88 protein-coding genes and 1 tRNA gene (1 of these 89 only partly in view) are annotated in these 101,049 nt (G+C 73.4%); 53 read left to right on the top strand and 36 right to left on the bottom strand.

What is annotated here, in order from left to right; genetic code table 11:
- Positions 1–436 (top strand): 4a-hydroxytetrahydrobiopterin dehydratase family protein (locus CGE01nite_RS03380; protein ID WP_304364753.1); only part of this gene is annotated, 436 nt, incomplete at its 5' end.
- Between the two features lie 55 nt (positions 437–491).
- On the opposite strand, the gene CGE01nite_RS03375 is transcribed toward CGE01nite_RS03380, so the two are convergent.
- From CGE01nite_RS03375 to CGE01nite_RS03365, 3 genes are all read right to left on the bottom strand, one after another.
- Complete coding sequence (locus tag CGE01nite_RS03375) at positions 492–848, bottom strand: DUF4180 domain-containing protein (protein ID WP_048344358.1); 357 nt, start codon at positions 846–848, stop codon at positions 492–494.
- Between the two features lie 99 nt (positions 849–947).
- Complete coding sequence (locus CGE01nite_RS03370) at positions 948–3,251, bottom strand: exo-beta-d-1,3/1,6-glucosidase (protein WP_371857566.1); 2,304 nt, start codon at positions 3,249–3,251, stop codon at positions 948–950.
- Between the two features lie 262 nt (positions 3,252–3,513).
- On the bottom strand, positions 3,514–4,080 hold the full coding sequence (locus CGE01nite_RS03365; RefSeq protein WP_141368998.1) for a nitroreductase family deazaflavin-dependent oxidoreductase: 567 nt from the start codon (positions 4,078–4,080) through the stop codon (positions 3,514–3,516).
- Positions 4,081–4,587: 507 nt separating this feature from the next.
- Between CGE01nite_RS03365 and CGE01nite_RS03360 the strand changes: the two genes are divergently transcribed.
- The 3 genes from CGE01nite_RS03360 to CGE01nite_RS03350 all read left to right on the top strand — a co-directional run bounded on the left by CGE01nite_RS03360 (position 4,588) and on the right by CGE01nite_RS03350 (position 9,278).
- Positions 4,588–6,450, top strand: coding sequence for an ABC transporter family substrate-binding protein (locus CGE01nite_RS03360; protein WP_048344360.1), 1,863 nt, complete (start codon positions 4,588–4,590; stop codon positions 6,448–6,450).
- Positions 6,451–6,705: 255 nt separating this feature from the next.
- Complete coding sequence (locus CGE01nite_RS03355; protein ID WP_229747249.1) at positions 6,706–8,178, top strand: ABC transporter permease; 1,473 nt, start codon at positions 6,706–6,708, stop codon at positions 8,176–8,178.
- Positions 8,175–9,278, top strand: coding sequence for an ABC transporter permease (locus tag CGE01nite_RS03350; RefSeq protein ID WP_141368971.1), 1,104 nt, complete (start codon positions 8,175–8,177; stop codon positions 9,276–9,278). Before CGE01nite_RS03355 ends, CGE01nite_RS03350 begins: the two co-directional genes overlap by 4 nt.
- A 62-nt stretch (positions 9,279–9,340) precedes the next feature.
- Here the strand turns inward: CGE01nite_RS03350 and CGE01nite_RS03345 are convergent, their stop codons facing one another.
- Entirely contained in the window at positions 9,341–9,937 is a 597-nt protein-coding gene (locus CGE01nite_RS03345) for a PH domain-containing protein (RefSeq protein ID WP_170210880.1), read from the bottom strand.
- A 77-nt stretch (positions 9,938–10,014) separates the two neighbouring features.
- On the opposite strand from CGE01nite_RS03345, the gene CGE01nite_RS03340 reads away from it, so the two are divergent.
- The 7 genes from CGE01nite_RS03340 (at position 10,015) to CGE01nite_RS03310 (ending at position 21,017) form a co-directional block, all read left to right on the top strand.
- Entirely contained in the window at positions 10,015–11,847 is a 1,833-nt protein-coding gene (locus tag CGE01nite_RS03340; protein ID WP_141368967.1) for an ABC transporter ATP-binding protein, read from the top strand.
- Between the two features lie 37 nt (positions 11,848–11,884).
- Positions 11,885–13,711, top strand: coding sequence for an ABC transporter substrate-binding protein (locus tag CGE01nite_RS03335; RefSeq protein WP_141368965.1), 1,827 nt, complete (start codon positions 11,885–11,887; stop codon positions 13,709–13,711).
- Between the two features lie 101 nt (positions 13,712–13,812).
- On the top strand, positions 13,813–15,744 hold the full coding sequence (gene typA, locus CGE01nite_RS03330) for a translational GTPase TypA (protein ID WP_048344365.1): 1,932 nt from the start codon (positions 13,813–13,815) through the stop codon (positions 15,742–15,744).
- A gap of 1 nt (position 15,745) precedes the next feature.
- Positions 15,746–16,717, top strand: a complete 972-nt coding sequence (locus tag CGE01nite_RS03325) for a PIG-L family deacetylase (RefSeq protein WP_141368963.1) — start codon at positions 15,746–15,748, stop codon at positions 16,715–16,717.
- A gap of 4 nt (positions 16,718–16,721) precedes the next feature.
- Positions 16,722–17,144, top strand: a complete 423-nt coding sequence (locus CGE01nite_RS03320; RefSeq protein ID WP_141368961.1) for a hypothetical protein — start codon at positions 16,722–16,724, stop codon at positions 17,142–17,144.
- Positions 17,141–17,629: a flavin reductase family protein gene (locus tag CGE01nite_RS03315; protein WP_048344368.1), complete on the top strand. Its 489-nt coding sequence runs from the start codon at positions 17,141–17,143 to the stop codon at positions 17,627–17,629. The genes CGE01nite_RS03320 and CGE01nite_RS03315 overlap by 4 nt, the downstream gene beginning before the upstream one ends.
- A 166-nt stretch (positions 17,630–17,795) precedes the next feature.
- Positions 17,796–21,017, top strand: coding sequence for a VanW family protein (locus tag CGE01nite_RS03310; protein ID WP_141368959.1), 3,222 nt, complete (start codon positions 17,796–17,798; stop codon positions 21,015–21,017).
- A gap of 9 nt (positions 21,018–21,026) precedes the next feature.
- Here CGE01nite_RS03310 and CGE01nite_RS03305 read toward each other — a convergent pair whose 3' ends face one another.
- A complete protein-coding gene (locus tag CGE01nite_RS03305) occupies positions 21,027–21,275 on the bottom strand; it encodes a putative acetyltransferase (protein WP_141368957.1) in 249 nt (82 codons plus the stop codon).
- Positions 21,276–21,367: 92 nt separating this feature from the next.
- Here CGE01nite_RS03305 and fdxA point away from each other — a divergent pair, with 92 nt between their 5' ends.
- From fdxA to CGE01nite_RS03285, 4 genes are all read left to right on the top strand, one after another.
- On the top strand, positions 21,368–21,694 hold the full coding sequence (fdxA, locus tag CGE01nite_RS03300) for a ferredoxin (protein ID WP_013772042.1): 327 nt from the start codon (positions 21,368–21,370) through the stop codon (positions 21,692–21,694).
- Between the two features lie 6 nt (positions 21,695–21,700).
- Complete coding sequence (gene dapC, locus CGE01nite_RS03295; protein WP_141368955.1) at positions 21,701–22,849, top strand: succinyldiaminopimelate transaminase; 1,149 nt, start codon at positions 21,701–21,703, stop codon at positions 22,847–22,849.
- 173 nt (positions 22,850–23,022) lie between these two features.
- Positions 23,023–24,321: a citrate synthase gene (locus CGE01nite_RS03290; RefSeq protein ID WP_048344372.1), complete on the top strand. Its 1,299-nt coding sequence runs from the start codon at positions 23,023–23,025 to the stop codon at positions 24,319–24,321.
- An 18-nt stretch (positions 24,322–24,339) separates the two neighbouring features.
- Positions 24,340–24,777 (top strand): YrdB family protein, encoded by a 438-nt coding sequence (locus CGE01nite_RS03285; protein WP_053071794.1) that lies wholly within the window; start codon positions 24,340–24,342, stop codon positions 24,775–24,777.
- 114 nt (positions 24,778–24,891) lie between these two features.
- Here CGE01nite_RS03285 and CGE01nite_RS03280 read toward each other — a convergent pair whose 3' ends face one another.
- Together CGE01nite_RS03280 and dapD are read right to left on the bottom strand one after the other, a co-directional pair.
- Positions 24,892–25,731, bottom strand: coding sequence for a hypothetical protein (locus tag CGE01nite_RS03280; RefSeq protein WP_141368996.1), 840 nt, complete (start codon positions 25,729–25,731; stop codon positions 24,892–24,894).
- 53 nt (positions 25,732–25,784) lie between these two features.
- On the bottom strand, positions 25,785–26,726 hold the full coding sequence (gene dapD / locus CGE01nite_RS03275; protein WP_048344374.1) for a 2,3,4,5-tetrahydropyridine-2,6-dicarboxylate N-succinyltransferase: 942 nt from the start codon (positions 26,724–26,726) through the stop codon (positions 25,785–25,787).
- A 71-nt stretch (positions 26,727–26,797) separates the two neighbouring features.
- On the opposite strand from dapD, the gene dapE reads away from it, so the two are divergent.
- The 6 genes from dapE (at position 26,798) to CGE01nite_RS03245 (ending at position 32,906) form a co-directional block, all read left to right on the top strand.
- Entirely contained in the window at positions 26,798–27,877 is a 1,080-nt protein-coding gene (gene dapE, locus CGE01nite_RS03270) for a succinyl-diaminopimelate desuccinylase (protein ID WP_141368953.1), read from the top strand.
- Positions 27,878–27,886: 9 nt separating this feature from the next.
- A complete protein-coding gene (locus tag CGE01nite_RS03265) occupies positions 27,887–28,717 on the top strand; it encodes an LOG family protein (RefSeq protein ID WP_048344376.1) in 831 nt (276 codons plus the stop codon).
- Complete coding sequence (gene folP, locus CGE01nite_RS03260; protein ID WP_141368951.1) at positions 28,714–29,679, top strand: dihydropteroate synthase; 966 nt, start codon at positions 28,714–28,716, stop codon at positions 29,677–29,679. The genes CGE01nite_RS03265 and folP overlap by 4 nt, the downstream gene beginning before the upstream one ends.
- Positions 29,676–30,983: a hypothetical protein gene (locus CGE01nite_RS03255; RefSeq protein WP_174773410.1), complete on the top strand. Its 1,308-nt coding sequence runs from the start codon at positions 29,676–29,678 to the stop codon at positions 30,981–30,983. The genes folP and CGE01nite_RS03255 overlap by 4 nt, the downstream gene beginning before the upstream one ends.
- A gap of 146 nt (positions 30,984–31,129) precedes the next feature.
- Positions 31,130–31,297: a DUF3117 domain-containing protein gene (locus CGE01nite_RS03250; protein ID WP_013884554.1), complete on the top strand. Its 168-nt coding sequence runs from the start codon at positions 31,130–31,132 to the stop codon at positions 31,295–31,297.
- A 46-nt stretch (positions 31,298–31,343) separates the two neighbouring features.
- Positions 31,344–32,906 carry a leucyl aminopeptidase family protein gene (locus CGE01nite_RS03245; RefSeq protein ID WP_229747247.1) on the top strand — a complete coding sequence of 521 codons (1,563 nt, stop codon included), beginning with the start codon at positions 31,344–31,346 and terminating at the stop codon, positions 32,904–32,906.
- 79 nt (positions 32,907–32,985) lie between these two features.
- On the opposite strand, the gene CGE01nite_RS03240 is transcribed toward CGE01nite_RS03245, so the two are convergent.
- Positions 32,986–33,633, bottom strand: coding sequence for an O-methyltransferase (locus tag CGE01nite_RS03240; protein WP_141368994.1), 648 nt, complete (start codon positions 33,631–33,633; stop codon positions 32,986–32,988).
- A 382-nt stretch (positions 33,634–34,015) separates the two neighbouring features.
- On the opposite strand from CGE01nite_RS03240, the gene sigE reads away from it, so the two are divergent.
- From sigE to CGE01nite_RS03205, 7 genes are all read left to right on the top strand, one after another.
- On the top strand, positions 34,016–34,648 hold the full coding sequence (sigE, locus tag CGE01nite_RS03235) for an RNA polymerase sigma factor SigE (protein WP_141368947.1): 633 nt from the start codon (positions 34,016–34,018) through the stop codon (positions 34,646–34,648).
- Entirely contained in the window at positions 34,645–35,625 is a 981-nt protein-coding gene (locus tag CGE01nite_RS03230; RefSeq protein ID WP_141368945.1) for an anti-sigma factor, read from the top strand. Before sigE ends, CGE01nite_RS03230 begins: the two co-directional genes overlap by 4 nt.
- A complete protein-coding gene (locus CGE01nite_RS03225) occupies positions 35,622–37,040 on the top strand; it encodes a S1C family serine protease (RefSeq protein WP_141368943.1) in 1,419 nt (472 codons plus the stop codon). Before CGE01nite_RS03230 ends, CGE01nite_RS03225 begins: the two co-directional genes overlap by 4 nt.
- Positions 37,041–37,112: 72 nt before the next feature.
- Positions 37,113–37,463, top strand: a complete 351-nt coding sequence (locus CGE01nite_RS03220) for a twin-arginine translocase TatA/TatE family subunit (RefSeq protein ID WP_141368941.1) — start codon at positions 37,113–37,115, stop codon at positions 37,461–37,463.
- 66 nt (positions 37,464–37,529) lie between these two features.
- Positions 37,530–38,549: a tryptophan--tRNA ligase gene (gene trpS / locus CGE01nite_RS03215; protein ID WP_141368939.1), complete on the top strand. Its 1,020-nt coding sequence runs from the start codon at positions 37,530–37,532 to the stop codon at positions 38,547–38,549.
- On the top strand, positions 38,546–39,127 hold the full coding sequence (locus CGE01nite_RS03210; protein ID WP_048341245.1) for a 2'-5' RNA ligase family protein: 582 nt from the start codon (positions 38,546–38,548) through the stop codon (positions 39,125–39,127). Before trpS ends, CGE01nite_RS03210 begins: the two co-directional genes overlap by 4 nt.
- 53 nt (positions 39,128–39,180) lie before the next feature.
- Positions 39,181–40,188 carry a YihY/virulence factor BrkB family protein gene (locus CGE01nite_RS03205; protein WP_048341244.1) on the top strand — a complete coding sequence of 336 codons (1,008 nt, stop codon included), beginning with the start codon at positions 39,181–39,183 and terminating at the stop codon, positions 40,186–40,188.
- 4 nt (positions 40,189–40,192) lie between these two features.
- Here the strand turns inward: CGE01nite_RS03205 and CGE01nite_RS03200 are convergent, their stop codons facing one another.
- The 5 genes from CGE01nite_RS03200 to sdhC are packed head-to-tail and all read right to left on the bottom strand — an operon-like array spanning position 40,193 to position 44,487.
- Positions 40,193–40,972, bottom strand: coding sequence for a phosphotransferase (locus tag CGE01nite_RS03200; protein WP_141368937.1), 780 nt, complete (start codon positions 40,970–40,972; stop codon positions 40,193–40,195).
- 5 nt (positions 40,973–40,977) lie between these two features.
- Positions 40,978–41,736, bottom strand: a complete 759-nt coding sequence (locus CGE01nite_RS03195) for a succinate dehydrogenase iron-sulfur subunit (RefSeq protein ID WP_048341242.1) — start codon at positions 41,734–41,736, stop codon at positions 40,978–40,980.
- A complete protein-coding gene (sdhA, locus tag CGE01nite_RS03190; protein WP_141368936.1) occupies positions 41,736–43,583 on the bottom strand; it encodes a succinate dehydrogenase flavoprotein subunit in 1,848 nt (615 codons plus the stop codon). The genes CGE01nite_RS03195 and sdhA overlap by 1 nt, the downstream gene beginning before the upstream one ends.
- A gap of 22 nt (positions 43,584–43,605) precedes the next feature.
- Positions 43,606–44,064, bottom strand: coding sequence for a succinate dehydrogenase, hydrophobic membrane anchor protein (gene sdhD, locus CGE01nite_RS03185; RefSeq protein ID WP_048341240.1), 459 nt, complete (start codon positions 44,062–44,064; stop codon positions 43,606–43,608).
- A gap of 3 nt (positions 44,065–44,067) precedes the next feature.
- Positions 44,068–44,487: a succinate dehydrogenase, cytochrome b556 subunit gene (gene sdhC / locus CGE01nite_RS03180; protein WP_082156102.1), complete on the bottom strand. Its 420-nt coding sequence runs from the start codon at positions 44,485–44,487 to the stop codon at positions 44,068–44,070.
- 226 nt (positions 44,488–44,713) lie between these two features.
- Here sdhC and CGE01nite_RS03175 point away from each other — a divergent pair, with 226 nt between their 5' ends.
- The 11 genes from CGE01nite_RS03175 to deoC all read left to right on the top strand — a co-directional run bounded on the left by CGE01nite_RS03175 (position 44,714) and on the right by deoC (position 56,775).
- Entirely contained in the window at positions 44,714–45,853 is a 1,140-nt protein-coding gene (locus CGE01nite_RS03175; protein WP_141368934.1) for a mannose-1-phosphate guanylyltransferase, read from the top strand.
- A gap of 108 nt (positions 45,854–45,961) precedes the next feature.
- Complete coding sequence (locus CGE01nite_RS03170; protein WP_048341237.1) at positions 45,962–47,212, top strand: amidohydrolase; 1,251 nt, start codon at positions 45,962–45,964, stop codon at positions 47,210–47,212.
- A 238-nt stretch (positions 47,213–47,450) separates the two neighbouring features.
- Entirely contained in the window at positions 47,451–48,572 is a 1,122-nt protein-coding gene (locus CGE01nite_RS03165) for a BMP family lipoprotein (RefSeq protein ID WP_141368932.1), read from the top strand.
- Between the two features lie 99 nt (positions 48,573–48,671).
- On the top strand, positions 48,672–50,192 hold the full coding sequence (locus CGE01nite_RS03160; protein WP_048341235.1) for an ABC transporter ATP-binding protein: 1,521 nt from the start codon (positions 48,672–48,674) through the stop codon (positions 50,190–50,192).
- On the top strand, positions 50,189–51,532 hold the full coding sequence (locus CGE01nite_RS03155) for an ABC transporter permease (RefSeq protein ID WP_141368930.1): 1,344 nt from the start codon (positions 50,189–50,191) through the stop codon (positions 51,530–51,532). Before CGE01nite_RS03160 ends, CGE01nite_RS03155 begins: the two co-directional genes overlap by 4 nt.
- Entirely contained in the window at positions 51,529–52,824 is a 1,296-nt protein-coding gene (locus CGE01nite_RS03150) for an ABC transporter permease (protein WP_053071470.1), read from the top strand. Before CGE01nite_RS03155 ends, CGE01nite_RS03150 begins: the two co-directional genes overlap by 4 nt.
- 5 nt (positions 52,825–52,829) lie before the next feature.
- Positions 52,830–53,237 (top strand): cytidine deaminase, encoded by a 408-nt coding sequence (locus CGE01nite_RS03145; RefSeq protein ID WP_048341233.1) that lies wholly within the window; start codon positions 52,830–52,832, stop codon positions 53,235–53,237.
- Positions 53,234–54,523: a thymidine phosphorylase gene (locus tag CGE01nite_RS03140; protein WP_048341232.1), complete on the top strand. Its 1,290-nt coding sequence runs from the start codon at positions 53,234–53,236 to the stop codon at positions 54,521–54,523. Before CGE01nite_RS03145 ends, CGE01nite_RS03140 begins: the two co-directional genes overlap by 4 nt.
- A gap of 145 nt (positions 54,524–54,668) precedes the next feature.
- Positions 54,669–54,887, top strand: a complete 219-nt coding sequence (locus CGE01nite_RS03135; RefSeq protein ID WP_048341262.1) for a hypothetical protein — start codon at positions 54,669–54,671, stop codon at positions 54,885–54,887.
- A 134-nt stretch (positions 54,888–55,021) separates the two neighbouring features.
- Positions 55,022–56,092: an adenosine deaminase gene (locus tag CGE01nite_RS03130; RefSeq protein WP_141368992.1), complete on the top strand. Its 1,071-nt coding sequence runs from the start codon at positions 55,022–55,024 to the stop codon at positions 56,090–56,092.
- The gene (gene deoC, locus CGE01nite_RS03125) at positions 56,089–56,775 is read left to right on the top strand and encodes a deoxyribose-phosphate aldolase (protein WP_048341231.1); all 687 of its coding nucleotides are present in this window, start codon (positions 56,089–56,091) and stop codon (positions 56,773–56,775) included. Before CGE01nite_RS03130 ends, deoC begins: the two co-directional genes overlap by 4 nt.
- An 81-nt stretch (positions 56,776–56,856) precedes the next feature.
- On the opposite strand, the gene CGE01nite_RS03120 is transcribed toward deoC, so the two are convergent.
- Positions 56,857–58,713: a phospho-sugar mutase gene (locus tag CGE01nite_RS03120; protein ID WP_141368928.1), complete on the bottom strand. Its 1,857-nt coding sequence runs from the start codon at positions 58,711–58,713 to the stop codon at positions 56,857–56,859.
- Between the two features lie 91 nt (positions 58,714–58,804).
- Positions 58,805–59,635, bottom strand: coding sequence for a purine-nucleoside phosphorylase (locus tag CGE01nite_RS03115; protein WP_141368926.1), 831 nt, complete (start codon positions 59,633–59,635; stop codon positions 58,805–58,807).
- Positions 59,636–59,687: 52 nt separating this feature from the next.
- Here CGE01nite_RS03115 and CGE01nite_RS03110 point away from each other — a divergent pair, with 52 nt between their 5' ends.
- A complete protein-coding gene (locus CGE01nite_RS03110; RefSeq protein ID WP_141368924.1) occupies positions 59,688–61,124 on the top strand; it encodes an NAD(P)H-quinone dehydrogenase in 1,437 nt (478 codons plus the stop codon).
- A gap of 44 nt (positions 61,125–61,168) precedes the next feature.
- On the opposite strand, the gene CGE01nite_RS03105 is transcribed toward CGE01nite_RS03110, so the two are convergent.
- Positions 61,169–63,142, bottom strand: a complete 1,974-nt coding sequence (locus CGE01nite_RS03105; RefSeq protein WP_141368922.1) for an endonuclease/exonuclease/phosphatase family protein — start codon at positions 63,140–63,142, stop codon at positions 61,169–61,171.
- 69 nt (positions 63,143–63,211) lie between these two features.
- Here CGE01nite_RS03105 and CGE01nite_RS03100 point away from each other — a divergent pair, with 69 nt between their 5' ends.
- Positions 63,212–64,411, top strand: a complete 1,200-nt coding sequence (locus CGE01nite_RS03100) for a TIGR04053 family radical SAM/SPASM domain-containing protein (protein WP_048341226.1) — start codon at positions 63,212–63,214, stop codon at positions 64,409–64,411.
- A gap of 21 nt (positions 64,412–64,432) precedes the next feature.
- On the opposite strand, the gene efeB is transcribed toward CGE01nite_RS03100, so the two are convergent.
- The 6 genes from efeB to CGE01nite_RS03070 all read right to left on the bottom strand — a co-directional run bounded on the left by efeB (position 64,433) and on the right by CGE01nite_RS03070 (position 71,470).
- The gene (gene efeB / locus CGE01nite_RS03095; protein WP_141368920.1) at positions 64,433–65,785 is read right to left on the bottom strand and encodes an iron uptake transporter deferrochelatase/peroxidase subunit; all 1,353 of its coding nucleotides are present in this window, start codon (positions 65,783–65,785) and stop codon (positions 64,433–64,435) included.
- A 1-nt stretch (position 65,786) separates the two neighbouring features.
- Complete coding sequence (gene efeO / locus CGE01nite_RS03090) at positions 65,787–66,974, bottom strand: iron uptake system protein EfeO (RefSeq protein WP_141368918.1); 1,188 nt, start codon at positions 66,972–66,974, stop codon at positions 65,787–65,789.
- Between the two features lie 32 nt (positions 66,975–67,006).
- Entirely contained in the window at positions 67,007–67,870 is an 864-nt protein-coding gene (gene efeU / locus CGE01nite_RS03085; RefSeq protein ID WP_048341223.1) for an iron uptake transporter permease EfeU, read from the bottom strand.
- 81 nt (positions 67,871–67,951) lie between these two features.
- Positions 67,952–68,548 (bottom strand): NUDIX hydrolase, encoded by a 597-nt coding sequence (locus CGE01nite_RS03080; protein WP_141368916.1) that lies wholly within the window; start codon positions 68,546–68,548, stop codon positions 67,952–67,954.
- 50 nt (positions 68,549–68,598) lie between these two features.
- Complete coding sequence (locus CGE01nite_RS03075) at positions 68,599–70,407, bottom strand: acetyl/propionyl/methylcrotonyl-CoA carboxylase subunit alpha (RefSeq protein WP_229747244.1); 1,809 nt, start codon at positions 70,405–70,407, stop codon at positions 68,599–68,601.
- A gap of 364 nt (positions 70,408–70,771) precedes the next feature.
- Positions 70,772–71,470, bottom strand: coding sequence for a Maf family protein (locus CGE01nite_RS03070; RefSeq protein ID WP_141368914.1), 699 nt, complete (start codon positions 71,468–71,470; stop codon positions 70,772–70,774).
- 191 nt (positions 71,471–71,661) lie between these two features.
- Here CGE01nite_RS03070 and CGE01nite_RS03065 point away from each other — a divergent pair, with 191 nt between their 5' ends.
- Complete coding sequence (locus tag CGE01nite_RS03065; protein ID WP_082156100.1) at positions 71,662–72,342, top strand: vitamin K epoxide reductase family protein; 681 nt, start codon at positions 71,662–71,664, stop codon at positions 72,340–72,342.
- A gap of 57 nt (positions 72,343–72,399) precedes the next feature.
- Here CGE01nite_RS03065 and CGE01nite_RS03060 read toward each other — a convergent pair whose 3' ends face one another.
- From CGE01nite_RS03060 to CGE01nite_RS03045, 4 genes are all read right to left on the bottom strand, one after another.
- A complete protein-coding gene (locus tag CGE01nite_RS03060; RefSeq protein WP_141368910.1) occupies positions 72,400–74,076 on the bottom strand; it encodes a DUF885 domain-containing protein in 1,677 nt (558 codons plus the stop codon).
- 135 nt (positions 74,077–74,211) lie between these two features.
- Positions 74,212–74,424 (bottom strand): acyl-CoA carboxylase subunit epsilon, encoded by a 213-nt coding sequence (locus CGE01nite_RS03055; protein ID WP_048341220.1) that lies wholly within the window; start codon positions 74,422–74,424, stop codon positions 74,212–74,214.
- Positions 74,421–74,987: a hypothetical protein gene (locus CGE01nite_RS03050; RefSeq protein WP_141368908.1), complete on the bottom strand. Its 567-nt coding sequence runs from the start codon at positions 74,985–74,987 to the stop codon at positions 74,421–74,423. Before CGE01nite_RS03050 ends, CGE01nite_RS03055 begins: the two co-directional genes overlap by 4 nt.
- Before the next feature lie 13 nt (positions 74,988–75,000).
- Complete coding sequence (locus CGE01nite_RS03045) at positions 75,001–76,689, bottom strand: acyl-CoA carboxylase subunit beta (RefSeq protein WP_369796439.1); 1,689 nt, start codon at positions 76,687–76,689, stop codon at positions 75,001–75,003.
- A gap of 56 nt (positions 76,690–76,745) precedes the next feature.
- On the opposite strand from CGE01nite_RS03045, the gene CGE01nite_RS03040 reads away from it, so the two are divergent.
- Both CGE01nite_RS03040 and CGE01nite_RS03035 read left to right on the top strand, forming a co-directional pair.
- Entirely contained in the window at positions 76,746–77,609 is an 864-nt protein-coding gene (locus tag CGE01nite_RS03040) for a biotin--[acetyl-CoA-carboxylase] ligase (protein ID WP_141368906.1), read from the top strand.
- Positions 77,610–77,623: 14 nt separating this feature from the next.
- A complete protein-coding gene (locus CGE01nite_RS03035) occupies positions 77,624–78,781 on the top strand; it encodes an adenylate/guanylate cyclase domain-containing protein (RefSeq protein WP_371857564.1) in 1,158 nt (385 codons plus the stop codon).
- 42 nt (positions 78,782–78,823) lie between these two features.
- On the opposite strand, the gene CGE01nite_RS03030 is transcribed toward CGE01nite_RS03035, so the two are convergent.
- Positions 78,824–79,567, bottom strand: coding sequence for an SOS response-associated peptidase (locus tag CGE01nite_RS03030; protein WP_141368904.1), 744 nt, complete (start codon positions 79,565–79,567; stop codon positions 78,824–78,826).
- A gap of 239 nt (positions 79,568–79,806) precedes the next feature.
- On the opposite strand from CGE01nite_RS03030, the gene CGE01nite_RS03025 reads away from it, so the two are divergent.
- Positions 79,807–81,069, top strand: a complete 1,263-nt coding sequence (locus tag CGE01nite_RS03025) for a multidrug effflux MFS transporter (protein ID WP_369796437.1) — start codon at positions 79,807–79,809, stop codon at positions 81,067–81,069.
- 57 nt (positions 81,070–81,126) lie between these two features.
- Here CGE01nite_RS03025 and CGE01nite_RS03020 read toward each other — a convergent pair whose 3' ends face one another.
- From CGE01nite_RS03020 to CGE01nite_RS02980, 9 genes are all read right to left on the bottom strand, one after another.
- Entirely contained in the window at positions 81,127–82,356 is a 1,230-nt protein-coding gene (locus CGE01nite_RS03020) for a pyridoxal phosphate-dependent aminotransferase (protein WP_141368902.1), read from the bottom strand.
- An 88-nt stretch (positions 82,357–82,444) separates the two neighbouring features.
- The gene (locus tag CGE01nite_RS03015; RefSeq protein WP_048341255.1) at positions 82,445–82,561 is read right to left on the bottom strand and encodes a hypothetical protein; all 117 of its coding nucleotides are present in this window, start codon (positions 82,559–82,561) and stop codon (positions 82,445–82,447) included.
- Positions 82,562–82,657: 96 nt separating this feature from the next.
- The gene (locus CGE01nite_RS03010; protein ID WP_048341214.1) at positions 82,658–83,176 is read right to left on the bottom strand and encodes a hypothetical protein; all 519 of its coding nucleotides are present in this window, start codon (positions 83,174–83,176) and stop codon (positions 82,658–82,660) included.
- A gap of 97 nt (positions 83,177–83,273) precedes the next feature.
- A complete protein-coding gene (locus CGE01nite_RS03005; RefSeq protein ID WP_141368900.1) occupies positions 83,274–84,113 on the bottom strand; it encodes a hypothetical protein in 840 nt (279 codons plus the stop codon).
- On the bottom strand, positions 84,110–84,805 hold the full coding sequence (locus CGE01nite_RS03000; protein WP_188966313.1) for a DUF6318 family protein: 696 nt from the start codon (positions 84,803–84,805) through the stop codon (positions 84,110–84,112). Before CGE01nite_RS03000 ends, CGE01nite_RS03005 begins: the two co-directional genes overlap by 4 nt.
- Positions 84,806–85,057: 252 nt before the next feature.
- Complete coding sequence (adhE, locus tag CGE01nite_RS02995) at positions 85,058–87,784, bottom strand: bifunctional acetaldehyde-CoA/alcohol dehydrogenase (protein ID WP_174773408.1); 2,727 nt, start codon at positions 87,782–87,784, stop codon at positions 85,058–85,060.
- Positions 87,785–87,998: 214 nt separating this feature from the next.
- Positions 87,999–89,699 carry a cation:proton antiporter gene (locus tag CGE01nite_RS02990; protein ID WP_170210878.1) on the bottom strand — a complete coding sequence of 567 codons (1,701 nt, stop codon included), beginning with the start codon at positions 89,697–89,699 and terminating at the stop codon, positions 87,999–88,001.
- A 262-nt stretch (positions 89,700–89,961) separates the two neighbouring features.
- Positions 89,962–90,037, bottom strand: a tRNA-Arg gene (locus CGE01nite_RS02985).
- 260 nt (positions 90,038–90,297) lie between these two features.
- Positions 90,298–90,981: a FadR/GntR family transcriptional regulator gene (locus tag CGE01nite_RS02980; RefSeq protein ID WP_307722626.1), complete on the bottom strand. Its 684-nt coding sequence runs from the start codon at positions 90,979–90,981 to the stop codon at positions 90,298–90,300.
- Between the two features lie 81 nt (positions 90,982–91,062).
- Here CGE01nite_RS02980 and CGE01nite_RS02975 point away from each other — a divergent pair, with 81 nt between their 5' ends.
- The 8 genes from CGE01nite_RS02975 to CGE01nite_RS02940 all read left to right on the top strand — a co-directional run.
- Positions 91,063–92,355 (top strand): MFS transporter, encoded by a 1,293-nt coding sequence (locus CGE01nite_RS02975; RefSeq protein ID WP_048341213.1) that lies wholly within the window; start codon positions 91,063–91,065, stop codon positions 92,353–92,355.
- The gene (gene argS, locus CGE01nite_RS02970; protein ID WP_141368894.1) at positions 92,352–94,031 is read left to right on the top strand and encodes an arginine--tRNA ligase; all 1,680 of its coding nucleotides are present in this window, start codon (positions 92,352–92,354) and stop codon (positions 94,029–94,031) included. The genes CGE01nite_RS02975 and argS overlap by 4 nt, the downstream gene beginning before the upstream one ends.
- Positions 94,028–95,392 carry a diaminopimelate decarboxylase gene (gene lysA / locus CGE01nite_RS02965; protein WP_141368892.1) on the top strand — a complete coding sequence of 455 codons (1,365 nt, stop codon included), beginning with the start codon at positions 94,028–94,030 and terminating at the stop codon, positions 95,390–95,392. The genes argS and lysA overlap by 4 nt, the downstream gene beginning before the upstream one ends.
- A gap of 138 nt (positions 95,393–95,530) precedes the next feature.
- The gene (locus tag CGE01nite_RS02960) at positions 95,531–96,628 is read left to right on the top strand and encodes a heme/hemin ABC transporter substrate-binding protein (protein ID WP_141368890.1); all 1,098 of its coding nucleotides are present in this window, start codon (positions 95,531–95,533) and stop codon (positions 96,626–96,628) included.
- Positions 96,629–96,789: 161 nt separating this feature from the next.
- Entirely contained in the window at positions 96,790–97,851 is a 1,062-nt protein-coding gene (locus CGE01nite_RS02955) for a FecCD family ABC transporter permease (RefSeq protein ID WP_218022591.1), read from the top strand.
- Entirely contained in the window at positions 97,848–98,639 is a 792-nt protein-coding gene (locus CGE01nite_RS02950) for a heme ABC transporter ATP-binding protein (RefSeq protein ID WP_141368888.1), read from the top strand. The genes CGE01nite_RS02955 and CGE01nite_RS02950 overlap by 4 nt, the downstream gene beginning before the upstream one ends.
- Complete coding sequence (locus tag CGE01nite_RS16860) at positions 98,636–99,862, top strand: hypothetical protein (RefSeq protein ID WP_170210877.1); 1,227 nt, start codon at positions 98,636–98,638, stop codon at positions 99,860–99,862. Before CGE01nite_RS02950 ends, CGE01nite_RS16860 begins: the two co-directional genes overlap by 4 nt.
- Positions 99,859–101,049, top strand: partial view of a hypothetical protein gene (locus CGE01nite_RS02940; protein WP_141368886.1) — the 5' portion only. It continues 153 nt past the right edge of the window; 1,191 of the gene's 1,344 nt are visible here — the first part of the coding sequence; it begins with the start codon at positions 99,859–99,861; the stop codon falls past the right edge of the window. The genes CGE01nite_RS16860 and CGE01nite_RS02940 overlap by 4 nt, the downstream gene beginning before the upstream one ends.

Genomic DNA, 101,049 nt, shown 5'->3' with positions numbered 1-101,049 from the left:
GAGCCATGACGCCGGCGGCGTGACCGAGCGCGACGTGCGGCTCGCGCGCGACATCAGCGCGTTCGCCGCCGAGGCCGGGCACGCGCTGCAGGGCACGTCGCGCGCTGTCGTCGAGCTCGCGCTCGACAGCCCGGACCACCACGAGGTGATCGACTTCTACGCCGCGACGCTCGGCTACCGGGCCCAGGACGACGAGGTGCGCGACCCCGCCGAGGCGCTCCCGCCCGTCTGGTTCCAGCAGTCCGGGAGCGAGGAGCCCCGGCAACGCTGGCACCTCGACGTGTGGGTGGACCCGAGCGAGGTGCAGCCGCGCATCGACGCGGCCGTGGCCGCCGGCGGACGCCTGGTCGACGACGGCGCCGCACCGAGCTTCTGGGTCCTGGCGGACGCGCAGGGGAACCGCATCTGCCTGTGCACCTGGCAGGACCGCGCGTAGGCCCGCGGGCCGCATCGGCATCCGGGCGTCGGGGCCCGGAGGAGCGTGGGCCGGCTCAGCCCGCGAGCCGCCGGGTGAGCTCGTCGTCGTTCGCGACGAACCACACGTGCCGTCCCCGGTTGGACTCGGTGACGTACGCGCGCAGCGACTCGCTCGCGGCCACCTGCTCGCTGACGTCGCCTACGACGACGAGGTGCAGGTGGTAGTTGACGAGCTTCTGCGCGATCTCTCCCGCCACGCCCGAGCGGAGCTGGAAGAATGCGGGATCGAGACGCTCGATCGGGACCGCGACGACGCTCGCGTCGTAGCCCCAGGCATCCCCGATGAGGTCGGTCGCCTGCGCCACGCCGAGAGACGGACCGGATCCGGGCAGCACCAGGACGCGGTGGTCGCCGATGACCTCAACCTGCATGGCGGCAACCGTAGCCGCTGTCGGGTCCGTGGGACCCGCATCGACCCAGGTCGTTGTCAGGCCGTGACCCGGCAGGCGTCGAGACGTGACCTGCGCCGTTCAGCCCGCGACGACGAAGCGCGCGGTGAGCTGGGACTCCCGCACCGACGACGGCCCGACCCGGAGCTCGAACTCGCCGGGCTCCACGACGCGCCGCGCGTCCGCGTCGACGATCGAGCACGCCGCGACCGGCAGCTCCAGGTCCACGACGACCGTCTGGCCGGGCTCGACGACGACCTGCCGGTACGCCTTGAGCTCGGACTCGGCCCACATCGTGGTGGTCACGAGGTCGCTCACGTAGACCTGCACGGTCTCGAGGGCGGGGCGCGAGCCGGTGTTGCGCAGCGTCACGCGCGCCTGCACGTCGTCGGACACGCCGAGGCGAGGGGTGAGCACCTCGAGGTCGCCGTACTCGACGGTCGTGTAGCTCAGGCCCTCGCCGAACGCGAACGCCGGGCGCTGCGTGAGGTCGGCGTAGCGCGTGCCGTGCTGACCACGGAGCTGGTTGTAGAACGTCGGCTGCTGGCCCACGTGCCGCGCGAACGTGATCGGCAGGCGGCCGGACGGCTCGACGAGGCCGAGCAGGATCTCGGCGATCGCCTGCCCGCCGCGCATCCCGGGGTTCGCGGCCCACACGATCGCGTCCGCCTGCAGCGCGGACTCGGGCAGCACGTGCGGCTTGGACGCCACGACGACGACGACCATCGGCGTGCCGGTCGCGGCGAGCGCGTCGAGCAGGGCGACCTGGCCGCCGATGAGCTCGAGCGTCGCGGTCGAGCGGCCCTCACCGACGAGCTCGATGCGGTCGCCCACCACGGCGACGACGTAGTCGGACTCGCGCGCGGCGGCCACGGCCTCGGCGATGAGCGCCTCGTCGGGCTCGCACGGCACGACGACCTGCGGGCGGGGCTGACCGTCGGGGAAGAACTCGCCCTCGGGGTCGGGCGCGAGCGTGAGGATGTCCGCGCCGCGCGCGTGGGTGACGTCCCAGCCCTCCGGGGCGCGCGTGCGCAGCCCGTCGAGAACGGTCTCGATCATGTGGCGCGGGTGGCCGTCCGGCAGCCAGTCGACCTGGCCCGAGCGACCGGCCCAGTCGCCGAGCTGCGCGTCGGTGTCGTCGGCGTTGGGGCCGACGACGAGCACGCGCCGGCGCTCGGCGCCCGCGGGCGCGACCGCACGCTCGTCGGGACCGGCCGTGCACCCGCCGGCGAGCGGCAGGACGCCCTCGTTGCGCAGCAGGACGACCGATCGACGCGTGAGCTCGAGGTTGACCTCTTCGTGCGGCGCGACGCCCATGACCTCGGCGATGCGGACGGCGTCGGGCCGACGAGGCTCCTCGAACAGCCCCAGCTCGAACTTCAGGGTCAGGATGCGCGCGACCGCCGCGTCGATCGCGGCCTCGTCGAGCAGGCCGTCCGCGACCGCCTGCTGCGCGCCCGCGAAGAACTGCGGGGTCGTCATGACGACGTCGTTGCCGGCCTTGACGGCGGCGGCGGCCGCGTGCGCGTAGTCGGGCTGGATCTGCTGCTCCCAGACCATGCGACCGACGTTGTCCCAGTCGGTCACGAGCGTGCCGGTGTAGCCCCACTCGCCGCGCAGGACGTCGGTCAGGAGCCAGTCGTTGACGGTGATCGGCGTGCCGTCCATCGACTGGTAGCCGAGCATGAACGTCGCGCAGCCCTCGCGCGCGACGCGCTCGAACGGCGGAAGGAACCACGCGCGCAGCTTGCGCCGGGAGATGTCGGCCTCGGTGGCGTCGCGCCCGCCCTGCGTCTCGGAGTAGCCCGCGAAGTGCTTGGCGGTCGCGAGGATCGCGGTGGGGTCGGTCAGGCCGTCACCCTGGTAGCCGCGGACCATCGCGGACGCGAGCTCGCCGATGAGGAACGGGTCCTCGCCGAACGTCTCGGACACGCGACCCCAGCGCAGGTCGCGCGCGATGCAGAGCACGGGCGAGAACGTCCAGTGGATGCCGGTGGCGGCGACCTCGACCGCGGTGATCCGCGCGGCCCGCTCGACGAGCTCGGGGTCCCAGGACGCGGCCATGCCGAGCTGGGTGGGGAAGATGGTCGCGCCCTCGTAGAAGGAGTGGCCGTGGATGCAGTCCTCGGCGACGAGCAGCGGGATCCGCAGGCGTGTCCGGGCCGTGACCTCGTGCGCCTCGCGCACGAGCGCGGGAGAGGTGTGCAGGATCGAGCCGACGTGGACGTCCTCGATGAGCTGACGCACGCCGTCGCGCGAGTCGAGCTGCATCATCTGGCCGACCTTCTCCGCCAGCGTCATGCGGCCGACGAGGTCGGCGACGCGCGTGGCGACGGGCAGCGTCGGGTCGAGGTACGCGGGCCCGGCCGTCTGCTCGGCGGGCACTGCTGCGGTCTCGTGGGGTGCAGTCACGACGGAGTCCTTACGACGACGATCACGGCGACGGTGGCGTGGGCGGGCGTCCGGTCCGGAGCACGCGGAGGCGGCTTCGCAGCGCGTGCGGGAGCGGTTCCACACCCGGGGCGAGCCTAGCCCAGAATCACTTACCGCACGGTAGGTGTCTGGTCGTGCGGAGCGGCAGCCGCGTGGTCGGCGTCCGGACGCGGCGCAGGGTGGTGACGCCGTCGGCGCCGTGCCGGTGGCACCGTCAGCCGCCGGGCTGGTCGTCGGTCTCGTCGGTCTCGTCGCTCCCGTCGGCGCTGTCGGCCGTGCCGGGCCCCGCGGGCGCCGCGGTGCCGTCGGAGACGGGGTCGAGGACGAAGAGGTACAGCTCTCGGCCGGCGCGCTGCGCGTAGGCCTCGTACCCCGGCCAGATCGCGCGCATGCGCGGCAGCAGACGGTCGACCTCGTCCGGCCCGGCGACCCGCGCGACGACGGGCGTCGTCGCGCCCCGCACGGTGACCTGCGCGTGCGGGGCCGCGAGCAGGTTGAGCGCCCACGCGGGGTGGTGCGCCTGGCCCCAGTTGGACGCGAGCACCACCCACGAGCCCCCGTCGACGGCGTGCAGCAGGACGACCTCGCGGGGCTCGCCCGAGCGGCGACCGGTCGTGGTGAGGACGAGCTGCGGCAGGTGGGCGCGGCCCAGCACCGTCCATCGGCCGTCGGTCGCGCGCTGCAGGCGCCGGTCGAGCCGCGACGTCGCGCGGCCGAGGGCCGCGAACCAGCGAGTGCGCGCGGCGCGGCGCGCGAGGTCGGTCGGGTTCACGCGACGCATTGTGCCGGTGCGCCCCGACTCTGCGCTCACCGTGCGAGAGGTCGTCGTGCGCCGCACGGCGAGTCCCCGGCTCCCGCGCGCGCGAGCCCGCCTCCTGCGCGCGGGAGAACTGGCCGTTCACCGCGCGCGGGAGCCTGTCGGAGACGAGGATGACCGCGACAGGTGCGGGCGGCGTGGCCGGCATGTATCGGGCGTGTAGCGGGCGTGTTACGGGCCCTTAACACATCTCGCGGGCCGCGGCCGCCGATTTGACGCGGTCTGGACAGGGTTCCCGCTGGAGGAAGGGCATATTTCTGGACGAACTTCCGTCGCGGTCTCACATGGTGAGACTTACTGGTCAGTATCAATCGGGTAACGATCGGCCCCTGCGAGCCGACGGACCCACTTTGCCCGATTTGGCTTGACTAACGTTGCACGCAACCTTGGTGGGTCCGCCGCCCGGTCGCGCCCGGTGCTCGTCATCCGGAGTGCTCGGCGGGACCCGCCACCTTCATTCAGGAGGATCAATTGAGGATCACCCGTAAGGCCGCACTGGCTGCGGTCGCCGCCGTGAGCGCCCTGTCGCTCGCCGCGTGCTCGAGCGACGGCACCGCCGACGACGACGCGACCAAGGACGACAACGCCGGGATCAGCCAGGACAGCTCGGTCAACATCGCGTGGAACCAGCCGTTCTACTCGGCCAACGGCACGAGCATGACCGGCAACGCGACGGCGAACAACGTCATCCTGTACATGCTCAACGCAGGCTTCAACTACTACGACGAGGACCTGAACCTGGTCCAGGACACGTCGTTCGGCTCGTACGAGAAGCTCTCGGACGACCCGCTGCAGATCAAGTACACCTTCGCCGACACCGCGCAGTGGTCCGACGGCACGCCGGCCGGTCCGGCCGACCTCCTCCTCGAGTGGGCCGCCCAGAGCGGCAAGTACACCAACGTCGAGGCCGTGACCGACCCCGAGACGGGTGAGATCACCAACCAGGCCGAGCTGGACGCGGGCGTCTACTTCGACGCCGCGAGCCCGGCCATGGCGCTCGTCACGCAGGTCCCCGAGGTCGACGGCAAGTCGATCACGCTGACCTACGACAAGCCGTTCGCCGACTGGGAGACGGCCATCTCGATGAACCTGCCGGCCCACGTGGTCGGTCAGCGCGCCCTCGCGATCGAGGACGGCGTCGAGGCCCAGGACGCCGTCATCAAGGCGATCCAGGACAACGACAGCGCGTCGCTGTCGAAGATCGCGAAGGTCTGGAGCACCGACTTCAACTTCGCGCAGATGCCGGCCGACGCCGACAAGAACCTCCTCGTGACCTCCGGTGCGTACACCATCACGGAGTTCGTGAAGGACCAGTTCATCACCCTGACGGCGAACCCCGACTACAAGGGTGACCACAAGGCCGCGATCAACAAGGTCACGGTCCGCTACAACGGCGACCCGATGGGTCAGGTCCAGGCGCTGCAGAACGGTGAGGTCGACCTCATCAACCCGCAGGCCACGGCCGACCTCCTGACGGCGGTCCAGAAGCTCGACGGTGTCGAGGTCGCGACCGGCGCCGAGGGCACCTACGAGCACGTCGACCTGCAGTTCGCCAACGGCGGCCCGTTCGACCCGGCCACCTACGGCGGCGACGCCGACAAGGCGCACAAGGTCCGCGACGCGTTCCTCAAGACGATCCCGCGTCAGGACATCGTCGACAAGCTCATCACGCCGCTCGACCCCACGATGACCACGACGCGTGACTCGTACACGGTGGTCCCCGGCTCGCCGATGTACGACGGCATCGTCGCTGGCAACGGTCAGGCCGAGGCGTACGGCGAGGTCGACATCGACGGCGCCAAGGCGCTGCTCGCCGAGGCCGGCGCCGCCAACCCGACGGTCCGCGTGCTGTTCGACCCGAACAACACGCGCCGCACCAACCAGTTCGAGCTGATCAAGGCGTCCGCCGCCGAGGCCGGCTTCAACGCGGTTCCCTACGAGGTCCAGACCGACTGGGGCACGGACCTGTCGAACGCGACCGACTTCTACGACGCGGCCCTGTTCGGCTGGCAGTCGACCTCGACGGCCGTGACCGAGTCGGACGCGAACTACCGCACCGGCGCCACGAACAACTTCTACGGCTACTCGAACGCGACGGTCGACGCCGAGTTCGACAAGCTCCAGGTCGAGACCGACCCGGCCGAGCAGGAGAAGATCCTGACCGCGGTCGAGGCCGAGCTCGTCAAGGACGCGTTCGGTGTCACGATCTTCCAGTTCCCCGGCGTCACCGCCTGGAACCCCGCGAAGATCGGCAACGTCTCGAAGCTGACGATCGCTCCGACGATCTTCTACGGCTTCTGGAACTGGACGGCCGGAGAGGCTGCCTCGGAGTGACACACGTGACACCCGCCTTCCCGACGAGATGCCGGGAAGGCGGGTGTCGCCGGCCTGTGACTCCTGCTCAGGGCGCTGGGAGCACCATCCCAGCGCCCTGAGCGCGTGCACGACCGGATACAACCGGACCGCGCCAGCGGGGCTACTATCCCCAGGACCGCGGTGCACCGACCAAGAGGTAGCCCACCCGTGCTGAGATTCCTCATCCGCCGGCTTCTAGCCGGCCTAGCCACGCTGTTCGTGGCCCTATTTCTGATGTACCTGTTGGTCGCCGCGGCGATCGACCCCTTGAAGGACCTGCGTGAGAGCACCGCTGTCAACAAGGAACAGCAGATGGCTGCGCGCACCGAGCTGCTCAGTCTCGACACCAGTCCCGTCATCCGCTTCTTCCAGTGGGTCGGGGACGTGCTCCAGGGCGACCTGGGTGTCTCGTGGCGCACCGGCGAGTCGGTGAGCTCACTGATCGGCCACGCGATCATCTCCACGCTGCAGCTCGTGACCGCGGCGACGTTCCTGTCGCTGCTGCTCGGCATCACCGTCGGGATCGTCAGCGCGCTGCGGCAGTACGCGACGTTCGACTACCTGATCATCTTCCTGTCGTTCCTGCTGTACTCGCTGCCCTCGTTCTGGGTCGCGGTGATGCTCAAGCAGTGGGGCGCGATCGGGTTCAACGACTTCCTGCGCGACCCGAACCTGGCGTGGGCGACGATCGCCGTCGTCGGGATCGGCATGCGCGTGCTGTGGATGCTCGCGATCGGTGGCTCGGTGCGCCGTCGCAGCCAGGTGTTCCTGATCGGTGCCGCCGCGACGATCGGCATGCTCGCCTACCTGCAGCTGTCGAACTGGTGGCTCGAGCCCAAGATCGGCCCGATCCTGCTGCTCGTCATCGGCGGTGCCGTGGCGTTCGCGATCGTCGGCGTGTTCGCGGGCCTGCAGAACCGCCGGGCGCTGTGGACGGCGCTGACGGTCGTCGTGATCGGGTTCGTCCTGTACTTCCCGATGCAGACCGTGTTCAAGGGCGACGCGTTCGGCGTCGACGGCGAGGGCGCGTTCTGGATCCTCGTCGGGCTCGCGGTCGTCACCGGCGTCATCGGCTGGGTCGTCGGTCGCCTGTACGGCGGGCCGGACTGGGGCGTGTCGGCGAAGTCCGGCGTCGCGGTCGCGCTCGTGATGGGCGCCCTGATCTTCGTCGACAAGGTCATGCAGGTGTGGCCGCCGTACTCGAAGGCGCTCGGCGGACGGCCGATCCCCACGTTCGGCGACCAGACGCCCGGCCTCGGCGGCAACTACTGGGTGCAGGTGCTTGACGCCTTCACCCACTTGATCCTGCCGACCGCGACACTCGTGCTCATCGCGTTCGCCGCGTACACGCGGTACTCGCGGTCGAGCATGCTCGAGGTGATGAACCAGGACTACATCCGTACCGCGCGCGCCAAGGGCCTGCCGGAGCGGGTCGTCGTCGTGCGGCACGGGTTCCGCAACACGCTGATCCCGCTCGCGACCATCGTGCCGATCGACGTCATCACGCTCATCGGCGGTGCGGTCATCACCGAGGCCGTGTTCGCGCGACCCGGCATGGGTCAGTTGTTCGTGCACGCGCTCGGCGAGGCCGAGCAGGACACAGTGATGGCCTACCTGCTGATCACGGCCTCGCTCGCCATCATCGCCAACATCGTCGCTGACATCATCTACGCGGTGATCGACCCGAGAATCCGGTTGGACGCATGAGCACCTCTCCTGACCCCCAGCTGCCCGCCGACCGCAACGAGCGGACCGAGAACGAGATCGAGCTCAAGGACGTCGTCGGACTGTCCCAGGGCGAGATCGTCCGTCGCCGGTTCTTCCGGCACAAGGGCGCGATGGCCGGCCTCGGCCTGCTCATCGCGGTCGTCCTGCTCGCCTTCACGTCGGTGGGCTTCGGTCCGGTTCCCGGGTGGTGGAAGTACACCGGCTACGAGACCAACCTCGACGTCGTGAACCCCGGTGGCGCGCCCACCTTCACGCTGCCGAGCTGGCTCGGCGGCGAGGGTTTCGCGATCGGTGCGCACCCGTTCGGCCAGGACGAGCTCGGGCGCGACCTGTTCGCGCGCGTCATGCACGGCGTGCAGACCTCGCTCATGGTCATGGTGATCATCGGCCTGGTCGCGTGCGGCATCGGCGTGCTCGTCGGCTCGCTCGCGGGCTTCTTCCGCGGCCGCCTCGACACGCTCCTCATGCGCACGACGGACCTGTTCATCACGGTCCCGACGATCGTGATCGGCGCCGTGATCGGCAAGCTCGCCGGCCAGGTGTCCGGGGTGCTGTTCGCGGTCTCGCTCGGCCTGGTCCTGTGGACGAGCCTCGCGCGCCTCGTGCGTGGCGAGTTCCTCGCGCTGCGTGAGCGGGAGTTCGTCGACGCCGCGCGCGTGGCGGGCGCGAGCAGCCGGCGGATCATCTTCAAGCACATCCTGCCCAACGCGATCGGCACGATCATCGTGAGCACCACGCTGCTCATGAGCTCGGCGATCCTGCTCGAGACCGCGCTGTCCTACCTGGGCTTCGGCATCCAGCCGCCGACGATCTCGCTCGGCCAGCTCATCCAGCAGTACCAGGAGGCGTTCTCGACGCGGCCCTGGCTGTTCTGGTGGCCGGGTCTGTTCATCGTGGTCATCGCGCTGACCGTCAACTTCATCGGCGACGGCCTGCGTGACGCGTTCGACCCGCGCCAGAAGCGCATCCCGTCCGAGCGCAAGATGGCCAAGGCTCTCGCCGCGGCCGAGGCGCGGACCACGACCATGCCGCCGCACATCGACGGCCGCAACGTGGGCATGGGCCCGGGCGCGGCCTGACCGCCATGACGACCAGCACCGTGCGCGTGACCCCGGCCCCGGCCGGGGTCACCGCCGCGCGCTCAGGCCGCGAGCACGAGAACGCTCGCGGCCAGCAGGACGAGCGTCGCGCCGAGCAGGCGCGCGTGCCAGGCCCGTGCGACGTGCACGGCGCCGGTCGCCACGGCGGACTCGGCGCGATCGAGGTGTCCCGCGCGAGCGAGCGCGGCGTGCCGGTCCACGATCGCGCGCAGTGCGTCCTCGGCCGTGCCGTCGACACGCTCGTCGTCGGCCGGCAGTGCGGGCGCCGCCGGTCCGCGGCGGCTCAGCCAGCGCGCGGAACCGCTGCTGCGAGCCGGGGCCCACGCCTCGACCGCACCGTCGGTCGTCTCGATCCGCAGGCTGAACCGCACCTCGGCGTCACGGTACGTCGGCCAGGGGATCACAGCCGTGCGCCAGACGTTGCGCACGGTGATGCCCCCGTCGGACACCTCGACCTCGGGGCGCCAGTACGCCGCCCAGAGCAGCAGCACCAGCAGACCGGTGACCGGCAGCGCGCGCAGCGCGGCCGCCAGACCGTCGGTCGCGGCGATCGACGCCACAGCGACGACACCGGCCGCACCGGCCGCGACGGTCAGCCACCGTCCGTACCTCGACGAGAACCTCAGCGTGGGACCCACCCCGCCATGCTCCCAGACCAGCAGGTGAGCGCGGCCCTGACCGGGCGCCGCCACCTGACCCCGGAAGGATCCTGACCGTGGCCATCGACACCACCGACGCGCCGACTCCCGCCGACACGAGCGCTCCCGTGCTCGAGGTCCGCGACCTCGGCGTCGACTTCTACGTGGACGGCACGTGGTACCCCGCGGCCCAGGGCGTCTCCTACGACGTGCGGCCCGGCGAGGTGCTCGCGATCGTCGGCGAGTCCGGCTCGGGCAAGACGCAGTCGTCCATGGCGCTCATGGGCCTGCTGCCGCCGAACGGTCGCGCCCGCGGCTCGGCGAAGCTCGGCGACCGTGAGCTCATCGGCATGTCGGCCTCGAAGCTGCGACGCATCCGCGGCCGCGAGGTCGCGATGATCTTCCAGGAGCCGATGACGGCCCTGAACCCGGTCTTCACCATCGGGTTCCAGATCGTCGAGACGCTGCGCACGCACTTCGAGATGGGTCCGGCCGAGGCGCGTGCGCGCGCGCTCGAGCTGCTCACGCTCGTCGAGATCCCCGACCCCGAGGTCCGGATCGACTCCTACCCCCACCAGCTCTCGGGTGGTCAGCGTCAGCGCGCGATGATCGCGCAGGCGCTCGCGTGCGACCCGAAGCTCCTGCTGGCCGACGAGCCGACCACGGCGCTCGACGTGACCGTCCAGGCCGAGATCCTCAAGCTCATGCGCGACCTGCGCGAGCGCATCGACTCGGGCATCGTCCTCATCACGCACGACATGGGCGTGGTGGCGGACATGGCCGACAAGATCCTCGTGATGAAGGACGGCCAGGTCGTCGAGCAGGGTGAGGCGCGCGAGCTGTTCGCCCGCCCGCAGCACCCGTACACGATCAAGCTTCTGGACGCCGTCCCGCACCTGGGCCGCAGCGCCGAGGCGGCGGCGGCCGAGCGGGCGGGCACGGCGCCGGCGACCTCGACGGCGTCGGACGAAGACCGTCCGCTGGTCCTGGACGCGCAGGACGTCGTGATCGAGTACCCCGGGCGCCGGCGCACGCCCGCGTTCCGGGCGGTGGACGGCGTGAGCCTCCAGATCCGCAAGGGTGAGGTCGTCGGTCTCGTCGGCGAGTCGGGCTCGGGCAAGACCACCGTGGGCCGCGCGATCGTCGGCCTGCTGCCCGTCACGAGCGGCAAGCTCAGCATCGTCGGCCAGGACATGGTCGGCGCGTCGATGCGCGACCTCAAGCCGCTGCGCACCAAGGTCGGCATCGTCTTCCAGGACCCGGGCAGCTCGCTCAACCCGCGGCTGCCGATCGGCGAGTCGATCGCCGAGCCCCTGCTGCTGCACCGAGGCGTCAAGGGCCAGGAGATGCAGCGCGCCGTCGAGCGGCTGCTCGACCAGGTCCAGCTGCCGCGCGCCATGCGCAACCGCTACCCGCACGAGCTCTCGGGCGGGCAGCGCCAGCGTGTCGGCATCGCCCGCAGCCTCGCGCTCGAGCCGCAGCTCCTGGTCGCCGACGAGCCGACGTCCGCGCTCGACGTCTCGGTGCAGGCGACGGTCCTCGAGCTGTTCCAGGAGCTCCAGCGCGAGCACGGGTTCGCGTGCCTGTTCATCAGCCACGACCTCGCGGTCGTCGAGATGCTCTCGGACCGCATCGCGGTGATGCACAACGGCAAGCTCGTCGAGGTGGGCGAGACCGCGCAGGTCGTCAACCACCCCGTCGACCCGTACACGCAGCGTCTGCTCGCGGCGGTGCCGGTGCCGGACCCCGAGGCGCAGCAGGAGCGCCGCGAGGCGCGCGACGCGCTCCTCGAGGCCCAGCGTCTCGAGCTCGCGCGTGACGAGGCGCACCAGGCGCACGAGGCGACGCGTCGCGAGATCCACGAGATCTCCGAGGTCGACAACGAGCGCGAGGCGGGGCGCGGCTTCTGACGGTCCCGACGGTGCCCGGCGCGGGCGGGGGGTGAGCGTGGCACGACGACCGGTCACGCAGCGTGTTGCCCTCGCCGCGGCCGTCGCCGTGGGCTTCGCCGCGCTCGTCGGCTGCACCGGCGACCCCGCGCCGCTGCCCTCGCTGACGGGCGGCGTGGTCGTGGCGGTCGACGTGCCGTTCGCCTCGCTCAACGCCGCGACTCCCCGTGGCCGGGCCCCCGGCTCGGTCCTCGTGCGCTCGCTCGTGCAGGACGGCTTCGTCTCGCTCGACGCCGGGGGGCGGGCCGTGCCCGACGAGGGGTTCGGCTCGGTCGAGAAGCTCGCGGACGACCCGCTCACGGTCCGCTACACGCTCGCGCGCACCGCGACCTGGTCCGACGGCGTACCGGTGACCGCGGCCGATCTGCTGCTCGAGTGGGCGGCGCGCTCGGGTTCGCTCGACGACGTGGTGCCCGAGCTGGGCGACGACGGCGAGGTGGTCAACGGCGACGCACTCGACTCGGGCGTCGCATTCGCCGCGACCTCGCGCGCGCTCGTGCACGCCCAGACCGTCCCGACGGTCGACGACGAGGGTCGCGTGACGGTCGTCTACGCGCGGCCCGTGCCGGACTGGCAGGTCGCGCTCGACGTCAACCTCCCCGCGCACGTGCTCGGCAGGGAGGCGCTCGGTGTCGAGGACGACGTGCAGGCGGCACAGGCCGTCGTCGCCGCGCTCGCCGCGCCCGCCGACCACCACGACGACCTGAGCGCGCTGTCCCGCGCGTGGCGCACCGCCTACGACGACGACGCCCTCGCGGCGGCGGCCGGCGTCGCCGTCACCACCGGGCCGTACGCGGTGTCGAAGGTGCTGCCGGACCAGCGGGTCGAGCTCGTGCGCAACGAGCAGTACACCGGCTCGCGCCCCGCCCGGTTCGACTCGCTCGTCGTGCGGTCCGACGTGCACCCCCTCGACCAGGTGACGGCGCTGCGGGACGGTGAGGTCGACGTGGTCGCGCCGGTCGCGACGACGGACGTGCGGGAGGCGCTCGACGACGCGGGTGCGCGGGTCGTCGCCGGTGGCGACGCGGTGTGGCAGCTCGTCGCGCAGGTCGCTCCCGGGGGAGTGCTGGCCGCGCAGGGCACCGACCCCGACCACGTGACTGCGGACGACGTGGCGCGCGCGGCGCAGGTGCGGCGTGCGCTGTGGGGCTCCGTGCCGCGCGAGCAGGTGGTCGACGAGGTGGTCGCACCGCTGTGGCCGCAGGCGGAGGTCGAGCAGTCGGTGCTCGCGACGGTCGGGGCGGGCGCCGGGGGAGCGGTCGACACGCGGACGGCGGACGTCGCCGGCGCGCGCGACGCGCTCGACGGGGCGCAGGTCACGACGCCTGTCGCGGTGCGGCTGCTCGCCAACACGGTCGACCCGCTGCGTGCGCACGTCGTCGACCTCGTGACCGCGCAGGCGCACGAGGCGGGGTTCGAGGTCGTCGCCGCGACGTCCGACCCGGCCACCGCGCTGTGGGCGGAGCCCGGCACCTGGGACGTCGCGCTCGTGCCGACCGTGCAGGACGAGCTGCCGGTCGCCTCGCTCGTCGAGCGGTGGGGGACCGACGGCGCGAGCAACGTGACCGGCTGGTCGGACGCCGCGACGGACGAGGCGGTCGCCGCGCTCGCCGCACAGCTGGACCCTGCCGCGCTGCCGGACGGCGAGGCCGCGCTCGCCGCGCGTCTCGTCGAGGCAGGTGCGCTGACGTCGCTCGTGCGCGCACCGGCCCTGACGGCGACGCGCGTCGAGGCGCTCGCGGGCCGTCCCGATGTCGGCGCGGTGCCGCTGCTCCAGCTCGCGCGCGCCGACCTCACCGACTGGTGGGCCTGGGCGAGCGCGTAGCTGACGCGTACGTCACACCCCGCGATGCGGGGTGAGCGAGTAAGATCGATCGGCGCCGCCGTCGGCGCGCACCCCCACACCCTGATTCGAGAAGAGCCCGCATGCCCTCGTCCGTCTCCGGTACGGCAGTCCGCGCCGACCTGCGCAACGTCGCGATCGTCGCGCACGTCGACCACGGCAAGACCACGCTCGTCGACGCCATGCTCTGGCAGTCGGGCGCGTTCGGCGCGCACGACCACGTCGACGAGCGCGCGATGGACTCCGGTGACCTCGAGCGCGAGAAGGGCATCACGATCCTCGCGAAGAACACCGCGGTGCTCTACCGGGGTCCGGCGGCGATCGCGGCGGGCCAGACCGACGGCGTGACCATCAACGTGATCGACACCCCCGGTCACGCCGACTTCGGCGGCGAGGTCGAGCGCGGCCTGTCGATGGTCGACGGCGTCGTCCTGCTGGTCGACTCCTCCGAGGGTCCGCTGCCGCAGACGCGGTTCGTGCTGCGCAAGGCGCTCACCGCGCAGCTGCCGGTGATCCTCGTCGTGAACAAGGTCGACCGCCCCGACGCGCGGATCGACGAGGTCGTCCACGAGGCGACCGACCTGCTCCTCGGCCTCGCCTCGGACCTGCACGAGGAGGTCCCCGACCTGGACCTCGACTCGATCCTCGACGTGCCGGTCGTCTACGCCTCGGCGAAGGCCGGCCGCGCGTCGCTGACCCAGCCGGCCGACGGCGCCCTGCCGGACAGCGAGGACCTCGAGCCCCTGTTCGCGACCATCCTCGAGAAGATCCCCGCGCCGACGTACGAGGAGGGTGCGCCCCTGCAGGCGCACGTCACGAACCTCGACGCGTCGCCGTTCCTCGGCCGCCTCGCGCTCCTGCGCGTCTTCAACGGGACGCTGCGCAAGGGGCAGACCGTCGCGTGGGCCCGGCACGACGGCAGCCTGCAGAACGTCCGGATCACCGAGCTGCTCGAGACCAAGGCGCTCGACCGCGTGCCCACCGACTCGGCGGGCCCCGGTGACATCGTCGCCGTCGCGGGCATCGAGGACATCACGATCGGCGAGACGCTGACCGACCCGGACGACCCGCGCCCGCTGCCGCTGATCACGGTCGACGACCCGGCGATCTCGATGACCATCGGCATCAACACGAGCCCGCTCGCGGGCAAGGGCGGCAAGGGGCACAAGGTCACCGCGCGCCAGGTCAAGGACCGCCTCGACAAGGAGCTCGTCGGCAACGTCTCGCTGCGCGTCGTCCCCACCGAGCGTCCCGACGCGTGGGAGGTGCAGGGCCGTGGCGAGCTCGCCCTGGCGATCCTCGTCGAGCAGATGCGCCGTGAGGGCTTCGAGCTGACGGTCGGCAAGCCGCAGGTCGTCACGCGCACGATCGACGGCAAGGTCCACGAGCCCATGGAGCGCATGACGATCGACGTCCCCGAGGAGTACCTCGGCGCGGTCACGCAGCTCCTCGCGCAGCGCAAGGGCCGCATGGAGACCATGAGCAACCACGGCACCGGCTGGGTCCGCATGGAGTTCGTCGTCCCGGCGCGCGGCCTGATCGGCTTCCGCACGCGGTTCCTCACCGACACGCGCGGCACCGGCATCGCGTCCTCGATCGCCGAGGGCTACGAGCCGTGGGCCGGCCCCATCGAGACGCGCCTCAACGGCTCGCTCGTCGCCGACCGCGCGGGCGTCGCGACACCGTTCGCCATGCTCAACCTGCAGGACCGCGGCACGTTCTTCGTCGAGCCGACGTCCGAGGTGTACGAGGGCATGGTCGTCGGCGAGAACGCGCGCAACGAGGACATGGACGTCAACATCGCCAAGGAGAAGAAGCTCAACAACATCCGCTCGTCGACGGCGGAGTCGTTCGAGAACGTCGTCCCGCCGCGCAAGCTGACGCTCGAGGAGTCGCTCGAGTTCGCGCGCGAGGACGAGTGCGTCGAGGTGACGCCGGAGGTCGTGCGGATCCGCAAGGTCGTGCTCGACCAGACGGAGCGCGCGCGGATCTGGTCGCGCACCAAGAAGGGCTGACGTGAGCTCGTCGTCGGGGCAGCGGTCCGGTGGCCTGCTGGCCGTCCACGCCCACCCCGACGACGAGACGCTCGCCACCGGGTCGCTGCTCGCGACCTGGGCCGCCGCGGGTCGGCCCGTGACCCTGGTGACCTGCACGCGCGGCGAGCGGGGCGAGGTCATCGGTGCCGCGCTCGCGCACCTGGAGGGTGACGGACCGGCGCTCGCGGCGCACCGCGAGACCGAGCTGGCGGCCGCGACGGCCGCGCTGGGCGTCACCGACCACCACCTCCTCGACACCCTGCCCGGCTGGACCGGGGGCCGCCTCGAGGACTCCGGCATGGCCTGGGCCGACGAGGGACGCCGCGCAGTCGCCGCCCCCGACGCTGTCGCTGCCGGCACGGCGTTCTCGGTGCGCCCGGTCGACGAGCTCGCTGCGCCGCTCGCGGCGCTCCTCCTCGACCGTCGGCCCGACGTCGTCGTGACGTACGAGCCCGGCGGCGGGTACGGCCACCCCGACCACGTGCGGGCGCACGAGGTCGCGCACCGGGCCGTCGAGCTCGCGGCACTGGCCGGCGAGCCGTACGAGGTCCTCGTCGTGCTGTGGGCCGCGCAGGGCCGCACGCGCGCGCAGGCCGCGCGCCGGGCGCTGCGGGCCGTGGGAGCCGACCTCGGCGGACTGACCGCCCCGGCGGACGACGACGTGTTCGCGTCCGTCGTCGTGCCCGACGACGAGATCGCGCTCGAGGTGGACGTCGCGCCCGTGCGGGACGCGGTCCTCGCCGCCCTGCGCGCGCACGCGACGCAGGTGCAGGGCGTCGAGCCGGTCGAGGGCGACGCCGCGCTCGTCGGGCGGTACGCGCTCAGCCTGGGACTCGCCGAGCCGGTGCTGCCCGTGGAGCAGTACCGCGTGGCGGTCCCGGACTGGCTGCGCGGCGCGCGTGAGCCCCTGCCGGACCTGGGCTGGCCCGCAGGGGTCCGGCCGGTAGCCTGACGCCGTGCAGCCGCTGACCCCGCAGACCTTCGTGCGGGCCTTCCTCGCCTTCCTCCTCGGTGTCGTGATCGGCGCGCTCGGGACCGTCGTGCATCGCGGCCTGCCCCCCTGGGGACTGCTCGCCGCGCTCGCCCTGGTCCTCGCCGCGACCGTCATGGTGCGCGCGTGGGGTGGCTGGGCCGCCTACGTCGGGATCGCGGGCGGCGTGTTCCTCGCCGTCCAGGTGCTCACGCAGACGGGGCCCGGGGGCGACGTGCTGATCCCGGCGGGCGACAACGTGAACTCGCCCTGGCTGGGCGGGGCCTGGATCGGGGGGTCGATCCTCGTGCTCGTCCTGGGTGCGCTCGCGCCGCGGAGGTGGTTCGACGACACCCCGCGCCCACCGCGCCCACCGCGCGCGTCCGAGAGCACCGACGGCGCGGCGTGACCGCGACCAAGGACGAGTTCCGCGGGGCCGTCGCCGCGCTGCCCGGGGGCGTCGCCGTCGTCACGACGACGTGGCGCCGGACGGTCTGGGCGATGACCGTGAGCTCGGCGTCCTCGGCGTCGCTCGAGCCCCCGCTCCTGCTGTTCTGCGTGCACTCCGACGCGCGTCTGCGCGACGCCCTCGACGAGGTCGACACGTGGACCGTGAGCGTGCTCGGCGCGGGCCAGGGCCCCGTCGCCGACTGGCTCGCCTCGCCCGGCCGCCCGGCCGTCGACCAGCTGGCCCGCGTCCCGCACCACGCGGCGTCCGTCGCGTCGGGCGTGCGTCTCGACGGGGCGGCTGCGTGGTTCGAGTGCCGCACGCTCGCGCTGCACGGCGCGGGCGACCACGACGTCGTCGTCGGCGAGGTGCTCGTGGCGGAGCGCGGCGCCGCCGACGCGGGCGGGTTGGTGCACCTGGACGGGCGACTGCGCGACGTACGCTGAGGCTCGCCCGTCACGCGACGCGACTGGGTCGTGGACGCGGCGTGGAGCGCACGTGCAGGGGTCGGGCAGACCTCTCACCTGCGGCGCCACGGGCGCGCGCGTGCGCGTGGCTCGGCGCTGCGCACCGTAGAATTGCCGGGCGCAACACGACCGAGCAGGGGAAGCGATGACCGACCGTACCGACGTCGACAGCCCGGACCACGACGAGCCGTCGAAGCCAGCGTCCGGCGACGAGGTCGTCTGGCCGGTCTGGGGCGCGGGGGAGCGCCGCGCGGCGCTGCACGACGAGACCCGGCAGATCCCGGTCGTCACCGAGGCGCCGCCCGCCGACGAGCCCACGGAGCCCACCGAGCCGTCGGACGAGCGGGCTCCCGACGAGCCCGTCGCCGCTGACGAGCCTGCCGTCGACGAGACGACCGCCGACGAGACGACCGCTGAGGAGCCTCCCGTCGACGAGCCTTCCGTCGACGAGACGACCGCCGACGAGCCTGCCGCGGACGAGCCCGACGAGCCTGCCGTTGTCGAGACGAACGCGGACGAGGTCGCCGACGAGGCGCCGTCCGACGAGCCCGAGCACGCGGAGCCCGCAGCCGACGAGCACCCGTCCGACGAGCCTGCCGTTGTCGAGACGAACGCGGACGAGGTCGCGCGGGACGCGGCTTCGGTCGACGAGGCATCCGCCCACGAGACCGCGTCCGATGAGGCGGCCGACACGGTGGCGTCCGACACGGTGGCGTCCGACACGGTGGCGTCCGACACGGTGGCGTCCGATACTTCGGCGTCCGACGAGGTCACCGACGAGCCTGCGTCCGCGGAGGCTGAGCCCGAGCCCGCCTCCGTGGAGATCGCCGACGAGCCCGCGCCTGGGGTCACCGGCGAGGCCGTGAGCGGCGCTTCCTCGGCCCCGAGCGAGGACGTGGCGCCTGAGGGACCGGAGCAGGTCGCACCGCAGTCCGATGATCAGCGCGCCGAGCCGTCCGTCGTCGAACCGGTCGAGCCGACCGAGTCCGCCGCCCCCGAGGCCGCCGAGCCTGTCGCCGGCACGGACGAGAGCACGACCGCGCCGTCCGCCCAGGCGCTCGCCGCTGATACGACCCCCGCCGCGGAGTCCGTGGCCGCCGCTGAGACGTCCGTCTCGGCCGACGAGGCCGGATCCGAGGCTCCCGCAGCGGTCACCGACGAGCCCGCCGCGACGACTCCGCGCGCAGCCGAGACGGTGGTGATGGCGCCGGCGACTGACGAGACGGTGGTCATGGCACCGACCGTCGACGAGACGGTCGTGACCACGCCCCAGGCTCGGACCGCTCCTGCCGGACCTGCGGCGGCCGCCGCCCCCGCGCCGGTCACCCCCGCTCCCGCAGCCCAAGCCCCCGCGGTGCAGCAGCCCGTGGTGCAGCAGCCCGCGGTGCAGCAGCCCACGGTGCGTCAGCCCACGGTGCAGCAGCCCACGGGCGGGGTCGCTCCCGGTGCGGTGCCCGAGCGGTCGTCGGTGCTGCCCGGTCGTGCGGACCGCACGAGCGTGCTGCCGGCCGCCACGGCCGCGAGCCCCGCTCCGACCCCCGCTCCCGCACCGGCCGACCCGACGCAGCCGCTGCCCCCTGTGGGTCCGGCGCGAGTCACGGCGGGCACGGTGCCGCAGGCGCCGCGCGAGCCCTCGCCGTTCGACGCGTTCGAGCCCGAGGAGCGCGAGCGCCGCTGGCCGCGCCGCCTGCTGATCGGCGCGGGCGTGCTCGTCGTGCTCGGTGGCGCGTACGTGGGCGCGAGCTACGCGACTGCCGACCGCGTGCCGCGCGGTGCGTCGGTCGCGGGCGTCGACATCGGCGGGCTCTCGTCTGACGAGGCGGTGGCCCGGCTGGACGACGAGCTGTCGTCGTCGACGGGGACGACCGTCGCGGTCCAGGCGAACGACGTGCAGGCCACCCTCGAGCCGCAGACGGCGGGCCTGTCGTTCGACGCGCAGGCGACCGTCGACGGGCTCACGGGAGTCGACCTTGCCGACCCGCTGCGCCTGTGGCACCAGGTCGCGGGCCTGGGCGAGAGCGACCCGGTGACGCAGGTCGACGAGGCGAAGCTGACGGGTGCGCTCGAGGCGCTCGGGACGTCGCTCTCGCTCGCCCCGGTCGACGGCGCGGTGCTGTTCGTCGACGGCGGTGCGGTGCTCACCGACGCGGCCGAGGGCTGGGCGCTCGACGAGGACGCGGCGGCCGACGTCGTCGCGCGGGACTGGCTGGTCGCGGCGCAGCCGATCGTGCTGCCGACGCAGGTCGTCGAGCCGGCGATCACGCAGGCCGCGGCCCAGGCCGCGCTCGACGAGGTCGCGGAGCCGCTCGTCTCGGCGCCGATCTCGGTGACGGTCGCGGACAAGCTCGCGGTGCTGCAGCCCGCGACGCTCGCGGCCGCGGCCTCGATGCAGCCGGAGGACGGCCGGCTCGTCCTGCAGCTGGACGGCGAGGCACTCGCTCAGGAGGTCGTCGCGCAGCTGCCCGAGGGCGTGCTGACGTCGGCCTCGGACGCGCACTTCGAGTTCCAGGACGACAAGCCGGTGCTGGTCCCGGGCGAGCCCGGCACGACCGTCGCGGCCGACGACGTCGCGAGCGCGGTCGCCGCGGTCGCGGACGCGCAGGACCGCACGGCGGCCGTGGAGCTGTCGCAGACCGACCCGTCGGAGACGACGGAGGCGATGGAGAAGCTCGGGATCAAGGAGATCGTCTCCGAGTTCTCGACGCCGCTGACGAGCGAGCCGCGCCGCACCAAGAACATCGCGCAGGGCCTGGCGAACATCTCGGGCGTGCTCGTCCGCCCGGGTGAGACGTTCAGCCTGACGGACTCGCTGGGCCCGATCGACGGCGCGCACGGGTTCGTGCAGGCCGGTGCGATCGTCAACGGCGAGCACTCCGACGCGTGGGGCGGCGGGCTGTCGCAGGTGTCGACGACGACGTTCAACGCCGCGTACCTCGCGGGCATGGAAGACGTCGACCACACGCCGCACAGCGAGTGGTTCTCGCGGTACCCCGAGGGTCGTGAGGCGACCATCTTCACGGGCAGCATCGACATGAAGTGGAAGAACACCACGCCGTACGGTGCGCTCGTGCAGGGCTGGGTCTCGGGCGGTCGCGCGTACGTGCGGATCTGGGGCACCAAGTACTACACGGTCGAGTCGACGACGAGCGGGCGCTCGGGCGTCGTGCAGCCGTCGACCGTCTACTCCGACTCCAAGACCTGCTCGCCGCAGTCCGCGGGCAACCCCGGGTTCTCGGTGACGGTCACGCGCAAGCTCTTCCTCGACGGCAAGCTCGAGGAGACCACGTCGAACTCGTGGCGGTACAAGCCGCAGAACCGCGTGGTGTGCGGCGAGCCGCCGAAGAAGGACGACGAGGAGAAGGACTGACGCCCGGCGTCAGTGACGTCGTGCTCGCCGCTCCGGCGGCGGCGGGATGGGCTTCCACAGCACCACGTCGCCCCCGGAGATCCGGGCCGGCCCGTGCGACGTGTCGAGCGTCAGGCCGTCGTCGTCCACGTGGAGGACGACGCCGAGGACGTCGGTGAGGTGCGGCCCGTCCGGCGCCGGGTCCTGCAGGCGCCGACGGACGACGACGCGCGTCCCGGCCGCCGCGTCCCGCCAGGACCGCGGAGTGGTCGAGGTCACGGCTCGTCCAGCCCGTCGCAGGGTGGACACCAGGTCGTGTGCGCGCGCATGTGGGGAATACTAGGGACGACCCGTCAAGTGGAGGACCTGCCGTGACGTATGTGATCGCTGAGCCTTGCGTGGACGTCAAGGACAAGGCGTGCATCGAGGAATGTCCCGTGGACTGCATCTACGAGGGCAAGCGGTCGCTGTACATCCACCCGGACGAGTGCGTGGACTGCGGGGCGTGCGAGCCGGTCTGCCCGGTCGAGGCGATCTACTACGAGGACGACGTCCCCGAGCAGTGGAGCGAGTACTACAAGGCCAACGTCGAGTTCTTCGACGACCTGGGCTCGCCCGGCGGTGCCGCGAAGATGGGTGAGATCGACAAGGACCACCCGATCATCGCGACGCTGCCGCTGCGCGTCCACGGTGACTGAGCCCGCATGGGCTTGCTGACCGGGGCGCTGCCGGACTTCCCCTGGGACACGCTGACGCCGTTCGCGCAGGTCGCGCGGGCTCACGAACGCGGGATCGTCGACTTCTCGGTCGGCACCCCGGTGGACCCGACGCCCGCGGTGGTGCGCGAGGCCCTCGTCGCGGCGGCTGACTCGCCGGGCTACCCGCAGACGCACGGCACGCCCGCGCTGCGGGAGGCGGTCGTGCGCTGGTTCGCGCGCCGCCGCGGCGTCGCAGGTCTCGACCCGGCCGGGGTCCTGCCGACGGTCGGCTCGAAGGAGCTCGTCGGGCTGCTGCCCTCCCTGCTCGGCCTGGGCGCTGGTGACGTCGTGCTGCACCCCGCGGTCGCGTACCCGACGTACGACGTGGGTGCGCGCCTCGCCGGCGCGAGCCCGCAGCCGTGCGCGGACCCCGCCGCCCGGCTCGCGGAGGGCTCCGGCGACGTCCGCCTGGTGTGGCTCAACTCGCCGGCGAACCCGCACGGCGCGGTGCTCGGCGTCGACGAGCTCGCGGCGGTCGTCGCGGCGGCGCGCGAGGCAGCGCGGCGGGACGGTCGGCCGGTCGTCGTCGCGTCCGACGAGTGCTACGCCGAGCTCGCCTGGGACGAGCCGTGGGTCCGCGAGGGCGTGCCGAGCATCCTCGACCCGCGCGTCACGGGCGGCGACGTGAGCGACCTGCTCGCGGTGTACTCGCTGTCGAAGCAGTCGAACCTCGCGGGGTACCGCGCGGCGTTCGTCGCGGGCGACCCGGCGCTCGTCGGCCGCCTGCTCGAGACGCGCAAGCACATCGGGATGATCGTGCCCGGTCCCGTCCAGGCCGCGATGACAGTCGCGCTCGACGACGACGAGCACGTCGCGCAGCAGCGTGAGCGCTACCGCGCGCGACGCGTGCTGCTCCGCGCGGCGCTGCAGGACGCGGGCTACGTCGTCGACGAGTCGGCCGCGGGGCTGTACCTGTGGGTGCGGCCCGAGGGCGGGCAGGACTGCTGGCAGACCGTGGCCGACCTGGCCGGGCTCGGCATCCTCGTCGCGCCGGGCTCCTTCTACGGGCCCGCCGGCGCCGGGCACGTGCGCGTCGCGCTGACGGGCTCCGACGAGCTGATCGCGGAGGCCGCTGCTCGCCTGCGCGGCGCCTGACAGGATGGGGTGTGACTTGATTCACACCGGATCGGATCGTCCCAGGATTCGTCACCTGGTGTCGGCCGCAGGTACGGTCGACGAGGCCAACGGAGGCCTCTCCCGGCTGTCGAGCCGACGTCGGTGACGACTCGCGCGCAACCGCGCGCAGGTCCGTCGCAGGAAGGAACGCCATGTCCGAGACCCTCACCGCACCGGTCCAGCTGGTGGTGCACGGCCAGGCGAAGGACCTGCCGGTCGTCGCCGCTACCGAGGGCAACGACGGCGTGGTGGTCTCCACCCTGCTGCGGGACACCGGCCTGGTGACCGTGGACCCCGGCTTCATGAACACCGCGTCCTGCGAGTCGAAGATCACCTACATCGACGGCGACGCGGGCATCCTGCGCTACCGCGGGTACCCGATCGACCAGCTCGCCGAGAAGGCGAGCTTCCTCGAGGTCGCCTACCTGCTCATCCACGGCGAGCTGCCCACACCGGCCGAGCTCGACGCGTTCGAGGAGCGGGTCAACCGGCACACGCTCGTGCACGAGGACTTCCGCACGTTCATGGGCACGTTCCCGCGCGGCGCGCACCCGATGGCCGTGATGTCGTCGGCGATCAACGCGCTGTCGACGTTCTACCCGGAGTCGCTCGACCCGTTCGACCCGGAGACCGTCGAGCTCGCGACGGTGCTCATCCTGGCCAAGACGCGGACCATCACGTCGTACGTGCACCGCACGTCCAAGGGCGAGCCGCTGCTCTACCCGGACTACAGCCGCGGGTACGTCGAGGACTTCCTGCGCATGACGTTCGCGGTCCCGTACCAGCAGTACGAGCCCGACCCGGTCGTCGTCGAGGCGCTCGACAAGCTGCTCATCCTGCACGCCGACCACGAGCAGAACTGCTCGACCTCGACGGTGCGGATCGTCGGCTCGTCGCACGCGAACCTCTACGCGAGCGTGGCCGCGGGCATCAACGCGCTGTCGGGGCCGCTGCACGGCGGCGCGAACGAGGCTGTCCTCACGATGCTCGCCGAGATCCAGGCGAACGGCGGCGACGCGACCGACTTCATGACGCGCGTGAAGAACAAGGAGCAGGGCGTCCGGCTCATGGGCTTCGGGCACCGGGTCTACAAGAACTACGACCCGCGCGCCGCGATCGTCAAGGAGAGCGCGCACGCGGTCCTCACCGCGCTGGGTGCGGCCGACGAGCTGCTCGACATCGCCATGAAGCTCGAGGACATCGCGCTGAGCGACGACTACTTCATCTCGCGCAAGCTCTACCCGAACGTCGACTTCTACACGGGGCTGATCTACAAGGCCATGGGCTTCGACCCGTCGATGTTCACGCCGCTGTTCGCGCTCGGCCGGATGCCCGGCTGGATCGCCCAGTGGCGCGAGATGATGACCGACCCGGCCACCAAGATCGGCCGCCCGCGCCAGGTCTACACGGGCGCCGTCGAGCGCGACTACGTCCCTGCCGACCAGCGCTGACGTCCATCCCGCGCTGACGTGAGCGGCACGCGCACCCCCGGACCGGCCCCGGCCGGTGGGGGTGGCGCGCTGCCGCCGGGCGTCCGCGGCCCGCTGTCCGTCGTCGCGTTCGGCTGCGAGGTCGGTCTGCTCGTGCTCGCGGGGGTCACGGGTTGGCGCCTCGGGATGCTCGCGGACGTGCCCGGGCGCAGGGCGCTCGCGGCGGTCGTCGCCGTGCTCGTCGTGTCCGCGGTCGTGATCGTCTGGGCACGCTGGAACGCGCCTCGCTCACCGTCGCGCCTGCGCTGGCCGCTGCGCTACCTGACCCAGCTCGCGCCGTTCGTCGCGGTCGCGCTGCTCGCGGCCCTCGTCGGCCTCGGCTGGTGGGGAGCGATCCTCGCGTTCGTCGCCGCGGTCGCGTTCGGCCTCTCCCGAGGCAACGCCCCCACCCCACCCCCTGACTCCCGCCCCGCCTGACTCCGGCCACCTGCCACCCGGACCCCTCGATGCAGCGATGGATGCAGGGTTGGTGGCGGCCACGTGCACCTGCGCTGCTTTCATCCCTGCAGCGACCGGGTGCGGACGGGTGGGTCAGGGGGCGAAGGTGAGGCGGACGTCGCCCGTGGGGAGGGGCGCATCCGTCGTGGCCCAGGCCGTCGAGGTGCGGGCCCAGCTCTGGTCGGCGACGTCGACGCTCGTCGTCCCGAGGGTCTGCGCGGTGGCGACCGCCCACGCGGCGACGGCCCAGGCCTGGCGCTCGGGGGCGTCACCCAGGGCCCCCGCGTGCACGACGAGGGTCGCGGGCTTGTCCTCGGTCGCGGGGACTCGCTCGTGCGCGAGGTCACCGAAGTCGCGCACGAGCCGCTCGGCGGCGGCCTCGGGCGTGCCCGCGGCCTCGGGGTCGGGCAGCGTGCACGTGAGAGCCGCGGGGGAGTGGCCGGTCAGCGCCGACGCCCAGGCCCGGGACCGGGTCTCGTGCTGCGCGTACGCGTCCGGGAAGCCCGAGCGCTGCACGGCCTGCGCGGCGACGGTGACCTCGAGGTCCTCGTAGCCGTCGACCTTGACGAGCCCGTCGTAGAACTTCCCCGTCGAGTAGACGGGGTCCATGATCTCCTCGATCGTGCCCCAGCCCTGCGAGGGGCGTTGCTGGAACAGACCGATGGAGTCGCGGTCGCCGTAGTCGATGTTCTCGAGCCGCGACTCCTGCAGGCCCGTCGCGATCGCGATCGTGACGGCCCGCGCCGGTAGCCCGCGCCGCTGCGCCATCGCGGCGAACAACGCGGCGTTCTGCGCCTGGTCGGGGCTCAGGCTCCAGTCGGTGTCGTCGACCGTGACGGCGCAGCGCGCGACGAGCGGCGCGTCCGGCTGGAGCCGGTCGAGCGCAGCGACGACGACCGCGGCGGCGACCCCGAGCGTGACGACGAACGCCATGAGCCCGAGCAGCACGCGTGCGGCTGTCGAGCGGCGTCGTCGGCGAGCCACGGTCAGTTCGCGTGCAGCGCCGCGTTGAGCTCGACGCCCGTGCCCGCGCGCGCGACCGCCTCGACGCCCCCGGTGAGCGAGTTGCGACGGAACAGCACCCCGTTCGCGCCGGACAGCTCGCGTGCCTTGATGACGCGGCCCGAGCCCTCGCCGAACCCGACGAGCGTCACCTTGGTGCCCGCGGTCACGTACAACCCGGCCTCGACCACGCAGTCGTCACCGAGCGCGATGCCCAGGCCGGCGTTCGCGCCCAGCAGCGTGCGCCGGCCGATCGAGACGACCTCGCGCCCGCCGCCCGACAGCGTGCCCATGATGGACGCGCCGCCGCCGATGTCCGAGCCGTCGCCGACGACGACGCCCGCCGAGATGCGGCCCTCGACCATCGACGTGCCCAGCGTCCCGGCGTTGAAGTTGACGAAGCCCTCGTGCATCACGGTCGTCCCGGGCGCGAGGTGCGCCCCGAGGCGGACCCGGTCGGCGTCGGCGATGCGGACGCCGGACGGGAGCACGTAGTCGACCATGCGCGGGAACTTGTCGACGCCGAAGACGGTCGGCGCGACGCCCGTGACCGCTCGCAGGCGCGCACGCGTCGTCTCGAAGCCCTCGACGGCGCACGGACCACGGTCCGTCCAGACGACGTTCGGCAGCGCCGCGAAGATCCCCTCGAGGTTCACCCCGTGCGGTGCGACGAGCCGGTGCGACAGCAGGTGCAGCCGCAGGTACGCGTCGCAGGTGTCGGCGGGCGGGGCGTCCAGGTCGATCACGGTCCGGACCAGGCGCACCCGCACGCCGCGCGCGTCGTCGTGGCTCTCCTGCAGCTCCGCCGGTGCGGACGCGCCCTCGTCGGGCTGACCGAGGACGGGAGCGGGGTACCAGGTGTCGAGGGTGATGCCGTCGAGAGTGGTGGTCGCGAGACCGAACCCCCAGGCGGGGCGAGAAGTCATGCGGACCAGCCTACGGTGACCTGGACGGTTACCCGTGGGTAGCCCTCGTGGCGCAGCCTAGGCTCGGGGGCGTGACGCATCCCCTCCTCGACCCGCACGGCGACCTCGTCGCCCTCACGCGGGCCATCTGCGACGTCCCCTCGGTCTCCGGCGACGAGCGTGCGCTCGCCGACCTCGTCGAGGAGGCGCTGCGGACCGCGCCGCACCTCGAGGTCCTGCGCGACGGCGACGCGGTCGTCGCCCGGACGCACCTGGGCCGCGCCTCGCGCGTCGTCGTCGCAGGGCATCTCGACACGGTGCCGGTCGCGGACAACCTGCCCACGCGCCTCCAGGACGGCTACCTGTGGGGGCGCGGGACCGTCGACATGAAGGGCGGGGTCGCGGTCGCGCTCGCGCTCGCGGTGCAGGTCCCCGAGCCCACGCGCGACGTCACGTGGGTGTTCTACGACCACGAGGAGGTCGCGTCCGAGCTCAACGGCCTGGGGCGTCTGGTCCGCCACCACCCCGACTGGCTCGAGTGCGACTTCGCGGTCCTGGGCGAGCCGTCCGACGGCGGCCTCGAGGGCGGCTGCAACGGGACGCTGCGCGCGGAGGTCCGGCTCAGCGGTGTGGCCGCGCACTCGGCGCGCGCGTGGGTGGGCGTCAACGCGGTGCACGCCGCGGGTGAGGTGCTGCGCCGGCTCGAGGCGTACGAGCCGCGGTCCGTCGAGGTCGAGGGGCTCGTGTACCGCGAGAGCTTCAACGCGGTGCTCATCAGCGGCGGCTCGGCGACGAACGTCATCCCGGCCTCGTGCGTCGTCACCGTCAACTACCGCTTCGCGCCGTCGCTCACGCCCGATCAGGCCGAGGCGCACGTGCGCGAGGTGTTCGCGGGCTACGAGGTGGTCGTGACCGACGTGGCCGCGGGCGCCCGGCCCGGCCTCGACGCGCCCGCCGCCCAGGAGTTCGCGCGCGCCGTGCTCGCGGTCACCGGGGGTGCACCCGCGCCCAAGTACGGCTGGACGGACGTCGCCCGGTTCGCCGAGCTCGGCATCCCGGCCGTGAACTTCGGGCCCGGCGACCCGTTGCTCGCCCACAAGGACGACGAGCGGTGCCCCGTCGACCAGCTCCAGGCGTCGTTCGACGCCCTGCGCCTCTGGTTGACCTCCTAGGCTCGCCCCATGAGCGACGACGGACAGCCGGAGCCGGGCCGCGGCTACCGCAAGGGCCCCGTGCTGCTGCGCGGGCAGCAGATCCCCACGAGCACCTCCGACCAGCGGCTGCTGAGCCGCCCCGTGGGCGGTGCGAGCTGGCTGCACGACGACCCGTGGCGCGTCATGCGCATCCAGTCGGAGTTCGTGGAGGGGTTCGGCGCGCTGGCCGAGGTCGGGCCCGCGGTGAGCGTGTTCGGCTCGGCGCGCACCCGGGCCCACGAGCCCGCGTACGCGCTGGGGGTCGACGTCGCGCGGCTGCTCGTCGAGGCGGGGTACGCGGTCATCACCGGCGGCGGCCCCGGGATCATGGAGGCCGCGAACCGCGGCGCCAAGGAGGCGGGCGGCGTCTCGATCGGTCTCGGCATCGAGCTGCCGTTCGAGCAGGGCATGAACGACTGGGTCGACCTGGGCGTCAACTTCCGCTACTTCTTCGCGCGCAAGACCATGTTCGTCAAGTACTCCGAGGGCTTCATCGTGCTGCCGGGCGGCTTCGGCACGTTCGACGAGCTGTTCGAGGCCCTCACGCTCGTCCAGACGCACAAGGTGATCGAGTTCCCGATCGTGCTCGTCGGGCGTGACTACTGGCAGGGGTTGCTCGACTGGATCTCAGGCCCGGTCGTCGCCGCCGGGCTGATCTCGCCGGTCGACCGGGACCTCCTCCAGGTGGTCGACACCGCCGAGGAAGCGGTCGAGATCGTCGTCACGCGCGGTGCGGAGCTGCGCCGGCAGGAGGAGGCGGCTGTCGCCGAGGCCGCGCAGGCGCAGCAGGAGGCGCAGGCCTCCAGCGACGCGTCGTGAACCTGCCGGGCGTGCCCGCCGCGGGGGCGGTCGTGCGCCTGCGCGACCGTGAGCTCGGGCTGGACCGACCGGTCGTGATGGCCGTCGTCAACCGCACCCCCGACTCCTTCTACGCGCCCGCGCGGTACGACGAGGCCGGCGCCGACGCGGCCGTGGCGCGCGCCGAGGAGGAGGGCGCCGACATCGTCGACCTCGGCGGCGTGCGCGCCGGCCGGGGGCCGCGGGTCGAGCCCGACGAGGAGATCGCGCGGGTCGTGCCGCTGATCGAGCGCGTGCGGCGCCGGCACCCGGACCTGCTGGTCAGCGTCGACACCTGGCGCTCGTCGGTCGCGCGTGCCGCCGCGCTCGCGGGTGCGGACCTCGTCAACGACACGTGGGCGGGGCACGACCCGGAGCTCGTCGCGGTCGCGGCCGAGCACGGGCTCGGCGTCGTCTGCTCGCACACCGGGGGTGCGCGCCCGCGCACCGACCCCTTCCGCGTCACCTACCCGTCGTCGCCCGCCGAGCGCGCACCCCGGGAGCATCCGGACGACGAGCGTCCCGACGACGAGCAGGACCCGCTCGACGGGGTCGTCGACGACGTCGTCGCGACGCTGGCCGCGGCCGCCCGTCGCGCGGTCGACCTCGGCATCGACCCCGCGAGCGTGCTCGTCGACCCGACGCACGACTTCGGCAAGAACACGTGGCACTCGCTGCACCTCGTGCGCCGTACGCCCGCGCTGGTGGCACTCGGGTACCCCGTGCTCATGGCGTTCTCCCGCAAGGACTTCGTCGGTGAGAGCCTCGGCCTGCCGCCCGAGGAGCGCCTCGAGGGCACGCTCGCGGCGACCGCGGTGGCCGCCTGGCTCGGTGCGCGCGTGTTCCGCGCGCACGACGTCGCCGCCACGCGCCGCACGCTCGACATGGTCGCGACGATCCGCGCGGAGCGGCTCCCCGAGCGCGTGGTCCGAGGTCTGGCATGAGCGGGACGTCGAGCCCCGACGAGGCCGCCGCGACCTCGGGTACGCCCCCGATCACGGCGGCCGACCACCCGGCGCCCGAGCCGGCGGCCGTCCGTCCTCGACGGCCGTGGTGGGACCCGCGCGGCTGGTCGTGGTGGGTGCAGGTGCTCGCGGTGTACGCGCTCGCGCGCGGCGCCACGGCGCTGATGCTCCTGTACTCGGCCGCGCACCAGGGCGCGACGCCGTGGGCGGGTGAGCACCCGTCGTACGCGCAGATGACAGGCTTGTTCTGGGATGCGGGCTGGTATCACCGCATCGCGGAGGAGGGGTACCCGAGCGAGCTCCCGGTCGACGCGAACGGCTACGTCCAGCAGAGCGCGTGGGCGTTCTTCCCGCTGTACCCGATGCTCGTGCGCGGCCTCATGGGCATCACGACGCTGAGCTGGGAGGTCGTCGCGCCGACGACGTCCCTCCTGCTGGGTGCGGCTGCGGTGCTCCTGATCCACCGCGCGGTCGCCTCGGGCGCTCCCCGGGCCGTCACGGCGTGGCCGGGGCTGCCGCTCGCGACCGTCGTGCTCGTGAGCGTGTTCCCGACGTCGCCCGTGCTGCAGGTCGCGTACACCGAGTCGCTCGCGCTGCTCCTGGTCGCGGCCGCGCTGCTGCTGCTCGTCCGCCGGCACTACGTAGCGACCGCGGGCGTCCTGGTGCTGCTGGGCCTGACCCGCGCGGTCGCCCTGCCGATGGCGCTCGTCGTCGGCATGCACGCGCTCGCCCGGTGGCGCGCGTGGCGGCGCGGTGACGAGCCGCTGCCGGCACGGGACGTCGTCGCGGTCGGCGGGCTCGGTGTCGTCGCGGTCGTCTCGGGCTTCCTGTGGCCCGCGATCTGCGGGTGGGTCACGGGTGTGCCGCAGGCGTACCTGCGCACGCAGGAGGCGTGGCGCGGGGTGCGGGAGGTCACGCCGTTCGGCGGCTGGGACTACGTGCTGCAGTACTGGTTCGGTGACGACGGGCTGTGGGTGCTGGCGGCGGCGGTCGCGTTCGTCGTCGCGCTCCTCGTCGTGCCCGCCGCGTGGCGGCTCGGTCCCGAGCTGCACGCGTGGCCCGCGGCGTACGTGCTCTACCTGGCGGCCGCGATCGAACCCGGCAGCAGCCTCGCGCGGTTCCTGGTGCTCGCGTTCCCGATGGGTGCGATCACCGCGAGCGTGGTGCGCCGGCCGCCGGTCGCCCGGCGCGCGTGGTTCGTCGCGGTCGTCGTGCTCATGCTCGCCCTCCAGGTGATCTGGGTGTGGCGGTTCTGGCGTCTGACGAGCGGGTGGCCGCCGTGACGTCCGACCTGTGAACTAGGATGGTCCACGGACATCCGGCACCACGGGTGCGCAGGTGGAGCGGCACGAGCGGCGCGAAGGCGCTGCGGCTGACCGCGCCACGGCGCCACCCGGTCGGGACGCACGAGGCGAAGGAGAGGCCACGCATGGCCGCGATGAAGCCGAGGACCGGAGACGGACCGCTCGAGGTGACGAAGGAAGGGCGCGGCATCGTGATGCGTGTCCCGCTCGAGGGCGGTGGACGGCTCGTGGTCGAGCTGAACGCGACCGAGGCGGCTGAGCTCGGCGAGGCACTGACCTCCGTCGCAGGCTGACGTGCCCGGCGGTCGTCCCCCGACGATCGGCCGGACCCCTCCGGCCGTGACACTCATCGGCGGCGTCGTCGCCGACAGCCCCCTGCTGGGGGAGTCGGACGTCGACGCCGTCGCCGTGCCCGTCGCGCCCGCGGTCGCGGGCGACGAGGACGAGGGTCCGCAGCCGCGGCGCGGCGCCGCCTCGACGGCGGCACGGTACGGCATCGACCTCGCCGAGCTCGCGGAGCGGGCCGGCCTGACCGGCGCGGCGGGCGAGTCGTTCGTCGTGCAGCTCCCGCGCCCTGCGGGCTCGGGCGTGAGCCTGCCGTGGGCGGGCCTTCCCCCGCGCATCGTGCTCGTCGGCATCGGCGCGAGCACGGACACCGACCTGCGCCGGGCCGGTGCGGCGCTCGCGCGTGCCTCGCGCGGACTGCGTCGCGTGGTCACGACGATCGGCGACGACGCGGGCCACAGCGCCTCGCAGGCCGCTCGTGCCGCGCGCGCCCTCGTCGAGGGCTACCTGCTCGCCGCCTACGTGCCGCCGAGCGCCGCGCGCAAGCCCCCCGCCAAGCCCGCGGCGGACCTGGTGCTGCTCGGGCGCGACGGCACGCGCGTGGGCGCCGCGGTGGACGCCGCGCGCTCCGCGGCGACCGCGACCTGGCTCGTGCGGGATCTCGCCTCGACCCCCGCGAGCACCAAGAACCCCGAGTGGATCGCCGACCAGGCGCGCCGCCTCGCCACGGGACCGGGCTTCGCGGTGACCGTGCGCGGCCCGCGTGAGCTCGAGGCCGACGGCTTCGGCGGCATCCTCGCGGTCGGTGCAGGCTCGGCCTCCCCGCCGCGGCTCGTGACCGTGACCTGGACGCCGCCGACGTACGGCGGCCGGTCGGGCTCCGGGCGGCACGTCGTCATCGTCGGCAAGGGCATCACCTACGACACGGGCGGCCTGTCGATCAAGCCGCGCGAGGCCATGGTCCCGATGAAGACGGACATGACCGGTGCCGCCGTGGCGCTCGCCACCGTGCTCGGCGCGGCGCACGCCGGGGTCCTGCACAAGGTCACCGCGGTGCTGCCGCTGGCCGAGAACCACTTCGGCGGTGCGTCGTACCGGCCGGGCGACGTCCTGTCGATGTACGGCGGCACGACGGTCGAGATCGCCAACACCGACGCCGAGGGTCGGCTCGTGCTCGCCGATGCGCTCGCGTGGGCCGACGCGACCCTCGACCCCGACGTGCTGGTCGACGTCGCGACCCTCACGGGTGCCGCGACCGTCGGGCTCGGCAAGCAGTACAGCGCGCTGTACGGCACCGACGAGGCGCTCGTCGCCGCGCTCGAGCGGGCGGGGACGGACTCGGGCGAGCTCGCGTGGCGCATGCCGCTCGTGCCCGAGTACGACGAGGCCGTGCACAGCTCGGTCGCCGACCTGCGGCACGTCCCGCAGGACACGCACATCGGCGCCGGGTCCGTCACCGCGGCGCTGTTCCTGCGCCGGTTCGTGGGAGACCGCGCGTGGGCGCACCTCGACATCGCGGGTCCCGCGCGCGCCACGGCCGACAAGCACGAGGTCACCGAGGGCGCGACGGGGTACGGCGCACGCCTGCTGCTGCGCTACCTGACCGAGCTCAGCTGAGCCTGCTCGGCCGGTCAGCTGATCGGCCGAGCAAGGCCGTCCCGTCGCTGGTCCGGCCCGTGCCCGGGCCGGGCATCGGTCAGCGTCGCACCGCGACCAGGAGGCCGTCGCCGACGGGCAGGAGCGCCGGCAGGAGCCGGTCGTCGCCGCGCACCGAGCGGCCGAGCTCGCGGACCGCGGTCGTCGCCTCGTCCCGGCGCGCCGGGTCGGCGACGCGGTCGTGCCAGAGCGCGTGGTCGACGACGAGCACGCCGTTCGGGCGTAGCAGGCGGATCGCCTGCGCGAGGTACTCGGGGGCCGCGTCCAAGACCCCGCCGGTGCTCGTCAGGCCGAGCAGGACCAGGTCGTAGGCGGCATCCGTGAGCCGCGGCAGGACGTCGAGCGGGCGGCCCGAGATCGTGCGCGTCCGCGTGGAGCGGATCCCGGCCTCGGCGAACGCCTCCTTCGCGGCGCGGTGGTGCTCGACCTCGGCGTCGATCGTCGTCAGCACGCCGTCGGCGGGCATGCCGCGCAGCAGGTACAGCGACGCGACGCCCGTGCCGGTCCCGATCTCGACGACCGAGCGTGCGCTCGACGCCGCCGCGAGGACGGACAGGGCGGCACCGGTGCCCGGGGGGACCGCGCCGGCGCCGAGCTGCGCGGCACGCTCACGCGCGGCGAGCACCGCGTCGTCCTCGGCGAGGAACTCCTCGGCGTAGACCCAGCTGCTGGCCTTGTCGGCGGAGATGATGGCCTCCGGGGCGGCGGCGCGCGTCGTGCGCGGACGGACGCCCGCGGTCACGGGCTCGCCCCAGCGTAGTCCCGCAGCCTCGTCCCGCCCGACGGGCGCGCGTACGGGCCGCGCGAGGCGCACGTGCACACGATCGTCACAGGTCGGCGGAACGAACGGCGCACGCAGCGCGTTGTGCCTGGCATCGTGGACCGAGCAGTGCGGTCGATCGAGCAGTCCGGTCGATCCCGCACGGCGGTCCGCGGTCGCGGGCGAGGTCGTGGCCCTGGGACAATGGCGCGAGGCGTCCGTGGCTCGACGACGGACGCGCCGCGTCGGACGTCCCGGGACCGGGACCGTGCCAGGCGACGGACGTGGCCGACGAGCGAAGAGGGAGCGCGTGCGCAGCAGCGAGGCACCCGCGGGGTGGCAGCCCCCGACGTGGGAGGAGATCGTGCGCGAGCACTCGGCGCGCGTCTACCGCCTCGCGTACCGGCTGACCGGCAACCAGCACGACGCCGAGGACCTCACGCAGGAGACGTTCGTGCGCGTGTTCCGGTCGCTGCACACGTACACGCCCGGCACCTTCGAGGGCTGGCTCCACCGCATCACGACGAACCTGTTCCTCGACCAGGCGCGCCGCCGTCAGCGCATCCGCATGGACGCGATGGGCGACGACGACGAGCGCTACGAGAGCACCGACGGGCTCGCTGCCCCCGAGCGCGCGTTCGAGCACGGCAACCTCGACCACGACGTGCAGCACGCGCTCGACGCGCTTCCGCCCGAGTACCGCGCCGCGGTGGTCCTGTGCGACATCGAAGGGCTCTCGTACGAGGAGATCGCGGTCACGCTCGGCGTGAAGATCGGCACGGTGCGTTCCCGCATCCACCGCGCCCGGGCCCGGCTGCGTGAGTCGCTCGAGCACCGCGCTCCCGTGCACCGTACGCGCGTCGCCGACGAGCCCGCGGGCGACGGCGCCGGGGCGACGTCCCCCGACGAGCCGTCGTTCGCGTCCGCGGAGGCGGCGTCATGACGCACCACCTCGGGTCGCAGCTGAGCGAGCTGGTCGACGGCAGGCTGTCACCGATCGCGACCGACCGCGTGCTCGTGCACGTCGCCGCGTGCGCGCAGTGCGCCGACGAGCTCGCCGCCGCCCGCCTGGCCCGCCGCGCGCTCGCGGCCGCCGCGTGCGACGACGTGCCCCAGGCCCCCGACCTCACGGCGCGACTGATGTCGCTCGCACCCGCCGCGCCGGTGCCCGCCGCGTGCGGCACCGCCGCGGCCCGCGACCCGTTCGCCCAGCCCCTCGGGGTCCCCGCGGTGCACGGCCGGCGCGCGCGTGCGCTGCGCGGCGAGGTCGCCGAGCGCAGGCTGCCGCGGATCGCCGCGGGCTCGCTCGCGGGCGTCGGCGCGATCGCCGCGATGCTGTTCGTCCTCGGGGACCGTCCCGTGGTCGCGCCCGTCGGGCACCCCGGCGCCGACCTCGACCTGCTCGGCAGCGCGTCCATGGGCACGTCCGGGTCGTCCGGCACGCTCGCGTCCGGTGCCTCCTCGTCGGGCTCGGCGGTCAACGCCGTGGCCGGGTCCGCCGTCGACGAGACGCAGGGCATCGTCGCGTCGCTGCGCGCGCGGGGCTGGAGCTTCCCCGACACCCTGCCCGAGGGTTGGTCCGTCTCCGCGGTGCGGTGGGTCGCCGACGAGCGTGTGCTCGAGGTCGACCTCGCGAGCGCGGAGGGGACGCTCGTCGTGACCGAGCAGGAGGGTCGCCTGGACACGTCCGTGCTGGCCCGCGCGGACCGCGTGAGCATCGGCGGGCACGAGACGTACGTGCTGTCGTACGCGCCGTGGCACGTGGTGTGGCAGTGCGGCTCGACCGTGGTCCAGGTGGTCGCGGGTGGTGACGCGTCCTCGTTCGTCGAGGCCTTCCCCGTGGCCGCGTTCGACGGCGGCGTGCCGGCGCGCATCTCGCGCGGCTGGTCGACCGTGGCCGGGGCGCTCGACGGGCGATGACGACGAACGACATGACGCCCCACGACGAGCACGAGCGGCCGCTGTTCGCGCAGCCCGGCCCCACGCCGCGCACCGGTCCGCAGCGGTTCACGGATGATCCCGCGCATCCGAGCCACGCGCCCACGGCCCCGATCCCGCAGGAGCCGACCGGCGGCTGGTACGCCCAGCGTCCGCAGCCCGTCCCCCACGCGTCCGGGCCGCCCGGCTACGCGTGGTCGCCCGCGGACGGGCGGCAGGGCTCGGCCGGGTCGCACGCGCCCTATGCGACTCCTTGGGCGCCGAGCGCATGGTCGGACCAGGCGTCGTCGGGGCGGCGCCGGGGCCGCGGGCTCTCGGGCGGCTGGGTCGCGGGCATCGCCGCGCTCGCGCTCGCCGCGGGCCTCCTCGGCGGGATGGCCGGCTCGCGTCTGCTCCAGGACGACCACCTGGCCGACGCGGGCCTTCCGGCGACCGTCACCCGCCCGAGCGGGGCCGCGGAGACCATGGGCGACGCGTCGGTGGCGTCGATCGCCGCGGCCGTGCTCCCGAGCGTCGTGTCGATCGAGGCGTCGTCGGCCGCGGGTGCGGCGACGGGCTCGGGCTTCGTGCTGCGCCAGGACGGCTACCTGCTCACCAACAACCACGTGGTCGCCGGTGCGGACGCCGACGGCGGCGCGCTCGTCGTGACGTTCTCCGACGGCCGGGAGGCGACCGCGACGATCGTCGGCCGGACCGCGGAGTACGACCTGGCGGTCATCAAGGTCGACGTCGACGGGCTCGTCCCGCTCGCGCTGGGCGACTCGGACTCGGTGCGCGTCGGTGACCCGGTCGTCGCGATCGGTGCGCCGCTCGGGCTCACCGGGACCGTCACCACGGGCATCGTCTCGGCGCTCAACCGGCCCGTGTCGGCGGGCGACGAGACCGACACCGCGTTCATCAACGCCATCCAGACGGACGCGGCGATCAACCCGGGCAACTCCGGGGGGCCGCTCGTGGACGCGCGCGGCGAGGTCATCGGCATCAACTCGGCGATCGCCCAGCCCCCGGGCCAGTCGGCCGCGGGCGGGAGCATCGGGCTCGGGTTCGCGATCGGGTCCAACCAGGCGCGGCGGACCGCGACGCAGCTCATCGAGACCGGGCACGCGACCTACCCGATCATCGGCGTGCTGCTCGACCGGCAGTACGGCGGCGAGGGCGTCCGTGTCTCGAGCGAGGCCCAGGAGGGGCAGGAGCCCGTCACGCAGGGCGGCCCGGCGCAGCTCGCGGGCATCGAGCCGGGCGACGTGATCGTCGCGATCGACGGGCGACCCGTGACCGACCCCGACGAGCTCATCGTCGCGATCCGCGCGCACGAGCCGGGCGACGTGATCGAGCTGACGGTCCGGTCCGGCACGCGCGAGCACACGGTCGACGTGGAGCTCGACGAGTCGCAGTAGGCGCGCGTCGTACGGCACGCGGCCCCGGGAAACCGCGTCGGTCGCACGGCGTGAGCGGGGTAGCCTGAGCCGGTGTTCGACATCAACGGCGGAGAGCTCATCGTGCTCTTCGTCGTCGCGGCCCTGGTGATCGGGCCGCAGCGGCTACCGGCCTACGCCGAGCAGCTCGCGGTGCTCGTGCGGCGCGGCAGGGAGTGGATCTCCCAGGCGCGCACGAGGCTCGACGAGGAGACCGGCGACCTCGGTGTCGACTGGGAGGCGCTCGACCCGCGCAAGTACGACCCGCGACGGATCGTCCGCGACGCGCTGCTCGACGAGCCGTCGACGGCACGCCGGGCCGCGGCGAGCGCCGTCGTCGGCATCCCACCCGCTGCCTCCGCCCCGTTGGTCGGCCCCGCGCCGTACGACGACGAGGCCACCTGACCGCTGCACGTCCCGCACCCGTCCACGCTCGTCCGCCCGGCGAGCCGCTCACAGATTGGTCCCGCAGTGCCACAGCCCGCTCGCATCTTCTCCGCCATGCAGCCCACCTCGGACTCGCTCCACCTCGGCAACTACCTGGGTGCGCTGACGCAGTGGGTGGCCCTGCAGGAGGGCAACGAGGCGATCTACTGCGTGGTCGACCTGCACGCGCTGACCGTCGGCCCGGACCCGAGCGTCCTGCGCGACCGCACCCGCCGCACCGCCGCGCAGTACCTCGCGGCGGGCGTCGACCCGCAGCGCTCGACGCTGTTCGTGCAGTCGCACGTGGCCGAGCACGCCGAGCTCGCGTGGATCCTGTCGTGCCACACCGGGTACGGCGAGGCGCAGCGGATGACGCAGTTCAAGGACAAGTCGTCCAAGCACGGCGCCGAGGGCACGACGGTCGGCCTGTTCACCTACCCGGTGCTCATGGCGGCGGACATCCTGCTCTACGACACCCACCAGGTCCCGGTCGGCGAGGACCAGCGCCAGCACCTCGAGCTCACGCGGGACCTCGCGCAGCGGCTCAACTCGCGGTTCGGTCCGGGCGCGTTCGTCGTGCCCGAGGCGTACATCGTCAAGGAGACCGCCAAGATCTACGACCTGCAGGACCCGACGGCGAAGATGAGCAAGTCCGCGGGCTCGCCCAACGGCCTGATCGAGCTCCTCGACAACCCGAAGACGATCGCGAAGCGGATCCGCTCGGCGGTGACCGACGCCGACCGTGAGATCCGCTTCGACCCCGAGCACAAGGCCGGCGTCTCGAACCTCCTGACGATCTTCTCGGCGCTGTCCGGACGGTCCGTCGCCGAGCTCGAGACCGAGTTCGAGGGCAAGGGGTACGGCGACCTCAAGGTCGCGCTCGCGGACCTCGTCGTCGAGTGGGTCACGCCGTTCCAGGCGCGCGTCCACGAGTACCTGGACGACCCGGCGGAGCTCGACGCGGTCCTGGCCGCGGGTGCCGAGAAGGCCCGCTCGATCGCGGCGGTGACGCTCGACCGCGTCTACGAGCGCTCGGGCCTGCTCGGTCGGCGAGCACGCGCGTGAAGCTCCCCGAGCTGGCGGGGGACCAGGTGATCGCGGGTGTCGCGATCACCGTCCCCGAGCCCTACGGGGCCCAGCTCCAAGAGGCGCGCGCGCGGCTCGGTGACCCGTGGGCGGCGTTCATCCCGCCGCACATCACGCTGCTCGGCCCCACCGCGATGGACCCGGCCGACGTGTCGCGCGTCGAGGAGCACCTGCGCGGCGTGGCCGCCTCGCACGCGCCGTTCGTGGTGCGGCTGCGCGGCACGGCGACGTTCCGACCGGTCTCGCCGGTCGCGTTCGTGCAGGTGGCGGACGGCATCGCGGGCTGCGAGCAGCTCGAGGCCGCGGTCCGGCAGGGCCCGCTCGCGCAGGAGCTCCGGTTCCACTACCACCCGCACGTCACGGTCGCGCACGAGCTGTCCGACGAGCAGCTCGACCACGCGATGGACGAGCTCGCGGACTTCGACGCCTCGTTCGTCGTGACGCGCTTCCACTGCTACCTGCGGTCCGACGACGAGGTCTGGCGTCCGCACACCGAGTACCGGCTGACGGGCCGTGCGCAGTGGCGCCCGAGCTCGGAGCCGGGACCGGCTGCCTGAGCCGACCGTGCGGCCGGGGTGCCGCCCTGGAGACCCTCACCTAGCCTCGTGCCGTGGAACGACGAGACGACGAGGTGGAGCCCGCGGCAGGCTCGGGGGCGGCGCACCTGCACGCCGCGCAGGACGTCGGCGAGGACGTCCTCCCGGCGCGCGCGTCCCTCCCCGCGCGCCTCGTCGCCCGCGTGCGCGCGCTGCTCGCCTGGTGGCAGGCGACGCGCCCCGCCCGCGCGAACGCGCGGTTCGGCGCCCGCGGAGGGGGAGTCCTGACGGGCGGCATCGCGTACGCCGCGCTGTTCTCGGTGTTCGCGGCGCTCACGATCGGCTGGACGATCTTCATGGCCGTGCTCGGCGGGAACGAGGAGCTGCGCTCCCAGGTGCTCGAGTCGATCGACAGCGCGGTTCCCGGCCTGGTGAAGACGAGCCCGGGCGACGAGGGCCTCGTCGACCCCGCCACGCTGCACCTGAGCGCGGGCCTGACGGCGGCGGGCGTGGTCGCGTTCGTCGTGCTGCTGCTGTCCGCCCTGGCGGCCACCGCCGCGCTGCGCACCGGCGTGCGCGCGATGTTCTCCGACGAGGGCGGGGGCGGCAACCTGGTGCTCGGCAAGCTGCGCGAGCTCGGCGGGCTCGCGGGCTTCGCGCTCGCGGTGCTCGCCTCGGCGCTGCTCACGACCGCGGTCGCCGGTGCCGTGCAGTGGGTGCTGCGCGAGCTCGGCTGGGGCGGCGCGTCGACCGTGGCCGTGGGCGTCGCGGGTGCGCTCGTGGCGTTCGTCGTCGACGCGGCCGTGTTCGTGCTGGTCGTGCGGGTCCTGGCGGACGAGCACCCGCCCCGGCGCGACCTGCTGCGCGGTGCGGCGATCGCTGCCGCGGGCATCGGGGTCGTGCGCATCCTCGGGACATCGGTGGTCGCCGGGAGCGCGACGAAGAACCCCGTGCTGGCGTCGTTCGCGGTCGTCGTGACCCTGCTCGTGTGGGTCAACCTCATCGCGCGCATCGTGCTGCTCGCCGCGGCGTGGACCGCGAACCCGCCGCCCCAGCCCTCGCCGGTGCCGCAGGAGGCGTGACGCCTCAGGCGCGTGCGAGCGCGTCGGTGAGCTCGTCGGTGCGGGCGACGAGCCGCGCGAGCCGGGCCCGTGTGGCGGCGGGCTCACCGCGTTCGCCGAGGCGGCGCATGCCCTCGTCGCCCGCACGCTGACCTGCCGCGATGCGATCGCACGAGGCCGTCATGCGTTGCTCGACGTGCAGCAGCAGGGCCACCGGGTCGACGTCGCCGTACGCGTCGGCGAGCACGCGCAGGCCGTGGGCCATCCGGGCTGAGTCGCCGTCGGGGACGAGCAGCGGCGACGCCCAGGCGAGCATCGCCAGGTCGTCGAGCGGCACGCCCGGCCCCGCGACGTCCCAGTCGAAGACCCCGACGAGCTCGTCGCCGTCGAACGCGAGGTTGTACATCGCGGAGTCGTGGTGGCAGACGATCTCGCCCGGCCCCAGCGCGCGCTCGGTGAAGCGCCAGCGCCGCGACCCGCGCGGGAATCCGGCGACGACGGTGTGGAAGTCGCGCAGCCACCGCGCGGCCGAGGCCAGCTGCGCGTCGGAGAGCTCGGTGACGCCGACGGGCACGACGTCGCCCGGCAGGAAGTCGAGGACCTCCCGGCCCCGCTCGTCGAACCCGTGCACGCGCGGCACGCAGCGCAGGCCCGCGTCCGTCAGGAACGTCAGCAGCTCGTGGACGGCCGGCGTCCACGGTCCCGTCGGGCGGCGCACCGTCGCCCCGACACGGACCGCGCCGCCGACGTTGCCGCCGGGCAGGACGACCTCGGTCTCCTCACCCGACGCGCCGGAGCGCTCCACGGCCCTCAGAACGCGCGCGTGATCATCGCGCGCTTGACCTCTTGGATCGCCTTCGTGACCTCGATGCCGCGCGGGCACGCCTCGGTGCAGTTGAAGGTCGTGCGACAGCGCCACACGCCCTCCTTGTCGTTGAGGATCTCGAGGCGCTGGGCTCCGCCCTCGTCGCGGCTGTCGAAGATGAACCGGTGCGCGTTGACGATCGCAGCGGGGCCGAAGTACTGCCCGTCGGTCCAGAACACCGGGCACGACGACGTGCACGACGCGCACAGGATGCACTTGGTCGTGTCGTCGAACCGTGCGCGCTGCTCGGCGGACTGCAGGCGCTCCTTGGTCGGCTCGTTCCCCGTGGTGATGAGGAACGGCATGATCTCGCGGTAGGAGGCGAAGAACGGCTCCATGTCGACCACGAGGTCCTTGATCACCGGCAGGCCCTTGATGGGCTCGACCGTGATCGGCTTGGACGGGTCGAGGTCCTTCAGCAGCGTCTTGCACGCGAGCCGGTTGCGGCCGTTGATCCGCATCGCGTCGGAGCCGCAGATGCCGTGCGCGCACGAGCGGCGGAACGTCAGCGAGCCGTCCTGGTCCCACTTGACCATGTGCAGCGCGTCCAGCACGCGGTCGGTGCCGTGCACCTGGAGCTGGAACTCGTCCCAGCGCGTGTCGGCGGTGCCGTCGTCGGCGGGCAGGTGACGCGCGACGCGCAGGGTGACCGTGAACGTCGGCACGGACCCGACCTTGGGGGCGTCCTCGATCGTGGCACTCATCAGTACTTGCGCTCCATCGGCTGGTAGCGGGTCATGGTGACGGGCTTGGAGCCGAGCACCAGCTGGTAGTCGTCGAACGTCTCGACGTGGTGGAACGACCCCTCGGAGTCGCCGTCGCCGCCCGCGGACCACTGCCGCCCCTCGGTCGGCACCGGGCGACGGTACGCCATGGTGTGCCGCATGTAGCCCGCGTCGTCCCGGTCGGGGAAGTCCTCGCGGAAGTGACCGCCGCGCGACTCCTTGCGGTTGAGCGCACCGACGACGACCGTCTCGGCGATGTCCAGCAGGAAGCCCAGCTCGACGGCCTCGAGCAGGTCGGTGTTGAACGTGCGGGACTTGTCCTGCACGGACACCGCCTGGAACCGCTTCTGCAGCGCCTTGACGTCGGACAGCGCCTGGGTCAGGGACTCCGCGGTGCGGAACACCTGCGCGTTCGCGTCCATGGTCTCCTGCAACGCCTTGCGGATGTCCGCGACACGCTCCCCGTCCGGGCGGGTGCGGATCGTCTCGAGCTCGGACTCGACCGTGGCGGCCGGGCTGTCCGGGATCTCGACGAACGCGGCCTGCGCGGCGTACGCCGCCGCGGAGCGACCCGCGCGCTTGCCGAACACGTTGATGTCGAGCAGCGAGTTGGTGCCCAGGCGGTTGGAGCCGTGCACCGAGACGCACGCGACCTCGCCGGCCGCGTAGAGGCCCTTGATGACGTCGGTGTCGTTGCGCAGCACCTCACCCTCGACGTTCGTCGGGATGCCGCCCATCGCGTAGTGCGCGGTCGGGTACACCGGGACGGGCTCGGTGTACGGCTCGATGCCGAGGTACGTGCGCGCGAACTCGGTGATGTCGGGGAGCTTGGCGTCGATGTGCGCGGGCTCGAGGTGCGTCAGGTCGAGCAGCACGTAGTCCTTGTTCGGACCCGCGCCGCGGCCCTCGCGGACCTCGTTGGCCATGGACCGGGCGACGATGTCGCGCGGGGCCAGGTCCTTGATCGTCGGGGCGTAGCGCTCCATGAAGCGCTCGCCGTCGGAGTTGCGCAGGATGCCGCCCTCGCCGCGCGCGGCCTCGGACAGCAGGATGCCCAGGCCCGCGAGGCCGGTCGGGTGGAACTGGAAGAACTCCATGTCCTCGAGCGGGATGCCGCGGCGGTACGCCAGCGCCATGCCGTCGCCCGTGAGCGTGTGCGCGTTCGAGGTCGTCTTGAATATCTTGCCCGCGCCGCCCGTGGCGAACACGACGGCCTTGGCCTGGAAGACGTGGATCTCACCCGTGGCGAGCTCGTACGCGACGACGCCCGAGACGTTGACCTCCTCGCCCTCGGCCACGTGGCCCGCGGCGAGGTCGTGGTCGACGAGCAGGTCGAGCACGTAGAACTCGTTGAAGAACTCGACGTCGTTCTTCACGCACTGCTGGTAGAGCGTCTGCAGGATCATGTGGCCCGTGCGGTCCGCGGCGTAGCACGCGCGGCGCACGGCGGCCTCGCCGTGGTTGCGCGTGTGCCCGCCGAACCGACGCTGGTCGATCCGGCCCTCGGGCGTGCGGTTGAACGGCAGACCCATCTTCTCGAGGTCGAGCACCGCGTCGATGGCCTCCTTGGCCATGATCTCGGCGGCGTCCTGGTCGACCAGGTAGTCACCGCCCTTGACGGTGTCGAACGTGTGCCACTCCCAGTTGTCCTCCTCGACGTTGGCCAGGGCGGCGCACATGCCGCCCTGCGCCGCGCCGGTGTGGGAGCGCGTGGGGTAGAGCTTGCTGATGACGGCGGTCCGCACGCGCGTCGACGACTCGAGCGCCGCGCGCATCCCGGCACCGCCCGCGCCGACGATGACGACGTCGTACTGGTGGGTCTGCATGTGTCTGGGGTTCCTTCGGGCGTCAGGCGGTGCAGAACGACGGCAGCAGGTTCAGCGGCGCATCGGTGGGGCACGGGTCGAACGTGAAGATCACGAGCGTCCCCAGGACCACGGTCACGGTGAACGCGAGGTACAGCAGGCCCTTGAGGACCAGGCGCGTGCCGTCCTTGCTCGCGTAGTCGTTGACGATCGTGCGCATGCCGTTCGTGCCGTGGATCATCGCGAGCCAGAGCATGAGCAGGTCCCAGATCTGCCACAGCGGCGAGGCCCACTTGCCGGCGACGAAGCCGAAGTCGATCGCGGAGATGCCGTCACCCGCGACGAGGTTCATGAACAGGTGCCCGAAGATCAGCACGATCAGCAGGGCGCCCGACGCGCGCATGAAGACCCAGCCGTAGAGCTCGGTGTTGCCACGCGTCGTCAGCCGCGACGGGCGGGCGCGCGGCGGGCGCGGCGCCTTGGGGTCGGCGATGGTGGTCATCGGTCACTCACCCCCGAAGACGTGCATGAGGTGCCGCGGCAGGAAGCCCGCCATGGTCACGACGAACAGGCCGATGACGATCCACAGCATCACGCGCTGGTACTTCGGGCCCTTGGCCCAGAAGTCGACGAGCATGATGCGGACGCCGTTGAAGGCGTGGAACACGATCGCGGCGACGAGGCCCGCTTCGCCCAGCCCCATGACCGGGTTCTTGTACGTCCCGATGACCTCGTTGTACGCCTCCGGGGAGACGCGCACGAGCGACGTGTCGAGCACGTGCACGAGCAGGAAGAAGAAGATCGCGACGCCGGTGACGCGGTGCGCGACCCAGGACCACATCCCCTCACGCCCTCGATAGAGAGTGCCGAGGGGCGCCTTGGTCTTCGCCGGTGGCGAGGAGGGCGCGGTGGGCGCTGCGGACACGGGCGGTGCCTCCTGGCGAGTCAGGGGTGGGACGGCCTCGTCCCATGGGCGTACCTCACTGTATAGACCCACCAGGGTGGGTGAGCACCGCCCTAGGTCCGAGGCCCCGCGTGTGACCAAGTCCACACCGTGAGACCGTGGACGCGCAGTCGGGCGGTGTGTGCGTGGTCGTTCCGCGTGATCGTCGCCGGCCCGGTGGCGGGGCCGACCAACTAGCCTGACGCGCATGTCCTACGACGACGCGCCTGCCGCCTCGACCGCGCGCATCCCGGGCTTCCACGCCGTGGTCCCCGCGGGCGGGGCCGGCACCCGGCTGTGGCCGCTGTCGCGCGCCGGGCACCCGAAGTTCCTGCTCGACCTCACCGGGTCCGGACGCACGCTGCTGCAGGCGACGGTCGACCGGCTGACGCCGTTGACCGGCGCCGACGGCGTGGTCGTCGTGACCGGCGTCCGGCACGCGGCCGCGGTCGCGCAGCAGGTGCCGGGGCTCGGGGCCGACGAGGAGCGCGGCCGCCTGGTCGTCGAGCCCTCGCCGCGTGACTCGATGGCGGCGATCGGCCTGGCCGCGGCGATCCTCGTCGAGCGGCACGGCGACGACGTCGTGCTCGGCTCGTTCGCCGCGGACCACGTGATCCACGGCGCGCCCGAGTTCGAGCGCGCCGTCCGTGAGGCCGTCGCGGCCGCGCGCGAGGGGTTCGTCGTGACGATCGGGATCACCGCGACCGGTCCGTCGACCGCGTTCGGCTACATCCGCTCCGCCGCGCCGCTCGGGGTCGCGGACGCGCCCAGCGCGCGGCACGTCGCCGGGTTCGTCGAGAAGCCCGACGAGCAGACGGCGGTCGCCTACCTCGCGACGGGGGAGTACCGCTGGAACGCGGGCATGTTCGTCGTGCGCGCCGCGGTGCTGCTCGACCACCTCGCCCAGCAGATCCCGGGCCTGGCCTCGGGCCTGCGGGAGATCGGCCGAGCGTGGGACACCGACGCGCGCGACGAGGTGCTGGCGCGTGTGTGGCCGGGGCTGACGAAGATCGCGATCGACCACGCGATCGCCGAGCCCGTGGCCGCCGCGGGGGGCGTGGCCGTGGTGCCAGGCGACTTCGGCTGGGACGACGTCGGCGACTTCGACTCGCTCGCCGGCCTGCTGCCCACCACGACGCTGGGCGACGACGCGGCCGTGCTGCGCGTGGAGGCGCCCGACGCGTTCGTCGTGCCCGCCGCGGGGCGGACCGTGTCGGTCGTCGGCATCCCGGACGCGGTCGTCGTCGACACCCCCGACGCGCTGCTGGTCACGACCCGGGCGCACGCGCAGCAGGTCAAGGCGGCGGTCGACGGCTGGCGGGCCGCAGGGCGCGACGACCTGCTGTAGGGGCCCTGCTCCGGCAGCGCCGTGCTGAGGCAGTGCCCGACGTCGGCGGCCGCGTCGTGGCGGTGGGACGCCGCGACCCGCGACGACGTGCGGCGATAACCTCGCCAGGTGCCCGTCCTGCCTTCCACCGTGCCCTCGCTCGACTCGCTGCGCCCGGCGCCGACCACCGCCGCGGTGCTGCGGCTCGCGCGCCTCGTCGACTCGCTGCGCGACGAGCTCGTCGAGATCCGGCGTGACCTGCACGCGCACCCCGAGCTCGCGCGCACCGAGGAGCGCACCACGCGCGTCGTCGCCGACCGGCTGCGGGTGGCCGGTCTCGAGCCCCGGCTCCTGCCCGGCAGCGGGCTCGTGTGCGACATCGGCCCTTCGCACGCCCAGACCGGGCGCGGGCGCATCGGCCTGCGCGCCGACCTCGACGCCCTGCCCGTCGCGGACGACTGCGGCCTGCCGTGGACGTCGACGCACCGCGGCGTCGCGCACGCGTGCGGGCACGACGTGCACACCACGGCAGTGCTGGGCGCGGGGCTCGCGCTCGCGGAGCTCGCGGCCGCGGGCGAGCTCGAGACCGGCGTGCGCCTGATCTTCCAGCCTGCCGAGGAGGTGCAGCCGGGCGGCTCGCTCGACGTGATCGCCGCGGGCGGCCTCGACGGCGTCGCGCAGATCTTCGCGGTGCACTGCGACCCCAAGGTCGACGTCGGCCAGGTGGGCACGCGCATCGGGCCCATCACGTCCGCGAGCGACGAGGTGACCGTGACGTTCGCGGGCGCCGGGGGCCACACGTCGCGGCCGCACCTGACGGGCGACCTCGTCTACGCGATGGCGCAGGTCGTCACGCAGGTGCCCGCGATCCTCGGTCGGCGCCTCGACCCGCGCTCGGGCGTGAACCTCACGTGGGGCGCGATCCAGGCGGGCACGGCGCACAACGTCATCCCCGGCGCGGGCTCGGTGCGCGGGACCCTGCGCTGCCTCGACGTGCGTGCATGGGAGACCGCGTCGCAGGTGTTCCACGACGCGGTCGAGCAGGTCGTCGCGCCGTACGACGTCGAGGTCGAGATCCGGCACCAGCGCGGCGTGCCGCCGGTCGAGAACGACGAGCGCGCGACGACCGTGCTGGAGGCCGCCGCGCGCGACGTGCTCGGCGAGCACGCCGTGAACCTGACCGAGCAGTCGCTCGGCGGCGAGGACTTCGCGTGGTACCTCACGCGCGTCCCGGGTGCGATGGCGCGCCTGGGGACGCGGACGCCGGGCGGGCGCACGTACGACATCCACCAGGGCGACCTCGTCGTCGACGAACGGGCGGTCGAGGCGGGTGCGCTGCTGCTCGCACGCGCCGCGGTGCGCGCCGGGACGCCTGCCTGAGGTGTCCCGAACGTCCGCCGTGCCCGTCTCGCATCGCGGTACCGCAGGTCCGCCACCTGGGCCGACATTCCAACTCCGTAACGGAACCTGCGGCGATACCCGCCGGTAACATGCGCGTCATCCCGCGCTCACTAGAGTCCGACTCATCGATGCCGATCCGTGTCGAAGGTCGGGACCGCACACCTGCGCGTTCCCGAGGGCCGGGTCAGGCGTTCTGACGAGAACTCAGGAGTGACGCGTGAAGAAGCTCATCCAGGTGGCCGCGCTCAGCGGCGCGGTCGCCCTCGCGCTCGCCGCGTGTGGCGACGCCCCCGACGACACGACCTCGACGCCCGGGGCAGGGACCACGACGGAGGCCTCGTCCGAGCCGACCGGCGAGGCCATCGACTTCAAGGCCTGCATCGTCTCCGACGCCGGCGGGTTCGACGACCGCAGCTTCAACCAGCTGAGCTTCGAGGGCGCCAAGGCGGCCGCGGACGAGCTCGGCGCCCAGTTCGCCCAGGTCCAGTCCGACTCGGCTGCCGACTTCCCGGGCAACCTGCAGAGCCTCGTCTCCGAGGGCTGCAACAGCATCGTCTCGGTCGGCTTCGCGCTCTCGGCCGACACGGTGACCTCCGCGCTCGAGAACCCGGACATCCACTACATCCTCGTGGACGACGCCGCGGACAACGACTTCAACGGCACCAAGGACGCGGAGAACATCAAGCCGCTGCTGTACGACACGGCGCAGGCCGCGTTCCTCGCGGGCTACCTGTCGGCCGGCTTCTCCGAGGCCGGCAAGGTCGGCACCTTCGGTGGCCAGCCCTACCCGACCGTCACGATCTTCATGGACGGCTTCAAGCAGGGCGTCGAGTACTACAACAAGACGAAGGGCACGACCGTCCAGGTCGTCGGCTTCGAGGGTGGCGACAAGGGCTCCTTCACCGGTGGCTTCGAGGCGAACGACAGCGCCAAGGAGGTCGCGGCCGGGATCATCGACCAGGGCGTCGACGTGATCCTCCCGGTCGGTGGCCCGATCTACCAGTCGGCCATGGACGCGATCGCCGACTCCGGTCGTGACATCGCGCTGATCGGCGTGGACGCCGACTTCTTCGTGACGGACCCGAGCACGCAGGACCTCGTCCTGACCTCGATCCTCAAGAAGATGGACGTCTCCACCAAGGAGGCCGTCGTGGCCTCCGGCAGCGGCAACTGGGACCCCGAGGCGTACGTCGGCACGCTCGAGAACGGTGGCGTCGGCCTGGCCCCGCTGCACAACTTCGAGAGCAAGGTCGACCCGGCGCTGTGGGCCGAGGTCGAGCAGCTGCAGCAGGACATCATCGACGGCAAGGTCACGGTCACCTCGTACCTGAACCAGTGATCACGACGCTGTGAAACCCGACGCGGCGGGGAGGCCCTGCGTGGCCTCCCCGCCGCGTGTCGTCGTGCGGCGCGTGCCGCCAGTCACCAGGATCAGGACATGAGGCTTGAGCTTCGAGGCATCACCAAGCGGTTCGGGTCGCTCGTCGCGAACGACCACATCGATCTCGTCGTCGAACCGGGCGAGATCCACTGTCTCCTCGGGGAGAACGGCGCCGGCAAGTCGACGCTGATGAACGTGCTGTACGGCCTGTACACCGCCGACGAGGGCGAGATCCTCCTGGACGACGAGGTCCAGCACTTCTCGGGCCCGGGCGACGCGATGGCCGCCGGCATCGGCATGGTCCACCAGCACTTCATGCTCATCCCCGTCTTCACCGTCGCCGAGAACGTCATGCTCGGCCACGAGCAGACGCGCGGCGGCGGCAGGCTCGACCTCGAGGCGGGCCGCGCGAAGGTGCGCGAGATCGCCGACCGGTTCGGGTTCCACGTCGACCCCGACGCGCTCGTCGAGGAGCTGCCCGTCGGCGTGCAGCAGCGCGTCGAGATCATCAAGGCCCTCTCGCGCGACGCCAAGGTCCTCGTCTTCGACGAGCCGACCGCGGTGCTGACGCCGCAGGAGACCGACGAGCTCATGGCGATCATGCGCCAGCTCAAGTCCGAGGGCGTCGCGATCGTCTTCATCACCCACAAGCTGCGTGAGGTCCGCGAGGTCGCGGACCGCATCACCGTCGTGCGCCGCGGGGCGATCGTCGGCGAGGCCTCGCCGGGCGCGAGCGACGCCGAGCTCGCCGCGCTCATGGTCGGCCGTGCCGTCGAGCTGACGGTGCACAAGGAGGCCCCGCAGTACGGGACCTCGGAGCTCGTCGTCAGCCACCTCGACGTCAGTGACGCGCGGGGCACCGTGCTCGTCGACGACGTGTCGTTCACGGTCCGCGGCGGCGAGGTGCTGGTCGTCGCCGGCGTGCAGGGCAACGGGCAGACCGAGCTCGCCGAGGCGCTCGCGGGTCTGCAGTCCTCCGTCAGCGGGAGCATCACGCTGGACGGCGTGGAGCTCGTCGGGCGCAGCGTGCGCCAGATCATCGACGCCGGGCTCGGGTTCGTCCCCGAGGACCGCGGCGTGGACGGGCTCGTGGGCTCGTTCACGGTCGCCGAGAACCTCATGCTGAACCGTGCCGACGAGGCGCCGTTCGCGCGCTACGGGCTGCTCCAGCTCAAGGCCCGCGACCAGTTCGCGCACGACAAGGTCGACGAGTTCGACATCCGCACGCAGGGGATCGACGTCCCGGCCGGGCGGCTCTCGGGCGGCAACCAGCAGAAGGTCGTCCTCGCGCGTGAGCTGTCGCGCAAGCTGCGCCTGCTGGTCGCGGCCCAGCCGACGCGCGGCGTCGACGTGGGCTCGATCGAGTTCATCCACAAGCGGATCGTCGAGACGCGCGACGCGGGCATCCCGGTCGTGGTCCTCGCGACCGAGCTCGACGAGGCGGTCGCCCTGGGCGACCGGATCCTCGTGATGTACCGCGGTCGTGTGGTCGGCATCGTGCCGGCGACGACCCCGCGCGACGTGATCGGCCTGATGATGGCCGGCATCGCGCCCGACGACGCAGGAGCGGCGGCATGAGCGCAGAGCAGAGCGCACCGAGCGGCGACGCCGCCGCTCGGGCGGTCGCACCCACGAGCCCGGAGTCGGGCGGCGGGGACGGCGGTCCCGACCGCCGGTGGCAGGAGGCGATCGCGCGCGCGACGTCGGGCGGCTGGGCCGTCGCCGTCGGCGCCGTGCTGCTCGCCGTGCTGGCCGGCTCGATCATGATCGCGGTCACCGACCCCGAGGTGCAGGACGCGGCGAGCTACTTCTTCTCCCGGCCCGCCGACCTGCTCAAGGCCGTGGGCGACGCGGTCGGTGGCGCGTACTCGGCGCTGTTCCGCGGCGCGGTCTACAACTACAACGCGGACACGTTCGCCAAGTCGATCCGGCCGCTCACGCAGTCGCTGACGTATGCGACGCCGCTGATCCTCGCCGGGCTGGGTGTCGCCATCGGCTTCCGCTCGGGCATGTTCAACATCGGTGGCCAGGGGCAGATGCTCATGTCGGCCGCCGCGGCGGGCTGGGTCGGCTTCTCGTTCGACCTGCCGGCCGGGCTGCACATCGTCGTCGCCGTCGCCGCGGGTGTCGTGGCCGGAGCCTTGTGGGCGGGCATCGCCGGGGTGCTCAAGGCGACCACGGGCGCGCACGAGGTGATCGTCACGATCATGCTCAACTACATCGCGTTCTACCTGTTGTCCTACCTGTTGGCCACGCCCGGCCTGCTGCAGGCGCCGGGCTCCGCGAACCCGAAGACGCCGCCCATGGCGAGCACGGCGATCCTGCCGCGCATCTTCGGGCCGCAGTACCCGCTGCACCTGGGCTTCCTGCTCGCGCTCGTCGCCGTGGTGCTCGTCTGGTTCCTGCTCAACCGCTCGAGCCTCGGCTTCCGGTTCCGGATGATCGGCGAGAACCAGTTCGCCGGCCGGGTGGCGGGCGTGAACGTCTCGCGCACGATCATCGGGTCGATGCTCGTGGGTGGCGCGCTCATCGGCGCGGCCGGTTCGACGCAGGTGCTCGGGCTCATCACCAACGGCTTCGGCTCCGACATCGACGCGGGCGTCGGCTTCGACGCGATCACCGTGGCGCTGCTCGGCAGCTCGCAGCCCGTCGGCGTGTTCTTCGCGAGCCTGCTGTTCGGCGCGTTCAAGGCGGGCGGCTCGGCCATGCAGGCGGGCGAGGGCATCCCGATCGAGATCGTGCTCGTCGTCCAGTCCCTCATCGTGCTGTTCATCGCGGCCCCGCCGCTGGTCCGCGCGATCTTCCGGCTGCCCCAGCCGGAGAAGCACCGCACGGGCAAGAAGAAGCCGCGTGAGCCCAAGGCGGCCGCGGCGATGGCCGCACCCACCACCCCGACGGCGGACGGAGCAGCTCGATGACCGCCCTGGCACCCGCACCCGCGGCCGTCCCGGACGCCGGCGAGCACCGCCGCGTCCAGGTGATCAGCCGCAAGGCCCCGATCGCGTTCGCGATCGTCACGGGGCTGTTCGCGATCCTCCTGCTCGCGGTCCCTCGTGAGGGTGACGCGACGTTCCGGTTCGCGACGGTCGGTGACCTGTTCACCATCCCGAACGCGACCGTGCCCGGGATGGCGACCGCGTGGACCGCGGTCGTCATCATGGGCCTCGCGACGGTCGCCGCGTTCGTCCTGGTCGCCCGGCGCCGCCGGGTCCCGGGGTGGATCTCCCTGGTGTTCGCCTTCGTCTTCCTGGTCGGGTTCCTTGCCTGGGCGGCGGCGGGCAGCCCGAGCGACATCCCCGCCGTCCGCCTGATCGGCGGCTCGGTGCTGCTGTCCGTGCCGATCGTGTTCGGTGCGCTCGGCGGCGTGATCGGTGAGCGCGCGGGCGTCGTCAACATCGCGATCGAGGGCCAGCTGCTCGCGGGCGCGTTCACGGGCGCCTTCGTCGGCTCGGTCACGGGCAGCCCGTGGGCCGGACTGGTCGCCGCGATCGTCTCGGGCGTGCTCGTCGCGCTCGTGCTCGGCGTCTTCGCGATCACCTACAAGGTCAACCAGGTCATCGTCGGTGTCGTGCTCAACGTGCTCGTGATCGGCATGACGAGCTTCCTGTACTCGCAGGTGCTCGTGCCGAACGCCGAGCGGTTCAACGACACCGAGCGGTTCTCCCGCATCGCGATCCCGCTCCTGTCGAAGATCCCGGTCATCGGCCCGGCGCTGTTCAACCAGACGATCGTCGTCTACGTCATGTACCTGACGGTCCCCGCCGTGTGGTTCGCGCTCATGCGCACCCGCTGGGGACTGCGGGTCCGGGCCGTGGGCGAGCACCCGAGCGCGGCCGACACCGTCGGCATCAAGGTCGAGCGCACGCGGTACCGCGCCCTCGTGATCGCGGGTGCGATCGCGGGCGTCGGCGGGGCGTTCTACACGGTCGTCTCGGTCTCGAGCTTCGGCAAGGAGATGACCGCGGGTGCGGGCTTCATCGCCCTGGCCGCCGTCATCTTCGGCAAGTGGGACCCGATCCGCGCCGCGCTCGCGGCGCTGCTGTTCGGGTTCGCCTCGAACCTCGAGGGTGCGCTGTCGATCGTCGGTGCGCCCGTGCCCAGCCAGTTCATGCTCATGCTCCCGTACGTCGTGACGATCCTGGCGGTCGCCGGGCTCGTCGGACGGTCGCGGGCCCCGGCCGCCGACGGCGTGCCGTACATCAAGGAGTGAGTCGGGTGCAGGTGGACTGGGACGCGCTGCGCGCGGTCGCCACGGAAGCGATGGCCAAGGCGTACGTGCCGTACTCGACGTTCCCCGTGGGGGCCGCCGCGATCGTCGACGACGGTCGCGTGGTGTCGGGCTGCAACGTCGAGAACGCGAGCTACGGCGTCACGTTGTGCGCCGAGTGCTCGCTCGTCTCGGCGCTGGTGATGTCGGGCGGTGGGCGCCTCGTGGCGTTCACGTGCGTGGACGGGCACGGCAACGTGCTCATGCCGTGCGGCCGGTGCCGGCAGCTCCTGTGGGAGCACGGCGGCGCGGGCCTCGTGCTGGAGACCGTCAGCGGCATCCGGCCGATGACGGAGGTCCTGCCCGACGCCTTCGGCCCGGACGACCTCACCGAACGAGCAGCAGGAGCATCATGAGCGAGTCCTTCGACGCCGTCGACGTCATCGTCGCCAAGCGCGACGGGCGGCGGCTGAGCGACGCCCAGATCGACTGGGTGATCGACGCGTACACGCGCGGTGTCGTCGCCGACGAGCAGATGTCCGCGCTCAACATGGCGATCCTGCTCAACGGCATGGACCGCGCCGAGATCGCGCGCTGGACCGCGGCGATGATCGCGTCCGGCGAGCGCATGTCGTTCGCCGACCTCGGCCGCCCGACCGCCGACAAGCACTCGACGGGCGGTGTCGGCGACAAGATCACGCTGCCGCTCGCGCCGCTCGTGGCGGTGTTCGGCGTCGCCGTGCCGCAGCTCTCGGGCCGCGGGCTGGGCCACACCGGGGGCACGCTCGACAAGCTCGAGTCGATCCCCGGCTGGCGCGCCGCCCTCAGCAACGACGAGATGATGCGCCAGCTCGCCGACGTGGGCGCGGTCATCTGCCAGGCGGGATCGGGCCTGGCGCCCGCCGACCGCAAGCTGTACGCGCTGCGTGACGTCACCGGCACGGTCGAGGCCATCCCGCTGATCGCGAGCTCGATCATGAGCAAGAAGATCGCGGAGGGCACCGACTCGCTCGTGCTCGACGTCAAGGTCGGCTCGGGGGCGTTCATGAAGGACCTCGACCGGGCGCGCGAGCTCGCGCGGACCATGGTCGAGCTGGGGACCGACGCGGGCGTCACGACCGTCGCGCTGCTCACCGACATGTCGACCCCGCTCGGCCTGACCGCCGGTAACGCGCTCGAGGTCCGGGAGTCGGTCGAGGTGCTCGCGGGCGGTGGCCCGGCGGACGTCGTCGAGCTCACGATCGCGCTCGCGCGCGAGATGCTCGACGCCGCCGGACGCCCCGACGCGGACCCCGCGGCGGCTCTCGCCGACGGTCGCGCGATGGACGCGTGGCGCGCCATGATCCGCGCGCAGGACGGCGACCCCGACGCCCCGCTGCCGTACGCGCGCGAGACCGAGCAGGTGCTCGCGGAGTCCGACGGCGTCCTGACCACGCTCGACGCGTACGCGGTGGGCGTCGCGGCGTGGCGTCTCGGCGCGGGCCGTGCGCGCAAGGAGGACCCGGTGCAGGCCGGGGCGGGCGTCCAGATCCACGTGCGCCCCGGCGAGCGGGTCACCGCGGGTCAGCCCGTCCTCACGCTGCACACCGACACCCCGGAACGGTTCGGGAGGGCGCGTGAGGCCCTCGCCGGTGGGATCGTCGTCGATGCGGCCGCTGCACCCGGCGCTGGTCCGCTCGTGCTCGACCGGATCACGGCCTGAGCTCGGCGGCAGTCGCCCGCGGCCTCGTCGGGGCCGCGGGTCGCCGGACCGGTCCGACCGCGGGCTGACCTGCGACGACGGCCCGATGGCGCGGGTCGGTCGCGGGGAGAAGGATGGGTGGACGACCGTCGATGAGGAGGACGCGATGAGCACGCTGCCCGGACCGGACGCGTGGCGCGACGCGGGGATCGAACCCGTCGACCCCGACGTCCCGGCACGCCTGACCGACGACGACGCACCCGCGTCCGACCCCGAGGAGTACACGCCGGGGTTCGCACGACCCGACCGTGACGGCACCGCCGACGAGGCGGACGTCGTGGAGCAGGACACCGAGGTTCCGGCGGACGACGAGGACGACGCGTGAGCACGAACGACGAGAGCAGCCCGGCGAGCACCGAGCCCGTCGGCACCGACGAGGTCGCCGAGAGTGTCGCCGACGAGCAGACCTCCGACGCCCAGGAACCCGACGACACCGGGTCGGTCGAGGCGCTCGTCGCGCTGATCCCGTCGCTGCCCAAGGTGCTGCTGCACGACCACCTCGACGGCGGCCTGCGGCCCGCGACCATCGTCGAGCTCGCGGCCGAGATCGGGCACGAGCTGCCCACGACCGACGCCGACGAGCTCGGCCGCTGGTTCGTCGAGGCCGCGTCGACGGGCTCGCTCGAGCGCTACCTCGAGACCTTCGTCCACACGGTCACGGTGCTGCAGACGGCGCCCGCGCTGCAGCGGGTCGCGCGCGAGGCCGTGCTCGACCTGGCAGCCGACGGCGTGGTCTACGCCGAGATCCGGTTCGCGCCCGAGCAGCACGTCGAGCAAGGGCTGACGCTGCAGGAGGTCGTCGACGCGGTGCGCGCGGGGTTCGACGAGGGCGTCGCGCGGGCGCGCGCCGACGGTCACCCGATCCGCGTCCTGGCCATCCTGTGCGCGATGCGCCACCTGGACCGGTGGCAGGAGGTCGCCGAGCTGGCGGTCGCCAACCGTGACGCAGGCGTCGTCGCGTTCGACCTCGCGGGGCCGGAGGACGGGTACCCGCCGTCGGCGCACCCCGAGGTGTTCGACGCGCTGCGCCACGCGCACTTCCCGTGCACGTTGCACGCGGGTGAGGCCGCAGGCACCGACTCGGTCGCGGACGCGGTCGCGCAGGGCGCGCTGCGCCTGGGGCACGGCGTGCGCCTGGCGGACGACGTGGGCGTCGACGAGCTCGGCGACCGGCTGGGCCTGCTCGCGCACTGGGTCCGCGACCGTCGGCTCGCGCTCGAGGTCTGCCCGTCGTCGAACGTGCAGACCGGCGGAGCGCCGTCGATCGCGGAGCACCCCGTGACGCGCCTGCACGAGCTCGGCTTCGCGGTGACCGTCAACACCGACAACCGGCTGCAGTCCGGCACGTCGCTCGGACGCGAGCTCGCGCTCCTCGTCGAGCAGGCGGGCTGGACGTTGCACGACCTCGAAGACGTGGCCGTCACCGCGGCCGCTCACGCGTTCGTCCACGACGACGAGCGCGCCGCCCTGATCGACACCGTGATCCGGCCTGCGTACGCCGCGGCCCGGGGAGGAAGGCACCGCGCATGACCCACGAACCGTTGGACGCCGCCGCGCTCGCGCAGCTCGTCGACCACACGCTGCTCAAGCCCGAGGCGACCCGCGCCGACATCGACGCGCTCGTCGCGGAGGCCGGCACGCTGGGCGTCTACTCGATCTGCATCTCGCCCTCGTTCCTGCCGGTGGACGTCTCGTCGGTGCCGGGCCTCAAGGTCGCGACCGTGTGCGGGTTCCCCTCGGGCAAGCACCACAGCGAGATCAAGGCGGCCGAGGCGGCCCGGTCGGTCGCGGACGGCGCCGACGAGGTCGACATGGTGATCGACGTGGGTGCGGCCAAGGAGGGCCGGTTCGACGACGTGCAGGCCGACATCGCCGCCGTGCGCGCCGCCGTGCCCGCCCCCACGGTGCTCAAGGTCATCATCGAGTCCGCGGCGCTGACCGACGACGAGATCGTGCGGGCCTGCCAGGCCGCCGAGGCGGCGGGCGCCGACTTCGTCAAGACCTCGACCGGCTTCCACCCCACGGGCGGAGCGACCGTGCACGCGGTGCGGCTCATGGCGCAGACCGTGGGTGGTCGCCTCGGGGTCAAGGCCTCGGGCGGTGTCCGGACGGCGGCCGACGCGCTCGCGATGGTCGAGGCCGGGGCCACGCGGCTCGGGCTGTCGGGCACGGCGAAGGTCGTCGGGGGCCTGGAGGCCGACGCGGGCTACTGAGCCCCGCTGCTGAGCCCTGCTGAGCGACCGCGAGGGCCGCGACGACGAACGGTGTCGTCGTGGCCCTCGCGCGTCCGGCCCTCAGACGATGCCGAGCGCCGCGCGCATGTCGGCGGCGACCGCGTCCAGCCGGGCGCGGGCCTGGCGCCGCGCGACGCCCACGGCCTCGTCGTCGGCGTCGGGCAGGACCGGCTCGACGACCTCGAGGTAGCACTTGACCTTCGGCTCGGTGCCCGAGGGGCGCACGATGACGCGCGTGCCGTCGGCGGCGTCGAGCCGCAGCCCTTCGGTGGGCGGCAGGCCGCCGCGCTCCTCCTCGGTGCCCCGCGCGAGGTCGACGACGCGCGTCACGGACGCGCCCGCGAGCGTGGTCGGCGGGTGCTCGCGCAGCCGCCCGACGGTCGCGGGGATCTGCGCGAGGTCGTCGTACCGCGCCGAGACCTGGCCCGTGAGGTAGAGGCCGTGCGTGCGCGCGAGGTCGTCGAGCGCGTCGATCAGCGTGCTGCCGCCGGCCTTGAGGCGCGCCGCGAGGCCTGCGACCAGGAGCGCGGCGGAGATGCCGTCCTTGTCGCGCACGTTGCCCGGCGCCACGCAGTAGCCGAGCGCCTCCTCGTAGGCGTAGACCAGACCGTCCACGCGTGAGAGCCACTTGAAGCCGGTGAGCGTCTGCACGTGCCGCACCCCCGCTGCCGCCGCGATCTCCGCGAGCTGGCGCGAGGAGACGATCGAGCTCGCGAACGTGGCCTCCGGGTCGACGGGACCGAGGTCGTCGCGGATCCGCTCGGCGGCGACCTGGCCGAGCAGCGCGCCGGTCTCGTCGCCGTGCAGCATGCGCCAGCCCTCGGCGCCGGCGGTGTCCGGGCCGCGGTAGGCGCGGGCACGCGGGTCGCGGACGGCGACCGCGCACCGGTCCGCGTCCGGGTCGAGCGCGATGACGAGGTCCGCGCCGCGGTCGGACGCGAGACCCAGGGCGAGGTCGATCGCGCCGGGCTCCTCGGGGTTCGGGAACGCGACCGAGGGGAAGTCGGGGTCGGGCGCCTCCTGCTCGGGGACGACGAGCAGGTCGGTGAAGCCCGCGGCGCGCAGCACGCGCTCCGCGACCGCGCCGCCCACGCCGTGCAGCGGCGTCAGGACGATCGAGAGGTCGGCGGCGGCGAACCGGGCGGTCGGGTCGGCGAGCGCGAGCGTCGCCTCGACGTACGCGTCCACGACGTCCTCGCCCAGCACGGTCCAGCCGTGGTCCGCGCGCGGCACGGACGCGACCGAGGGCACGCGCGCGATCTCCGCCGCGATGGCCGCGTCGGCGGGCGGCACGATCTGCGCGCCCTGGCCGCCGTCGGTCACGACGCGCCCGCCGAGGTAGACCTTGTAGCCGTTGTCCTGCGGGGGGTTGTGCGACGCGGTGACCATGACGCCCGCGTCCGCCTCGAAGCGCAGCACGCTGAACGCGAGCAGCGGTGTGGGCAGCGGGCGGGGGAGCAGCAGCACCTCGATCCCGACGGCCGTCAGCACGGCCGCGGTGTCGAGCGCGAACGCGTGCGAGTTGTGCCGAGCGTCGTAGCCGACGACGACGCGCGGGCGCGGCGTGAGCCCGTCGAGCTCGCCCAGCAGGTAGTCGGCCAGGCCCGCGGCCGCACGGATCACCACGGCACGGTTCATGCGGTGCGGGCCGCCCGCGATCGCACCGCGCAGGCCCGCGGTACCGAACTGCAGCAGACCCTGGAAGCGATCGGCGAGCTCGGCGCGCGCGATCGCCGCCGCGCGCAGCACGGCGTCCTGCTCGGGGTCGGGCGCGACACCGCTGACGAGGCCGGGCGGCCGTTCGTCCGCGACCCGCACGAGCTCGCGGAGCTCGTCGGCCGTCTGCGGGTCCGGGTCGTCGTCGATCCACGCCTCGACCTGCGCTCGCAGGTCCTCCCACGGCTCGTCGCGGCTCATGGCCCCAAGGTACTGACCGGTAGGGCGACGCACGAACCGAACGTCCCGGCCCGTGCGCCGCCCCGCAGGTTACGAGCGGCTCAGCGGCGGGTCACACGCGCCGGATGATGTCCGCGAGCAGGGCACTGATGCGCGGTCCGGCGGCCTGCCCGGCCTCGAGCACCTCCGCGTGCGACAGCGGCACCGGGCTGATGCCCGCCGCCAGGTTGGTGACCAGGGAGATGCCGAGGACCTCCATGCCGGCCTGGCGCGCGGCGATCGCCTCGAGCGTCGTCGACATGCCGACCAGGTCACCGCCGATGCGCCCGGCCATCCGCACCTCCGCGGGGGTCTCGTAGTGCGGCCCGCGGAACTGGACGTACACGCCCTCGTCGAGGGTCGCGTCGACCTCACGAGCGAGCGTCCGCAGGCGCGCGGAGTACAGGTCCGTGAGGTCGACGAACGTCGCGCCCTCGAGCGGCGAGGTCGCGGTGAGGTTGATGTGGTCGCTGATGAGCACGGGCGTGCCCGGGCCCCACGCGGGGTTCAGCCCGCCGCAGCCGTTCGTCAGGACGACGACCGAGGCACCGGCCGCGGCCGCGGTCCGCATGCCGTGCACGACACGACGCACGCCCTTGCCCTCGTAGAGGTGGGTGCGCGAGCCGAGGACCATCGCGTGCTTGCCGGTCTCCCCGATGCGGACCGAGCGGATGGTCCCGACGTGGCCGTGCACGGCCGCCGCCGAGAAGCCGGGGACGTCGGTGCTCGCGACCTCGGCGACGGTCTCGCCCAGGAGGTCCGCCGCGCCGCCCCAGCCTGAGCCGAGGACGAGCGCCACGTCGTGCTGCGTCACCCCCGTGGCCTGCGCCAGGTACGCGGCGGCCGCACGGGCCACCTCGAACGGATCGGTCGTCGGGTCGTCGAGGTCGAGGTCGTCGCTCATGACTCGCAGGTTAGCCGGGCCCGACGGGAGCAGCAGTCCGCCAGACGGCAGAATGCAGGTCGTGAGCACACCTCCCGGCACCCCCGCCCTGCCCGAGACCCGTGTCGTCGTCGTCGGGGGCGGGCCCGGCGGGTACGAGGCTGCGCTGGTCGCGCGGCGGCTCGGCGCCGACGTGACCGTCGTGGAGACCCAGGGGCTCGGCGGCGCCGCGGTGCTCACGGACGTCGTGCCCTCCAAGACGCTCATCGCCACCGCCGAGTGGATGACGATCGCCGACCGTGCGCCCGAGCTCGGCATCCGCAGCGGGTTCGGCGCGGACCACCGCCACCACATCGACCTCGCCGCCGTGAACACGCGCGTCAAGGCGCTCGCCGCCGCGCAGTCCGCGGACATCCGGGCGCGGCTCGAGAAGGAGGGCGTGCACGTCGTGCTCGGGCACGGCCGGCTCGACGGCCCGCAGCGCGTGGTGGTGACCTCGACCGACGGCGCCCCCGAGCGCACCCTCGAGGCCGACGTGGTGCTCGTCGCGACCGGTGCGCGCCCGCGCGAGCTGCCCGAGGCGCGGCCGGACGGCGAGCGCATCCTCACGTGGACGCAGCTCTACGACCTGCCGGCGCTGCCCGACAAGCTCATCGTCGTGGGGTCGGGCGTGACCGGCGCCGAGTTCGCGGGCGCGTACACCTCGCTCGGCGCCGACGTCACGCTGGTCTCGTCGCGTGACCGCGTGCTGCCGGGCGAGGACGTCGACGCCGCCGAGCTCATCGAGGACGTGTTCAAGCGCCGCGGCATGACGGTGCTGTCTCGCTCGCGCGCGGCCGGCGCGCGGCGTACCGCCGACGGGGTCGTCGTGACGCTGGCCGACGGTCGTGAGGTCGAGGGCTCGCACGTGCTGTTCGCCGTCGGGTCCATCCCGACGACGAGCGGGCTCGGGCTCGAGGAGGCCGGCGTGCGCCTGTCGCCGTCGGGGCACATCGAGGTCGACAAGGTCTCGCGGACCAGCGCGCGCGGCGTGTACGCGGCCGGCGACGTCACGGGCGTCCTGCCGCTCGCGTCGGTCGCCGCGACGCAGGGCCGCATCGCGATGTCCCACGCGCTCGGGGACGCGGTCACGCCGCTGTCGCTGCGCGCGGTCGCGGCGAACATCTTCACCGCACCCGAGATCGCGACGGTCGGCTTCTCCGAGAAGCGCCTGGCCGACGAGGGTCTGCCCTACGAGGTCAGCACGCTGCCGATCACGCGTAACCCGCGCGCCAAGATGCTCGGCGTGCGGGAGGGGTTCGTCAAGATCTTCGCGAGCCCCGGCGCGGGCACGGTCCTGGGCGCGGTGCTCGTCGGGCCGCGCGCGTCGGAGTCGGTGTTCCCGCTCGCGCTCGCGATCACGCACCGGCTCTCGGTCGACCAGATCGCCGAGGTCATCACGGTCTACCCGTCGATGTCCGGCTCGCTCGCCGAGGTCGCCCGGACCCTGCACCACCCCGCGGCCGACTGACCGGCCCGCGGGGCCGACCACGACGGACCCGCGGGTGCCTGCGGTCAGGGGAGCGTCAGGTGCGCGACCACCGGAAGGTGGTCGGACGCGGTCACGCCCGTCACGACCGTCGCCTGGGTGAACGTCACCTGCTGACCGAACACCCAGTCGATGCGCTGCTCGGGGTCCACCGACGGCGACGTCAGGGCGTCCGGGTCGCCCACGGCGTCGACCGCGCTGACCCAGCCCGCGTCCTCGAGCAGGGTGATCTCGGGCCAGCCCGGCTCGGCGTTGAGGTCGCCGGCCAGCACCGACGGTCCCGTCACGGGCTCGGCGGCCAGCAGCGCGTCGAGCTGGTCGAGGCGCGTGGGCGTGTTCTCCGCGCGGTGCTGCAGGTGCACGCTCGTCACGCGCACGGGCTCGCCGGCGGCGGTCGTGACGGTCGCGGACAGCGCCGACCGCCCCTGCGGCCCCGCGCCGTACGGCAGCGGGTGCATCGCGACGTCGGTCAGCGCCGACCGGGCCAGGATCGCGTTGCCGAACTGGTGGTCGGCCGCGGGCGCGAACTCGACCGTCATGCCGAGCCGGTGCCCGAGCCACGTCGCCATGTCCGCGCCGCCGCCGAACACCCAGCCACGCTCGACCTCCTGCAGCAGGACGACGTCCGGGTCGGCCGCCTCGATCGTCGCGGCGACGACCTCGAGGTCGACGCCACCGAGCGGCGAGACCCCGTAGTGCAGGTTCCAGCCGACCACGGTGAGCTCGTCACCCGCGGCACGGTCCGGGACGTCCGAGCCGTGCGTGCTCGTCGTGGACGGCGCCAGGCCGACGAGCGCGAGGGCCGCGGCGGGGACGAGCAGCAGCCGCACCGAGCGCACGCGCGCGGGCTGGCGCTCGTCGGGCGTCCGCTCCGCCGGCTCGCCGGGTGCCCGGTGGCGCAGCCCCGTGGACGCGACGACGACCGCGGCGAGGATCGGCACGATCGCGTTGTCGACCGGCAGCGGGACGTCGTAGTCGATCATGTAGACGAGCACGGGCAGGATCACGCCCAGGCCCGCGAGCGTCGCGGCTCCCGCGGCGCGCCACGTGCCGAGCGGCGCGGGCCGGCGGATCGACAGCGTCCCGACCAGCACGATCCCGACGACGACGTCGAGCACGACCACCGCGGCGAGCGCCGCCCACCCGGTCGTGAGCATCGCCGCCGCGACGGCCCCGACCAGCAGCACCGCGGCACCCACGCGCACGGACCCCGACCACCGGTCCGGACGCAGCAGCAGCCACCCGCCGGCCCCCGTCGCGACGACGATCGCGACCCCGGCCCAGCCGAGCGCGACGCCCGACTGCGAGGCCAGGAACGCGGGGTTCGCCCCGATCATCGCGGCGAGCCCCACGTACAGCCCGAGCGCCCACAGGCGTCGCGGGCGGACCGTCGCGGGCTCGCCGGCCCCGGTGCCGGGACGGGCCACGCGGAACGCGGCGAGCGGTGCGAGCGCCACGAGCAGCGCGACCGCCCAGCCCACCCACGACGAGCGCCACAGCGCGTCCCACGAGCCCAGGAGCACCTGCACACCCACCGACAGCCCGGCACCCAGCACGAGCCCGAGCGCGGCCTGACGCGGCCCCTGGACCCGCCCGGCGACGAACGCGACCGCGAGCACCAGGACGCCGCACGCCCACGCGACGGTGGCCAGGCCGAGCCAGTAGCGCGCGTCCCCGTCGAGGCCCTGCAGGACGAGCCGGAGCACCGCGAGGACGGCCGCGCCCACGACGACCGTGCGGCCCGACGGCACGCCGCCGCGCGCCCCGGTCGCGAGCAGCAGCACCGCGACGACGACACCCGTCGCGCCGTAGGTCACGAGCGCGGAGACGCCCGCGGTCACCACGCCCGACGCGAACGCGTGGTCGAGCAGCGGGCCGCTCGCGCGCACGAGCTCGAGCGTCGCGGTGGCGAGTGCCGCGAGCAGCCAGACGCGCGTCGGGGTCCCGTCGTCGGGCGGCCTCGTCGTGGCGGGGGCGCGGTCGTCGGTGCTGATCGTCACGGCCGAAGGCTACGCGCCGGGGCGGCCAGGGACGCACGTCCCGGGCCGCGGCGCCCCGCGGGGTGCAGCATGCCCACCATGCGCCCGCACGGACCCGTCGTCCGCACCGTCCGCCACGACCCGGCCGACCGGCCGCTGCTCGTGATCTGGGAGGCGACGCGCGCGTGCGCGCTGTCGTGCGTGCACTGCCGCGCCGAGGCCGCACCCCGGCGCGACCCGCGCGAGCTCGACACCGACGAGGCGACCGAGCTCATGCGCCAGGTCGCGTCGTTCGGCCGGCCCGCGCCGATCTTCGTCATCACCGGGGGCGACTGCTTCGAGCGCGAGGACCTGACTGAGCTGGTCCGCCGCGGTCGCGCGCTGGGGCTCGCGGTCGCGGTCTCGCCGTCCGGCACCGACAAGCTCGACCGTGCGGCACTCGTCGCGCTGCAGGACGCCGGGGTGACCGCGATGTCGCTCTCGCTCGACGGCGCGACCGCCGCGGTGCACGACGGCTTCCGTCGCGTCCCGGGTACGTTCGACCGGACGGTCGAGGCGTGGGCGGTGGCGCGCGAGCTCGGGATGAAGGTGCAGGTCAACTCGACCATGTCGAGCCGGACCGTGCACGAGCTGCCGGACCTCGCCGCCCTGGTGCGGGCGCAGGGCGCGATGACGTGGAGCGCGTTCATGCTGGTCCCGATGGGCCGCGGCGTGGACCTCGGCGCGCTCAGCGCGCAGCAGGCCGAGGACGTCATGAACTACCTGTACGACCTGGGCCCGCACGTCCCGGTCAAGACGACCGAGGGCCACCACTTCCGCCGCGTCGCGCTGCAGCGCGCGGTGCTCGCGGACCGCGGTGTCGACCACGTGGCCGCCCTCGGTCTCGGCGACCTGTACGCCGAGCTGACGGAGCGCACCGCGGCGTTCGGGTGGGGTGACGGTGAGCGCACCCGTCGGCCGCCGCTCAACGTCAACGCGGGGTACGGGTTCGTGTTCGTCTCGCACGTCGGGACCGTGCACCCGTCGGGCTTCCTCCCGGTCGCCGCCGGGGACGTGCGCGAGCAGACCCTGCCCGACATCTACCGGTCGTCGCCGCTGTTCACCGGGCTGCGCGACTCGTCGCGCCTGACGGGGCGGTGCGGCACGTGCGAGTTCGCGCGCGTGTGCGGCGGCTCGCGCTCGCGGGCGTACGCCGCGACGGGCGACGCGTTCGCCGCGGACCCGCTGTGCGCCTACGAGCCCGGCTCGTTCCCGTACCCGCAGGACGTGGCGGCGCTGCTCGCGTCGTGAGTGCCGTGACCGCCGTGACGGTCAGGCGAACAGCGCCTGGCCGACGAACGGGCTCGCGCTCGTCGTGATCGGCGTGCCGTCCTCGCCGACGACGAGCGAGCCGTCGGGCAGCCCGGGCGGAACCGCGAACAGGCCCGAGCCCGTGTGCTGCAGGTACTCCATGAGGCCGTCGTCGCGCGAGAGCGTGTTCTGCATCGGGATGTAGTGCGTGCGCGGGTCGGTGACGAACGCGAGGAAGAACAGGCCCGCGTCGAGCCGGCCGAGCGCGTCGTTCCCGTCGGTGAAGTTGTAGCCGCGGCGCAGCATCCGCACGCCGCCGTTGTGCGTCGGGTGAGCGAGCCGCACGTGGCTGTTCATGGCGACGAGCGGCTGGTCGTCGCGTCCGGTCACCGCGAAGTCCGGCTCGGTGAACTCGGTCCCGCCCGACAACGGCGCGCCCTCACCCTTGGTCCGCCCGACGAGCGCCTCCTGCTCGCGCAGCGACGTGCGGTCCCACGTCTCGATCGTCATGCGGATGCGCCGTGCGACGAGGTACGACCCGCCCGTGAGCCACGCCGAGTCGCGGCTGTCCGCGGCGGCCGCCGCAGCCGGGACCCAGACGTGCTCGGCCACGTGCGCGGGGTCCTCGGCCTTGAGGTTGGCGGTGCCGTCCTTGAAGCCGAACAGGTTGCGCGGCGTGCGCTGCGCGGTCGACGTCGACGACGTGCGCCCGTAGCCGAGCTGCGTCCAGCGGATCGTCGCGGCGCCGAACGCCGCGCGCGACAGGTTGCGGATCGCGTGCACCGCGACCTGCGGGTCGTCCGCGCACGCCTGGACCACGAGGTCGCCGTCGCACCGCGCCGGGTCCAGGTTGTCGGCGGGGAAGTGGGGGAGCTCGACGAGCGCGTCGGGTAGCCGGTCGGCGAGCCCGAACCGGTCGGTGCCGTCGGGCGTGACGAACAGGGACCGGCCGAAGCCGAACGTGATCGTCAGTCCCGCGGGGGGCAGGTCGGCGACCTCGCCCGTGTCGTCCGGCGGCGCGTCGTAGGGCCCCGACGACGGGCCGTACGAGCCCGCCGCGAGGCCCTGCGTGAGCCGCGCGGCGATCGTCGTCCAGCGCTGCAGCAGCGCGACGAGGTCGTCGCGGTCGTTCGTCGTGACGTCGAACGCCGCGAGGTAGAGCCGGTCCTGCGCGGGCGTGACGATGCCGGCCTGGTGCTCGCCGGTGAACGCGAACGTGCCGGGTGTGGCGGCCCCCGCTGAGGCCTCGCCGGTGGTCGCGCGGCCCAGCCCGAAGCCCGCGGCGCCGACGGCCGCGGCGCCGAGCAGCCCGCCGCCGAGCAGCGCGCGGCGCGAGATGCCGCGCGGCTCGGCCGCGGAGGTCTCCTCGGTCACGTCAGGCGCCCGTGACGACCGCGGTGAGCTCGGAGAGCGGCTCCGAGAGCGCGTCGACGGCGGTCGAGAGCGCCTTGACCTCCTGCTCGGTGAGCTCGTCGTACGGCGTGAAGCCGGCCTCGACCGAGCCCTGCTCGGCGAGCAGCGCGTCGAGCGCGGCGAACCGCTCGAGGAGCGTGGCCGCGAGGTCGGGGTCCTGCGCCTCGACCACGTCGGCGAGGACCTCGTACGCGACGCGCGCGCCGTCGACGTTGGCCTGGAAGTCCCACAGGTCGGTGTGCGACCAGATCTCCTCCTCGCCCGTGACCTTGCCCGTCGCGACCTCGTCGAGCAGCTCCTTGGCGCCGTTGGAGATCTGGAACGCCTCGAACGTGAAGTCCGGGTCGTTGACCTGGTCGACGAGGTCCTGCGTCCAGCCGACGAGGTCGTCGGCGGCCTTGGTGCGCTCGGCGTCGGTGAGCGGGACGTACTCCTGGCCGCCGTTGTCGGCCGCGAGCGGGGGCCACAGGTCCTTCTCGAGGTAGTGCCACCCGCTCCAGGTCTGGCCGTCCTCGAGGTCGGCCTCACGCGCGTCGGTCAGCGGGTCGAGGTCGCCGAACGACTCCGCGACGGGCTCGACCCGCTCCCAGTGCACGCGTGTCGCGGCGTACAGCGCGCGCGCCTGCTCGTCGTCGCCGGCCTTGTACGCGGCGGCGAACTCCTGCGTGCCCGCGATCAGCGCGCCCACCTGGTCCTTCACGTACGCGACGTACTGCGCCTCGGCGGTCGTCAGCTGCTCGGCGACGTCGCCCGACGGGCCCACGTCGTCGCCCGAGTCCGTCACGGTGAACTGCGCGCGGATGCCGTCGCCGACCATGCCGGGCTTGCACGCCGTGAAGTACGTGCCGGGCCGCACCTGCACGACGAGGTCGCGCGTGATGCCCGGGCCGATGTTCTCGACCTCGGACACCACGCGCAGGCCGTCCTCACCGAGCAGGTAGAACTCGGTGACGTCCGACCCGTCGTTGGTGACCTGGAACGTCAGCGTCCCGGACTCGGCCGTGGCCGACGAGACCGTGCACGCGTCGGCCGTGCTGCTCACCGTGAGCGCTGCGGTGGACGCACCCGCGGCGGGGTCGTTGTCGACGCAGGCGGCGAGCGGAAGGACCAGGGCGGCGAGCGCGAGCGCGCCGACGGTGGTGCGGGACATGGATCTCCTCAGGTGCGGCGGGTCGCGGCGCGTCAGGCCGCGACGCGGGCCGTCGTGGACGCAGCGGTGGGACGAGCAGCGGCTGCGGGGCGGTGGCCCCACGTGGTGCGGATGAACAGCGTGAGGACGACCGCGACGTAGCTGGTCCAGGCGACGAGCTGCAGCCACGTGGTCGCGGGCGTGAAGTTGAAGACGCCCTTGAGCAGCGTCCCGTACCAGGACGAGGGCGGGACGGTCGCGGAGACGTCGAACGCGAGCCGGTCGAGGCCCGGCAGGATCGCGGCCTCCTGCAGGTCGTGCACGCCATAGGACAGCACGCCCGCCGCGACGAGGATGAGGAACAGGCCCGTCCACGCGAAGAACCGGCGCAGGTCGAGCCGGACCGCGCCGCGGTACATCAGCCACGCGATCGCGACCGCGACCGCGATGCCGAGCGCGGCGCCGACGAGGGGGGCCGCGCTGCCCGAGGACGTCGCCTGCGCGCCGGCCCACAGGAACAGCGCGGTCTCGAGGCCCTCGCGGCCCACCGCGAGCAGCGCCATGACGACGACCGCGCCCTTGCCGGCCGCGATCGCGTCGTCGAGCCGGTGCTGCAGGTCCGCCTTGAGGTGGCGGGCCGTCTTGGCCATCCAGAAGATCATCCAGGTGATGAGCCCGACCGCGACGATCGACAGCGACCCGCCGATCGCCTCCTGCGCCTCGAACGAGAGCCCCTGGGGCCCGAACGTCAGCAGCGCCCCGAACAGCAGCGACGCGCCGACGGCGACCGCGACCCCGGACCACAGGGCCGGGAGCAGGTCGCGCCTACCGGTCCGGACGAGGTAGGCGACGAGGATGCTCACGACGAGCGCGGCCTCGAGGCCCTCGCGCAGACCGATGAGGAAGTTGGCGACCATGGGGGACCGTTCAGGAGCGACGTCCGTGCCGGGTGCCCGGTACGGGGGTGAGGCAAGGCTTCCCTCACACGTCGGGCGACGCTACTCCTCGGATCGCCCGTGCGGGAGTGGGTGACCACCCTGCGTCGTGTGTCGCGCATCACCTCGGACGGTGGCGGCGCCGGGACCAGGGACGTCGCTCGTGGCAGGTCGGTCGTCGAGCGCGGCGCGCAGCGCGGGCCACGCCTCCGCGAACGCCGGCAGGAGGTCGAGCGCCGCGACGTCCGCGACCGGGACCCAGGCGATCTCGAGGGACTCGGCGTCCGTCGCGCGCGCGTCGAACGCGTGGACCTCGTCGGCCAGGACCGTCGTGTACGACCAGTTCGGGTGGGTCAGGACGCGCGTCGCGAACGGGCGGACGGCGTCGGCCGGGACCCCGGCCTCCTCGCCGGCCTCACGCAGCGCGGCGGCGGTCGCGTCCTCGTCCGGGTGCCGGGCTCCACCAGGGATGCCCCACGTCCCGCCGTGGTGGCTCCACGGCGCGCGGTGCTGCAGCAGGACGTGCGTGGCGGCGCCGCCCGGCGTGCGTCGCGCGACCAGCAGCCCTGCGGCGCCGTGCAGCCCCCAGTGCCGTGAGCCGCACGCGCACTGCACCCAGCCGTCGCCCGGCGCGGGCGCGTGACGAGGCGGTTCAGTCACCGTGCGGCTCGGGCGCGTGCGGCTCGGTCATGAGTCGGTGGCTCCGTCGGTCAGTCGACGATCTCGCAGATCGCGGTCCCGGCGCTCACGCTCGCCCCCACGCCGGCGGCCAGGCCAGTCACGGTCCCCGCGCGGTGGGCGACCAGCGGCTGCTCCATCTTCATGGCCTCGAGCACGACGACGAGGTCACCCTCGGCGACCGTCGCGCCGTCGGCCACGGCGACCTTGACGATCGTGCCCTGCATCGGCGAGGTGAGCGTGGTGCCGTTGGCCGACGCCTTGGGCGCGCTGGTGCGTCGCGCGGGGCGGCGGGGCGCACCGGCCGACCGGGCGCCGGCGGCCCGGCCGAGCGCGAGCGCCGCGGGCAGGACGACCTCGAGCCGCTTGCCGCCGACCTCGACGACGACGCGCTCCAGGACGGGTGCCTCGTCGGCCTCCTCGACCGATGCCGCGGCGGGGGCCTTGCCGAGCGTGGCGAGGGTGTCCGCGAACTGCGTCTCGATCCAGCGCGTGTGGACCGTGAACGGCGTCTCGGGATCGGCCGGCGCGAACGCCTCGTCTTCGAGCACCGCGCGGTGGAACGGCACGACCGTGGGGATGCCCACGACCTCCAGCTCGGCGAGTGCGCGCTTGGCGCGCGCGATCGCCTGCTGCCGGTCCGCCCCCGTCACGACGAGCTTCGCGATCATCGAGTCGAACGCGCCCGAGACGGTGTCGCCCTCCACGACGCCCGAGTCGACCCGCACGCCGGGGCCGGACGGGAAGCGCAGCGTGGAGATGCGCCCGGGGGCGGGCAGGAAGTTCGCGGCGGGGTCCTCGCCGTTGATGCGGAACTCGAGCGAGTGCCCGCGCGTGACGACCTCGTCGTACCCGAGCGGCTCACCCGCCGCGATCCGCAGCTGCTCGCGCACGAGGTCGATCCCGGAGATCTCCTCCGTGACCGGGTGCTCGACCTGCAGCCGCGTGTTGACCTCGAGGAACGAGACCGTGCCGTCGGCGCCGACCAGGAACTCGCACGTCCCGGCGCCCTGGTAGTGGGCCTCGCGCAGGATCGCCTTGCTCGACTCGACGAGCTGCGTGCGCTGCGCCTCGGTGAGGAACGGCGCGGGCGCCTCCTCGACGAGCTTCTGGTGGCGGCGCTGCAGCGAGCAGTCACGCGTGCTGACGACGACGACCGTGCCGTACGCGTCCGCGAGGCACTGGGTCTCGACGTGGCGGGGCTTGTCCAGGTACCGCTCGACGAAGCACTCGCCGCGGCCGAACGCCGCGACGGCCTCGCGCACCGCGGACTCGTACATCTCGTCGATCTCGTCGGACGTGCGCGCCACCTTCAACCCGCGCCCGCCGCCACCGAACGCAGCCTTGATCGCGATCGGCAGGCCGTGCTCCGCGACGAACGCGTGGATCTCGTCGGCGCCCGAGACCGGGTCGGGCGTACCCGCGACGAGGGGCGCGCCCGCACGCTGCGCGATGTGCCGCGCGCTGACCTTGTCGCCGAGCGCCTCGATCGCGTCCGGCGACGGGCCGATCCACGTGAGCCCCGCGCCGATCACCGCACGCGCGAAGTCGGCGTTCTCCGCGAGGAAGCCGTAGCCGGGGTGCACCGAGTCGGCGCCGGAGCGGGCCGCGACGTCGAGCAGCTTGTCGATCGAGAGGTAGGTGTCCGCCGCGCGGGCCCCGTCGAGCGCGTACGCCTCGTCGGCGAGCGTGACGTGCAGCGCGGTGCGGTCCTGGTCGGCGTACACGGCGACCGACGCGACACCGGCGTCGCGGCACGCACGGACGATGCGGACGGCGATCTCGCCGCGGTTGGCGACGAGGACCTTGCGCAGGCCGGAGGGAGGCAGGCTGGAGGGCACGGCTCACCGTAACGCCCCGACCGCGACCCGGACCTCGTCGTCGCCGCACGCGGGACAAGATTGGCGAACCGCCCCACCGCGACGGCCCCCCGTTTGTAGGAACCCGACGAGGCAGCGCGCCCACTCCGGTCCCACCCGCACGCTCGCTGCACGATCCCCACAACCACACCAGCTCTGTGGCCCCACCGCCACCCCCGCCCAGCCGCAGCCCGCCAACCCCGACCCCCGCGACCCAGCGCCTGCTCCGGCTCTCCGCGGCTGAGGCCGGAGTGATCGCTGGGTGGCCGTGGGGGTCGTCCGCGACCCAGGGTCTGCTCCGGCCGATCGCGGGTGAGCCCGGAGCAGGTGCTGGGTTGGTGGAGGGTCAGGCGTTCCAGAGGGTGTGGAGGGGGAGGTCGATCTGGGCCAGGAGGGTGCGCAGCAGCGGGAGCGAGAGGCCGACGACGCCGTGGTGGTCGCCCTCGATGCGCTCGACGAACGGCCCGCCGAGACCGTCGATCGTGAACGCCCCGGCGACCGCGAGCGGCTCGCGGGTCGCCACATAGGCCGCGATCTCGTCGTCGCTCAGGTCCGCGAAGTGCACGACGGTCGACGACGTGTCGCCCAGCACGGCGCCGCGGCCGGCGCCCAGCATCCCGGGCCGGGGCGCGGGTGCGCTCTCGTCGGGCTGGCGCAGGTCGACGAGCCAGTGGCCCGTGTGCAGCGTGCCCGCGCGTCCGCGCATGGCCCGCCAGCGGTCGGTCGCGTCGGCCTCGTCGCGCGGCTTGCCCAGGATCTCGCCGTCGAGCTCGAGCATCGAGTCGCAGCCCAGCACGACGAGGTCGTCGGCCTCGGCGAGCTCGTCGGGCAGGTGCGCGGCCACGTCGTGCGCCTTGGCCTGTGCGAGCACCAGCACCGCGTCCACGGGGTCGAGCACGCCCTGCGGCCCCGCGAACCGCTCGCGCGCGGCGGCGAGCGCCGCGTCCTCGTCGACCGACGACGTCGCGACGAGCGGCTCGATCCCCGCCGCGCGCAGGGTGGCCCGACGAGCGGGCGAGGCAGAGGCGAGCAGCAACCGGGTCACGCCCGCGAGCGTAACGGCGGGCGCTCCGTCGACGGGCCGGCACCGGGTGCGCAAGCGGGACGAGGAGGACGATCGTCGTATCGGAGGCACAGGATCGTGAGCCACAATGGCGTGGCGCTGCGGCGCGGGCAGGGCGCATGCGGGCAGGGCGCATGGCGGTCGAGTCGTGGCGGACGCCTCAAGGAGGGCACGTGAGCAAGCAGCACCCGGTCGCCGAGCTGGACGACGACCTCGACCTGGACGACGTCGTCCTCGACGAGGACCCCGACCTGCTCGGCCCGCCCGACCCGGCCTGGCGTCGCCGCACCGCGATCGAGATGGTGATCTCCGGGCTCCTGGGCCTGTTCGCGTCGTTCGTCCTGTCGATCGAGGCGCTCACGCTCGCGGCCGACAAGAACGCGTCGGCCAGCTGTGACCTCAACGAGGTGATCAGCTGCAGCACGGTCGCGAAGCACTGGGCCGCGAGCCTGTTCGGGTTCCCCAACGCGTACCTCGGGATCGCCGCGGAGTCGGTCGTCCTGACCGTCGCGGTCGCGCTGGTCGGCGGCGTCGTGTTCCCGCGCTGGTTCATGCAGGTCGCGCAGGTCATCTACACGCTCGGCCTGGTCTTCGCGTGGTGGCTGTTCGGCATGGCGTACTTCGTGATCGGCGCGCTGTGCCCCTGGTGCCTGCTCATCACCGTGACGACGACGCTCGTCTGGGTGGGCCTGACCCGGATCAACGTCCGTGAACGCAACGTCTCGCTGCCGGGCCGCGCGGGCCCGTGGGGGCGCCGGTTCGTCCAGGGTGGCAACGACTGGTTCGTGACGATCGCGCTCCTCGTCGTGCTCGCCGGCCTGGTGATGGTCAAGTACGGCTACACGCTGTTCTGAGCCCACTCACGACGAAGGCCCGGCCCCGTGGGGGACCGGGCCTTCGTCGTAGGCGGGTCAGAACGCGAGCTTGAGCACGTCCAGGGGGAGCGAGCCCAGGTTGAGGGCCTTGGCGTGGAACGCGCGCAGGTCGAACGCGTCGCCCTGGGCGGCGCGGGCCGCGTCACGCGTCTGCTCCCACAGACGCTGGCCGACCTTGTAGGACGGCGCCTGCCCGGGCCAGCCCAGGTAGCGCATCCACTCGAACTTCACGAACGACTCGGGCATGTTCACGTTGGCGAGCAGGAACGCGAGCGCCTTGTCCGCGTCCCAGCGGCCGCCGCCCCACTGCTCGGGCGCCGGCAGGCCCAGGTGCACGCCCAGGTCGAACACGACGCGCGCGGCACGCATGCGCTGGCCGTCGAGCATGCCGAGGCGGTCGCCCGGGTCGTCGAGGAAGCCGAGGTCGGCCATGAGGCGCTCGGCGTACAGCGCCCAGCCCTCGCCGTGGCCCGACGTCCAGCACGCCAGACGGCGCCACGTGTTGAGCTCGGCGCGGTTGTGGACCGCGGCGCCGACCTGCAGGTGGTGCCCGGGGACGCCCTCGTGGTAGACGGTCGTCTTCTCGCGCCAGGTGTTGAACGTCGAGACGTCGGCAGGCACGGACCACCACATGCGGCCGGGACGCGTGAAGTCGTCCGACGGGCCGGTGTAGTAGATGCCGCCGCTCTGCGTCGGGGCGATGCGGCACTCGAGCGTGTGCAGCGGCGTCGGGATGTCGAAGTGCGTGCCGTCGAGCGCGGCGATCGCGGCGTCCGACGTCTCCTGCATCCAGCGACGCAGGTCGTCGGTGCCGGTCAGCGTCCGGGCCGGGTCGGCGTCGAGCGCCGCGACGGCCTGCTCGACGGTCGCGCCGGGGCCGGCGATCTGCGCGGCGACGGCCTCCTGCTCGGCGACGACGCGCGCGAGCTCCTCGAGGCCCCACTGGTAGGTCTCGTCGAGGTCGATCGTCGCGCCCAAGAACGCGCGCGAGTACAGCGAGTAGCGGTCGCGTCCCGCGGCGTCCTCGCGGGGCGCCTGCGGCGCCAGCTCGTCGCGCAGGAACTCGGCCAGGCGCCCGTAGGCCTCGCGGGCCCCGGCGGCGCCGCGCTCGAGCTCGGCGCGGACGAGAGCGCACGACGACGAGTCGTCGAGCGCCGCGGCGGCGGCCTCGCCGTGCACGAACGAGGTGAAGAACGAGTCGGCGGCCGCGAGCTCGGCCGCCTGGTCGGCGCCCTCGGCGACCTGACGCGCGGCGGGGACCAGGCCGCGCGCGGCGCCCGCGCGCAGCGACTCGACGTAGCCGTCGATCGTCGCGGGCAGGGCAGTCAGGCGCGACGCGATGTTCTCCCACGCCTCGATGTCGCCCGTCGGCATGATGTCGAACACGTCGCGCAGTCCCTGCACCGGCGACGCGATGTTGTTCAGGTCGCGCAGGTGCTCGCCCGCGTCGTGCAGCTCGACGTACAGGCCCAGGCGCTCGCGCATCGCGGCGAGCGTGATGCGGTCGACGTCGTCCGCGGGCTCGAGCGCGTCGAGCGCGCGCAGCGTCGCGCGCGTGTGGGCGTCCCGCTCGTCGTGGCCGGCGGGGGACAGGTCGGTCATCTCGTGGTCGTGGCCGGGCAGGCCCATCTCGGTCGCGGCGAGCGGATCGAGAGCGGCGAGGGTGGCGACGTACTTCTCGGCGACGGCGTCGACGGCTGTGGTTTCACGCATGCGCTCGACCCTACTGCTCAGTAGCCCGCCGCAACCACGGAGAAACTTGCGCGGCGGACCCAACCAAACGGGCCGCTCGGACGTCTAGGAGATGACAGGTCGCGCGCGTGCGGCGCGCAGGGGGCGCCGCACGCGTCAACCCCGCAGGCTCCAGCGCCAGGAGTCCGGTCCCGGAGGGGGGCCCGGCTCCGGGCGGAGCTGGCGGCGCCGGTCCGACCACGCCGACGAGTGCGTCTGGTGGTCGGCCGGTGCCGCGGTCGCGGCGGCCATCAGTCCCGCGACGAGCGCGGCGAGCTCGACGTCGTCGGGCGCGCCGCGCACCACCTGGAGCTGGGTGTCGTCGCTCACTCGTCGTCCTCGTCGTCGTCCTCGTCGCCCAGGACGACGTGCGCGCCGCGCGCGACACCCCACTCGACCACCGAGAAGCCCGCCTCGACGAGCGTCTGGGTGATGTCCGCGGCGCCTGCCTCGACCACGTCGAGCGCGGAGTCGAGCGTGCGGTCGCCCGCGGCCGGGGTGCGCACCACGACGAGTCCGACGTGGAACGCGTCGCTCTCCTCGTCGTCGCCGAGGGTGTCCTCGTCGTCCTCGTCGTCGTCCTGCCAGGTCATGCCCGTGAGGTCGCTGTGCATGCCGAGCCGGTCGTGGATGGCGTCGTACAGGCCGGCGTTGAGGGTGCCCACGCGCGCCTCGAGCGCCAGGATGCGGGGGTCCTCGTCGGCCTCGGACGAGCCGAACTCGGCGCGCACCCCGATCGCCGTGTCGACGTACGCGTGCAGGGTCGCGGCGAGCGCGTCGACCGCGGCGTGCAGGCCGGCGGGGTCGACGGCGGTGAGCGGCGCCGACCCGTGCGACGCCGAGTCGTGCCCGTGGTCGTCGTGCTCGTGCTGGTCGTCGTGCTCGTGCGTCATCGTGGGTCCTGTCCTAGAGCGGGATGTTGCCGTGCTTCTTGGGCGGCAGGCTCGCACGCTTGGTGCGCAGCAGCCGCAGAGCCTTGGTGATCTCGGCGCGGGTCGCCGACGGCTCGATCACGGCGTCGACGTACCCCCGGTCCGCAGCGTCCCACGGGTTGACGATCGCGTCCTCGTACTCGCTCGTGAGCCGCTTGCGCTCGGCTTCGACGTCGCCTCCCTCGTCGGCGACCTTCTTCAGCGCGCCGCGCTGCAGGATGTTGACCGCACCGCTCGCGCCCATGACCGCGATCTGCGCGGTCGGCCACGCGAGGTTCACGTCGGCGCCCAGCTGCTTGGAGCCCATGACGATGTACGCGCCGCCGTACGCCTTGCGGGTGATGACGGTGACGAGCGGGACGGTCGCCTCGGCGTACGCGAAGATCAGCTTCGCGCCGCGGCGGATGATGCCGTTCCACTCCTGGTCGGTCCCGGGCAGGAAGCCGGGGACGTCGACGAACGTGAGCACCGGGAGGTTGAACGCGTCGCACGTGCGCACGAACCGTGCGGCCTTCTCGGCCGCGTTGATGTCGAGCGTGCCGGCCATCTGCTGCGGCTGGTTCGCGACGATGCCGACGGGATGACCCTCGACGTGCCCGAACCCGATGAGGACGTTGCCCGCGTACAACGGCTGCACTTCGAGAAGTACGCCGTCGTCGAGCACCGCCTCGACGACCGTGCGCATGTCGTACGGCTGGTTGTCCGAGTCCGGGACGAGGGTGTCGAGCGCGAGGTCGTGCTCGCCCGGCGCCAGGTCCGTCTCGTGCGGGTAGAGCGGCGGGTCCGTGAGGTTGTTCTGCGGCAGGTACGACAGCAGCGAGCGCACGTAGTCGATCGCGTCGTCCTCGTCGGACGCCAGGTAGTGCGCGACGCCCGAGCGCGTGTTGTGCGTGGTCGCGCCGCCGAGCTCCTCGAAGCCCACGTCCTCACCCGTGACCGTGCGGATGACGTCCGGGCCGGTGATGAACATGTTCGACGTGCCGTCGGCCATGATGATGAAGTCGGTCAGCGCGGGCGAGTACACCGCGCCGCCCGCCGACGGGCCCAGGATCAGGCTGATCTGCGGGATGACCCCGCTCGCGGCCACGTTCCGGCGAAAGATCTCCGCGAACTGCGTGAGGCCCGCGACACCCTCCTGGATGCGCGCGCCACCGCCGTCGCTGATCCCGATCAGTGGGACGCCCGTGCGCAGCGCGAGGTCCATGACCTTGGTGATCTTCTGGCCGTGCACCTCGCCGAGGCTCCCGCCGAAGACCGTGAAGTCCTGCGAGTACACCGCGACCGGGCGGCCGTCGACCGTGCCGTGCCCGACGACGACGCCGTCCCCGGGCAGGCGCTTCTTGTCGAGGCCGAAGTTCGTCGACCGGTGACGCACGAACGCGTCGATCTCGGTGAACGAGCCCGGGTCGAGGAGCTGGTCGATGCGCTCGCGGGCCGTCTTCTTGCCCCGTGCGTGCTGCTTGTCGACGGCGGTCGACTCGGCGGCACGCTGCGCGGCGTGGCGGTCGGCGAGGTCGGCGAGCTTGCCGGCGGTGGTGCGGGGGGGCTCCCGGGTCGCGTCCTGGGCGGCTTCGGTCTGCGTCACCCGACCGAGGCTAGTTGTCGAAAGGCTCCAGGCGCGTGCGTGGCGCGGACGGGTTTGCGCGCGCCGCGTCGTCGTCATCCCACAACCGACCGCCCGGACGGGTGGCCGCGCGAGGATGGCGGGAGGATGGCGCCATGACGACCGACGCGCGACCCACGCTCGACCCCGACGAGGTGCGCGGGCTGCTGCAACGGCCCGCGGGGCCGCTCACGCGCGTCGAGGTCGTGCCGCGGACCGGGTCGACCAACCTCGACGTCACGTGCGACCTGCGTGCCGACGCGACGTCGTGGCCGGACCGCAGCCTGCTGGTGGCCGACCACCAGGCCTCGGGGCGCGGCCGACGGGACCGGGTCTGGGAGACACCGCCCGGGACCGCGGTGACCTGCTCGTTCGTCGTCCGGCTGCGCATGCCCCCCGAGCTCTACGGCTGGCTGCCGCTGCTCGCCGGGCTCGGCGCCGTGACCGCCGTGCGCGCGACCGCGGGCGTGGCGGCCACGCTCAAGTGGCCCAACGACGTGCTCGTCCCCGCGACGACCCCCGTCGACGGCTGGGGGCCGTACCGCAAGGTCGGCGGGATCCTCACCGAGCTCGTGACGCTCGCTGACGGGAGCACCGCCGCCGTCGTCGGGATCGGTCTCAACGTGCTGCAGACCGTCGACGAGCTCCCCGTGCCGTCGGCGGGCTCGCTCGAGCTCGCGGGGGCGCGGCACGTGGACCGGCTCGGGCTGCTCGTCGGGCTCGTGGAGGCGCTCGAGGCGATCGAGACGCGCTGGGACCAGGCGGGCGGGTCCGCACGGGAGTCCGGCCTGGCCGACGAGGTCGCCGCGGTGACCTCGACGCTCGGGACGCAGGTCGCCGTCGACCTGCCGGGCGGCACGGTCCTCACCGGGGTCGCCGAACGCCTGGACGACGACGGCGCGCTCGTCGTGCGGCCCGCCGCGGGCGACCCCGTTCGGGTGCTCGCCGGTGACGTGCGTCACCTGCGCACCACCCCGTGAACTACCCTCGACCCGTGCCCGACCCCCTCGACGACGTCCCTCTCGACGACGAATCCGGCGGCGACGCGTCCGGCGACGACGTGCCGGGCGACGACGCGACCGCGCGGCACCCCGTGCTCGAGACCACGGTCGAGGAGATCGACTCCACCCTGCTCGGCGGTGGCCGCACGCACAGCGCGCGCGAGCTCGCCGAGCGCGCCGGGATCGGGCTCGACTTCGTCACCATGTTCTGGACGACGCTCGGCCTGCCGCACGCGGACCCCGACGACCAGTACTTCTCCGAGAACGACGCCGACGCTGTCGAGCGCGCCGCGTCGCTCGTGCGGGACCACGGGCTCGACCTCACCACCGTGATCACCCTGACCCGCGCCCTGGGGCACACGTCGGACCGCCTCGCGCTGTGGCAGGTCGAGGCGCTCGTCGAGGACATGGCCTCGCGCTACGAGCTCGACGACGCGACCGCGCGCCTGCTCGTCCTGGACCGGCTCGCGGATCTCGCCCCCGTGCTCGAGGCCCAGCTGGTGCACTCCTACCGTCGTCAGCTCGCCGCGATCGCCGGCCGCTACGCGGCCGAGTTCGGCGAGATCGGCCGGACCGGTGAGGAACCCGGTGCGCTGCCGCTCGCGCGTGCCGTGGGGTTCGCCGACATGGTCTCGTTCACGCGGCGCACCGCCGGGCTCGGGTCGACCGACCTGTCGCACTTCGTGCAGCGCTTCGAGGCCGCCGCGCGTGACGTCGTGACCGCCGGCGGTGGCCGGGTCGTCAAGACGATCGGCGACGCGGTGCTGTTCGTCGCCGACACCCCGCAGTCGGGTGCGCTGGTGGCCCTCGGGCTCGCCGAGCGGCTCGGTCGCGAGCTCGACGTGACGTCCGCGCAGGGCACCGGCGGCCTGGCCGAGGGCGCACGCGGCGTGACGCCCGTGCGCGTCGGGCTCGTGTGGGGCCGTGTGCTGTCACGGTTCGGGGACGTGTTCGGGCCGTCGGTGAACCTCGCGGCGCGCCTGACCGACATCGCGGACCCGTCGAGCGTGCTGACCGACGTCGCGACGGCCGCGGCGCTGCGCGGCGACCCGCGGTTCTCGCTCGTCGAGCAGCCGCCACGCGAGCTGCAGGGCCTGGGCTCCGTGACCCCGGTCCAGCTCCTCGCCACCCCGCCTGACGTCTATCGCTGATCGGAGACACCCGACCGGCCGTGCGCAGGGCACGCGTCGACCTCAGGTGCTCTCGACGTCCGGCGACGGGTCGGGGACGAGCAGGTCGGGGCCATTGTTGCGGACCGCGTTGACCAGGGGGCGCACTGGCGTGGGTTCGAGCGCGGGAGGGTCGGCGACGAGCAGGTCACGCGCGCCCGCCGCGTCGACGGCGGGGTCCAGCCACACGTCCCACGCGGCGTGCGGGAGCATCACCGGCTGACGGTCGTGGATGAATGCGAGGGGCTCGCTCGCGGGCCGCGTGAGGATCGTGGTCGAGACGAGCCAGCGGTCCGGGTCGTCGTCGGCCTTGCTCGGGTCCCGCCAGAACTCGTAGAGCCCGGCCAGCGCGACGAGTGAGCCGTCGGACGGGTGGATGTAGTACGGCTGCTTGCGGCCCGCGGCGGCGTCCGGGCTGGGCTTGCGCCACTCGTAGTAGCCGTCGGCGGGGATGAGGGCGCGGCGCTGCGCGAACGGGCGTGCGAACGCGGGCTTGTCCGCGACGCTCTCGACGCGCGCGTTGATCATCCGGTTGCCGACCGACGGGTCCTTGGCCCACGACGGCACCAGGCCCCACCGCGCGAGGCGCAGCTGGCGGGTGATCTCGCCGGTCTCGCGGTCGGCGCGCTCGACGACCATGCGCACCCCGTCGGTCGGGGCGACGTTCCACGACGGCGGCAGCAGCCGCACGTCGTCGGCGACGACGGCGACCGCGAACTCGTCGGCCAGGGCCTGGTCCTCCCGGAAGGAGGCGTAGCGACCACACATGCGTCCCACCCTGCCAGGTGGCTCCGACACGGGCTCGCGAGGCCCGCAGGGCCCGGGAACGCGCGCGTCGTGGTCAAGCCGTGGTCATGGGCGACACGCGTTCGGGTCACGAGGTCGAATCGATTCGCGCGGGCGCGGTCGGCGATGTCACCATGGGCGGGCGACAGCCGACGACGGACCGCCGGCGACGGTCGACGGGATGCTCCGGCGGCCCTCCGACCCCGACACCGAGACGCCACGTGACCGACACCGCCCAGCGCACCCAGCCCCCGAGCGTGCCCACCGACGCCGCACCCGCGCGCACCTACCGCCCCGACGCCCGGTACGTGCTGCTGCTGGGCATGATGTGCGCGCTGCCCGCGATCTCCAACGACATCTACCTGCCGTCACTGCCCGAGGTCGCCCGCGACCTGGGCACGTCCGCGACCGCGGCCCAGCTCACCATGAGCGCGATGATGCTGGGCGGTGCGGTCGGCCAGCTCGTCATCGGTCCGCTCTCGGACAGGTTCGGCCGTCGGCTGCCCGTGCTGGTCGGTGTCGCGCTGCACATCGTCACGTCGCTGCTGTGCGCGGTCGTCACGGGCGTCGAGATGCTCATCGCGCTGCGCGTGCTGCAGGGCTTCTTCAACGCGTCCGCCACGGTCGTGGCGATGGCGGTCATCCGCGACCGGTTCGTCGGCGCCGACGCGTCGCGGCTGATCTCGCGGCTCATGCTCGTCATCGGGATCGCGCCGCTGTTCGCACCGTCGGTCGGCGGGCTGATCGCCGGGGAGTTCGGGTGGCGCGCGGTGTTCGTCGCGCTCGGGCTGTTCGGCGCGGCGCTGTGGGTCGTGTGCTGGCGGCGGCTGCCGGAGACGCTCCCCGCGGAGCGTCGTCGCGACGGCGGTCTGCGCGCCGCCCTGCGGGGCTACGGCACGCTGCTGCGCGACCGGCACTTCGTCGCGCTCGCGATCATGCCCGGGCTCGGCAACGCCGTGCTGATGAGCTACGTCGTCGGCTCGCCGTTCGTCCTGCAGGAGGGGTTCGGCCTCACGTCGCACCAGTTCTCGTTGCTGTTCGCGCTCAACGGGATCGGGCTCGTCGCGGGTGCGCAGGTCAACGCCGCGCTCGTGCGGCGGGTCGCACCCATCCGGATCATCCGCGTGGTGCTGCCCGTCTCGCTGGCGCTCACGCTCGGCCTGCTGGGCATCGCGATCACCGGCGTCGGCGGCCTGCCCGTGCTCCTCGTCATGCTGTGGCTCGTCCTGGCGATGGTGAACTTCGCGCCGCCCAACGCGTCCGCGCTCGCGCTCAGCCGGCACGGCGAGATCGCCGGGACCGCCGCGGCCGTCATCGGCGCGACGCAGGCCACGATCTCCGGTGTCGTCTCGCCCTTGTCGGGGCTGCTGGGCGGCGACGCGGTCGCGATGGCCGCGGTCATGGTCGGCGCCGCGGCGGCCGCGCTGCTCGTCCTGGCCCTGGCCACCCCCGCCTACCGCCGCGGCGGCGGCTGGACGGGCTGAGCCCGCACGGCGCGTCCTCGTCCGACGAGGGTGGCGGCGCCGGCTCGACGAGCGGGCTCAGCTGCCCAGTCGCGCCAGACGGTCGACCGCCTCGGCCAGCACCTCGTCGCGCTTGACGAACGTGAAGCGCACCCACGAGCGCAGCGCCTCGTCGGCCGACGAGCCAGGGCGCGTGAACGCGCTCACGGGCACGCCCACCACGCCGCAGAGCCGCGGCAGGTCCCGGCACAGCGTCGCGCCGTCGTCGTAGCCGAGCGGCGCGGCGTCCGCCAGGACGAAGTACGTGCCGTGCGCCGCTGCGACCGTGAACCCGGCGGTGCGCAGCCCGTCGGACAGCAGGTCGCGGCGCCGCGCGAGCGAGGCCGCCAGCTCGTCGACCCACGCGGCCACGCCCTCGTCGGACAGGGCGAACGCGACCGCCGGCTGGAACGGCGCGCCGTTGACGTACGTCAGGAACTGCTTGACGGTGCGCACCGCCGCCACGAGCGCCGCGGGGCCGCTGATCCAGCCGATCTTCCAGCCGGTGAACGAGAACGTCTTGCCGGCCGACGAGATCGTCAGCGTCCGCTCCGCCATGCCCGGCAGAGTCGCGACCGGCACGTGCGCCGGACGCGTCCCGTCCGGCCCGGCGAGCGTGAGGTGCTCGTACACCTCGTCGGTCACGACGAGCGCGTCGTGCTCGCGTGCGAGCCGCGCGACGAGCTCGAGCTCGGCCCGTGTGAGCACGGCACCCGTCGGGTTGTGCGGCGTGTTGACGACGACGAGGCGCGTGCGCGGCGTGAACGCGGCGACGAGCGCCTGCTCGTCGAGCCGGAAGCCGTCGGGAGTCGCGCGCAGGGGAGCGGTCGTGTGCGTGGCGCCCGCGAGCGCGACGACCGCCGCGTACGCGTCGTAGAACGGTTCGAGCGTCAGCACCTCGTCGCCCGGCCCCGCGAGCGCGAGGACCGTGGCCGCGAGCGCCTCGGTGGCTCCCGCCGTGACGAGCACCTCGGTGTCGGGGTCCAGCCCGATGCCGTACCGCCGCGCCTGGTGCGCGACGATCGCCTGGCGCAGCTCCGGGATGCCGGAGCCCGGCGGGTACTGGTCGACGCCCGCGGCGATCGCGTCGGCGGCGACGCGAGCCACCGACTCCGGCCCGTCGACGTCAGGGAACCCCTGCCCGAGGTTCACCGCACCCGTGGCCTGCGCCAGGGCGGACATCTCCGCGAAGATCGTCGCGCGTGGTTGGCCGTCCGCGCCGAGCAGGTTGGCGGCGCGGGCGACGTCGACCCATCGAGATCCGTGCATGGGACCCGAGAGTAGGGGGCGGTCCTGCGACGTGCGTCCGGGTGTCTGCCTCCGCGGCCCGTGGCGGCGCCCGGACTCGGAGCTCGGGTCAGAACGTGCCGGCGGCGGCGGCGAGGCCCGCGACGACGACGAGCGCGAGCGACGACCACGCGGCAACGACCCACCACTCGACGTGGTGGCGACGGATCGCTCGACGGACTGCCATGTCCATCAAGATCGGCACCGAGAGGCGCAGGTACAACATCCCGCACCGAGCGGCTGCGAAATCACCCGTTCGGGCGCCATCCCCGGGCGACGGCCGTCAGGAACCCGATGCCGCTCGCAGGTCCTCGGCGACGCCCTGGAGCTCGTCGGCCAGGCTGCTCAGCCCGTCGGCGGCCGACCCTCCGGCGTTCGCGGCCGCGTCGTCGAGAGCCTTCTTGGCGTCGTCGACGCGCGCGCGGGCGTCCTCGAGCGCCTTCTTCGCCTCCGCGGACGCGTCGTCGCCGCTCTTCGCGACCGCTGCCTTCGCGTCCTCGAGCGCGGCGCTGGCCTCGTCGACGGCGGCCTGGGCGTCCTTCTTCTTCTCCGGCGCGAGCTCGGCGATCTGCTGGCGGACGTCGTCGGCCTTCTCGCGCGCGTCCGCGACCGACCCCTGCAGGTCGTCGATCGCCGCGCGGGCCTTGTCGAGCTGTGTCTGGGCCTGCGACTTCGCGTCGTCCAACCCCTGGCGTGCGTCGTCCGCCGCGTCGCACCCCGACACGGCCAGGGCGACGCCCACGGCGGCGCTGACGGCGGCGACGAGCGCGCGGGGGCGACGGTCAGGGTGCGTCGAGGTCATCGGCAAACCGTCCCCGACCTGGGCCGCCGACGCAACCTCGGCCACCACTCCTCCATGGACAGGTCGACGACCTGGCTGGGCGGTCGTCCGGTACGGGTCATCCGACGAGGCGCCCGCGCAGCTCGACGATCTCGAAGTCGGGTGTGGCGGACGTGGTGAACGCGTGGCCGTCGATCTCGCGCCACTTGTGCAGCGGGTCGATGTCCACCCGGTAGCGACCGGTCCACGTCGTCGTCAGGGTGATCCGGGCCGTGCCGGGACGGAAGTACGTGCTGAACACGTCGTGGTCGGGGAAGGGGTGCCCCTGTGACGTCGTGACCACGGGTGGCTGCCCGTCGGCGAAGTCCCACGCGTACGACACGGGAGTCGCCTCGATGTCGACGCCGTAGCCCAGCAGATCGGTGCGGAGCGTCTGCACCCCGGTCTCGGTGTAGACGATCGTCTTCTTGTTCACCAGCACCGGACCGCTGTCGGGCTGCATGCGCGCGGGCGCGGCGGGGATCGTCATCCGCCTGAAGTCCTCCTGCGTCATGCGCGGGATCAGGTCCTCCGGGCAGTGCCACCCGACCTGGAGGTACCACGTCTCCTCCGTGCGCAGCCGGCGCCAGATCGGCAGCAGGGGCGTGCCGTCCTCGCACACGGGCGGGTCGTGCTGGATCGCCGAACCGCCCCAGCACGCCTCGTTCGAGTCCCGGTCGATCTCGGGGTACCGGCTCCAGCACGGAAGGTCCCGCTTCCACACGTAAGCACCCGCGTCAGGGTTCGCCTCGTACTCGGCGGCGCCCCGGCTGGCGTCGCGGGCGCGGATCAGGAGACTGTCGTCGTCGACGCGCGGAGTCCATCCGACGCTCGCGGCGCCCGAGGCGGTGAGTAGCAGCAGCGCGAGCGACAGGAGGGCGCCGGTGACCGTGGCTGCAGTTCGTCGTCCTGCTGTCATGTGGGGACCACTGAGGCGACGAGCCACGAGCCGTCGTACCACGTCACATCGATCTCGAAGGTCTTGGCTGCGAAGCCGGCGTTCTTGCCCGTCACTTCACCATCCGCGTCGAGCTCGCGAGACGAGTCCTGCGACATGGTCGTGGTGACGATGAAGTAGTCGTCGGACTGCATCCGGGCGTCAGCGCGCTGGACGACGATCGCGCCTCCCTCGGTGGTCACCCCCTGAGCCTCGTACCCCCGGATCTCGTCGATGAAGTCGCTGCAGAACCCGCACTCCGGGTGGGACAGGTCGTCGAACGCGCGGAGGTCGTGCGTGACCGCGCTGTACGAGAAGAGCAAGGCGAAGTACGTGGCGACGTCCGCGGCGGCTTCCTTGCTCGGGGGTGCGTCGAGGGCGTCCGGGCGCGGCGGGGGCACGGTGAGGTCGATCGAGGAGAAGTCGTCCGACGCGCTCGGGAGCGAGGTGGGCGTGGATGTCGCCGACGGCGTGGGTGCGGCGCTCGCGGTCGGGGCGCTCGTGGCCGTGGCCGTGGCGGACGCGGATGGAGGGGCAGGGGTGTCGCCCGTGCAGGCGGCCAGCACCGCGACCAGAGCGAGCGCGGTCGTGCCGGTCCAGAGCGCGCGGCGGCGAGACTGCCCGGGTCTGCGGCGAACCGGGTGCTCGGCGAGGGTCACGTTCGTCGGCGTCATGTGCACGGCCGCGAACTTACCCAAATCGGACGGCCCGCCGGGGCGGGTTCCACGAGGCTGTGGACGAACGTCCGAGCCGCGCTGCGCAGCCGGGCCGGGCCGCCGCGACCCGCACCCCGGGCGCAAGGAGCGCGCCCGGGGTGCGGGGGAAAAGGTCGACGCCCCGTCCGGCGAGGGATGAGCCGGACGGGGCGTCGCGAGCGGGCGGGGCTCTACCAGTGGCTCAGAGCCGTGGGAGCCCGCCGGAGGTGGTCAGCCCTCCTGCCCGCTCTTGCGGCCTCGGACGTCCTCCAGCGACGTGCCGTAATAGGCCGCGGTCATGATGTCCTTCATGTCGTCGATCATCGGCATCCGCGGGTTGGCGGGGGCGCACTGGTCCTCGTAGGCACCCATGGCGACCTCGTCGAGCCGCGAGAGGAACTCCTGCTCGTCGACGCCCTGGGCCTGGAACGAGGCCGGGATGCCGACCTTCGACCGCAGGGACTCCACCGCCATCGCGTAGGACTCGACACCCTGGGCCGGCGTGGAGGCCGGCAGGCCGAGCATCTGCGCGATCGCCTGGAACCGCTCCGGCGCGACGTAGCTCTCGTACTTGGGCCAGCTCGTGAGCTTCGTCGGGACGGTGCCGTTGTAGCGGATGACGTGGGGGAGCAGCGTGGCGTTCGTGCGGCCGTGGACCAGGTGGTAGGTCGAGCCGACGACGTGCGCCATCGCGTGCACGATGCCCAGGAACGCGTTGCCGAACGCCATGCCGGCGATCGTGCCCGCGTTGTGCATCTTCTCCCGCGCGTCCTGCGTGGCCGGGTCGGCCGGGTCGCCGTTCACGGACTGCGCGAGGTTCTCGAAGATGAGGCGGATCGCCTGCAGCGCCATGCCGTCGGTGAAGTCGTTCGCGTAGACCGACACGTACGCCTCGGTGGCGTGCGTCAGGGCGTCGAAGCCCGAGTCGGCGGCGAGCGAGCGCGGCATCTTCGAGGTCAGGACCGGGTCGATGATCGCGACCGTCGGCGTCAGCGCGTAGTCCGCGAGCGGGTACTTCTTGCCCGCATCGGGGTCGGAGATGACGGCGAACGGCGTGACCTCGGCGCCGGTGCCCGACGTGGTCGGGATGCAGACGAGCTTGGCCAGGTCACCCAGGACGGGGAACTTGAACGCGCGCTTGCGGACGTCGAAGAACTTCTGCTTGAGGTCGGAGAAGTTGATCTCCGGGTGCTCGTACAGCAGCCACATGACCTTCGCGGCGTCCATGGGCGAGCCGCCACCGAGCGCGATGATCGTGTCCGGCTGGAAGTGCCGCATGTTCGCGGCGCCCTTCTGCACGGTGCGCACGGACGGCTCGGGCTCGACCTCGTCGATGATCTGGACGGCCACGTTGTTGCCACGGCGGTGCAGGACGTCGAGGACCTTGTCGACGAAGCCGAGGGTCGTCATCGTCGTGTCGGTGACGATGGTGACGCGCTCGACGTCCGCCATGTCGGCGAGGTACCGGATCGCGTTGGGCTCGAAGTAGGTCTTCGCCGGAACCTTGAACCACTGCAGGTTGTTGTTGCGACGACCGACGCGCTTGACGTTGATGAGGTTCACCGCCGAGACGTTGTTCGAGACCGAGTTGTGGCCGTAGGAGCCGCAACCGAGGGTCAGCGAGGGGATGAAGGCGTTGTAGATGTCGCCGATGCCGCCGAGCGACGAGGGCGCGTTGCAGATGACGCGGATGGCCTTGACCCGCTTGCCGAACTCGACCGTCAGCGCGTCGTCCCGCGTGTGGATCGCGGCCGAGTGACCGAGGCCGTCGAACTCGACCATCTTCTCGGCGAGGGCGAAGCCCTCCTCCGTGGAGGCGGCGTGCAGCACGGCCAGGACGGGGCACAGCTTCTCGCGCGTCAGCGGCTCGTGCGGGCCGACGCCGGAGACCTCGGCGAGGATGATCGAGGTGTCCGCGGGGACGGTGAAGCCCGCCTGCTCCGCGATCCAGACCGGCGACTTGCCGACGACGGTCGGGTTGAGCTTGGCACCGGCGCAGTTCTCGCCACCGGCCTCGACGCCGAAGATGAAGCGCTCGAGCTTGGCCTTCTCCTCGGGCGTGGTGCGGTAGGCGTGCAGCTTGGCGAACTCGGCCATCGCGGTGTCGTAGATCTCGTCGTCGATGATCGCGGCCTGCTCCGACGCGCAGATCACGCCGTTGTCGAACGCCTTGCTCAGGACGATGTCGTTGATCGCCCGCGCGAGCTTCGCGCTCTTCTCGACGTACGCGGGGACGTTGCCCGCGCCGACGCCGAGGGCCGGCTTGCCGCACGAGTAGGCGGCCTTGACCATGGCGTTGCCGCCGGTCGCCAGGATCGTCGCGACACCGGAGTGGTTCATCAGCACGCTCGTCGCGGTCAGCGACGGGGCCTCGACCCACTGGATGCAGTGCTCGGGGGCGCCGGCGGCGACCGCGGCGTCGCGCACGGTCCGGGCCGCGGCGATCGAGGACTGCTGCGCGTTCGGGTGGAACGCGAAGATGATCGGGTTGCGCGTCTTGAGCGAGATCAGCGACTTGAAGATCGCGGTCGACGTCGGGTTCGTCACCGGGGTGATGCCGGCGATGACACCGACGGGCTCGGCGATCTCGGTGATCCCGTTCAGGTCGTCGACGTTGATGACGCCGACCGTCTTGAGGTTCGCCATCGAGTTCGTGACGTGCTCGCACGCGAAGATGTTCTTCACGGCCTTGTCCTCGAACACGCCGCGCCCGGTCTCGTCGACCGCGAGCTTCGCGAGGTGGCCGTGCTGGTCGAGCGCAGCGACCGCGCCCTTCTTCACGAAGCGGTCGACGTCTTCCTGCGTCATCGACTCGAACTGCGCGAGCGCCTTGGTCGCGTTCGCGACGAGCTCGTCGATCGCGGCGTGGACCTGCTCGTCGGACTGCACCGCGAGCGCCGGCGCCGGGGCGTCGGCCTTGCGGTTCTTGGAGGGGCGGGGCGTGCTGGTGGTGGTCACGGAAGCTCCCAGGTCGGGTGGAATCGGTGGACCGGGCGGGGTGCTGGAGCTCCGTCCGAACCGACACCTCGACGCTAGGGACGCGTCCCCGACAAGTGGTGGGATGAAAGTCCTTCCGGGTCGTGCAGGACGAATCACCTGGCCACGCGCGGCCCTCAGCAGGGACCTGGGTCCTGCCTGACGGGGCCCTCAGCCGCCGGGGAAGCCCGGGACCTCAGTCGCGCAGGCGTGAGACCCACGACGACGCGAGCGACTCCTCCTCGAGGTCCAGCTCGCGCATCATGCGCCGCATCACGACCTCGTCCAGGTCGCCCGCGTCGCGGTGGTGCATGAGCACCTCGCGCTGCGCCGCGATCACGGAACGGCGGACGGACTGCATGCGGCGACCGGCGTCGGCCGACGACTTGCCACGGGCCGCGAGCACGTCGAGCCCGCGGGCGGGGCCCCGTACAGCCTCCGGGTCGAGCCCCAGGTCGTCGGCGCTGTCCGGGTCGAGCATCACGGCGGCGGCCGCCGCCCGCGCACGCCAGCCCGCCGAGAGCCGCTCCACGACCTGCTGCGCGCGCTCGTCGCCCATGGTCGCCGCGAGCTGGGGGCGCTGCTCCTCGAAGTAGCGCTGCACGGCCTCGGCGGTCGCGACGCGCATCGCGGCCTCCTGCTTGGCGTCCGCGGCCTCTTCCTGCGCGGAGCCGACCCCGAGCCGCGTGATCACCCACGGCAGCGTGAGGCCCTGCAGCAGGAGCGTGCCGAGCGCGACGGTGTAGGCGGCCAGCTGGATGGTCGCGCGGTGCTCGAACGGCGCTCCGTCCATGGTCGCGGGGATGGCTGCGGCGGCGGCGAGCGTCACCACGCCGCGCATGCCGGCCCACGAGACCACGGCCGACTCGCGTGCGCTCAGCGAGTCGCGTTCCGGTCGGTGGGAGCCGGGCAGGCGGATGTCGTCGAACCACGTGGTCGCGAAGATGTAGACGGGCCGCACGAGCAGCGCGACGACGAGGACGACGAGCGAGACGGTCAGCCCGTGCGCGAACCCCTGGTCGGAGTCGACGACGTCGCGGACGACCCAGGGCAGCTGCATGCCGATCAGCGCGAACGTGAACGACTCGAGCACCAGGTCGAGCGTCGACCAGATGGGCTCCTCGAACAGTCGGGTCGCGTAACCCGCGCGCGGCGACGTGTGGCCGAGGTACAGGCCCGCGGCGACGACGGCGAGCACGCCCGACCCGGCGAGGGCCTCGGCACCCCAGTACGCGGCGAACGGGGTCATGAGGCCGACCGCGGAGGCGACGACCGGGTCGTCGAGCCGCATGCGGACCTGGTGCACGACGAAGGCGAGGACGAGCCCCGTGCCCACGCCCGCGACCACCGCCATCGCGAACGTCGCCAGCCCGGCACCGAGCGCCCACGCGCCGCTCGCGACGCCCGCCAGCGCCACCTTGTAGAGCGTGAGCGAGGTCGCGTCGTTGATGAGGCTCTCGCCGGACAGCAGCGTCATCACGCGCCGGGGGAGGCCGAGGCGCCGGCCGACGGCGGCCGCGGCGACGGCGTCCGGCGGGGCGACGACCGCGCCGAGCACGAGCGCGGCGGCGACCGACACGTCGTCGAGCAGCGAGAACGTGAGCGCGACCGCGAGTGCCGTGACGATCACGAGCCCGACGCCGAGCCGGGTGATCGAGTTCAGCGACGCGCGGAAGTCGCGGTACGACGAGGACAGCGCGGCGGAGTAGAGCAGCGGCGGCAGGACGAACTCGAGCAGCAGCTCCGGCTCGACCTCGTACCGCGGGACGCCGGGGATGAGCGAGACGAGCAGCGCGACCGCCACGACGACCAGCGGAGCCGGCCAGCCGCGGCGCCGGCACACCGCCGCGACCAGGACGGCGCCGACTGCGAGCGCGAACACCGCGACGTGGTGCACCTGACCTCCGTCGTCGTCGAACCCTGCCGTACGGACCGGGCCGTGCACGGACCGTGCGGTCACGGTACCCGCGGCGGGGCCCCGTCGGCAGGGGAGGCGCACGCGCGGGTGCGGCGACGCCGCGGCGTTCGACCACCTCGACGCCGGTCGGCAGCAGGTCGGCGAGCTGTGCTCCACTCTCGCTGAGACAGCCGTGAACCGCCGTGCTGACGGGGCCGTGGAGACGACGAAGGCCGCGCTGCTGCTGCAGCACGGCCTCGCGTGGTGCGCCCGAAAGGATTCGAACCTTCGACCTTCTGCTCCGGAGGCAGACGCTCTATCCACTGAGCTACGGGCGCCGAGATGCACGGATGCATCGGCCAGCGAGCCTACCAGCCCGAACCCGACCCCTCTCCACCCCGCCCCTCTCCACCCCGCCCCTCTCCACCCCACCCACCTCGCCGACCCAGCGCCTGCTCAGTCCCGCGCGCGCGTTGGCCTGAGCAGCCCCTGGTTCGCCGAGGAGAGAGGCAGCGACCCAGCGTCTGCTCCGGCGAGGACCGGCGATGGCCTGAGCAGCCCCTGGTTCGTCGAGGAGGAGAGACAGCGACCCAGCGCGTCAGGGGGACTCGCCCAGGAGGGCCGAGAGGTAGGCCGTGGTCTCCAGGACCGCCTTGGCCGCGTCTCCCGCGACGATCGCCTCGATGAGCGTGTCGTGCGCGGTCTGCCCGTGGTAGTCGGTGACGAAGTTGAACCGGATGTTCTCGCCGATCGCGTCGATGAGGTTCTCGTACAGCGAGAGCAGCACCGGGTTGCCCGCTGCCCGCACGATCGTGCGGTGCAGCGCGAGGTCGGTCTCGACCATCGCGTCGAGGTCGCCCGAGACGTAGGCCACCGCGCGCTCGTCGCGGCGCTCGAGGAGCGTGCTCGCGTCGAGCGCGGTGCGGCGGCGTGCGGCCAGGCGCGCGGCCTCGATCTCGAGCGCGCGGCGCACCTCGACGACGTCGCGCTGGCGGGCGTCGGCGATCTGGCGGCCCATCGACGCGGCGAGCTCGGACGACGACAGCACGTACGTGCCCGAGCCCTGGCGTCGCTCGAGCAGGCCGGCGTGGACCAGGGACTGCACGGCCTCGCGCACCGTGTTGCGCCCGACGCCGAGCAGCTCGACGAGCTGTGGCTCGGGCGGGATGCGGGCGCCCACGGCCCACTCACCGCTCGCGATCCGCGCGTGCAGCTCCTGTACGGTCGAATCGATCAGACCGGTCCGACGCGTGATCGCCGAAGGGCCTCCGTGTGCGGGCATGCCGTGCAGTCAACACGAGCGAGCCGTCCGCCCGCCAGACCTGCCCGTCGCCCTCGTCCTTCCTTCACCCCGCGGAGTGCTGTGCCGTCCCGTCCTGCCGAGCCCGCGCCCTGGCGCGGCCGCCTCGTCGTCCTGGCCGGCATCGTCCTGGTGGGTCTGAACCTGCGGATCGCGGTCGCCGCCGTCTCGCCGCTGATCGACGTCATGCGCGAGGACGTGGCGCTGACGTCGGCGCAGATCGGCCTGCTGGGGACCATCCCGGTCCTGTCCTTCGCCCTCTTCGGCTCGCTGGCCACGCCCGTGGCACGGCACCTCGGGCTCGAGCCGACGATGGTCGCGGCGCTGCTGCTGTCGGCGACCGGCGAGGTGCTGCGGGCGAACGCGACGACCGCGCCCGCGTTCCTCGCGTGGTCGATGCTCGCGCTCGCGGGCATGGGCATGGGCAACGTGCTGCTCCCGCCGCTCGTCAAGCGCTACTTCCCCGACCGCATCGGGGTGGTGACCGCGGCGTACTCGGTCGCGCTCTCGGTGAGCACCGCGGTGCCGCCGCTGGTCGCGCTGCCGCTCGCGCAGGCCGCGGGGTGGCGGTGGTCGGTCGGGGTGTGGGCGGCGGTCGGCGTCGCGGCGGCGGTGCCGTGGGTCGTGGTGATCGTGCGGTCCGTCGCGGCGCGTGCGCACCTGCGCGAGCTCGTCCGACGATCGCCGGGTCCGGCCGCGAGTGCGCTGACAGCCCGCGCGGGCGACGGTGCGACGCGCCTGGTCTGGCGCTCGTCGCTCGCCTGGGCGATGGCGGTCACGTTCGGCATGAACTCGCTCGGCACGTACACGGTGTTCGCGTGGCTCCCGGAGATCCTCGCCGACGCGGGCCTGGGCACGGAGGTCGGCGGCCGGTGGCTCGCGCTGTTCGCGATCCTCGGCCTGCCCGCGTCGCTCGTCGCACCGGTGCTGGCCGGGCGCATGCGCTCGCCGTTCCCGCTCGTCGTCGCCTTCGTGGCGTGCTGGGCCGTCGGGTACCTCGGTCTGCTGCTCGCCCCCGCGCACGGCACCGTGGTGTGGATGGTGCTGCTCGGCCTCGGCCCCAGCACGTTCCCGATCCTGCTCGCGCTGATCGGGCTGCGCACCGCGACCCCCGCGCTCGCGGTCGTGCTCTCGGGCATGGTGCAGGGCGTCGGGTACGCGCTCGCGGCGCTCGGGCCGATCGGCATCGGGCTGCTGTACGACGCGACGGGCAGCTGGGACGCCGCGCTGCTGGTGCTGCTGGCCCTGCTCGTCGTGCTGCTCGTCGCGGCGCGTCGCGCGTGCCGGCCCGAGGTCCTCGGGGAGCCGGACGCCGCGGCGGAGAGGGCCGGGCGTTCCCCTACGCTTGACCGGTGACTCCCGACCAGCTCTCCCAGGCCCTCGCGGACGCCCTCGCGGCGGCCGTCGCCGACGGTACGTTCGCTCTCGCCCCCGCCGATCTCCCGGCGCACGTGCACATCGAGCGACCCCGCCAGCGCGAGCACGGGGACTGGGCGACGAACGTCGCGCTGCAGCTCGCGAAGAAGGCGGGCATGAACCCGCGTGCGTTCGCCGAGGAGCTCGCGCGGCGCCTGGGCGCCACGGCCGGCATCGCGGCCGTCGAGATCGCAGGCCCCGGCTTCCTCAACATCCGGCTCGACACCGCCGCCGCGGGCGAGCTCGCGCGCACGGTCGTCGAGGCGGGCCCGGCCTACGGCCGCAACGAGGCCGAGGCGGGGCACACCGTCAACCTCGAGTTCGTCTCGGCGAACCCGACGGGTCCGCTGCACATCGGCGGCGTGCGCTGGGCGGCGGTCGGGGACTCGCTCGCGCGCGTCCTGCAGGCCGCGGGTGCGCAGGTCACGCGGGAGTACTACTTCAACGACCACGGTGCGCAGATCGACCGGTTCGCGCGCTCGCTCGTCGCGCGGGCCCGGGGCGAGGAGGCCCCCGAGGACGGCTACGGCGGCCAGTACATCTCCGAGATCGCCGACCAGGTGGTCGCGGACGCGCTCGCGGCAGGCGAGCCGGACCCGACCACGCTCGGCGACGACGAGGCCCTCGAGGCGTTCCGCGCGCGTGGCGTCGAGCTGATGTTCACCGAGATCAAGAAGTCGCTGCACGAGTTCGGCGTGGACTTCGACGTGTACTTCCACGAGGACTCGCTGCACGAGTCCGGTGCGGTCGAGCGGGCCGTCGCGCGCCTGCGCGAGCTGGGCCACGTGTTCGACGCCGACGGCGCGACGTGGCTGCGCACCACGGACTTCGGCGACGACAAGGACCGCGTCGTCATCAAGTCCGACGGCGAGGCCGCGTACATCGCGGGCGACATCGCCTACTACCTCGACAAGCGCGAGCGCGGGTTCGACCGCGTCGTGATGATGCTCGGCGCGGACCACCACGGGTACGTGGGTCGCATGCGCGCGGTCGCGGCGGCGTTCGGCGACGACCCGGACGTCAACCTGGAGATCCTCATCGGCCAGCTCGTCAACCTGGTGCGCGACGGGCAGCCGGTGCGCATGTCGAAGCGTGCGGGGACGGTCGTGACGATCGACGACCTCGTCGACGCGGTCGGCGTGGACGCCGCGCGCTACTCGCTCGCGCGCTCGTCGGCCGACAGCGCGATCGACCTGGACCTCGACCTGCTGGCCAGCGCCAAGAACGAGAACCCCGTCTACTACGTCCAGTACGCGCACGCCCGGACCGTGAACGTGGGCCGCAACGCGGCCGACGCGGGGGTCCGCCGCGAGGACGGCTTCGACGCGAGCCTGCTGGACGACGAGTCCGAGTCGGTGCTGCTGGGCGAGCTCGCGCAGTTCCCGCGGGTCGTCGCGCAGGCCGCGAACCTGCGGGAGCCGCACCGCGTCGCGCGCTACCTCGAGGAGCTCGCCGGCGCGTACCACACCTGGTACGGGCGCCGCCGGGTCACGCCGTTCGGCGACGAGGAGGTCGGCGACGTGCACCGCACGCGGCTGTGGCTCAACGACGCGACGCGTCAGGTGATCGCCAACGGTCTCGGCCTGCTCGGCGTGAGCGCGCCGGAGCGGATGTGAGCACGAGCATTCCGGGTGAGCCCTGGTCGACGGGCGTCGCACGGGACGACGAGGGCGCGCTCGTCGTGGCCGGGGTCCCGGCCGCGCGGCTCGCCGCGGAGGTCGGCACGCCCGCCTACGTGCTCGACGAGGCGGACCTGCGCGCGCGTGCCGCGGGCTACCGCCGCGCGTTCGCCGCGGCGTTCGCCGAGGTCGGCGCGGGTGTCGACGTGTACTACGCGGGCAAGGCGTTCCTGTCGGTCGCGGTCGCGCGGTGGGTGCACGACGAGGGTCTGCGGGTGGACACCGCGTCCGGCGGCGAGCTCGCGGTCGCGCTGCGCGCGGGCGTGCCGGGTGCGGACCTCGGCCTGCACGGCAACAACAAGTCCGACGACGAGCTCGCCCTCGCCCTCGAGCACGGCGTGGGACGGATCATCGTCGACTCGCTCGTGGAGATCGAGCGGCTCGCGGCGCTCGTCCGGGCCCGTGGGGGAGCGCCCGCGCCCGTGATGGTGCGCGTGACGACCGGCGTGCACGCGGGAGGCCACGAGTACATCTCGACCGCGCACGAGGACCAGAAGTTCGGCCTGTCGGTCGCGGCGCACGGCGACGGCGACTCGCCCGCGATGACCGCGCTGCTCGCCGTGCTGTCCCACCCGGAGCTGCACCTGCTGGGCATCCACTCGCACATCGGCTCGCAGATCCTCGACCCGTCGGGGTTCGAGGTCGCCGCGCGCGTGGTGCTCGCGCTGCGCGCGGCGCTGGCCGAGCGCACCGGCGTGCTCGTCGACGAGGTCGACCTGGGTGGCGGGTACGGCATCGCCTACCTGCCGGGCGACGTCGCGCTCGACCCCGACCGGATCGCGAAGGACGTCGCCGCGTCGGTCGCGGCGGCCGCCGCCGAGCTCGGGACGCCGCTGCCGCGGTTCTCGATCGAGCCCGGGCGCGCGATCGTCGGGCCGGCCGGGCTCACGCTGTACACCGTCGGGACCGTCAAGCCCGTGCGCGTGGACGACGAGACCGAGCGCCTGTACGTGTCCGTGGACGGCGGGATGAGCGACAACATCCGGCCGGCGCTGTACGGCGCGCGGTACCACGCCGAGGTCGTCGGGCGGCTCTCGTCGGCGCCGTCGGTGCTGGCCCGCGTGGTCGGCAAGCACTGCGAGTCGGGCGACGTCGTCGTGCACGAGGTGCAGCTGCCGGGCGACGTGCGCGCGGGCGACCTGCTGGCCGTCGCGGCGACGGGCGCCTACGGGCGGTCGATGGCGTCGAACTACAACCTCCTGACGCGGCCGCCGGTCGTGGCGGTGCGCGGCGGCGAGGTGCGCACCTTGCTGCGGCGCGAGACCGTCGACGACCTGCTCGCCCTCGACCAGGGCTGACCTGCCGTAGCACGTCGCGCGCCGCTGGACGTGTGACCAAGGCCGCTTGCGGAAGGTAGGTGAGCCTAACCTTTGCGCGGCTAGGATGGCGGGGTCCACGGGTCTCACCCCGTCCCTCAGCACGGAGGTCGACCAGCCATGCCTGTCGCGCGCCCGGCCCGCGCCCTCGTCGCGACGCTCGTGCTGGTCCTGGCGCTCGCCGGATGCGGCGGTGCGACGGCGGCCGACGACCACGACGTCACGGCCGGCGGCGGCACGCGCCTCGCCGACGTGGAGCCGGCGGCGGCACCCAAGACGCTCACGGGCCCCGCGACCGCGGTCGTCGCGGACTCCGCGGTCCGGCCCGTCGCGGACGACCCCGAGCCCGCGCTGCCCGTCACCGTCACCGACGTGCAAGGCACAGCGGTCACCGTGAGCGACGCGAGCCGCATCCTCGCGCTCGACGTGTACGGAACTGTCTCCCGCATCGTCTACGAGCTCGGCCTTGGGGACCGCGTCGTCGGACGCGACACCTCCTCCGCGTTCGCGGAGATCAAGGACAAGCCGCTGGTCACGGCGAACGGGCACGAGCTGTCCGCCGAGGCGATCCTCGAGCTCGCACCGACCGTGATCCTCACCGACACGAGCCTGGGCCCGTGGGACGTGGTGCTCCAGATGCGCGACGCGGGCATCCCGGTCGTCGTGGTCGACTCGCACCGGTCGGTCGACGGCGTCGGTGACCTCATCACGCAGGTCGCGGACGCGCTCGGCGTACCCGAGGCCGGTGCGGCTCTCGCGCAGCGCACCGACGACGCCGTGACGGCGAAGATCGCCGAGATCGCCGCGATCGCACCCGAGCAGGAGTCCGAGCGGCTGCGGATCGTGTTCCTCTACGTGCGCGGCCAGGCCGGCGTCTACTACCTGTTCGGCGAGGGCTCGGGGACGGACTCGCTCATCGACGCGCTCGGTGCGGTCGACGTCGCCGGGGAGATCGGCTGGCAGGGCATGAAGCCCGTGACCGACGAGGGCGTCGTCAAGGCCGAGCCTGACGTCGTGCTCGTGATGTCCGACGGGCTGGCGTCGGTGGGCGGCGTCGACGGCCTGCTCGAGACGCTGCCCGCCGTCGCGAGCACGCCCGCGGGCCAGAGCCGGCGCATCATCGACATGGCCGACTCCGCGGTGCTCTCGTTCGGGCCGCGCACCGCGGACGTCCTCGACGCGCTCGCCGTCGCGCTCTACGCACCCGCGCAGTCGTGACCGTGACGCAGACCCACCCGGCAGCCGCGGAGGCGCACGAGACCGCCGCCCGCGAGGCAGCAACGCCCGCGGTCACCGCGCACGAGGCGGCCGGCCCCGCGGCCGCCGCGCCGACGACCGTGCGCAGCGCGCTGCGCGGTGCCGCGCCACGCGCCGCCGAGCTGGTGCTCGCACCGCAGGCCGCGGGCCGACGGGCGCGCACGATCGCGCTGCTCAGCGGGCTCGCGGTCGCGCTCGTGGTCGTCGCGGTGCTCGCCGCGGGCGTCGGCCAGCTGCACATCCCGCCCCCCGAGGTGCTCGGCGCCGTCCTGCGCAGGTTCGGCATCGACGGTGGCGCGGCAGCGACGCACGTCAACACCGACGCCGCGCTGTGGACCATCCGGTTCCCGCGGATCGTCATGGCCCTGCTGGTCGGGGCCGCGCTCGCGACGGGCGGCGCGCTCATGCAGGGCGTGTTCGGCAACCCGCTGGCCGACCCGGGCGTGGTCGGCGTGAGCTCGGGCGCCGCCGTGGGCGCGTGCACGGTGATCGTGTTCGGCTGGACGTTCCTCGGCTCGTGGACGGCCGCGGTCGCCGCGTTCGTCGCGGGCCTGCTCACGACGCTCCTGGTGTACGCGACCGCGCGCGACGGCGGGCGCACGCAGGTGGTGACCCTCGTCCTGACGGGTGTCGCGGTCAACGCCGTCGCGGGCGCCGCGCTCGCGTTCCTCACGTTCCTGGGCGACACGCAGGCGCGTGAGCAGATCGTGTTCTGGCAGCTCGGCAGCCTCAACGGCACGCGCTGGCCCTACGTCGCGGTCGTCGCGCCGCTCGTCCTGCTCGGGATCCTCGGTGCGGGCCTGCTCGCGAGGAGGCTCGACCTGCTCGCGCTCGGCGAGCGCCCGGCCCGGCACCTGGGGGTCGACGTCGAGCGCCTGCGCATCGTGAGCATCGTGCTCGTCGCGCTGCTCACTGCCGCCGCGGTCGCGTTCTGCGGGATCATCGCGTTCGTCGGGCTCGTCGTGCCTCACCTCGTGCGCATGGCGGTCGGGCCCGGCCACCGCGTGCTCGTGCCCGCGAGCGCGCTGGGCGGCGCGGTCCTGCTGATGTGCGCCGACCTCGTCGCGCGCACCGCGGTGCCGTACGCCGACCTGCCGATCGGCATGCTCACCGCGCTGTGCGGCGGCCCGTTCTTCTTCTGGCTCATCCGCCGCACGCGCCGCAGCGCGGGAGGCTGGGCGTGACCGCGCTGCGCGCCCGGGGCGTGCGCGTGCGGTACGGGTCGACGGCCGTGGTCGACGGCGTCGATCTCGACGTGGTCGCCGGTGAGGTGCTCGCGCTGCTCGGCCCGAACGGCGCGGGCAAGTCGACGCTGCTCGGTGTCCTGGCCGGGGACGTCACGCCCGACGAGGGAGTGGTCGAGCTCGACGGCGTCGATGTCCGCACGCTGCGGCTCGCCGACCTCGCGCGCCGTCGCGCGGTGCTGCTGCAGGAGAACCGGCTGTCGTTCCCGTTCGACGTCGCCGACGTGGTCCGCATGGGCCGCGCGCCGTGGCGCGGGACGGACCGCGAGGACGACGACGAGCGCGTCATCGAGAACGTCATGCGCACGGCGGACGTGACGCACCTGGCCGCGCGCCGGTACCCCACGCTGTCCGGCGGCGAGAAGGCCCGGGCGTCGTTCGCCCGGACGCTCGCGCAGGAGCCGGTCGTGCTGCTGCTCGACGAGCCGACCGCCGCGCTCGACATCCGCCACCAGGAGTCGCTGCTCGCCGAGGCCCTGCGTTGGGCGCGAGACGGCGCCGCCGTGGTCGTCGTGCTGCACGACCTCACGCTCGCCGCGGCGTACGCGGACCGCGTCGTGCTGCTCGCCGAGGGGCGCGTGCGCGGCGAGGGGCGGCCGCACGACGTGCTGACGGGCGAGCTCCTCACCGACGTCTACCGCCACCCCATCGAGGTGGTGCACCGCCCGGGCAGCGACGAGATCGTCGTGCTGCCGGTGCGTGTCGCCGCCCTGGAGGAGATCCGATGACGCACCCGACCACGTCGACGACCGTCCGCACGCGGCGGCGCGCCCCGCTCGTCGCGAGCCTGCTCGCCGCGACGCTCGGCCTCGGAGTGCTGGGGCTCGCCGCGGCGCCCGCGTCGGCGGCCGCGCGCGTCACGGTCGCGGCGGAGAACGGCAAGGCGCAGGCCGACGCGACCTACTCCACGCCGGTGAGGGTCAGCGGGTCCGGGTTCCAGTCCGTGCCCGGCGGGTTCGGCGGCATCTACGTCGTGTTCGGGTGGGTCGACGACCCCGCGGGCGGGTCGTGGCGGCCGAGCAAGGGCGGAGTCAGCGGGCAGGACCTGCTCTACGTGCCCGACAGCGAGTCGAAGGACAACGCGGGCTTCCAGCGGTTCGTGTCCTACCCGGGGTCGGACACCGCCTCGTCGGCGAACGGCGGCACGATCGCCGCGGACGGGACGTGGTCGACGACGCTGACGATCCCGGGACCGAAGGTCGAGGTCGTGGGTCGCTCGGGTGCGGTGACGAGCATCGACTGCCTCACGGTGACGTGCGGTGTCATCACGTTCGGCGCGCACGGCGTCAGCAACGCGACCAACGAGACGTTCACGCCCGTGCAGTTCGTGGACCTCGCAGACGCGCAGGGGGCGGCGGCCGGCGACGACGACGAGGCGGCGCAGCCCGGCGCGGAGGCGACAGCGGTGGCCACGCCGGCGACCGGTGGCGCCGCGTCGCCGCAGGTCGACGGCCCCGCCGAGGCGACGAGCGACCAGTCGACGGTCGTGCGGGGCCGTGTGCTGAGCTTCACCGCGCGCGGGTTCGCGGCCGGCGAGCAGGTCGTCGGCTCCCTGACGGGCGGACAGGCAGGGGTCGGCCCGCTCACGGCCGGGCCCTACGGGGAGGTCGCGGGTGTGCTCGCGGTCCCCGCGGCGCTCACGCCCGGCACCGCGACCCTCACGCTGACCGGCGCCGCCTCGGGCCAGGTCGCGACGCTCGACGTGACCGTGATCGAGGACCCGGTCGTCGCGGCCGCGCTCGCGAACGCGGGCGAGCAGCCGGGCGCGGGCCCGTCCGCCGCGACCTGGGTGCTCGTCGGCGTCGCCGCGCTGCTCGTCGCGCTCGTCGTGCTCGGCGCCCTGGCCGCACGGCGCCGTCGCCGCGCGGCCGAGCGAGGTACCCCGGCTGCGCCCGGCGAGAGCGACGACGAGCGCGAGGCCGCGCCGGAGCTCGCGGGGGCCACCCGATGACCCCGCCGACGCCTCAGCCCCTGACCGACCCGACGACTCGCGCGCGGACCCACCGTGAGCGCCGGACCCGCGCCGGGCGGCTGCTCGCCGTCGCGGCGCTCGCCCTCGGCGTGCTGACGGTGCCCGCGGCGCTGTCCGCCGCCGCGGACGACGTCGTCGTCGACGTCACCATCCCGGAGCCCGACGCGCTCACGGTGAGCGACGCCCAGCTGCGCTGGGCCCTGAACGACGAGACGGGCGGCGGCGCGTTCTTCGGCGGCTGCAACTTCCTGTCGGCCGGCAAGGCGGGCTCGGCCGGGGGCTCGCGCGCGTGGACCGAGCAGGACGGCCTGTACGCGTCACGCGCGGACGACGTCCGCATCGAGAAGGACGCCCCCGGCGGCGGGCACGTCGAGGCGTCGTGGGCGACCCGCTGCCTCGACGCGTCCGGCGCGCCGGTCGCGGTGGCGTCACCGGAGAGCACGACCGGCAACGAGGTCGTCATCGAGGGCGGTGTCGGCACGGTCGACGCCGCGAGCGGCACCGCGTCGGTGCGCTGGACCGGCTCGTTCACGGTGGTGTTCTACGGCGGCCTGACGTACTGGAGCGCGACCGACCCGGTGCTCGAGGTCGCCGACGGCACCGGCACGCTCACCGCGACGCTCTCCGGCTTCGGCGCCGACCGCACCCAGCCGGGAACGTGGACCGCCCTGACGCCGCGCACGGCCGCGCTGGCGGTCCTCGAGGACGTCGAGGTCACGGAGGCAGGGCTCGTCGTCGTGCCCGAGTACGTCGGGGTCTCGGTGACCGCGCCCGCGGGTGCGGCTCCGCAGAGCGCGCGCGACGCGGCGAGCGCCGCGTACTGGGGCGCGTTCCCGCAGGACTTCGTGGACTTCCAGGGCGAGGTCGGCCAGGCACCGTACTGGTACTCGACCGGGGGAGCGCGCGACCGCGCCAAGCCCGCGGCCGCGCTCGTCGTGAGCTTCGACGCGAGCCGCCCGGTCACCCCGCCCGCCGCGGACGACGACGACCAGGGCGGCGGGCCCGCGCCGACCGCGGGACCGCGCGTGCCGGAGAACCAGGTGCGGAACCGCCCGGCAGGCGGCGTCGCCCGCCCGGCGCTCGGCGCCCACGCCGACGGCGGACTGACCGCGGTGGCTCCGCAGGTCCCGGCGAGCTCGGGCGCGCAGGCGCTCTCGGCGCAGCCC

This window comes from Cellulomonas gelida, assembly GCF_006538725.1.
Lineage (GTDB): Bacteria > Actinomycetota > Actinomycetes > Actinomycetales > Cellulomonadaceae > Cellulomonas > Cellulomonas gelida.
Note: the sequence above shows the minus strand (reverse complement) of the source record. Positions and strands in the feature narration are given on the sequence as shown.

Coding starts and splice junctions, on each gene's coding strand:
- CGE01nite_RS03375 (WP_048344358.1), bottom strand. CDS start 848: ATGCAGGTTGAGGTCATCGGCGACCACCGCGTCCTGGTGCTGCCCGGA.
- CGE01nite_RS03365 (WP_141368998.1), bottom strand. CDS start 4,080: ATGCGTCGCGTGAACCCGACCGACCTCGCGCGCCGCGCCGCGCGCACT.
- CGE01nite_RS03355 (WP_229747249.1), top strand. CDS start 6,706: ATGTACCTGTTGGTCGCCGCGGCGATCGACCCCTTGAAGGACCTGCGT.
- CGE01nite_RS03350 (WP_141368971.1), top strand. CDS start 8,175: ATGAGCACCTCTCCTGACCCCCAGCTGCCCGCCGACCGCAACGAGCGG.
- typA (WP_048344365.1), top strand. CDS start 13,813: ATGCCCTCGTCCGTCTCCGGTACGGCAGTCCGCGCCGACCTGCGCAAC.
- CGE01nite_RS03310 (WP_141368959.1), top strand. CDS start 17,796: ATGACCGACCGTACCGACGTCGACAGCCCGGACCACGACGAGCCGTCG.
- dapC (WP_141368955.1), top strand. CDS start 21,701: ATGGGCTTGCTGACCGGGGCGCTGCCGGACTTCCCCTGGGACACGCTG.
- CGE01nite_RS03290 (WP_048344372.1), top strand. CDS start 23,023: ATGTCCGAGACCCTCACCGCACCGGTCCAGCTGGTGGTGCACGGCCAG.
- CGE01nite_RS03280 (WP_141368996.1), bottom strand. CDS start 25,731: ATGGCGTTCGTCGTCACGCTCGGGGTCGCCGCCGCGGTCGTCGTCGCT.
- dapD (WP_048344374.1), bottom strand. CDS start 26,726: ATGACTTCTCGCCCCGCCTGGGGGTTCGGTCTCGCGACCACCACTCTC.
- CGE01nite_RS03265 (WP_048344376.1), top strand. CDS start 27,887: ATGAGCGACGACGGACAGCCGGAGCCGGGCCGCGGCTACCGCAAGGGC.
- CGE01nite_RS03255 (WP_174773410.1), top strand. CDS start 29,676: ATGAGCGGGACGTCGAGCCCCGACGAGGCCGCCGCGACCTCGGGTACG.
- CGE01nite_RS03250 (WP_013884554.1), top strand. CDS start 31,130: ATGGCCGCGATGAAGCCGAGGACCGGAGACGGACCGCTCGAGGTGACG.
- CGE01nite_RS03230 (WP_141368945.1), top strand. CDS start 34,645: ATGACGCACCACCTCGGGTCGCAGCTGAGCGAGCTGGTCGACGGCAGG.
- CGE01nite_RS03225 (WP_141368943.1), top strand. CDS start 35,622: ATGACGACGAACGACATGACGCCCCACGACGAGCACGAGCGGCCGCTG.
- CGE01nite_RS03195 (WP_048341242.1), bottom strand. CDS start 41,736: ATGAGTGCCACGATCGAGGACGCCCCCAAGGTCGGGTCCGTGCCGACG.
- sdhA (WP_141368936.1), bottom strand. CDS start 43,583: ATGCAGACCCACCAGTACGACGTCGTCATCGTCGGCGCGGGCGGTGCC.
- sdhD (WP_048341240.1), bottom strand. CDS start 44,064: ATGACCACCATCGCCGACCCCAAGGCGCCGCGCCCGCCGCGCGCCCGC.
- CGE01nite_RS03175 (WP_141368934.1), top strand. CDS start 44,714: ATGTCCTACGACGACGCGCCTGCCGCCTCGACCGCGCGCATCCCGGGC.
- CGE01nite_RS03160 (WP_048341235.1), top strand. CDS start 48,672: ATGAGGCTTGAGCTTCGAGGCATCACCAAGCGGTTCGGGTCGCTCGTC.
- CGE01nite_RS03155 (WP_141368930.1), top strand. CDS start 50,189: ATGAGCGCAGAGCAGAGCGCACCGAGCGGCGACGCCGCCGCTCGGGCG.
- CGE01nite_RS03150 (WP_053071470.1), top strand. CDS start 51,529: ATGACCGCCCTGGCACCCGCACCCGCGGCCGTCCCGGACGCCGGCGAG.
- CGE01nite_RS03140 (WP_048341232.1), top strand. CDS start 53,234: ATGAGCGAGTCCTTCGACGCCGTCGACGTCATCGTCGCCAAGCGCGAC.
- CGE01nite_RS03135 (WP_048341262.1), top strand. CDS start 54,669: ATGAGCACGCTGCCCGGACCGGACGCGTGGCGCGACGCGGGGATCGAA.
- deoC (WP_048341231.1), top strand. CDS start 56,089: ATGACCCACGAACCGTTGGACGCCGCCGCGCTCGCGCAGCTCGTCGAC.
- CGE01nite_RS03120 (WP_141368928.1), bottom strand. CDS start 58,713: ATGAGCCGCGACGAGCCGTGGGAGGACCTGCGAGCGCAGGTCGAGGCG.
- CGE01nite_RS03115 (WP_141368926.1), bottom strand. CDS start 59,635: ATGAGCGACGACCTCGACCTCGACGACCCGACGACCGATCCGTTCGAG.
- CGE01nite_RS03110 (WP_141368924.1), top strand. CDS start 59,688: ATGCAGGTCGTGAGCACACCTCCCGGCACCCCCGCCCTGCCCGAGACC.
- CGE01nite_RS03100 (WP_048341226.1), top strand. CDS start 63,212: ATGCCCACCATGCGCCCGCACGGACCCGTCGTCCGCACCGTCCGCCAC.
- efeO (WP_141368918.1), bottom strand. CDS start 66,974: ATGTCCCGCACCACCGTCGGCGCGCTCGCGCTCGCCGCCCTGGTCCTT.
- efeU (WP_048341223.1), bottom strand. CDS start 67,870: ATGGTCGCCAACTTCCTCATCGGTCTGCGCGAGGGCCTCGAGGCCGCG.
- CGE01nite_RS03060 (WP_141368910.1), bottom strand. CDS start 74,076: ATGCGTGAAACCACAGCCGTCGACGCCGTCGCCGAGAAGTACGTCGCC.
- CGE01nite_RS03050 (WP_141368908.1), bottom strand. CDS start 74,987: ATGACGCACGAGCACGACGACCAGCACGAGCACGACGACCACGGGCAC.
- CGE01nite_RS03045 (WP_369796439.1), bottom strand. CDS start 76,689: ATGACGACGACGCGGCGCGCGCAAACCCGTCCGCGCCACGCACGCGCC.
- CGE01nite_RS03040 (WP_141368906.1), top strand. CDS start 76,746: ATGACGACCGACGCGCGACCCACGCTCGACCCCGACGAGGTGCGCGGG.
- CGE01nite_RS03030 (WP_141368904.1), bottom strand. CDS start 79,567: ATGTGTGGTCGCTACGCCTCCTTCCGGGAGGACCAGGCCCTGGCCGAC.
- CGE01nite_RS03020 (WP_141368902.1), bottom strand. CDS start 82,356: ATGCACGGATCTCGATGGGTCGACGTCGCCCGCGCCGCCAACCTGCTC.
- CGE01nite_RS03015 (WP_048341255.1), bottom strand. CDS start 82,561: ATGGCAGTCCGTCGAGCGATCCGTCGCCACCACGTCGAGTGGTGGGTC.
- CGE01nite_RS03010 (WP_048341214.1), bottom strand. CDS start 83,176: ATGACCTCGACGCACCCTGACCGTCGCCCCCGCGCGCTCGTCGCCGCC.
- CGE01nite_RS03005 (WP_141368900.1), bottom strand. CDS start 84,113: ATGACAGCAGGACGACGAACTGCAGCCACGGTCACCGGCGCCCTCCTG.
- CGE01nite_RS03000 (WP_188966313.1), bottom strand. CDS start 84,805: ATGACGCCGACGAACGTGACCCTCGCCGAGCACCCGGTTCGCCGCAGA.
- CGE01nite_RS02980 (WP_307722626.1), bottom strand. CDS start 90,981: ATGCCCGCACACGGAGGCCCTTCGGCGATCACGCGTCGGACCGGTCTG.
- CGE01nite_RS02960 (WP_141368890.1), top strand. CDS start 95,531: ATGCCTGTCGCGCGCCCGGCCCGCGCCCTCGTCGCGACGCTCGTGCTG.
- CGE01nite_RS16860 (WP_170210877.1), top strand. CDS start 98,636: ATGACGCACCCGACCACGTCGACGACCGTCCGCACGCGGCGGCGCGCC.